We start from the raw sequence: 105,607 nt of genomic DNA, 5'->3' as shown, positions 1-105,607 counted from the left end.
ACCCATGAGCATCCCCGCCCCCCGCCAGACCAGCACCCTCGCCGTCATCGCCCTGGTCGCCGGCATCCTCGGCTGGACCCTGCTGCCGTTCCTGGGCAGCCTCGGCGGCATCATCTTCGGCCACATGGCACGCGGGGAAATCCGCCGCAGTCACGGCCAGCTCGACGGCGACGGCCTGGCCGTCACCGGCCTGGTGCTGGGCTGGATCAACGTCGGCCTGTGGATCGTCGGCATCATCGCCTTCATCATGTTCTTCGGCGGCCTGGCCTGGTTGGCCGCAGTCAATTCCTGATCCTGCATGTACCCACTCGCCCGTCCCTTCCTGTTCACCCTCGACGCCGAGCGCGCGCACGGCCTGGGCCTCGGCGCGCTCGACCTGGCCTGGCGCACCGGCACCACGCCGCTGCTGGCCGGCAGGGTCGAGGCGCTGCCGACCAAACTGCTGGGGCTGGAATTCCCCAACCCGGTCGGGCTGGCCGCGGGGCTGGACAAGAACGGCGAGCACATCGACGCCCTGTTCGCGCTGGGCTTCGGCTTCGTCGAGATCGGCACCATCACCCCGCGGCCGCAGGCCGGCAACCCGAAGCCGCGGATGTTCCGGCTGCCGCAGCACCTGGCCATCATCAACCGCATGGGCTTCAACAACGCCGGCGTCGATGCGCTGGTGAAGAACGTTGGGCACAGCCGGCACCGCAAGGGCCCGCTGGGCATCAACATCGGCAAGAACAAGGACACGCCCAACGAGGAAGCGCTGTCCGACTACCTGCACTGCATGGAGCGGGTATATCCGCTGGCCGACTACATCACCGTCAACATCTCCTCGCCCAACACCGCCGGCCTGCGCGAACTGCAGGAGGAACAGGCGCTGCGGCGGCTGGTTGCCGGCCTGCGCGAGGCGCAGGAGCGGCTGGCCGGCGTGCACGGCCGGCGCGTGCCGATGCTGGTCAAGATCGCCCCGGACCTGAATGAAAACGACATCGACGCCGCCGCACGCGTACTCGCCGAGCTGGACGTGGACGGCGTGATCGCCACCAACACCACCATCAACCGCGACGGCGTGGAGAGCCACCCGCACGCGACGCAGGCCGGCGGTCTGTCCGGCGCGCCGCTGATGCCGCAGTCCACCTTCGTCCTGCGTCGGCTGCGCGCGCGCCTGCCCGAGCGCATCCCGCTGGTCGGCGTCGGCGGCATCCAGTCCGGCGCCGACGCGGTGGCCAAGATGGCCGCCGGCGCATCGCTGGTGCAGTGCTACAGCGGGCTGATCTACCGTGGCCCGGCGCTGGTCGGCGAATGCGTGGAAGCCATCCGCCGCCGTCGCGAGGCGCCCTCGCCTGGAGCCGTCGCCCCGCTATGACCAGCACCGGGCCTTGGTGGCTGGCCGAAAACGCATCACTGCAAGCGCTCAACACCTTCCACGTCACCGCCCATGCACCGCGCCTGCTGCACGTGGCCGACCCGGAGGCATTGCCCGAGGCACTGGCCGCCGCCGGCGACGGCCCGCTGCTGGTGCTGGGCAGCGGCAGCAACGTGCTGCTCGCCGCCGACCCGGAAGGCAGCGTGCTGTGCTTCGAGAACCGCGACATCGGCATCCTCGAACACCGCACCGACCACGCCATCGTCCGCGCCGGCGCCGGTACGTCGTGGCACGAACTGGTGACCTGGTCGCTGGGCGAAGGCCTGTCCGGGCTGGAGAACCTGGCGCTGATCCCCGGCACCGTCGGCGCCGCGCCGATCCAGAACATCGGTGCCTATGGCGCGCAGGTCGGCGAGTTCATCCACCTGGTCGAAGCCTGGGACACGCAGGCGCGCGGCTGGGTGCGGCTGGAGCGCGACGCCTGCCGTTTCGGCTACCGCGACAGCCTGTTCAAGCACGAACCGGACCGCTACCTGATCACCGCCGTGCAGCTGCGGCTGCCGCTGCTGCACGAGCTGCGCCTGGGCTACGCCGGCATCGGCGAGGAATTGCAGCGGATGGGCGTGGAACTGCCGGTGGCCGCCGACGTCGCCAATGCGGTCATCGCCATCCGCCGCCGCAAGCTGCCCGACCCGGACGTGCTGGGCAATGCCGGCAGCTTCTTCAAGAACCCGCAACTGCCGGCTGCGCAGGTCGAGGCACTGCTGCAGGAGCACCCTGCCCTGCCGGTGTTCGCCACCGACGATCCGGGCCAGCGCAAGGTCTCGGCCGCCTGGCTGATCGAGGCCTGTGGCTGGAAGGGTCATCGCGCCCCCAGCGATGCCGGCGTCGCGCCCAGCCACGCGCTGGTACTGGTCAACCACGGCCAGGCCAGCGGTGCCGACCTGCTGGACCTGGCGCGGCGGATCTCCGCCTCGGTGCAGGAAAGGTTCGGCGTGCCGCTGGAACCGGAGCCGCGACTGGTCGGCGCGCGCTGGTGACCACCCGGCAGGAAAAACAGATGGCGGCGCCGCTGCGCGCCGCGCTGTTGATGCTGGCCAGCACGATGGCCTTCGGCCTGATGGCGGTGACGATCCGCCTGGCCACCGCCCATGTGCCGACCCAGGAAGTGGCGTTCTTCCGCAACGCCTTTGGCCTGCTGGCGCTGCTGCCGATGCTGATGCGTCCCGGCCGGTCGCCATTGCGGACCCAGCAGTTGCCACGTTACTTCCTGCGCAGCGCCATCGGCCTGGGCTCGATGCTGTGCGGCTTCTGGGCAGTCGGCCACCTGCCGCTGTCACAGGCGGTATCGCTGTCCTATTCCACGCCCCTGTTCGTGACCATCGCCGCCGTGCTGTGGCTGGGCGAGACGGTCCGCATCCGTCGCTGGGCGGCGGTGATCGTCGGCTTCATCGGCGTGCTGGTGATCGTGCGACCGGGCCACCACGGCTTCGAGCCGGGCACCCTGATCGCGGTGCTGGCGGCCGTGCTCAGCGCGCTGGTCGCCATCCAGATCAAGCAGCTCACCCGCGTCGATGGCGCCGACATCGTGGTGTTCTACACCTATGTGTTCTGGGTACCGCTGTCACTGGTGCCGGCCCTGTTCGTGTGGGCCTGGCCGACCGGCGTCGCCTGGCTGTGGCTGGTGGCCACCGGCATCTTCGGTACCGCCGGACAACTGCTGTGGACCCGCGCGCTGCGCCTGGGCGAGGTCTCCGCACTGACCCCGATCAGCTTCATGCAGCTGCCGCTGGTGGCTCTTTGTGGCTGGCTGCTGTTCGGCGAGACCCTGGACCGCTGGACCCTGCTGGGCGCGGCCATCATCCTCGCCGCCAACGCCTACATCGCCCACCGCGAGGCGGTGCTGGCGCGCCGTACCGCCACCCAGTCGCCCAGCGCCGCCGCCAAGCCCACCGAATGAGCCCTACAACAGCAGCGCCAGCAGCGGTGCCGCAGCGACGTTGACCAGGCCGGCCATCACCATCACCAGCCCGGCGATGGCGCCTTCGCTCTCCCCCAGCTCGCGCGCCTTGGACACGCCCATGCCGTGCGCGCCCATGCCGAACAGCGCACCACGCGCCATCGCGCTGCGTACCGGCAGCACCTTGAGCAGCAGTTGCCCGAACAGGGAGCCGCAGATGCCGGTGATCATCACGAACACAGCGGTCAACTCGGGGATGCCGCCGATGCGGCCGGACACGTCCATCGCGAACGGCGTGGTGATCGAACGCGGCGCCAGGCTCAGCCGCAGTTCCGGCGACAGGTGCAGGGCGGTGGCCATCCACCATGCGGCGGTGATGGCGATGCCACTGCCCACCAGCACCCCGGCACCGAGAACCTTCCAGTGCCGTGCGATCAAGGCCCGCTGCGCGTGAATGGGCACCGCGAAAGCCACCGTCGCCGGACCCAGCATCGCCATCAGCCAATGGGTACCGCGCAGGTAGTCGTGGTAACTGGCGTGCAGCACCGAGGCCAGCGCCAGCAGCGCCAATGGCGCGACGATCAGCGGCGATGCCCATGCCCGACCGCTGCGCAGGTACAGCTGCTTGGCGCCAAGGTAGGCCATGATCGTCGCCACGGCCCAGAACACCGGCCACAGCCACTGCGCCAAGTGCGCAAACCCAGGGTCAGTGTTCATCCCGCTGGCTCCTGCGCAACAACAGTTCCACCGTCATCGCCGTAGCCGCCATCACCAGCAGCGTGCCGCCGACCACCACTGCCAGCAGCTTCAGGCCCAGCCAGCCGAACATCTGCCGGTTGTCGAGCAGGATCATCGCGGCCGGTACGAAGAACAGCAGCATCTCGGCCAGCAGCCAGCGCGCGCCACCGTTGAGGGTACGCGGTGACAACCAGCCCTGGCCGAAGGCGAGCAACAGCACGCACAAGCCGACGATGCCGCCCGGCACCGGTACGCCCCACTGCCGCACCAGGGCATCGGCCAGCAACCAGACCCCGACCAGCGCCAGGATCTGCAGCACGCGGCTGCGCCGGAAGCCACGCCGCAGGCCTGCCCGGTGACGGCGCAGGGAAACAAGGAAGGTATCCATGCCTTCTGTGTACGCCTGCCCATTGCATAATTAAAATGAATTGATTGAATCCAATAAATTCCAATCAAGAATGGATATTCGCCAACTCCGGATGCTGGTCGAAGTGGTCCGGCGGGACGGTTTCTCCGCCGCGGCCGAGACCTTGTTCGCCACCCAGCCCACGGTCAGCAAGGCCATCCGCCAGCTGGAAGAGGAGCTGGGTGAAACCCTGCTGGAGCGCTCCCGCCACGGCGTGCGGCTGACGCCCGCCGGGCAGATCGTCTACCGACGCGCCCTGGCCCTGCTCGGCGAGCGCGAGGACATGCTGCGCGAACTGGAAGAACTGCGCGGCCTGCAACGAGGCGCGCTTCACCTGGGCCTGGCCTCGCTGGGCAGCGACGTGTTGTTCGCGCCGGTGCTTGCACGCTTCCGCCAGCAGTACCCGCAGATCGAACTGCACGTGCAGCAGCGAGGCAGCGAGGCCCTGGAGGAAAGCCTGCGCGCCGGTGAGATCGAGCTGGCCGCCAGCCTGCTGCCCGTGGCCGACGACCTGGAATGGCAGGCCGTGCGCACCGAGCCGCTGGTCGCGCTGCTGCCGCAGGCGCACCCGCTGGCACGGCGGCCGTCGCTGCAGTTGCAGGACCTGGCGCAGGTGCCGTTCGTGCTGTTCGAAAAGGGCTTCATGCTCAACCGCCGCATCGCCCAGGCCTGCCTGGCGCACGGCTTCACGCCACGCGAGGCCACCCGCAGCGGCCAACCGGATTTCATCATCGCCCTGGTCGCCGCCGGCCTGGGCGTGGCCCTGCTGCCGCGCATGATCGCCGTGGCCCGGCCACGCCCGGACGTGGCCATCGTGCCGCTGGACGCGCCCGAACTGGACTGGAAGATGGCCCTGACCTGGCGCCGCGGCGGTTACCTGTCCGCCGCCGCCCAGGCCTGGTTGCAGCTGGTCGCCGAACTCGCCCAGGAAGCCGGGCCCGGCTGATGCGACGAGGCGGTGCCCGCACCGCATGGATTACCACGATGCCGCGACGCTCTCCGCGCGCACCCCGCGCGGGTCAGGCGACGCGTGTGCGGGCATCGAGACGGCTGTGCTTCGCACTGCACGGGCTGGGCATCGCCTACCTGCCAGACTTCGCCATCCGCGAGCCGCTGTCCGACGGACGCCTGCTGCCGTTGCTGGAAGACGCCATCGGCGCCACCGGCGTGTTCCACATCCTCTGGCCGGCCAGCAAGCACCCCTCGCCGAAGCGGCGGGCACTGGTCGACTTCCTGAGCGAGCGGGTGTTCCCGGACAATCCGCAGACAGCGCGGCAATAGCGGGTAAATGCAACCGTCGCTGCTGCCGGCAACCAGGGACAGCGCGACGCACGGCGGCAATGGCCGTCAGAGATAGCGGACCACCATCGCGCCAAATACGCGGCACAACAACACGGTCATCGCAAAGGCGGCCGCGAAGGAAAACAGCCAGTTCGTCTCGGCCTGGAGCAACCGCTTGCCTTCTTCGTCGAGCAGCCCGGCGTCGCGCCGCCGCATCTGGCGTGACAGCAGCAGCATGGAAAGCAACAGGAGCAGGACCAGCGGCACCCAGGCGAACAGCAGGGTCGCAAGGCTCCCTGCCGACGCCCATCCGGCGCTGTACCGTGCCAGGAAGCCGCTGATGGCCACCTGGTTCCCGAAGGGCAGGAACACATGCAGCAACGTCGCCATGCCGATGACCCGCAGGACGCCATGGCGCAGGCGCAACCCCCACGGCCAGTGCACGGCCGGCGGCGGCAGTGCCCACGCGGCCTTCGACGGGAACGCGGTATCGACGGGGTGCATGCCGTCGGCAGCGCGCTTGCGGTCCTGATGCCAGAACTGGCGATAGAGCGCGCGATGCAGCGCGAGGAACATGCAGGTCGCCATGAAGAAGACCAGCACGATATTGAAGGCAACCGCCCCGGCATCACGATCGGTTGCCCCCCGCAGCAACGCGACGCCGATCCAGCCACCGAACAGCAGCGTCCATCCGCCCAGGAACATCCCCACGATGACCAGCCAACGTCGCCATTTCGGCCCACGCTGCCAGATGCGCAGGTGGTCTTCCTGCACGCCCGTGCCCCGTTTTTCGTCCATCGCGCCTTCCTCGTGCGTGCCCCTGTCGCCTGCCCGCCCCCGCCGTTCCGGACGGAGGCGCAGGATAGCCATGCCGCGTCACGGCACACAAACGGGAACGGGCATCGACCTATCGCCAATGCCCGCCCGATTCACCCCACCAGTGCCCCGATCAACGCGGCTTCGCGCGGTTCACTCCCACTCGATCGTCGCCGGCGGCTTGCCGCTGATGTCGTAAACCACGCGCGAGACACCGCGCAGTTCATTGATGATGCGATTGCTGACCTTGCCGAGGAAGTCGTACGGCAGGTGCGCCCAGTGCGCGGTCATGAAGTCGATGGTTTCCACTGCGCGCAGTGCGATTACCCATTCGTAGGCGCGGGCGTCGCCGACCACGCCTACCGACTTCACCGGCAGGAACACCGCGAACGCCTGCGAGGTCTTGTCGTACAAATCCGCCGCACGCAGTTCCTCGATGAAGATGGCGTCGGCGCGGGCCAGCAATTCGGCGTATTCGCGCTTCACTTCGCCGAGGATGCGCACGCCCAAGCCGGGGCCGGGGAACGGGTGGCGATAGACCATCGCGCGCGGCAGGCCGAGTTCGACGCCGAGGCGGCGCACTTCGTCCTTGAACAGTTCGCGCAGTGGTTCGACCAGGCCCAGCTTCATGTCTTCCGGCAGGCCGCCGACGTTGTGGTGGCTCTTGATGACGTGCGCCTTGCCGGTCTTGCTGCCGGCCGATTCGATCACATCCGGATAGATCGTGCCCTGCGCCAGCCACTTTGCGTTGCTCAACTTGTTCGATTCTTCATCGAAGATCTCGACGAACAGGTTGCCGATGATCTTGCGCTTGGCTTCCGGGTCGGCCACGCCTTCCAGCGCCTTGAAATAGCGGTCGGCGGCGTTCACGCGCACCACCTTCACCCCCATGTTCTCGGCCATCATCTGCATGACCTGGTCGCCTTCCTGCCAACGCAGCAGGCCGGTATCGACGAACACGCAGGTCAGTTGCGAACCGATGGCCTTGTGCAGCAGCGCCGCCACCACCGACGAATCGACGCCGCCGGACAGGCCGAGGATCACCTCGTCGCTGCCTACCTGCTCGCGCACGCGCGCAACCTGGTCGTCGATGATGTTGGCCGCGGTCCACAGCGTGGCGCAGCCACAGATCTCGGTGACGAAGCGCTTGAGCAGCGCCGCGCCCTGCTTGGTATGGGTGACTTCCGGGTGGAACTGCACGCCGTACCAGCGCTTGTCCTCGTTGGCCATCGCGGCCACCGGGATGCGGTCGGTAGCCGCAGTGATGACGAAGCCCGGCGGCACCTGCGCGACGTGGTCGCCGTGGCTCATCCACACGTCAAGGCGCGGCTCGCCATTGTGGTCGGACAAGCCGCCGAGCAGCGCATCGTCGGCCAGCAGCTTCACTTCGGCATGGCCGAACTCGCGCTGGTCGGCCGCTTCGGTCGCGCCGCCCAGCTGCTTGGCCATCGTCTGCAGGCCATAGCAGATGCCCAGCAGCGGCAGGCCGCTATCGAACACTTGCTGCGGCGCGGCCGGGCAGCCGACCTCGGTGGTCGATTCCGGGCCGCCGGACAGGATGATGCCCTTGGCGCCAAACGCGGCGATTTCCGCCGGATCGTGATCCCACGCCCAGATTTCGCAATACACGCCGAACTCGCGGATGCGGCGCGCGATCAGTTGGGTGTACTGCGCGCCGAAATCGAGAATGAGGATCTTGTCGCTGTGGATATTGGTCATGAGCGCTGGAATGGATCGGTGAAAACGAAAATCGGGAAAGCGCGGGCCGCATATGGAGAAAGAGGAACGGGACACGGGTTCCTCGTTCCTCTTCGCTCGTCCGCGTCAGCCGGCGCGGTAGTTCGGCGGTTCCTTCATGATCTGCACGTCGTGGACGTGGCTCTCGCGCTGGCCGGCGCCACTGATCTTCACGAACTTCGGCTGGGTGCGCATCTGTTCGATGGTGCCGCAGCCGACATAGCCCATCGTCGCGCGCAGGCCGCCAATCAACTGGTGGATGATGCCGCCGACCGGGCCACGGTACGGCACGCGGCCTTCGATGCCCTCGGGCACCAGCTTGTCGGCGCTGGCCGCGTCCTGGAAGTAGCGGTCCTTGGAGCCCTTCTCCATCGCCGCCAGCGAGCCCATGCCGCGGTAGCTCTTGTACGAACGGCCCTGGTACAGCTCGGTTTCGCCCGGCGATTCCTCGGTGCCGGCGAGCAGGCCACCGATCATCACCGTCGATGCGCCGGCCGCCAGCGCCTTGCCGATGTCGCCCGAATAGCGGATGCCGCCGTCGGCGATCAGCGGGATGCGGTCCTGCAGCGCCTCGGCCACCAGGTCGATGGCGGTAACCTGCGGCACGCCAACGCCGGCGACCACGCGGGTGGTGCAGATCGAGCCGGGGCCGATGCCGACCTTGACCGCGTCGGCGCCGCAGTCGAGCAGCGCCAGCGCCGCATCGCCGGTGCAGATGTTGCCGCCGATGACCTGCACGTTCGGGAAGTTCTTCTTGACCCAGCGCACGCGGTCGAGCACGCCCTGCGAATGGCCGTGCGCGGTGTCCACCACCAGCACGTCCACGCCGGCGGCGACCAGCGCCTCGACGCGGCGGTCGGTATCGCCGCCCACGCCGACGGCCGCGCCGACCAGCAGGCGGGTAGCGGCATCCTTGGCGGCGTTGGGGTTGTCGCTCTTCTTCTGGATGTCCTTGACCGTGATCAGGCCGCGCAGCTCGAACGCGTCGTTGACCACCAGCACCTTCTCGATGCGGTTCTTGTGCAGCAGGTGCAGCACTTCGTCCGAGGCCGCGCCCTCCTTCACCGTGACCAGCCGGTCCTTCTTGGTCATGATGTGGCGGACCGGGTCGTCCAGCTCGGTCTCGAAGCGCATGTCGCGGTGGGTGACGATGCCGGCCAGCTGGCCGTCGCCGCCCACCACCGGCACGCCGGAGATGTTGTGCGCGCGGGTCAGCGCCAGCACGTCGCGGATGCTGGTTTCCGGGCCGACGGTGATCGGGTCGCGGATCACCCCTGACTCGAACTTCTTGACCCGGGCCACTTCCGTCGCCTGCTGCTCGACGGTGTTGTTCTTGTGGATGATGCCGATGCCGCCGAGCTGGGCCATCGCGATGGCCAGCCGCGATTCGGTGACGGTATCCATCGCCGCCGAGACGATCGGCAACTTCAACCGCAGGTCGCGGGTCAGGCGCGTGCCGAGGTCGACATCCTTGGGCAGGACCGTGGAATGGGCGGGGACGAGCGAGACGTCGTCGTAGGTGAGAGCTTCAGCCTGGATGCGCAGCATCGGCATACCCGAGATGTGGGGAAGCGCGGCATTTTACCCTTTATCCGGTGCCGATGGCAGGGGCCGGCAGCACGCTGCCCGCAAAACAGCGTTGCGGCGGGCCCGCCGCAACGCCGTCGTTCAGGCCGCGGCCTCGGCCGCCTCGATGGTGTTCTGCATCAGCGTGGCCACGGTCATCGGGCCGACGCCGCCGGGCACCGGGGTGATCCAGCTGGCACGCTGCGCGGCGGCCTCGAAACCGACGTCGCCGACCAGCCGGCCGTCGTCCAGCCGGTTGATGCCGACGTCGATCACCACCGCGCCCGGCTTGACCCATTCGCCCGGGATCAGCTGCGGGATGCCCACCGCCACCACCAGGATGTCGGCGTTGCGCACCGCCTGTTCCAACACCTGTTTGGGCGTGAACCTGTGGCAGCTGGTCACCGTGCAGCCGGCGATCATCAGTTCCAGCCCCATCGGCCGGCCGACGTGGTTGCTGACGCCGACGATGGTGGCGTTGCGGCCACGCACCGGCTGGTCGGTATGCGCCAGCAGGGTGACGATGCCGCGCGGCGTGCACGGGCGCAGGCCGAACTCGCGCAGCGCCAGGTGGCCGACGTTCTGCGGGTGGAAGCCATCGACGTCCTTGCGCGGGTCGATGCGCTGGATCAGCCGGTTGGCGTCGGGAATGCCCGGCAGCGGCAGCTGGATCAGGATGCCGTGGATCTTCGGGTCGGCGTTGAGCCGGTCGATCAGCGCCAGCAGCTCGGCTTCGGTGGTGCCTTCGGGCAGATCGTGGTCGAAGGCCTCGATGCCGACCTTCTCGGCCGCGCGGCGCTTGTTGCGCACGTACACCGCCGAGGCCGGGTCGCCGCCGACCAGCACCACCGCCAGCCCGGGGCGCGAACCGCCGGCCGCGATGCGGGCGTCCACGCGCAGCTTCAGGTCGTCGAGCAACGCCTCGGCGATGCGGCGGCCATCGAGGATGCGGGAGGTCGGCGCAAGGGCTTCGGCGGGAGCGGTCATGGGCGTGGGTGGCGGGATCGGGGGTCGGCTATTGTCCCCGATTCGGCGCGGCGCGGCACCCTGCCCGGCCTTCAGCCACCATGCGCGCAGAACGCGGCATAGTCGATGTAGCCGGGAAACGGCCTGCCGGGCGCGCATAGCGGGCAGCCGGGATCGGGACGCACGCGGGTTTCGCGGAAACGCATGCCCAGCGCATCGAAGCGCAGCAGGCGGCCGGCCAGCGGCTCGCCGATCTCCAGCAGCAGCTTGAGCACCTCGGTAGCCTGCATCACCCCGGCCAGTCCCGGCAGCACGCCGAGCACGCCGGCTTCGGCGCAGTTGGGCGCGAACTGCGGCGGCGGCGGTTCCGGGAACAGGCAGCGATAGCACGGTGCCTCGCCGCGCCGGCGGCCGGCGTCGAACACGCTCACCTGGCCGTCGAAGCGTTCGATCGCCGCGTACACCAGCGGCCTGGCGTGCTTGATGCAGGCATCGTTGAGCAGGTAGCGCAGCGGGAAATTGTCCGAGCCGTCCAGCACCACGTCCACGCCGTCCATCAGCGCATCGACGTTGTCGGAGGTCACCCGCTGGCGGATGGCTTCCACCTCGACATGCGGGTTCAGCGCCAGCAGCCGCTCGCGCGCCGACTCGACCTTGGCCATGCCGACGGCGGCTTCGGCATGGATGATCTGCCGGTGCAGGTTGCTGCGCTCGACCACGTCGTGATCGACGATGCGCAGGTGCCCCACCCCGGCCGCGGCCAGGTAGAACGCCGCCGGCGCGCCGAGTCCGCCGGCGCCCAGCACCAGCACGCGCGATTGTCGCAGGCGCCGCTGCCCGGCCTCGCCCACCTGCGGCAGCAGCAGGTGGCGCGAATAGCGGTCGTAGAAATCGCGCTCACCGGCATCGAGTCCGGGTTGCGCCAGCGGCAGGCCATCGCCGCGCCACGCCACCGTGCCCCCGGCAACCGAGGCCAGATTCGTGTAGCCGGCGTCCGCCAATGCCTGCGCTGCATCGAGCGAACGCTTGCCGCCCTGGCAGATCAGCACGATCTCCGCATCCGGCGCGGGCAGCCATGCCTGCGGGTCGGCCAACAGCTCGTCCCCGGCAATCCCCTGCGCGCCCTCGGCCATGCCACCCGCGCGCTCGTGCGCCTCGCGCACGTCGATCAACAGCGCCCCCGCAGCCGCGCACTCACGGGCCTGGGCGGGGGAAATCTCGCGAATGCTCATGCCCGGATTATCGCCGAAGCGGCCCGGTAGTGCCGGCCGCTGGCCGGCAACCTCGCGTTGCCTGGCATACCGCAGTTGCCGGCCAACGGCCGGCACTATCCATTGCGCATCAGCCATGACGAAAAGGGCGGCCTTCCGGCCGCCCTTGCATCACTTCTTGCCTTTCACATGCTTCATCAAGCGCCGCTTGCGCGCGATCTGCCGCTCGGTCAGCACGTTCTTCTTGCCCTCGTAGGGGTTGGTGCCTTCGCGGAACAGGAAGGTCACCGGCGTGCCGACCAGCTTGAAGCGCTTGCGGAAGAAGTTCTCCAGATAGCGCTTGTACGAATCCGGCAGTTCCTTCAGGCGCGTGCCATGCACGATGAAGGTCGGCGGGTTGCTGCCGCCCGGATGCACGTAGCGCAGCTTGGAGACGTGGCCGCGGATGCTCGGCGGCGGGTTGCTCTCGCAGGCGATCTCCAGCGCCTTGTTCACTTCGCTGGTGCCGAATTCATGCGTGGCCGAGGCATGCGCGCGGTGGATGGCGCGGAACAGCTCGCGCAGTCCCGAGCCATGCCTGGCGGAAATGCGCACCACCTCGGCCCACGGCACGAAGCCGAGCTTCAGCGACAGCAGGGTTTCGGCCTGCTCGCGCTGGTAGTCGGTCAGCCCATCCCACTTGTTGATCGCGATGACCAGCGCGCGGCCGGCATCGAGCACCGCGCCGAGCACGCTGGCATCCTGGTCGGTGACGCCCTCGCTGGCGTCCAGCATCAGCACCGCGACCTGGCACTGTTCGATCGAGCGCAGCGTCTTGACCACGCTGAACTTCTCGACCACCTCGTCCACCTTCGACTTGCGGCGCAGGCCGGCGGTGTCGATCAGGCGGTACAGGCGGTCGTCGCGCTCCAGGTCCACCGCGATCGAGTCGCGGGTGGTGCCCGGCACCTCGGAGGCGATCATGCGCTCCTCGCCGAGCAGGCGGTTGACCAGGGTGGACTTGCCGACGTTGGGGCGGCCGACGAAGGCGATGCGGATGCGCCCCGGGTCGTCGTCCAGCGTTTCGGCCGAGCCTTCTTCCGGCAGGCCCGCGACGATTTCCTCCAGCAGGTCGTCCAGCCCCTGCCGGTGCGCGGCCGAAACCGTCAGCATTTCGCCGAAACCGTAGCGCGCGAACTCCGAGCGCACCGCATCCTCGTCGGTACCGTCGATCTTGTTGATCAGCAGCAACGTCGGCCGCGACAACTTGCGCAGCCACGACAGGATTTCGTCGTCCAGCGCCGAGGTGCCATCGCGGGCATCGACCACGAACACGATCAGGTCGGCTTCGGCCGCCGCGGCGCGGGCCTGGCGCGCGGTGGCACCGGCCAGGCCTTCTTCTTCCTCGGCGATGCCGCCGGTGTCGACGACGAGGAAATGGTTGTCCTCGTCGAGCCGGCACACGCCGTAGTTGCGGTCACGGGTGACGCCGGGCTGGTCGTGGACCAGCGCGTCGCGGGTGCGCGTGAGCGCATTGAAAATGGTGGACTTGCCGACATTCGGCCGTCCGACCAGGGCGACCAAAGGCAGCATCGCTTGGTACTCCTCAGTTTGCCAGCCGGTAGGCGGCCAGCTTGCCGTCCACGTTCTGCACCAGCAGCACGCCGTCGGCGACCACCGGCTGCGCGATCACCCGGTCGCGTCCGCCGCGTTCGCGGGCGGCCAGCGCGCCATCGCCCAGCCGCAGCCAGTGCAGGTATCCCTTGTAATCGCCGACCACGACGTAGTCGCCCTGGATCACCGGCCCGGTCACCGAGCGCCGCGCCAGCGCCTGCTGCGACCACATCGCCGCGCCGGTGGTCTTGTCCAGCCCGTAGACCGTGCCCTGGCCGTCGGTCACCACCACGTTGCCGGACGATACCGCCACGCCGCCGGCGCCACCGTGATCGCGCGACCACAGCGGCCGCCCGGTCGGGCCTTCGATGGCCATCGTCTCGTTCTTGAAGCTGGTGACGTACAGGTTGTTGCCTTCCAGCACCGGCGCGCCGTCCACGTCGGCCATGCGCTCCAGCTCGGTACGGCCTTCCGGGGCACCGATCATCTGCTCCCACAGCGGGCGGCCATCCTGCATCGCCAGCGCGCTGAGCGTGCCATCGTCGTTGCCGACGAACAGCACGCCCGGCCCGACCGCCACTGGCGCGTTGCCGCGCACGGTCAGCGACGGCAGCTCCTGCGCGTTGAACCAGCGCTGCTCGCCGCTGACGGCATCGAGCGCGGTGACGCGACCGTCATTGCTGCGCACGAACACCAGGCCCTGCGACACCGCCGGAGCGGTGATCACTTCGCCCGGTACCCTGGCTCGCCACTTCTCGCTGCCATCGGCGGCATTGAGCGCGATCACCTGGCCATCCAGCGTACCGATCACCACCACGCCGTCGCCGACGCCGGGGCCGCCGGACAGGCGCAGTTTGGCCTTCTTCTTTTCCTTGGCCGGCTTGTACTCCCAGATTTCCTTGCCGGTCTGCAGGTCCAGCGCATGCACGCCGCCTTCCACCGCCGCCGCATAGACGCGGCCGTCGGCCACCGCCGGCACCTGGCGCACGCCGATGCGGCCTTCGCCCTTGCCGATGTTGACCGACCAGATGCGGTCGACCTTGAGCGTGGCATCGAACTTGACCAGTTCGGCCGGCTCCAGCGCCTTCTTGGCCTCGGCGTCCTTGCCGGCGAACCAGCCCTTCACCGTCGAACAGCCACCGAGCGCCATCGCGACCAGCGCGATGCCCGCAACATGCTTGAGTTTCATCAGATGTTCTCCGCTGCGGGATCGGCGACGCTGCCGCCGACGTCCATCAGCTTGATTTCCAGCAGGCGGCGCTGCGGTGCGGCAACGTCGAGCTTGCCCAGAGACTGTTTGTAGAGGTCGCGTGCCTGCTCGCGCTTGTCCTGCGCCACCAGTGCATCGCCACGGATTTCCAGGCCGGCGCTGTCCTCGGCGTCGCCGAGCAGCGACAAGGCCTCTTCCGGCTTGCCGGTTTCGACCAGCAGGCGGGCGATGCGCTGGTCGATCAGCGTCTTGAACTCGCCTTCGACCTTCAGGCCGCGCAGGGTCTTGATCGCATCGTCGTACTTGCCAGCCTCGACCTGTGCCTTGGCCAGCTCCAACGCCGCCAGATCGGCATAGATGCCGGCCTTGCCGCCTTCCAGCGCCGCCACTTCCTTGGCCGCCTCGTCCAGGTCCTTCGACTGCAGGCTGCGCGACACCGCCTCGTAGCGGCTGTTGGCCTCGGCCAACTTGCCCAACTGCTGCTTCTGCCACCACTGCCAGCCACCGATCAGGGCCAGCGCGAGGACTACCCCGCCAAGAATGCCTGCGCCGTTCTGGCGCAGCCAGGTGCGGACACGTTCGCTTTGTTCATGCTCGTCGAGCAGGTCATCAATCGCCATGCGTAACTCTCGCTCCGCCTGCTGGGAGCCTTGTGTGGTGGGCTGCGCCTTGCCTCAATGCGAAACCGGCGCCACGGAACCGTCAGAGGATACCGTAAAGCGGGCCACATTATTACCGCGCGCATACGTCGTCAGGTCGACGCTGCCGCCATTCCGGCGCAGCTCCACTTCCGAAGCGTTGCCCACCACCATGCGGCCAACCTGACCGGCGGCATAACTACGCTTCTCGCCGGCACGGACCAGAGCCTTCTCGATGACGGCGCCGTCCGGCGCGGACACTTCCACCCAGCTTTCGCCCCTGAAATCCAGGGTCATGGCGCTGGCCGCCGGCGCCGCCTCGGCCGACGGCCGGGCAACCGGCGCGATGGAGGCGATGTACGGCGTGCGTTCCGCCGCGGGGCGCGGGCGTGCTGCCGGTTCATCGGGTGCCACGGCCGGTTGCGTGGCAGCCAGCGATGCGGGGTCCGGAACCACGTCCAGCGATGCGGTATTCGGCGCGGAATCGCCGAACTTGCCCTGGAAGGCATACCATGCCGGGACCGCCAGGACCGCGGTGATCACCACGTAGACCGCGCGGCGGCCGAGGTTCTCGGCCATCCGCCGCAGCCGCGGGGTATGGGTGTGACTGACCAGCTTGGGCGGTTCGACCGGCGCGATGCGCGCCTGCTCCAGCAGGCCATCAAGCTCCACGCCCAGCAATTTCGCGTAACTGCGCAATTGCCCGCGCACGAATACCGGGGCACCGAGCCGCTCCCACTGCTCGGCCTCCAGCGCCGCGACCACCTGCACCGGCATGTGCAGGCGCCCTGCCACGTCCGCCACCGTCAAACCTGCTGCTTCTCGTGCCTGGCGAAGCTGCTCCCCGCAGCCCACCGCCAAAACCTTCATGCCCGGATCATTGCTCACAATGCATCAGCCCTGGGGATTCGGGGTCGCGCTTTCGGGAAACTCCTCGCGCAACCGCTGTTGATATCGGCTTGCGGCGCTCCCATCGCCCAGCCGTTCCTCAATCTCGATCGCAAGTTGTAACACGGAAGCCGTGGCCGGTGCAGCCGCAAGCCGCCGCTGGCAGAAGGCGCGCGCCTCGAAATAGCGGCCATGCAGGAATTCGTTGCGCGCCATCGAGGCCAGCGCATAGGCATTGCCGGGGGCCAGGGCCAAGGCCTGGCGCAGGTCCGACTCTGCGCGCTCGCGCTGCCCGGCATCGAGCGCGCAGCCGCCGGCATTGGCCAGCGCGTCGGCGCGGTCGGCATAGCCGGAGTCGGCCAGCGCGCGGTCGAACCAGATCAGCGCCTCGGCCGGATGGCCGTTGCCGCATAGCCATGCGCCGTAATTGTTCAGCACATCGCCCTGCCCGGGGGCCAATTCGGCGGCCTTGCGATACAGCGCGCCGGCCTCCTCGGCCTTGCCCAGCCGCGCCTGGATCACCGCTTGCAAGGTGTAGGCATCGGGCCGGCCGGGCTCGCGCCGCTGCGCCGAGCGCGCGTACTTGAGCGCGGCATCCAGATCGTCACGGCCAAAGCGGTCGCCGGCCAACCGCAGGATTTCCTGATATTGCTCACGCTTGCGGACCTGCCGGTCATCGCGCACTTCATGGTGCAGCATGGCCTGGTCGTCCCACGAAATCCGGCTCGCCTTGACGCCATCGCCGTGGCCGCAGCCGGAGACCAGCAGCGTCAGGGCCAACAGCGCCAGCAGCCGCTCAGCCAAGCGCGTTCCTCTGCGCCTGCAGCGCGTCCTGCTCCTGCAGCAGGCGGTTGAACTCGGCCTGGCGGCGGGTGCGGTCCATCACCTGGCCCTTGAGCTGGCCGCAGGCCGCGTCGATGTCGTCGCCGCGGGTACGCCGCACCATCGTCAGCACCTGCGAATCGAGCAGGATCTTCTGGAAGGCGCGGATCTGTTCCTCGTCCGAGCGCTCGTAGCGGGTGCCTGGGAACGGGTTGAACGGGATCAGGTTGACCTTGCCCGAGTCGCGCGCCTGCACCGCGTTGTCGAACTGGCGCATCAGCCGTGCCAGCTGGCGGGCGTGCTCGGGCTGGTCGTTGATGCCCTTCATCAGGGTGTATTCGAAGGTCACCGAATCGCGCTTCCTGTTGCCGCGCAGGTAGCGCGCGCAGGAGGCCATCAGTTCGGCGATCGGGTACTTCTTGTTCAGCGGCACGAGGGTTTCGCGCAGCTCGTCGGTCGGCGCGTGCAGCGACACGGCCAGCGACACGTCGCTCTCGACCGAGAGCCGGTCGATCATCGGCACCAGGCCGGAGGTGGACAGGGTGACGCGCTTGTTCGCCAGCCCGTAGCCGAGGTCGTCGCGCATGATGCTCATCGCACGCACGACGTTGTCGAAATTCATCAGCGGCTCGCCCATGCCCATCATCACCACGTTGGTGAGGCGGCGCTGCTGGTGCGGCACGTTGCCCAGGTGGCGCGCCGTCACCCACACCTGGCCGATGATCTCGGCGGTGGTGAGGTTGCGGTTGAAGCCCTGGGTGGCGGTGGAACAGAAGGTGCAGTTCAGGCCGCAGCCGACCTGCGAGGACACGCACAGCGTGCCGCGCCCCTTGTCGGGGATGTAGACGGTTTCGACCGCGTTCTTGCCGTCCACGCCCATCGCCAGCAGCCACTTGTGGGTGCCGTCGGCGGAGGGTTTGTCGAACACGACGCCGGGGACGACGACCTCGGCATGCTGCTGCAGCTTGGCGCGCAGCGACTTGCCGAGGTCGGTCATCTGGTCGAAATCGGTGACGTAGCGGTGGTGGATCCACTTCATCACCTGGTGGGCACGGAACTTCTGCTCGCCGAGGGTTTCGACGAAGAACTTTTCCAGGCCCGCGCGATCGAGGTCGAGCAGGTTCTGCTTGCCAGCCGTCGGCGCTGCCTTGGGCAGCGGGGCGATGGGTGGCTGGACGACCTCGTTCACGGCTTCAACCTTCACTCAGTTCAGCGCGAGACCACTTCGGTGGCGGCGAAGAAGTAGGCCACCTCGATGGCGGCATTCTCGACCGAATCCGAACCGTGGGCGGCGTTGGCGTCGATCGACTCGGCGAAGTCGGCGCGGATGGTGCCCGGCGCGGCTTCCTTCGGGTTGGTGGCGCCCAGCAGGTCACGGTGGGCCAGCACGGCGTTCTCGCCTTCCAGCGCCTGGATCATCACCGGGCCGGAGATCATGAACTCGACCAGCGCGTTGAAGAACGGGCGCTCGCGGTGCACGGCGTAGAAGCCTTCGGCCTCGCGGCGCGAGAGCTGCTTGTACTTGGCGGCCACGACCTTCAGGCCGGCCTTCTCGAAGCGGGCGTAGATCTCGCCGATCACGTTCTTGGCGACGGCATCGGGCTTGATGATGGACAGGGTGCGCTCCAGCGCCATGTGGATTCTCCGGGTGTTGGGCCAGCGTGGCCCGTTGGAAAGGAAACAGGAAAAACCCGCGTGGGGACGCGGGCTTGGCATGAATTGCGGTAGCTGATTCTAACCGCTCGCCCCGGGTTTTTGCACGCTGGTGGATGAATCATGCTGCATAGCAACATGACCGGCAGGGCAAACCGGGCGTAGCATCCAAACAATCGTTTGATTGATCGAGCCGGACATGGGCAAACCCGCCAGCTTCTCCACCAAGGACCGCATCCTCGGGGCGGCCGAGGAACTGTTCGCGCAATACGGCTTTGCCGGCACCTCGCTGCGGCAGGTGACCAGCCACGCCGACGTCAACATCGCCGCGGTCAATTACCACTTCGGCAGCAAGGAAAACCTCGTCAACGAGGTGTTCCGCCGGCGCATGGACGAAATGACCGCCGCCCGCCTGAGCCAACTGGAACAGGCCCGCAGTGCCCATCCCGGCGAACTGCGCGCGGTGCTGGCCGCCTTCGTCGAGCCGGCGCTGGCGATGGCGCAGGACCGCCAGAGCGGCGGCGCCTTCGTGCGGGTGATCGCCCGCGCCTACGCCGAGAAGAACGACAACCTGCGCAAGTTCCTGTCCGACCACTATGGCCACGTGCTGCGCGAGTTCGGCAAGGCTATCGGCGCCTGCGTGCCCGGCCTGAGCAAGGAAGAGCTGTATTGGCGGCTGGATTTCCTCGCCGGTGCACTGACCTACGCGATGGCCGATTTCGGGCTGATCAAGCGCCCGCACGGCATCAGCGAGGCCGCCCACCGCAGCAAGGCCGCGCAGGAACTGATCCATTTCGCCGAGGCCGGCTTCCGCGCCAGCGCGCTGGACGCCCCGCCCTCCCCCTGATTCCACCCGGTACCAACAAAGGCCAACACCATGACCAATTCACTGCCAATCCGCCGCGCCGCCGTGCTGGGTGCCGGCGTCATGGGCGCGCAAATCGCCGCCCACCTGACCAATGCCGGCGTCGATACCGTGCTGTTCGACCTGCCCGCCAAGGAGGGCCCCGCCGACGGCATCGTGCTCAAGGCGATCGCCAACCTCGGCAAGCTCAGCCCTGCCCCGCTCGCCAGCAAGGCGCTGGCCGAGGCCATCACCCCGGCCAACTACGACACCGGGCTGGAGCAGCTTAAGGACTGCGACCTGATCATCGAGGCCATCGCCGAGCGCATGGACTGGAAGCAGGATCTCTACAAGAAGATCGCCCCGTTCGTGAACGAGCACGCAGTGCTGGCCTCCAATACCTCGGGCCTTGGCATCAACAAGCTGGCCGATGTGCTGCCCGAGCAGCTGCGCCACCGCTTCTGCGGCGTGCACTTCTTCAACCCGCCGCGCTACATGCACTTGGCCGAGCTGATTCCGGCCACCACCACCGACAAGGCGGTGCTGGAAGGGCTGGAAACCTTCCTGACCACCAATCTCGGCAAAGGCGTGGTGTATGCCAAGGACACCCCGAACTTCATCGGCAACCGCATCGGCGTGTTCTCGATCCTCTCGACCATCCACCACACCGCGCAGTTCGGGCTGGGCTTCGATGAAGTCGATGGCCTGACCGGCCCGCTGGTGGGCCGCCCGAAGTCGGCCACCTACCGCACCTCCGACGTGGTCGGCCTGGACACCATGGCCCACGTCATCAAGACCATGGCCGACACCCTGCCCGACGACCCGTGGCACGCCTATTTCAAGTCGCCGAAGTGGCTGGAAGCGCTGATCGCCAAGGGCGCGCTGGGCCAGAAGACCGGTGCGGGCATCTTCCGCAAGGTCGGCAAGGACATCGTGGTGTTGGATGTCGAGAAGCAGGATTACCGCGCCGCCGACCGCACTGCCGCGCCGGAAGTGGTCGAAATCCTGAAAATCAAGAACCCCGCCGAAAAGTTCGCCAAGCTGCGCGAAAGCCAGCACCCGCAGGCGCAGTTCCTGTGGGCGACGTTCCGCGACCTGTTCCACTACAGCGCCTACCATCTGGCCGACATCGCCGAGACCGCGCGCGACGTGGATCTGGCAATCCGCTGGGGCTACGGCTGGAGCCTTGGCCCGTTCGAAACGTGGCAGGCCGCCGGCTGGAAGCAGGTGGCGCAGTGGATTGCCGACGATATCGTCGCCGGCAAGAGCATGAGCAGCGCGCCACTGCCGGATTGGGTGTTCGATGGCCGCGACGGCGTGCACGCCGCCGAAGGCAGCTACAGCCCGTCGCGCAACGCCAAGCTGCCGCGCTCGGCGCTGCCGGTCTATCAGCGCCAGCGTTTCCCCGACCCGCTGCTGGGCGAACAGTTCGCGCAGGGCGAAACCGTCTATGAAAACGACGGCATCCGCCTGTGGACGGACGGCGACGGCATCGGCGTCATCAGCTTCAAGACCAAGATGAACACCGTGTCCGACCAGGTGTTGGACGGCATCCAGCACGCCATCGGCTTGGCCGAAAAGCAGTTCAAGGGCGTGGTGATCTGGCAGCACAAGGAACCGTTCTCCGCCGGTGCCGACCTGTCCGGCGCGCTGGGCGCATTGCAGGCCGGCAAGATTGCCGAGTTCGAGGCGATGGTCGCCAACTTCCAGCGCACCAGCCAGCGCATCAAGTACGCGCTGGTGCCGGTGGTCACGGCGGTGCGCGGGCTGGCGCTGGGCGGCGGCTGCGAGTTCCAGATGCACGCGGCCAAGTCGGTGGCGGCGCTGGAAAGCTACATCGGCCTGGTCGAAGCCGGCGTCGGCCTGCTGCCGGCGGGCGGCGGTTTGAAGGAACTGGCGGTGCGCGCTTCGCAGGCGGCCGGTGCCGACGGCGACGTGTTCGCCGAACTGAAGAAGACCTTCGAGACCGTGGCGATGGCCAAGGTGTCCAACTCGGCGGTCAACGCCAAGGAACTGGGCCTGATGCGCGGCACCGACAAGGTCGTGTTCAACAGCTATGAGCTGCTGCACATCGCCAAGGCCGAGGTCACCGCGCTGGCCGAAGGCGGCTACCGTCCGCCGATGCCGGCACGCCGCATCCGCGTGGCCGGCGACGTCGGCATCGCCACCTTCAAGATGATGCTGGTCAACATGCTGGAAGGCCGTTTCATCAGCGACTACGACTACGAGATCGCCGAGCGCATTGCCACCGTGCTGTGCGGCGGCAAGGTCGATCGCAACGCGGTGGTCGATGAAGAGTGGCTGCTGACGCTGGAACGCAAGCACTTCGTCGAACTGGCGCAACAGGAAAAGACCCAGGCCCGCATCGCGCACATGCTCAAGACCGGCAAGCCGCTGCGGAACTGAGTGGGCGTCGGCGCGGCGGCCAACCCGGTTCGCCGCGCTTCCCCGCTCCCGCCTATTCCCCTTTCCAAGAGATCACCGCAATGACCAAGCAAATCCAGGACGCCTACATCGTCGCCGCTACCCGCACCCCGGTCGGCAAGGCGCCCAAGGGCATGTTCCGCAACACCCGCCCCGACGACATGCTCGCCCACGTGCTGAAGAACGTGGTCGCGCAGGCGCCGGGCATCGACGTCAACCGCATCGACGACGCCATCATCGGCTGCGCGATGCCCGAGGCCGAGCAGGGCATGAACGTGGCGCGCATCGGCGTGCTGCTGGCCGGCCTGCCCAACACCATCGCCGCGCAGACGGTGAACCGCTTCTGTTCCTCCGGCCTGCAGGCGGTGGCGATGGCGGCCGACCAGATCCGTCTCGGCAACGCCGACCTGATGCTGGCCGGCGGCACCGAGTCGATGTCGATGGTGCCGATGATGGGCAACAAGATCGCGATGGCGCCGAGCGTGTTCGACAACGACCACGTCGCCATCGCCTACGGCATGGGCATCACCGCCGAGAAGGTCGCCGAGGAATGGAAGGTCTCGCGCGAGGAGCAGGATGCCTTCGCGTTGGCCTCGCACCAGAAAGCCATCGCCGCGATCGCCGCCGGTGAGTTCAAGGACGAGATCAGCCCCTACGAGATCGTTTCGCACCTGCCTGACCTGGCCGACGGCCAGCGCATCATCACCCGCAACAGGATCGCCGATACCGATGAAGGCCCGCGCCCGGATTCCTCCGCCGAGGGCCTGGCCAAGCTGCGCCCGGTATTCCGCAACGGCCAGTTCGGCGGCAGCGTCACCGCCGGCAATTCCTCGCAGATGAGCGACGGTGCCGGCGCGGTGCTGCTGGCTTCCGAGCAGGCGGTCAAGGACTACGGCCTGACCCCCCTGGCCCGCTTCATCAGCTTCTCGGTCGCCGGCGTGCGCCCGGAAGTGATGGGCATCGGCCCGATCGCCGCGATCCCGAAGGCGCTCAAGCAGGCTGGCCTGACCCAGGACCAGTTGGACTGGATCGAACTCAACGAAGCCTTCGCGGCGCAGTCACTGGCGGTGATCCGTGATTGCGTGCTGGACGCGTCCAAGGTCAACCCGCTGGGCGGCGCAATCGCATTGGGCCACCCGCTGGGCGCGACCGGTGCGATCCGCACCGCCACGCTGGTGCACGGCCTGCGTCGCCGCCAGCAGAAGTACGGCATGGTGACGATGTGCATCGGCACCGGCATGGGCGCAGCGGGCGTGTTCGAAGCGCTCTGATCCCGCGCACCATGTTGCAAGCGAAAAGGGCAGCCGCGAGGCTGCCCTTTTCTGGTCCGGCGCTCCAGAACGGACACCTGCACCGCATGCCGTCCTACTCGGCCAGCATCTTCCGCATCACTTCGCGTGCCGGCTTGGCCAGCTTCTCGTTTTCCAATGCAAAACGGATGGTGGCTTCGACTAGCCCCAGGTGCGTGCCGCAGTCGAACCGCGTGCCCTCGAAGCGGTAGGCATCCACCGGCTCGCTGTCGAGCAAGCGGGCGATGGCATCGGTCAACTGGATTTCACCGCCCGCGCCGGTGCCGGTCGCCTCCAGCAGCTCGAAAATCTTCTGGCTCAGCACGTAACGGCCGACCACGGCCAGGTCACTGGGCGCGTCCTCGGGCTTCGGCTTCTCGACGATCCCGGTGATATGGCCCTTGCGCCCGTCGAACCTGTCGGTGGCGACGATGCCGTAGCTGCCGGTCTTTTCATGCGGCACATCCTCCACCGCAATGACGCTGGCGCCGCTGGCTTCGTTGAGATCAGCCATCTGCTTGAGCGCACCCGCGCCGCGGTTCCAGATCAGGTCGTCCGGCAGCAGTACCGCGAAGGGTTCATCGCCCACGATGGGCTTGGCGCACAGTACCGCGTGCCCAAGGCCCAAGGCCTCGGTCTGGGTCACGAACACTGCGCGCACGCCCTTGGGCAGCACATGACGGATCTGCTCCAGTTGCTCCCGTTTCCCGGCGCGCTCGAGCTTCTGCTCGAGTTCGTAGGCCTTGTCGAAATAGTCGGCCACCGCATGCTTGTAGCGATTGGTGACGAAGACCAGGGTGTCGCAACCGGCCTCGATGGCCTCGTCGACCGCGTACTGGATCAACGGCCGGTCGATGATCGGCAGCATCTCCTTGGGCACCGTCTTGGTGGCCGGCAGGAAACGGGTACCGAGGCCCGCTACCGGGAATACTGCCTTGCGGATACGTCGTGACATCAGTTTCTACCTGCTTCCTTGGAAGGGAACGGGACGACGTTGGCTCCTGCCAGAGGCGCTCCCACCGCTTCCTGCAGCGGAGAATATTCGGGGACGGTCGCCGACAGGATCTCCAGCATGGCAGCCACGTCGTAGGCTGCTACCGCTTCACGCAGCCGCGTGATGTTGCCGAGCACCTGCTCGGCCGAAAACTCGCGGATTCCCGCCTCCAGCACCTTGGGATGCGAGGTCGGCCGGCTGTTCTCATCCGAATAGAAGAGGCTCTCGTGCAGCTTCTCGCCCGGCCGCAGACCGGTATAGACGATGGCGATGTCGGTATCCGGCTGCTTGCCGGCCAGCCGGATCATCTGCCGGGCCAGATCCCGGATGAGGATCGGCTCGCCCATGTCGAGCATGTAGATCGCGCCGCGCGAAGAGGAAGCCGCCGCCTGCAGGATCAGCAGGCAGGCCTCGGGGATCGTCATGAAATAGCGGCTGACCTCCGGATCGGTCACGGTCACCGGCCCGCCCCTGCGGATCTGCTCGCGGAACAGCGGCACGACGCTGCCGACCGAGCCCAGCACATTGCCGAAACGGACGGTCACGTACCGGGTCCCCTTCTTCTGGTTGAGGCTCTGGCAGATCAGCTCCGCATAGCGCTTGCTCGCCCCCAGCGCGCTGGCCGGGTCCACCGCCTTGTCGGTGGAGATGAACACGAAGTTGTCCACCTCATGCTCCAGGCAGGCACGGGCCATGCAATCGGTCGCCAGGGTGTTGTTGCGCACCGCCTCGCGCAGGTTCCCCTCCAGCAGCGGCACCTGCTTGTAGGCAGCGGCATGGAATACCGTATCCGGCCGGTGCTCCGACAACGCATGCCGTACCAGCGTCGGGTCGCCACAATCGCCCAGCACGCATTCGACCTGCAGGTGCGGGAAATTGCGGCACAGCTCGCCGCGGATGTTGAGCATGAGGAATTCGCTGATCTCCAGCAGCACGATGCGGGCCACGCCATGGCGCGCGCACTGACGGCAGAGTTCGGAACCTATGGAGCCGCCGGCTCCGGTCACCAGCACCGTACGACCGCGCAACCAGCCGCGGACCAGTTCCCAATCCGGCTGTATCGGCTGGCGACCGAGCAGATCCTCGATCGCCACTTCCTTCAGTTGCCCCGGAAGCGAACTGCCTTCCATCAGGTCGTTCAGCCTCGGCACCGTCCGGAACGGCAAACCGGTGCTTTCGCATAGGGCAATCACGCGCTGCATGCCGGTCGCATCCAGCGTCGGGATGGCGATCACCAGCAGCTTCGCGGCGGTTTCCCGCGCCACGCTGGCCACGTCGTCGAGCGTCCCCAGAATCGGGATGCCCTGCAGCTTGGCACCCTGCAGGTGCAGGGAGTCATCGAGCAGGCCCACCGCCTCGTAATCGCCGGAGCGCCGCAGGTCCTTGACCAGCGATTCGGCCGCATGACCCGCTCCAAGCACCAGCACGCGCCTGGCGCTCGCGTCCGACTGGACCGCCAGGTAATCCTTCCAACTGCGGTACAGCAGGCGCGGCCCACCCAGCAGGATCGCCAGCGCGAAGGGATAGGCGATCAACACCGACACCGGAACGCCATCGAGGCGCTTGTAGCTAAGCACCAGCACGATGGCGATCACGCCGATGAAGCTGGCCTTGAAGATGCTGACCAGGTCGGCAACGCTGGCGAAGCGCCAAAGCCCCCGGTAAAGACCCACGTAACGGAAAGCCAAGGCCTGGGCGAGCAGCACCACGGCCACATTGAAATCGAAAAGAGGATTGGATGGTACGTCGTCCAGCAATGCATACCGGGCGGCATGCAGCAGGCGCCAGCATGCCCAGACCATGAAGAGGTCGTGCAGCATCACCGCGATGCGTGGAAGGTTCCCTGCCTGCCGTTGGCGCCAGAATGACATCTCTGAATTCCCTGTTTTATCGAACGATCCTGTTCCGCAACATGTACCAGATGCAGAACCCGATGACGGCCCATGCCAAGGCCACCATGCTCCCCCATACCGGGGGCAGCTCTCCCGAAGCGGCGCAAAGTGTAAGTCCAGCAACGCTGAACAGTGCGTAATCAAGCGTCACGGCGGCGTGACTGCGACCACGCTTTACATATGCTTGATACAGATGCTGCGTATGGGCCTCCATCCAGCGCTCCCCCCTGCGCATGCGCGCGAGCAGGGTGAACCCGGAATCGACCAGGAACGCGGTCAGCGGCACCAGCCAGATCGGCCAGGCAATGTCGGTGACGGTGATGCCCAGGGCGACAAGGCCGGCCAGCAGATAGCCCAGCGCGCCGCTGCCGACGTCGCCCATGAAAATCCGGGCCTTGGGGAAGTTGAAAGGCAGGAATCCCAGGCAACCCGTCGCCAACAACAAGGCGATGCCGGCATGTGGCATGGGCAGCAACAGCGCGAAGGCGGTGGCGGCAAGGATCGCCTGCGTCGTCGCCAACCCGTTGATGCCATCCATGAAGTTCCACACGTTGATCAGCCCGATCGCCAACAGCGCGCTGAAAAACGCCTTGAACGCATCCCCGCTCGCCTGCCAGACCAGCATGCCCAGCAGTGCGCCCGCCACTACATGCACGCACAACCGGAGCCTGGCGGACAGCGGCCGGTGATCGTCCCACCAGCCGATGCCGGCAACCAGCAACAGCCCCGTCGAGAACGCCATCAGCACCCCCGCAAGCTCATCGCGGACGACGCCGATGACCGCATAGGCCATCAGTTGCGAGACCACGATCGCGATGCCGCCGCCGCGCGGTGTGGCGACCTTGTGGCTACGGCGCTCACCGGGCTGGTCGAACAGGTTCCGGCGCAGCGCATACCCACGCGCCGCCCAGGTCAGCAGCGCGGCGAGCAGGAATACCGCCGCAAGCCCCATCGTCCATGTCGGCCACACGGATCAGAGCACCGCGTAGTTCAACAACGGCTTGACCGTGCCCCACTCCTTGCAGCTCGGGCATTGCCAATGATGGGTACGCGCACCGAACCCACAGCGGGTGCAGCGATACGCCGGGTTGCGCACCAGCAACTGGTCGGTGATGTGCTTCAGGTCCTGCAGCGTCGCCACCGGGTCGGCGCCCTCGGCCAGGGTCAGGTCAATCAGCGCCGATTCGCCGCGCACGGATGGCCGATCCTTCAGCTGCCGGCCCAGGTAGGCGCGGGCCGGGCCGGTCCCCTCCTGCTCCTCCATCAACCGCGCCAGCCCCAGCACCGGGGCGATGCCGCGATAGTGCTCGGTCATCTCCGCAAGGAAGGCCCGCGCACCGGCCAGGTCGCCGACGTTGCGGTAGTTCTTCAGCAACTGCGGCAGGATTTCCGGCAGGTAATCCGGGTCGTTGCGCGCGGCGCGCTCGAAGGCGCGCACCGCGGCCTCGTCGTTGCCGAAATCGCTCTCCAGCCGGCCTTCGATGATGCCCGCGCGCACGCTCATCGCATCGGCGGCATTGGCGCGTTCGATGGCCGCGCGCGCGTCGTCCAGGCGCCCGGCGGCGCGATAGCGCTCGGCCAGCTCGCATTCGAACTGGCCGACCAGCTTGCCCATCGGCTCGTCGGTGACCTGCTCGTAGCGGGTGGCGTTCTCGATCGCCTTTTCCCAGTCGCGCTCGGCCTGGTAGATGCCGATCAGGTGCTTGAGCGCCTGCGGCGCGCGTTCGTCGATGCGCGCAAGGTCGGTGAAGACCGTCTCGGCGCGGTCGAGCAGGCCCGACTTCATGTAGTCCTCGCCCAGCGCCAGCAGCGCCTGCACGCGCTGCGCATCGGACAGGTCGTTGCGGTTCGCCAGTCCCTGGTGCAGGCGGATGGCCCGGTCCACCTCGCCACGGCGGCGGAACAGGTGGCCGAGCGCGAGTTGGGTCTCGAAAGTTTCCTTGTCCAGCTCGGCGATGTGCAGGAACAGCTCGATGGCCTTGTCCGGCTGCTCGTTGAGCAGGTAGTTCAGGCCACGGAAGTAGGTGCTCGACAGGCGGCTGACCTGGCTTTCGCTGTGCCGCTGCCCGCCGCGCCGGCCGATCACCCAGCCGCACAGCGCCGCGATCGGCAGGAACAGGAAGAACCAGAACCATTCACTGATGAAGGCCATCGTCGGTCAGCGTCCGTCGAAAGGAGAGGGAGCCTGCGCCGGCTGCGCGGGCACGGCGGCCGCCTTGTTGGCGCGCCGCAATCTGGCATAGAGCGGGACCACCAGCCCGGCCACCACCATGCCACCGCCCAGCAAGGCGCCGAGCAGCAACGAGGCGATGATCGCGATGCCTGACGTGGTCTTCAGCGACCAGAACGCCAGGCTGATTTCGACAGGTTGCGAGTTCAGCGAACCTATCACCAGGCCGCCGACCAGGACGGCCAGCAGCAGCAACAACCGGACAGCCTTCATGCGGCGGCCTGCTCCTTGTTCACCAAGCCTCTAGCTTAGCGGCCCCGGCGCGAATCCGCAGCAGCGGATGTGTGATCGGCTCAGGCGGATTCGCCTTCCTGCGGCACGACGTCGTTGACGCGCTCGCGCAGTTCCTTGCCCGGCTTGAAATGCGGCACGTGCTTGCCCGGCAATGCCACCGAATCACCCGTCTTCGGGTTGCGGCCCAGCCGCGGCGGCCGGTAATGCAGGGAGAAACTGCCGAAACCACGGATCTCGATGCGGTCGCCGGCAGCCAGCGCCCCGCCCATCATTTCCAGCAACGACTTCACGGCCAGGTCGACGTCGTCGGCCTTCAGATGCCCCTGGCGGTGCGCAAGGATTTCGATCAACTCGGATTTGGTCATCGCGAACCCGTCACGGAAATTTCATGCCCTGAAACGGCCCGGACTGGTGTCCGGGCCGTCCAGTTCACAACTGCGGCAAAACCTGGCCGATTACTCGGACTTGTTGCCGTTCAACTGCGCACGCAGCAGCGCGCCGAGGCTGGTGGTGCCGGTGGCGGCTTCGGTCGAGGTCTTGTTGAACTCGGCCAGCGCCTCGGCGGTCTCGGCTTCGTCCTTGGCCTTGATCGACAGCTGCAGGGTGCGGCCCTTGCGGTCCATGCCCACGAACTTGGCTTCGATCTTGTCGCCGACCTTCAGGTGCTGCGAGGCATCGTCCACGCGGTCGTAGCTGATGTCGCGGGCCGACACGTAGCCTTCGATGCCGTCGGCCAGTTCGACCACGGCGCCCTTGGCGTCGACTTCCTTGACCGTGCCCTCGACCTTGGAGCCCTTCGGGTTGGCGGCCATGTACTGGCCGAACGGATCCTGCTCCAGCTGCTTGACGCCCAGCGAGATGCGCTCGCGCTCCGGATCGACCGCCAGCACCACGGCATCCAGCGTGTCGCCCTTCTTGAAGTTGCGCACGATGTCTTCGCCGGTGGTGTTCCAGCTGATGTCGGACAAGTGCACCAGGCCGTCGATGCCACCGTCCAGGCCGATGAAGATGCCGAAGTCGGTGATCGACTTGATCTGGCCGGACACCTTGTCGCCCTTCTTGTGGATGGCGGCGAAGGTTTCCCACGGGTTGGCAGCGACCTGCTTCATGCCCAGCGAGATGCGGCGGCGCTCTTCGTCGACGTCCAGCACCATCACTTCGACTTCGTCACCGACCTGCACGACCTTGGACGGGTTGACGTTCTTGTTGGTCCAGTCCATCTCGGACACGTGCACCAGGCCTTCCACGCCCGGCTCGATCTCGACGAACGCGCCGTAATCGGTGACGTTGGAGACCTTGCCGAACACACGGCTGTTGGCCGGGTAGCGGCGGGCGATGTTGTCCCACGGATCCTCGCCCAGCTGCTTCAGGCCCAGCGAAACGCGGTTGCGCTCGCGGTCGAATTTCAGCACGCGCACGTCCAGCTCGTCGCCGACGTTCACGACTTCGGACGGATGGCGCACGCGCTTCCACGCCATGTCGGTGATGTGCAGCAGGCCGTCGATGCCGCCCAGGTCCACGAACGCGCCGTAGTCGGTCAGGTTCTTGACCACGCCCTTCAGGATCGCGCCTTCCTGCAGCTTGTCCATCAGCTGCTCGCGCTCTTCCGAGTGCTCGCTCTCGACGACGGCGCGGCGGGAAACGACCACGTTGTTGCGCTTGCGGTCGAGCTTGATGAGCTTGAACTCCAGCTCCTTGCCTTCCAGGTAGGCCGGGTCGCGCACCGGGCGCACATCGACCAGCGAACCGGGCAGGAAGGCGCGGACATCCTTGATGTCCACGGTGAAACCACCCTTGACCTTGCCGCTGATGCGGCCGGTGATGGTCTCGTTCTTTTCCAACGCTTCTTCCAGCTCGTCCCACACCATCGCGCGCTTGGCCTTCTCGCGCGACAGGACGGTTTCGCCGAAGCCGTTCTCGATGGAGTCCAGGGCAACCTTCACCTGGTCGCCCACGCCCACGTCGATCTCGCCAGCGTCGTTACGGAACTGTTCGATCGGCACGATGCCTTCGGACTTCAGGCCGGCGTTGATCACCACCACGTCGCCGCGGACGTCGACGACGGTGCCGACGACGATGGCGCCCGGCTTCAGCTTGGCCAGGTTGGCTTGACTGGCTTCAAACAGTTCTGCAAATGATTCGGTCATTGGATTTACTCGGTTGAACACATTGGACGGCGGGGCGCTGCGAAGAACCCGGGCCGTCCAGCCTGTTGTGCGACCCCGTGCGGGCGGCCGCGTGTGAATGGAAATACCCGCCACGCACCATTGCGCAGCGGGGCTGTTGCAACATCATTGGCACGACTGCGGCCGGTGGGCTGGCCGCGCTCAACACTACCCGGGTCAAGCTTCCGTGGCGGAAACCAGGCCCAACACCCTGGCAACGACGTCGTCGATGCCGATACCGCTGGTGTCGATGAGGACGGCGTCATCGGCCGGCCTCAGGGGCGCCACTGCGCGCTGTGCATCACGGGCGTCGCGGGCCATGATCTCGCGCAGGAGGTCGTCAAAGTTAACCGAAACCCCTTTTTCCTTCAACTGTTTATGGCGCCTGTGCGCACGTTCCTCGGCGCTGGCGGTCAGGAAAACCTTGAATGGGGCATCCGGGAAGATCACCGTGCCCATGTCGCGGCCGTCGGCGACCAGTCCCGGCGGCACCCTGAATGCGCGCTGGCGCTCCTTCAGCGCCGCCCGCACTTCGGGAATGGCGGCAATCGCCGAGGCCAGCGCGCCGGTGGTTTCCAGCCGCAGTTCGTCGGTGGCATCGGTGTCGTTGACCAGCACCCGCAGGCTCTCGCCCTGCTCGGCGAAACGGATCCTGGTGTCGAAGGTGCAGCGCACCAGTGCCGAGGCATCCGAGGTGTCGATGTCGGCCCAGCTGGCCGCCACGCCCACCGCCCGGTACAGCGCCCCCGAATCCAGGTAGTGCCAGCCGAGCCGGCGCGCGACGATACGGCTGACGGTACCCTTGCCGGCGCCGGACGGGCCGTCGATGGTGAGAACGGGGGGGAGTTGGCTCATCTGCGGCCTGCCGTGGATTCGGGAATCGGGCATTCTAGCGCCCCGCCCGGCCGCCCCGTCGCCCGGATCCCATGCAAGCACTTGAACCAGCGTGGAAATACCCGGTAGAATGGCGGGCTTGAACGAGCGTCAACCTGCCGAGCGCCAATCTGGCATGCCCGCGGCAACGCTCTCCAGAAGAACTCCCAAGATATCTGCCGAGGTATGCCATGAAAGTCCTGTCCTCCCTGAAGTCGGCCAAGTCCCGCCACCGCGACTGCAAGGTCGTGCGCCGTCGCGGCAAGATCTTCGTGATCTGCAAGTCGAATCCGCGCTTCAAGGCTCGCCAGCGCTGAGCCGGCGGCGCAAGCCGCACCCGGAGCCCATGCGGCTCCGCCCCCTCAGAAAGCCGCCTCCGGGCGGCTTTCTGCGTCTGCCGTTCGTGACGGCCATCGCTTGTGGGCCATCGCGCGCGGCGCCCCGGGCGACCCCGGCCGTTTTTTTGCCGGAATTTTTGGTGTAATCGGCAGCTTGTGTCCTTACGGGGAGTAGTGACCATGAAACAGACGATCCATGCCTTGACCCTGATTGCCGCCTTCGTTGCCGCTCCGGCGGCGATGGCCGACACCCTGCTGGTCGACCGCGCGCAGGAAAAGCCGGCCGAAGCCCTGCCCGCGCGCGGGCAGACCATGCAGCAGGTCGAGGCCCGCTTCGGCGCGCCGCAGGAGCGGCTGCAGCCGCGCGGCGGCCAGAAGCAGCAGTGGCCGACCATCAACCGCTGGGTATACCCGGCCTTCACCGTCTATTTCGAGAAGCAGCGCGTGATCGACGTGGTCGCCAACCAGGCCGGGCCGCAGGAAGTGGGCCCCAAGCCCCCGATCCGCTGACGCGACGCCCCGCATCCCGGCGGGAACCCAGATGACGCCCGGGCCACACGACCCGGGCACGACCGAGTATTGACCTGCAATGACCGATGCACTCCGTTTCCCCGCCGAATGGGAGCCCCAGTCCGGCGTCCTGATCGCCTGGCCGCACGCCGCCACCGACTGGGCCGAGCGCCTGGCCGAGGTCGAGGAAACCTACATCGCGCTGGTGGCCGCCATCACCCGCTTCCAGCCGGTGCTGATCTGCGTGGCCGACGACGACATCGAGACCTACGCGGAGATGCGCCTGCGCTCCAACCGCATCGACATGGAGCGCGTGCGCTTCGTCGGCGCGCAGTACGACGACACCTGGCTGCGCGACTCCGGCCCGATCACCCTCAAGCGCGGCGACGGCGGTTTCCAACTACTGGATTTCCGCTTCACCGGCTGGGGCGGCAAGTTCGAAGCCAGCCGTGACGACCAGTTGGTCGGCGTGCTGCATGAAGCCGGCACCTTCAACAACACCGAAGTGCGCAGCATCCCGTTCGCGCTGGAAGGCGGCGCGATCGATACCGACGGCGCCGGCACCCTGCTGACCACATGGCAGTGCCTGCACGAACGCCATCCCGACCGCGACCGCGCATCGCTCGGCGCCGACATGGCGCAGTGGCTGCGGCAGGACCGCGTGCTGTGGCTGGACCACGGTTATCTGGAAGGCGACGACACCGACGCCCACGTGGATACCCTGGCCCGCTTCGCCTCGCCGGACAGCATCGTCTATCAGGATTGCGACGACCCGCAGGATTCGCACTACGCCGAACTGCAGGCAATGGGTGCCGAGCTGGCGGCATTGCGCACCATTGACGGCACGCCCTATCGCCTGTTCCCGCTGCCGTGGGCGCAGCCGGTGGTCGACGGAGGCCGGCGTTTGGCCGCGTCCTATGCCAACTTCCTGATCATCAACGGCGCGGTGCTGATGCCGGCCTATGGCGATGCGGCCGACGATGCCGCCCGTGACGTGCTGGCGCAGGCGTTCCCGGACCGCGAAATCGTGCAGGTGCCGTGCCGCCCGCTGATCTGGCAGAACGGTTCGCTTCACTGCATCACCATGCAGCTGCCCGAAGGCCTGATTTGACTCGTAGATGCGGGGCTTGCCCCGCATGTGGCCTTCCCGGGAAAGCCCATGCGGGGCAAGCCCCGCATCTACAAGGCGCATGATTCCCTTTGCGTCTTGCGCGAAACCTTCTGGGCAAATCCTCCACACCGCCCGCGTTTACAATCCCCGCATGAACACCAAGACCCTGACCGTCGCGCTGATCCAGGAGCGCAACCACGGCGACGCCGAGTCCAATCTGGCCATCATCGAGCAGCGCGTGGCCGAGGCCGCCGCGCAGGGCGCCGGGCTGGTGCTGCTGCAGGAACTGCACAACGGCCCGTACTTCTGCCAGCACGAATCGGTGGACGAGTTCGACCTGGCCGAGCCGATCCCCGGCCCCAGCACCGAGCGCCTCGGCGCACTGGCGAAAAGGCACGGTGTGGTGATCGTCGGCTCGCTGTTCGAGCGCCGCGCCGCCGGCCTGTACCACAACACCGCGGTGGTGTTCGAAAAGGACGGCACGCTGCTGGGCAAGTACCGCAAGATGCACATCCCGGACGACCCGGGCTTCTACGAGAAGTTCTACTTCACCCCCGGCGACCTCGGCTTCAAGCCCATCGACACCTCGGTCGGCCGCCTCGGCGTGCTGGTGTGCTGGGACCAGTGGTACCCGGAAGCGGCCCGGCTGATGGCGCTGGCCGGCGCCGAACTGCTGCTCTACCCCACCGCCATCGGCTGGGATCCGGACGACGTGCAGGACGAGAAGAACCGCCAGCGCGACGCCTGGGTGCTGAGCCATCGCGGCCACGCCGTGGCCAATGGCCTGCCGGTACTGTCGTGCAACCGCGTCGGCCACGAGGCCTCGCCGCTGGGTGCGTCGGGCATCGACTTCTGGGGCAACAGCCACGTGCTCGGCCCGCAGGGCGAGTTCATCGCCGAAGCCGGCGCCGAGCCGACCGTGCTGGTCTGCGAGGTCGACCTGCAGCGCAGCGAGCACGTGCGCCGCATCTGGCCGTTCCTGCGCGATCGCCGCATCGACGCCTACGGCGACCTGCTCAAGCGCTACATCGACTGACCGCCCACATGCCCTTTGTTGTTGTAGGAGCGACGCAAGTCGCAACGGGGCCTTGCCGGTGAATACCCCGTCGCGACTTGCGTCGCTCATACAACAGGAACAACGAGCAGACGAGATGACCCCCACGATCCGCGACGCTACCCCGGCCGATATCCCTGCCATCACCGCGATCTACGCGGTGGAGGTCACCGACTTCGTCAACACCTACGAATACGAGGTACCGGACGGGGCCGAGATGGCGCGGCGCATGGACGACATACGCGCGCGCGGCTACCCGTACCTGGCCGCCGAACTGGATGGCGAAGTCGTCGGCTATGCCTACGCCGGCAGCTTCCGCTCCCGCGCCGCCTACAACCGGGTGGTGGAGAACTCGGTCTACGTCGCCGCCACCGCGCAAGGGCGTGGCGTTGGCGCGGCGCTGCTGCAGGCACTCATCGATGCCTGCGTCGCACGCGGCTTCCGGCAGATGGTCGCAGTGATCGGCGAACCGGCCAACACCGCCTCGATCAAGCTGCACGAGCGCTTCGGCTTCCGCCACATCGGCACCTTCCCCGGCATCGCGTGGAAACACGGGCGCTGGTTGGACACGGTTTTCATGCAGCGCGCGCTGGGCCCCGGCAGCGGTGCGCCACCTTCCGACGAATGATGCAATGACCGACACCAACGCAACTCCCTCGCCCGCCCTTCCCGCCGACCAGCCGCTGCGCATCGTCGAACGCGATGGCGTGCGCTACACCCTGCTGGGTACCGCGCACGTCTCCGCCGCCAGCGTGCAGGCGGTGGAACAGGCCATAGGCAGCGGCCGGTTCGACGCGGTGGCGGTCGAACTGGACCCGCAGCGCCTGCAGGCGCTGACCGACCCGGACGCGATGGCGCGGCTGGACCTGGTCGAGGTGATCCGCAAGGGCCGCGTGGCCCTGTTCGCCGCCAACCTGGCGCTGGCCGCCTACCAGCGCCGGCTGGCCGAGCAACTGGGCATCGAGCCCGGCGCCGAACTCAAGCGCGCGGTGGCGCTGGCGCAGGAGAACGGCCTGCCGGTGCACCTGATCGACCGCGATGTTGGCCTGACCTTCCGCCGTGCCTCGCGGCAACTGGGCTTCTTCGGCAAGCTGAAGCTGGTCGCCGGCCTCGGCGCCGGCCTGTTCTCGTCGGAGGACGTCGGCGAGGAGGAAATCGAGAAGCTCAAGCAGGGCGACATGCTCGAGTCGAGCTTCGGCGAATTCGCCAGCGAGAGCCCGGCGCTGTACGAAACCATCATCGGCGAGCGCGACCGCTACATGGCCACGCGCCTGCGCGAGGAGCACGACGCCGGGCAGCGCAACGTGCTGGCGGTGGTCGGCGCCGGCCACCTCGCCGGCCTGGCCCGCTACCTGGAAACCGATACCGAAGCGCCCGGCCCGCTGCGTTCGCAGCTGGAAGCGGTGCCGAAGAAGCGCAACATCCCCTGGATCACCCTGGCCATCCTCGCCGTGGTGCTGGCCGGCATCGGCGTCGGCTTCTGGAAGGGCGGGCTGGACATGGGCACGCACATGCTGGTGATCTGGGCGCTGTACACCGGCGGGCTGGCGGGCCTGGGCGCGCTGCTGGCCGGCAGCCACCCGCTGAGCATCCTCACCGCCATTGCCGTGGCGCCGTTCAAGCCGTTCCGCCTGAGCATCCCCACCGGCGCCTTCGCCGCGCTGGTGGAGACGCGGCTGCGCAAGCCGGCCTACAACGACTTCCTGCAACTGCGCGACGACGCCCAGACCTTCAAGGGCTGGTACCGCAACCGCGTCACCCGCATCGTGCTGACCTTCATGCTGACCAACATCGGCAGCATGCTCGGCCTGTGGCTGACCGGCTTCACCGTGTACGGCAAGCTCGCCGGCTGAAGCTTCTGGTCGATGCGGGGGCCGGGGTCTATCGGATGGCCCCGTGTCGGCCGAACCCGGCACTCGCCGTAGGTCGAGGCTACGCCCCCGACGCTGATATGCCATGAAACGCGTCGGGGGCGTAGCCCTGACCTACGGCCAGGCGATGGTGCCGGCCGCGCTGGCCGGCACTCCGCGCTCGACTCAACTTCCCTGTGGTTGCCGGCCAACGGCCGGCACTACCTCCAACGCCGGCAACCCGCGGGCGCGCCGCACCAGCCGCGCGGTGCCGGTGCGCAGGTCGTCGAGGATCGCGTAGATGGTTGGCAGGAACAGCAGGCTGACCACGGTCGAGAACGCCAGCCCGCCGGCGATGGCGCGGGCCATCGGGTAGTACGGCGGCATGCCGTCGGCGGTCTGCGTGTTCAACGCGATCGGGATCATCGCCAGGATCGCCGTGCCCATCGTCATCATGATCGGGCGCAGGCGTTCGCGGCTGCCCTCCACCAGCGCGTCGGTGCGGGCCATGCCGCGCCGTCGCAGGTTGTTGATGTGCTCGATCATCACGATGCCGTTGTTCACCACCACGCCCATCAGCACCAGGATGCCGATCACCGCCATGATGTTCATCTCGGTGCCGGTCAGCCAGAACAGCCAGTAGACGCCGAAGATCGAGAACAGCACGCAGGACATGATCGCCGCCGGGAACAGCAGCGACTCGAACACCGCGGCCATGATCACCAGCATCAGGATCAGCGCGATGAAGATGCTGTTCACCATCTGCTGCATGCCGTCGAAGTTGATGTTGAAGCTGCCGCCGGCAAAGGTGTAGCCATAGCCCGGCGGGAACTGCACGTTGTCCAGCGCGGTCTCGATGGACTTGCGCGCCGCGTCCATCGGCACGTCCTTGGCCAGCCCGGCCTCCACCCGCAGCATGGTCTGCCGGTTCAGGCGCTGGATCGAGTTCGCCGCCGGGTTGACGCTCACGTCCACCATCGCCAGCAGCGGCACTTCCTTGCCGCTGGCGGTGCGCACCATGAACGAGGACAGGTCCTCGACGCCATAGTTCTCCGAGCCGGCGAAGCGCACGTTGACCGGGATCTCGACGTCTTCGCGGTGGAAGTCGCGCAGCGAGGAGCCACGCAGCGCCATGCCGACGAACTGCGCCACCTGCTGCGCGGAAAAGCCGTAGGCCGCGGCGCGCTCGCGGTTCACCCGCACCGCCAGTTCGGTGTTGGCGTCGCCGGTATCCACGCGCACGTCGCGCAGCTTCGGGTCGCGCGCCAGCATCGGCACGATGTCGTCGGCCAGTTCCCTCAGAGTCTGGGTCGAGTCGCCGACCAGGCTGAAGCGGATGCCCTGCCCTTCGCTGCCCATGCCGCCGGGCCAGCCGATGCCGATCTTGGCGCGCGCCGACTGCGGCAGTCCCTTGCGCACCTCTTCCTCGATCTTCTTGCTCAGCTCGCGGTCGTCGATGTCCAGGAACAGGCGGGTCTGCGCCCAGCCCTGCTCGCTGTAGCGGCTGTATACCCGCTCGATGTGGAATTCCTTGCGCTTGGCGTTGACGAAATCCTCCACCCGCGCCACTTCCCTGCCCATTTCCTCCTTGGAATAGGCGCCGCGCCACTGGTAGAAGATGTTGATCTCGCTCGGGTCGCTCTCGTCGCCGCCACCCTGGGTGTGGGTCATCGGGAACAGGCTGGCCAGCGAGATGGCGAGGATGCCGGCCACCGCCCAGCCGCGGTGCTGCAGGGTCCAGCGCAGCGCGCGCGCATAACGCTCCTGCAGGCGGCTGATGAACGGCGACTTCAGCGCCGGCGGCGTGCGCATGCGCGCCGACAGCATCGGGATCAGGCTCACCGCCACCAGCCACGACGCCAGCAGCGACACCGAGATGGTCACCGCCAGCTGCGACAGGTAGATGGTGATGATGTTCTTCTCGCCGAACATCATCGGCAGGAACACCACGCAGTGGCACAGGGTGCCGGCCGACAGCGCGATGGCCACGTGGCGGGTGCCGATGATGGAGGCCAGCGATGGCTGGTTTGGGTACTTCTCGCGCTCCTGGTAGATGCTCTCCACCACCACCACGGCGTTGTCCACCAGCATGCCCACCGCCAGCAGCAACCCCATCATCGAGATGATGTTCAGGGTGATGCCGGCGAAGTACATGAAGCCCAGGGTCATGATGAAGCAGATCGGGATGGCCAGCGACACCATCAGCGTCGACGGCCAGTGACGCAGGAAGGCGTACAGCACGATCACCGACAGCAGCAGGCCGATCGCGCCGGCCTCGGCCAGCGCCAGCAGCGAGCTGATCACCGCCTGCCCCTGGTCGTCGGTGACCTCGATGCCGATGCCGCGCATCGCCGGGTCGTCCTTCAGCACCTCGACCTCGGCGCGCACCGCGCGCGACAGGTCGACCAGGTTGGCCGCGCGCTCCTTGTAGATGTCCACGCCGACGCTGGGCTTGCCCTCCATCTGCCGCACGTAGCTCATGCGCTGCGGCTTCAGGCCGACCTCGGCGATGTCCGACAGCCGCGTGCCGCGCTGGTCGATGGGCAGGTCGCGCAGCGACTGCAGCTCCAGCAGTTCGCCGCGCGGCTGCACCCGCAGGCGCCGCCCGGCCTCGGTGATCTGCCCGGCCGATACCGAGAAGTTCGCCGCCTGCAGCTTCTGCACCAGTTCGTTGAGCGCCACGCCGTGGGCGCTGAGCCGGTCCTTGTCCAGCGCCACCAGCACTTCCTGCTTGGCCACGCCCTCCACTTCCACGCGCGCCACGCCGGGCAGCCGTTCCAGGCGCTGCTTGATGGTGCGCTCGATCATGTCCGCGCGCGCGGTCAGGTCTTCCTGGCTGTTCAGGCGCAGGCTGATCGCTTCCTGGTCGCTGGTGCTCCAGCGCTGCACGTAGTAGCGGCGGAAGTCGTCCGGCAACTGGTCGCGCACCGCGTCGATGCGCTCGCGCGCTTCCGATGCGGCCATCGCGATGTCGCGGCCCCAGTCGCTGAACTCGACCTGGATCTGCCCGCCCTCGGCATTGGCGCGCGCGTTCATCGACTTGATGCCCGGCATCGTGGCGATGGCCTCTTCCACCGGCCTCAGCAGGTTGCGCTCCACCTCTTCCGGGGTCGAGCCGGGATACGGCAGCGACACGAAGAAGAACGGGATGGTGGCCTCCGGCTCGGCCTCCAGCGGCAGCCGGAACGCGGCGATCAGGCCGATAGCCACCATCGACACGAACAGCATGATGGTGGTGACGGGGCGGCGGATGGACAGCTCGGTGATGTTCATCCGTTTCAGCCCTTCAATCCGCCGTCGCCGACCGCGTCGTGCTCGTGCGCCAGCACCTGCTCGACCTGCTCGGCCTGCTGCCGCGCGCGGCGGCCGCGCTCGGCGTAGTACTCGTCCGGCTTGCGGTCCAGCAGGTCGTACACCACCGGGATCACCAGCAGGGTCAGCATCGTCGAGACCAGCAGGCCGCCGATCACCGTGATCGCCATCGGCGAGCGCACCTCGGCGCCCTGGCCGAAGGCCAGCGCCAGCGGCAGGAAGCCGAACACCGCGCACAGCGTGGTCATCATGATCGGGCGCAGGCGCGAGCGCGCGCCCTCCACCAGCGCGGTGCGCTTGGCCACGCCTTCCTCGCGCAGTTGGTTGACCTTGTCGATCAGGATGATGGCGTTCTTCACCACCAGCCCGACCAGCAGGATCAGGCCGATGAACACCACCACCGACACCGGCGAGCGCGCCAGCAACAGCGCCGCCACCGCGCCGACCAGCGCCAGCGGGATGGTGAACAGGATCACGAACGGGTGCAGCAGCGACTCGAACTGCGAGGCCATCACCAGATAGACCAGGAAGATCGCCAACCCGAAGGCGAACAGCAGCGAGCGGATCGATTCACCCAGCTCTTCGCCCTGCCCGCCGATGTGCATGCCGACGTCGGTGCCCAGCGGGTCCTCGGCGACCATGCCCTGCACCTCGGTGATCGCCTTGCCCAGATCGATGTCGCGCAGGTTAGCCGAGACGATGGCGACGCGGCGCAGGTCGGCGCGGTGGATCTCGCTCGGGCCGGTGGTGGCGACCACCTCGGCGACCGAGCCCAGCTCCACCGGCTTGTTGCCGCTGGGGTTGACGATCAGGCGGCGGATGTCGTCGACCGAGGAGCGCTCCGATTCCTGCACGCGCACCAGCACGTCGATCTTGCGGTCGCGGAAGCTGTAGCGGGTGGCCACGTTGCCCTTGACCTTGTTGACCACCGCATCGGCGATCTGCCGGGTGGTCAGGCCCAGCGCGGCGGCGCGGTCCTGGTCGAACAGGATCTGGATTTCCGGGAAGCCCTGCTCCACCGTCGACTTGACGTCGGCGTAGTGCGGGTTCTGCCGCAGCATGCCGGCGAGCTTGTTGCCGGCCACGCGGATGGCGTCGAGGGTGTTGCCCTCGATCTCGATCTCCAGCGGCGGCGACAGCGCGAACAGCTCCGGCCGCGCGAAGTCCACCTGCGCCGCCGGCCATGCCTTCATCGTCTGCCGCAGCTTCTCGGTCAGCTCCGGCTCGCGCGAGGTGTCGTCCATCACCACCGACAACTTGCCGATGTTCTCGCCGCTCTCGGTCGGGCTGGCGTCCAGCCGCGTGCCGGTGCCGGAAACGCCGTACAGCAGGCGCACGCCGGCTTCGTCGGCATGCCGGCGCTGCACCTCACGCACCAGCGCGTCGGTCTGCGCCAGCGGCGTGCCCGGCGGCAGCTTGGCAGTCATCTCGAAGCGGTCCTGCGCCAGCTGCGGGATCAGGTCCACGCCCAGCAGCGGCAGCGCCAGCAGGGTCAGCACGAACGCCAATGCGGCGCCGCCGAGCACCGGCCACGGCCGTTTCAGCGCCGCCGGCAACATCCGCAGGTAACCGGCCTCGGCGCGGCCATACGGCGCCATCGCGATGTCGCTGGCCTTGCGCATCACCGGCCCGACCACCGCGGCGATGCCGCGGAACACGCGCACCACCATCCACGCCGCGGCGAAGAAGCCATAGCGGAACATCGCGCCGACGCCACGGCCAGTGAACGCCAACGGCTTCTGCCAGCGGCTGGCCGGGCGCCACGGCTGGCGCGGTTCCTCGGCCGGGAAGTCCAGTGGCGCGCGGCCCTTCAACGAACTCAGCATCGGGATCAGCGTCATCGACACCACCAGCGACACCGCGATGGCGATCGACACGGTCAGCGCCTGGTCGCGGAACAGCTGCCCGGCGATGCCCTCGACGAACACCAGCGGCAGGAACACCGCGATCGTGGTCAGCGTCGAGGCGACCACCGCCATGAACACTTCGCGCGTGCCCTTGATCGCCGCCTCCAGGATGCCCATGCCGCGCTCGCGCGCCTTGGCGATGGATTCGAGCACCACGATCGAGTCGTCCACCACCAGGCCGGTCGCCAGCGCCAGGCCGCCCAGCGACATCACGTTCAGGCTCAGGCCGAGCCGGCCCATGAAGAAGAACGTGGCGATGATCGAGATCGGCAGCGACAGCGAGATGACGAAGGTGCTCCAGCCATCGCGCAGGAACAGGAAGATGATCAGCACCGACAGCAGGCCGCCGATCACCGCGTCGATCTTCACGTCCTTGATCGCGTGGCGGATGAACACCGACTGGTCCTCCACCACCGTCATCTCGATGTCCTTGGGCATCTGCTTGCGGATGGTTTCCAGCTTCGCCTCCAGCGCGTCGGCGGTGGACACGGTATTGGCGTCGCCTTCCTTGTAGACCGCCAGCTCCACCGCCTCGTGGCCGGCGCTGCGGATCACCGCCTCGCGCTCCTTGTAGCCCTGGTAGACGTTGGCCACGTCCTTCAGCCGCACCGTGGCGACGTTGGCGCCGCCGCCGTCGCTGCGCAGCGCGGCGATCACGTTCGGGTCGCGGCTGCCGAGGATGGCGGTCATCAGCTGCCGGTTCTCGCCGGTGGACGAGGCGCTCGCGCCGCCACCGGCCGTGGTCAGCAGCATCTCGCGCATCTGCTCGACCGTGGCGAACTGGTTGACCGTACGCACCAGATAGCGCTGCGAGCCTTCCTCCAAGCGGCCACCGGACAGGTTGACGTTCTCCTGCTCCAGGCGCTGGATCACCGTGTCCAGCGACAGCCCCAGCTGCGCCAGCTTGCGCTGGTCGATGTCCACCTGGACCTCGTCCTCGAGGCCACCACCGACCTTGACCGCGGCCACGCCGCTGACCGGTTCGAGCTTGCGCTTGAGGTCGTCGTCGGCATAGCGGCGCAGTTCCATCAGCCGGCGCACCGCGTCGGCCTCGCTGCCGCCCTCCTGCTTCGACGACAGCGCCAGCCGCATGATCGGCTGCGTGGACGGGTTGAAGCGCAGCAGCACCGGCGGCTTGGCCTCCAGCGGCAGCTGCAGCGTCTCCATCTTGTCGCGCACGTCCAGCCCGGCCTGCTGCATGTCCGTGCCCCAGGCGAACTCCAGCACCACGTCGCTCTGCCCGGTGCGCGAGATCGACTTGAGCTTGCGCAGGCCCTTGACGATGCCCAGCGCTTCCTCGGCCGGCTGCGAGATCAGCGTCTCGATCTCCGCCGGCGCGGCGCCTTCGTAATCGGTGCGCACGGTCAGCGTGGGGTAGCTGAGGTCCGGCAGCAGCTCGACCTTCAGGCTCGACAACGAGATCAGGCCGAACAACACCAAAGTGAGCGTCATCATCGCGATGGTGACGCGGCGGCGGGTGGCGAATTCGATCAGGTCGAAGCCGCGGCCGCCGGCGGCCGACGGGTCGTGCGCACTCATTGCTTGGTCGCCTGCGCAGCCGGTGCCTTGGCCGCGGCCACCGCCTTCTCCTGGCCGATCACCTGCACCGCGCTGCCCTCGCGCAGCGCCGCCTTGCCGGCGACGACCACTTCATCGCCCTGCTTCAGGCCTTCGCGCACCTCGACCCAGCCGGCATCGTCGTAACCCAGCTTCACCTCGTTGCGCAGCGCCTTGCCGTCGCGCACCACGTACACCGCCGGTTCGCCGCCGTCTTCCAGCAAGGCCGCGCGCGGCACCACCAGTGCATCGGCGCGCTGGTCGTAATTGATGCTCAGGCGGCCGAACATGCCCGGCTGCAGGCCCTCCCCGCCGGAGAACGTGGTCACCACGCGGAACGTGCCGGTACCGGTGTCCACCACCGGCGATACCCGATCCACCGTGCCGGTGAAGCTGCGGCCCGGCAGCGCGTCGGCGGCCAGTTCCACCGTCTGCCCCGGCTTGAGCTTGGCGATCTCGCGTTCAGGCACGTTGAGCGTGGCCTCCAGCTTGCCGCTGTCGACGATGCGGATGATCGGCGAGTTGATCTGCACGAAGTTGCCCGGCTTGATGTCGCGCGAAGCCACCACGCCGGAAATCGGCGCCACCACCGTGGTGTAGGACAATTCCAGCGTCGCCATGCGGTATTGCGCGCGGGCATTTTCCAGGTCGAAGCGCAACTGGTCCACGTCGGCGGCACTGACCAGTTGCTGCTGCACCAGCTTCTGCGCGCGCTGGTAGCTGTTTTCCAGCTTGCGCATCTGCGCCTCGCTCTGCGCCACGGCCAGCCGCGCGCGGTCCGGGTCCAGCCGCACCAGCGGCTGCCCGGCCTGCACCGCCTGTCCTTCCTCGACCATCACCGCCAGCGCCACGCCGGAGGTCTTGGCGACCACCTGCGACTCGGCGCGCGCTTCCAGCGAGGCCGTGCCGGTGTAGCTGGCGGCGATCGCGCGGTGCGTGGCCCTGGCCACCTCGACCGGTACCGCATCGCTGGCCTGCTGCCCGTCCGGCGCCCCGACCTTGGCCGCCTCGCCGCCGGCCTTGCAGCCGCCCAGCAACAGGGTCGTGACGAGGAGCGCGGCAGCGCAGCTTCCGGTGCGGCCGGGCATGGAGAAGAGTCGAGACATCGCGGTTCCCTGTAGATGCTTGGGTTAGGTGTTATAGGAAAGTATTGCACCACCCCACACCAACACCATGCGCCAAAGGTCATGCCTGCGTGACGCGCCGCACCATCAATGAACTGTTCCGTAACGGTGAATGCGGGAGCTATACTCGGACCGTTCCACGGTTCAGCCAAGGAACCACCAGACCCGTATCCCGGACAAGGAAACCATGCGCCCGCAGCCGCTCGCCGCTTGTCTTGCTCTGGCCCTCGCCCTGCCCTTCGGGGCCGCCGCGCAGGCCGAACCGCAGCCCGAACCCGCCGCCACGCCGGCGGCCACCACCGGCAACGCCGAAGCCGGCAGGGTGCTGGCCTACACCTGCCAGGGCTGCCACGGCATCACCGGCTACAAGAACGCCTACCCCAGCTACCGGGTGCCGAAGATCGGCGGCCAATCGGCCCAATACCTGACCCAGGCGCTGACCGAATACCGCGAGGGCAAGCGCAAGCACCCGACCATGCAGGCGCAATCGATGAGCTTCGGCACGCAGGACATCGCCGATCTCGCCGCCTACCTCTCCACCATCAAGTAAGCGCCGCTCATGTCGAAAGCCACGCACGCCACGCGTATTGCCATCGCCCTGTTTGCGGCCTGCACCCTGGCCGCCTGTTCCGGATCCGCCGACCACTCCGCCACCGACCCCGGCCACGCCAGCGGCGAGCACGGCTCCAGTTCTTCCGCCGGCCTGCCGCAGGGGCGCATCGCCATCGGCGAGCAACTGGCCAACAGCAAGGGCCAAGCCACCGGCCAGAGCTGCATCGACTGCCACGGCGCCGACGGCAACCAGCCCATCGACGCCACCTATCCGCGCCTGGGCGGCCAATACGGCGACTACCTGGCCCACGCGCTGCAGGCCTACCGCAGCGGCGACCGCGAGCACATGCTGATGTCGCCGCAGGCCGCCAACCTCAGCGATCAGGACATCGCCGACCTGGCCGCCTGGTTCGGCTCGCGCCCGAGCCAGCTGCGCGACCTGCACGGGCTGAAGTAAGGCTCTCTTCACCCGGCTGTCCGCCGGGCCGGCATGCCGTAGATGCGGGGCTTGCCCCGCATGAAGCTTTGCCGGCAGGGCCCCATGCGGGGCAAGCCCCGCATCTACGACAAACGGTTCTTCCCCTTGGCGACCCGGCAGGTGCCAAGGGGTTGCCGTGAGTGGCATGCCACCGCCACGTTCCGCAACGTCCATCGCCATCGCCCCCCCCTGCATCAACGGCTGCCGTTGTCTTCCTGCAGTTCCTTCTTGAACGGAATGTCCGGCGGCGGGCGGGCGCTGGCTGGTTGTTCCTGCATGTCCGGGTTGGTCAGGCCGCAGCCGCCACCGAACTGCAGCATCGACACTACGCAGGAAATCTTCGTCTTCGTGCCCGGAATCGGGATCTCGATGTTCTTGATGCCCTTGCGCACCCATTCGGCCAACAGCGATTCGTTGGGCACCCAGTACTTGTCGAACGAGGTCGGGGTGTAGTCGTACGGCGGTCGCTTGAGCCAGGTGCCGGCCTGGGCGATGCGTTCGCGGCTCCAGCTGTCCGAATCGCCCCCCGGCGCGCCGCGTGTGGCGTCCTGCCCGCGCCCCTCGCCATCATCGGCCAGGCGCACACTGCCGTCGGCATTGAACAAGCCCTTGTCAGCCTGCCCACCCGCATTTCCCGCCGCCTGGCGTTGCGAAGCACCCCAGTCATCCGAACGGTCCGGCGTCGCCCAGCCACCGGACCGGTCCTGCGGCCTGGGGCCGGCCCCCGGGCTGGTGCCCGGACGCGCAGCGGGGGCGGGCGCGGGCGCGGCGCTCGATTCCGCCGCGCCCGCAGCCGGAGTCGCGGCCGCTGCCAGGCCCTGCTCGGCCGTTGCCGCAGCTTCCTCACCCGCCGTCGACGATGCCACCGCCGGAGCTTCCTGCACACCCGGCACCTGCCGCTCGCGCACGGCCACATCCGGCCCTTGCAGCCGCACTTCCGTTTCACGCGGGCGCACCGGCGCCATCTCCACTTCCCGCGAGGTCGCCACCTCGATCTGCCGTTCGCGCACACCCGGTTCCGGCGTGCGCAACCGCACCTGCGCATCGCGCGGGGCGAGCGGCGCCAAGGCCACCTGTTGCTGCGGCACCACTTCGATTTGCCGCTCGCGGACCTGTACCTGCGGAGCCTCCACCCGCGGCGATGCGATGACCGGGGCGCGCACCGCCTGCACCGGCTGCGGGCGTTCGACCACAGTCTCGATGCTGCGCTCGCGCACCCGTGGCTCCGGCGCATGCAGTACCGGGGCAACCAGACTGGGCGGCGGCACCACGAAATCCGTGGTCGGCCGTGGGGTCTCGGTTGCCTGCAACGATTGTTCGGAAGCCGGCGCCGGCGCGGGGGCATCTACCGGCACGGGCGTCGTTTCCGCCGGTTGCGCTCGTGCGGCGACGGCCTGCTCCACCGGTACAGCCGGTTCCGCGAGCGGCACCGCTTCCGGTTGCACCGGGGCCGGCCTGCCACCTGCGGGCCGGTCGCCACGTGCCACGGCGGGTGCCTGTGCCCCGGCCGGCGCCGCCGGGGCGCCGCCACCTTCTTCCTGCACCGTGCCACGGCCGATGTATTCGACCTGCACCCGTTCGCCTTCATCGGCACGCTCGTCGGGCACGTTGCTGCGCACCAGCGCCACCCACACCAGCAATATCGCGAACACCAGATGCAAGGCGACGCTGAAGAAAGCGGCAAACCAGCGCAGGCCGCGCTGGTCGCGCGGCGGCGATTCGCCGCCATGCCAGAGCAGCAGCAACATCACCTGCCAGAAGGCCCGCGCGGGTGGCCTGCGTTCAGGCGGCAGCGTCCTTCCCGCTACCACGCCGATCATTTCAGCCGGCACGAAGGCCGACTTCACCCGCGACGCCCAACCGCGTAGCCAGCCGCTCCAGCTGTACGGCATGCCGGTACGACGGTCGTGCAGCCGCACGGCCCGGCCACGCGCCGCCAGCAGGTCGATCAACTCGGCTACCGATGGCACCGGCATGCCGGAAGCGGCTCAGCCCGCCTTGCCGCGCGGGATGTAGGGCGCGTGACCACTGTCGTGGTCGGTGGCGTCGCGCACCGCGGTCACGCCGGGCACGCGGGCCAGCAGGGTCTTCTCGATGCCCTGCTTCAAGGTCACGTCGGCCATGCCGCAACCGTGGCAACCACCGCCGAAGCGCAGCAGCACCACGCCATCGGCGGAAACCTCCTGCACCGCGACGTGGCCGCCATGCGAGGCCAGCTGCGGGTTGACCTCGTTCTCCACCACCCAGTGCACGCGCTCGACCAGCGAGGCCGCCTCGCCCGGCACCTCGCCCTTGATCTTCGGTGCCTTGATGGTCAGCTGCCGGGTGCCGGCGGCCTGGGTGACGTAGTCGATCTCGGCGCCGTCCAGCCATGCCACGCTGGCGGCCGCCACGTACAGCGTGAAACCGTCGCAGTCCACCGCCCACTCGTCGCCCTGCAGGTCGGCCGGCTCGGCGAACTCCAGGCGCGCATCGGCGCGCGGCGTCCCCGGCTCCACCGCGCTCAGGCGCACGCCCATGCCCGGTATCGCCTCGCGTTCGATCAACTTGCGGAAATGGCTCTGCGCGGTATCTGAAATCTGGATCATGCGGGTATTCTAGCCGGGTCTTGGTTGCCGCTGGCGGGACGCTGTTTCCACCGGTGGCACCCTTGCGGTCCTTTCTTCGATGGAGGTTGTCGTGGCCCCTGATCTGATTCCACTGGCGCAGGCGCACTGCCTGCCGCGCAAAGGCAGCGAACACCGCCTCGGCGAGGCCCGGCTGGCCGAACTGCTGCCGCAGGTGCCGGGCTGGGAGCTGGCCGAGAACGGCCAGGCGCTGCTGCGCACCTTCCGTTTCGACGACTACCACCGCACCATCGCATTCGTGAATGCGCTGGCGTGGATCGCCCACCGCGAAGACCACCACCCCGACCTCGGCGTGCACTACGACCGCGCGGTGGTGCGCTTTTCCACCCACGACGTGGGCGGCCTGAGCGAGAACGATTTCATCTGTGCCGCCAAGGCATCGGCGCTGACGGAGCAATGACATGAAGCCATACCTGCTGTCCGCTTCCCTCTGCCTCGCCGCCCTGCTCGGTGCCTGCACGTCCTCCGAGCAGCCCGCGGCGCCGGCCGTCGCCCCCACCGAAGTCGCCGCGGTGCAGACGCCGCCGCCGGACTACCCGCCCGAGCTGGCCTGCGCCGGCGTCGGCGGCAAGAGCGTGCTGAAGGTCGTGGTCGGGCCGGAAGGCGCGCCCACCAACGTCTCGCTGGTCGCCAGCAGCGGCAACGGCCAGCTGGACGAAGCGGCCGCCGCCCGCGTGCGCGAATGGAAGTTCAAGGCCGCCACCCGCAACGGCCAGCCGGTTTCCACCACCATCCAGGTGCCGGTCAGCTTCAACCCGCCGCAGCCCAAGCCCGACGAGTGCTTCGCCATCGAGGAACGGATGCGCCGCGGCGGTTGATGCACCGCCTCTTCCCCCACATCGAGCGGCCTTCGTGATCTCCACCGAAAACCTCTGGGTCGCCTTCGCGCTGACCCTGGCCGCCGGCCTGGCCACCGCCATCGGCAGCCTGATGGTGCTGTTCTCGCGCCGCCCCAACCCGCGCCTGCTGGCGTTCGGGCTGGCCTTCGCCGGCGGCGCGATGGTGTACGTGTCGCTGTCGGAAATCCTCAACAAGTCGATCGCCTCGTTCGCGCTGGCGCACGGCGAGCGGCTGGGCTTCACCTGGGGCACGCTGTCGTTCCTGGCCGGGGTGCTGCTGATCGTCGGCATCGATCACCTGATCCCCAACCCGCACGAAAGCCTGGACAAGCAGGACCCGCTGTTCCGCGACGACAACCGCAGCTACATCCGCCGCGTCGGCCTGCTGACCGCGGTGGCGATCACCGCGCACAACTTCCCGGAAGGGCTGGCGACCTTCTTCGCCACGCTGGAAAGCCCCTCGGTGGGCATGCCGCTGGCGTTCGCCATCGCCATCCACAACATCCCCGAGGGCATCGCCATCGCGGTGCCGGTGTATTTCGCCACCAACAACAAGTTCTATGCCTTCGGCGCCAGCCTGCTGTCGGGGCTGGCCGAACCGGTGGGTGCGGCGATCGGCTATTTCGCGCTGTCCGGCGTGCTGTCGCACAGCACCTTCGGCATCGTGTTCGGCATGATCGCCGGGGTGATGGTGTTCCTCGCCCTGGACGAACTGCTGCCGGCGGCCAAGCGCTACGCCAAGGGCCACGAAACCGTCTACGGGCTGGTCTCCGGCATGGCGACGCTGGCGATCAGCCTGGTGCTGTTCAAGTGGTGACCACCCACCGTAGGAGCGCACCTTGGTGCGCGATGGGGTTTTCCCGGTACAGCCCCATCGCGCACCAAGGTGCGCTCCTACGGCCTCACCCCAGCCTGTCCAGCACCTCGGCCAGCTCCGGCGCCAGCGGCGCATTCAGTACGTAGGGCGTCTTGCCGGCATCCAATGCGAACTCCAGTGATGCCGCATGCAGGAACAGCCGCTTCAACCCCGCCTGCTCGCGCAGGCGCTTGTTGACCGCCGGGTCGCCGTACTTGTCGTCGCCGGCCACCGGGTGGCCGATGTGCAGGGCATGCACGCGGATCTGGTGGGTGCGCCCGGTCTCGATCCGTACCTCGCAATAGGAATGGCCGCCGCGCCGCTCCAGCACCCTGAAGTGGCTCAGCGACGGCTTGCCGGCGGCATTCACCTGCACATGGCGCTCGCCGCCCTGGCGCAGGCCGACGTGCAGGGGTGCATCCACGCTCATCACGCCATCGGGCATGCGCCCGGCCAGCAGGGTCAGGTAGCGCTTGCGGATCCCCCCGGTGGCGCCGTGGTCTTCGCGCAGCAGCGCCTGCAACTCGCTCAGCGCCGAGCGCTTCTTGGCCATCACCAGCAGCCCGGAGGTATCCCGGTCCAGCCGGTGCACCAGCTCCAGCGTCTGGTTCGGGCGCAGCGCACGCATGGTTTCGATGGCGCCGTGGCTGATGCCGCTGCCGCCGTGGCTGGCGACCCCGGAGGGCTTGTTGATGACCAGCAGCCGCGCGTCCTCGAACACGATGGCCTGCTCCATGCGCTGCAGGAAGCCGGCCGGCGGCGGCGTCTTGTCTCCGACTTCACTGAGATTGACCGGCGGTACCCGCACCTCCTCGCCCGCTTCCAGCTTACGCTCGGCCTTGGCGCGGCCGCCGTTGACCCGCACCTGGCCGCTGCGCACCAGCTTGTAGACCAGGCTGCGCGGGGCGCCCTTGAGCTGGCCCAGCAGGAAGTTGTCCAGGCGCTGCCCGGCCCGGTCTTCCGGAACCTTGATCAGGCGCACGCTGGATTTGGCCGCGGACGGGTTGCGGCGGTGTTCGGAGTCGGTCATCGGCCTGTTTATTCTGCTACACTCGGCGGGCGATATAAGGGTTTGATTTCGTTGGAAGTTGGTCAGGGCCAGAAGCCCCGCTCCCGACGGATCCGGCACAGTGCGCGGCCACCGCCCCCGGGGCGGCCATGTTAGCGGCTCACCGGCGTTCCCGGCCATCGCCGAGTGCCTGACAAGCATTCGCGCTGAACATGCCCCGCGCGGCGCTCCAGCTTGGCTGGGGCCGCCGCCGGTCCCGAAACACCTGAAAACTTGAACAAGAAGCGCTCCCGCGGCCTGCCGTGGTGTCGCAGCGCTGGAAACCCAAGCCGCCCTGTCCGCGCCTGCGCGAATGGGCGGCGAGCCGTGTCCAGAGGCCAAACGCCACGGCGTTCCGCGCGGTAGCAGCGCGCGAGGAACGCACAATGAAGCGAATGCTGATCAATGCCACGCAGGCCGAAGAACTGCGCGTGGCCATCGTGGACGGCCAGACCCTGTACGACATCGACATCGAACAGCCGTCCAAGGAACAGAAGAAGTCCAACATCTACAAGGGCCGCATCACCCGGCTCGAACCCTCCCTCGAAGCCGCCTTCGTCGACTACGGCGCCGACCGCCACGGCTTCCTGCCGCTGAAGGAAATCTCCCGCGACTACTTCCAGAGCGGCGTCGACCACAACAAGGCCGGCATCCGCGAACTGCTGCGCGAAGGGCAGGAAATCGTCGTCCAGGTGGACAAGGACGAGCGCGGCAACAAGGGCGCCGCCCTGACCACCTTCATCTCGCTGGCCGGCCGCTACATGGTGCTGATGCCGAACTCGCCGTCGGCCGGCGGCGTCTCGCGCCGCATCGAGGGCGAGGACCGCGCCGCGCTGAAGGAAGCGCTGGACAAGCTGAACATCCCCGACGACATGGGCGTGATCATCCGCACCGCCGGCGTCGGCCGCGATGCCGAAGAACTGCAGTGGGACCTGGACTACCTGCTCAGCGTCTGGCGCTCCATCGCCGAGGCCGCGCTGGCCAAGCCGGCGCCGTTCCTGATCTACCAGGAATCGCGGCTGATCGTGCGCGCCCTGCGTGACTACCTGCGCGCCGACATCGGCGAGATCCTGGTCGATACCGAGGAGCTGTACGAGACCGCGCGCGAGTTCATGCAGCAGGTGATGCCGCAGACCCTGCGCAAGCTCAAGCACTACAAGGACGACATCCCGCTGTTCAACCGCTTCCAGATCGAATCGCAGATCGAGGCGATCTACGAGCGCAACGTGCGCCTGCCTTCCGGCGGCTCGATCGTGGTCGACCAGACCGAGGCGCTGACCGCGGTGGACGTCAACTCGGCGCGCGCCACCAAGGGCAGCGACATCGAGGACACCGCGTTCCAGACCAACCTGGAGGCCGCCGAGGAAGTGGCGCGCCAGCTGCGCCTGCGCGACCTGGGCGGGCTGGTGGTGATCGACTTCATCGACATGTCCAGCAACAAGCACCAGCGCGAAGTCGAGAACCGCCTGCAGAACGCGCTCAAGTACGACCGCGCCCGCGTGCAGCTGGGCCGCATCTCGCGCTTCGGCCTGATGGAGATGAGCCGCCAGCGCCTGCGCCCGAGCCTGGGCGAATCCAGCCAGATCGTGTGCCCGCGCTGCGACGGCCAGGGCCGCATGCGCAGCATCGAATCGCTGTCGCTGTCGATCATCCGCGTCGCCGAGGAACACGCGATGAAGGAGAACACCGGGCAGGTGCTGGTGCAGGCCCCGGTGGAGATCGCCAACTTCCTGCTCAACGAGAAGCGCGGCGCGCTGCGCGAGATCGAGCAGCGCCACGACGCGCCGATCATCATCGTCGCCGACGAGCAGTTGCACACCCCGCACTACGAAGTCACGCGCCTGCGCGACAACGAGCTGGGCGAGGAATCCGGCAAGCCCAGCTACCAGCGCGGCACCCCGCGCAGGCTGCCGGTGCACGCGTTGACCAAGGCGCAGCTGAACATCCCGCCGGCGCCGGCCGTCACCCACGTCAAGCACAGCCAGCCGGCCCCGGTACGCGAAGTGGCCGAAACGGCTCCCGCCCCGGCTCCGGTTGCCACTCCGGCCGCCCCCGTCGCGGGCGGCGTGATGGGTTGGCTCAAGCGCGTCTTCGGCGGCGAAACCGCCCCCGCCGCGAAGCCGGCCCAACCGCAACGCCAGGACAACGGCCGCGGCAACCGCAACGACCGTGGCCAGCGCCGCAACGGCAACAACCCGCAGCCGCGCGGCAACCGCCGTGACGAGCAGCGCCGCCAGAACGGCAACGGCAATCCGCAGGAACAGAAGAACGCCGGCCAGCAGCCCAAGCAGCGCAATGAACAGGGCCAGCAGCAGGCCAACAAGCCACCGCGCAACAACGAGCAGCAACAGCCCCGGCAGCAGAAGCAACCCAAGCCGCAGCAGCAGAAGCCGCAGCAGGCCGTCGAGAAGGAAAAGCCTGCACAGCAGGTGACCGAAAAGCCGGCCCGCCAGTCCCAGCCCGAAGCAGCCCGCCCGGTAATCGCGCCGGCCGCCGCCACAGCCACCGTGGTTGCAACGGAAGCCACGGCCGCCATCGAGACGTTGCCGAAGGAAGCCCCCGCGGCAGCGGAAGCAGTTGCAGCCGTTCAGACCGAACAGCAGGCCGCCGCTCCCGCCGTCATCGACGATGCAACCGCCCCCGCAGCAGCAGCCGAGGAAACCGGTGGTGAAGGCAGCCGCCGTCGCCGCGGCCGTCGCGGTGGCCGCCGCCGTCGTCGCGGCAATGCCGACGGCAGCACTGCCATCGACAACCCGAACCAGGATGACGATGCTGGCGAAGACGGCGACGAGGACACGGCTACCGAAACCAACGAGTCCAACGCGACCCGCCCGGCCACGGCCCAGCCCGAGTTCGATTTCGACGACGAGCCGGTCACCGCTGCTGCAACGGTGGATACCCCGGCACCTGCTCGCGTGCAGGAAACCGCTGCGCCGGCTCCCGTGGTGAAGGCGGAGCCTGCCACCACCGACCTGGTCCTCGAACCCGTCGCAACGGAAGCGCCGGCGGCAAGCACGGAAGCGGTCACGCCGCCGGTCGAGGTGGTCGAGGCCAGCCATCCGACCGCTCCCGAAGCCGTGGAAACAGCAACGGTCAAAACCTCACCGGTAGCGGAAGTGGCTGCACAGCCGGCGCCGGAAGCAGTCCAGGAGCCGGCGCCCCCCGCCGCGGCTGAACCGGTCGATCCGGTCGTGGCAGCGCCGCCGGTCGTGGAGGAATACCCCATCCACGAACAGGCAGCCACTCCGTCAGCACCTGCCGCGCCGGAAAACGGCCAGCTTTTCGCCGAAGCACCGGCAACGAAAACCGAGTCGGCGAACGCCAACGCAGCTGACGACGAAACGACTGCTCTGCCGGCGGAAGAAACCGCTGCGGTGGACGACGCCAAGACGGACGACGACCAACCCCGCAGCGCCTGAGCAGGCGCTGTCGTCAACAACGAAAAAGCGGCCTGATGGCCGCTTTTTCGTTTCCCGGCTTCCCGTTTCCCACACGCAGGACAGGAGGCCTTCGGCTCAAATCGCCTTGGCCGGATCCATCACGCCGTACTGCGCCGCCAGACGCACCAGCGCGATGTTGTCGTGCACCCCGGTCTTCTGGAACAGGCGCGCCTTGTGCGTGTTCACGGTCTTGGCGCTGAGGCTGAGCCGGCGCGCGATCTCCTCCTGCCGCCGCCCCTGCATCAGCAGCAATGCCACTTCCAGCTCGCGCGGCGAAAGCCCGTCGAACGGCGAGTCGCTCCCCTCCAGGTTCGACAACGCCAGATTCTGCGCAATGTGGCTGGACAGGTAGCGACGGCCCAGCGCCACGTCGTGGATGGCGCGCACCAGTTCCTTCGCATCGCCGCCTTTGCCCACGTATCCCGACGCCCCGGCTTCCAGCAGCCGCCGCGGCATCGGCCCATCCTCGGACACCGAGACCACGATGACCCGGGTGCCGTGGTCGCCCTTGACGATGCGTTCGGTGATCTCCAGCCCGCTCAACCCCGGCAGGTGCAGGTCGCACAACACCACGTCCGGCTGCAGGCGCCGTATCTGCGGCAGCCCCGTCTCGCCGTTTTCCGCCTCACCCACCACCTCGATGTCGGTCTCACCGGAAAGAATCATCTTGATGCCGGTGCGCACCAGCGCGTGGTCGTCGATGAGAAATACCCTGATGGTCATGCGCACTCCTCTCCCTGGCAAACAGGTGACAGTTGTGACTCGCCGCGCCCCGTGTCCGGGCAGGCGGGCGATGGCAGCGCCAGCGCCCGTCATGGCGAAAGCCATGTGTATTATCAATCAGAAAAATGCCGGCTGACGCGGGGGATCGTCCCCTCCCCCATCGCACGGATGTCATGCGGCCGACCCTGAGCACAATGCGCGGATTGCCGATGCCCTTGCATCAGGGCATCCCCTACCCGCAGTTAGGGATACCCCGGAGGTGGCCCAGCCCCACTCCGGGGTCAAACGAATCATGCACGACCATACACGATGCCAAAAACAAAAGCGCCTGCGGATCATCGATCGCAGGCGCTTTCAGTTCTGGCGGAGTGAGAGGGATTCGAACCCTCGATAGAGCTTTTGACCCTATACTCCCTTAGCAGGGGAGCCCCTTCGGCCTCTCGGGCATCACTCCGTTTTTCTTTCTTTTCCCTGCCTCGCGCCGCGAAGCAGGGCGCGAAGAATACCGTTTAACAGGGTGAAAGGTAAACCCTTATTCGGAAGTTTCTTTGCTTCCCGGCGCCGCGGGTTCGTCACCGCGCTGGATGCGCTGGAAGATTTCCTCGCGGTGCACCGCCACGTCCTTCGGGGCGGTGATGCCGATACGCACCTGGTTGCCCTTGACGCCAAGCACGGTGACGCTGACCGAATCACCGATCATCAGGGTTTCGCCTACGCGGCGAGTCAGGATCAACATTTTGAGAATCTCCATTAACCGGCGGGGTTCCCCACCGGTATCGGCGCGCCTGTTGCCTGCGCCCCACGACAAAGGGAAAGATTGCCAATGTTACTGGCAGGACGCCAATGGCTTCAAGGCGCGCCGGTACATTGCGTTCACGCCAGGTGCGGCCTGACCCATTCCGACACGCCTTCGAGCGCGGCGACCAGCTTCGGGCCATCCTCTCCACCGCCCTGCGCCATGTCGGGACGGCCACCGCCCTTGCCACCGATCTGACCAGCGACATGGGCCAGCAGTTCCCCGGCCTTGACCCGGCCCAGCGCCGCGCCGCTCACGCCGGCCACCAGCGAGGCCTTGCCGTCCTGCGTACCGGCCAGCAGGACCACCGCGTCGCCCAGCTGCTGCTTCAGGCGGTCCACCGCCTCGCGCAGGGCCTTGGCGTCGAAGCCCTCCAGGCGCGCGGCCAGCACCTTCACGCCGTTGATAGCGACGGCCGAAGCGCCAAGGTCCGCGGTGGCGCCGGAAGCCAGCTTGGCCTTGAGCGCTTCCAGTTCGCGCTCCAGCTTCTTCTGACGCTCGCCGAGCTGGCGGATCTTGTCGACCACGTCGCTGGCGGCGCCGCCCAACAAGTGCGCGGCCTCGGCCAGGCGCGCCTCCTCCGCGTCCACGTGGTCCAGCGCGCCCTGCCCGGTCACCGCTTCGATGCGGCGCACGCCGGAGGACACGCCGCCTTCGGAGGTGATCTTGAACAGGCCGATGTCGCCGGTGCGCGCGACATGGGTGCCGCCGCACAGTTCGGTGGAATAGTCGCCCATCTTCAGCACGCGCACGTGCTCGCCGTACTTCTCGCCGAACAGCGCCATCGCGCCGAAGTCCAGCGCTTCCTGCATGCCCATGTGGTGCACTTCGGCGGCGTTGTTGGCGCGCACCTGCTCGTTGACCTTGCGCTCGACTAGCGCCAGTTCCTCGGCGGTGATCGGCTGGAAATGCGAGAAGTCGAAGCGCAGGCGGTCCGGTGCCACCAGCGAGCCCTTCTGCTGCACGTGGGTGCCCAGCACCTCGCGCAGCGCGGCGTGCAGCAGGTGGGTGGCCGAGTGGTTGAGGATGGTGGCGCCGCGGCGGGTGGTGTCGATCGCGCCGGACAGCACGTCGCCCAGCTTGATCGTGCCCTGCTTCACGGTGCCGACGTGGCCGTGGAACTGGCCGGCGAACTTCTGCGTGTCGCTGACGGCGATTTCCACGCCATTGGCGGACAACACGCCGTGGTCGCCCACCTGACCGCCGGACTCGGCATAGAACGGCGTCTGCGCGGTGAACACGATCACCGCATCGCCGGCCTGCACGGTGTCGACCGGGCGGCCATCCTTGAGCAGCGCGACGACCTTCAGGCCATCGGCCTGCAACTGTTCGTAGCCGAGGAACACGGTCGGCGACAGCGTGGCGACCAGTTCGGCCGGCAGCTGCACGCCGCCGCCGAACTTGCCGGCGGCACGCGCCATCTCGCGCTGGTGTTCCATCGCGCTGTCGAAGCCGGCCATGTCCACGGTCATGCCGCGCTCGCGGGCGATGTCGGCGGTCAGGTCGACCGGGAAACCATAGGTGTCGTACAGGCGGAACGCCTCGGCGCCGGGGATGATGCCGTCGCCGACCTTGGCCGCGACGTCGTCGAAGATCTTCATGCCGGCGTCCAGCGTCTCGGCGAAGCGTTCCTCTTCGGCCAACAGCGCCTTCTCCACGGTCGCGGCGGCGGCCGGCAGTTCCGGGTAGGCCTCGCCCATCAGTTCGACCAGCGTCGGCACCATCGCGCTGAAGAACGGCTGGCGCACGCCCAGCATCCAGCCATGGCGCAAGGCGCGGCGGATGATCCGGCGCAGCACGTAGCCGCGGCCTTCGTTGGACGGCAGCACGCCATCGACGATCAGGAACGCGCAGGCGCGGATGTGGTCGGCGATCACGCGCAGCGACTTGTTTTCCAGATCGGCGGTGCCGGTGAGTGCGGCGGCCCTGCCGATCAGGGTCTGGAACAGGTCGATTTCGTAGTTGGTGTGGACGTGCTGCAGGATCGCGGCCAGGCGTTCCAGGCCCATGCCGGTATCCACGCACGGTGCCGGCAGCGGCACCAGGGTGCCGTCGGGCTGGCGGTCGAACTGCATGAACACCAGGTTCCATATCTCGATGAAGCGGTCGCCGTCCTCGTCCGGCGAGCCCGGCGGGCCACCGGCGATGTGCTCGCCGTGGTCGTAGAAGATCTCGGTGCAGGGGCCGCACGGGCCGGTGTCGGCCATCTGCCAGAAGTTGTCCGAGGCATACGGCGCGCCCTTGTTGTCGCCGATGCGCACGATGCGCTCTTCCGGCACGCCGACCATGTCGCGCCACAGCGCGTAGGCCTCGTCGTCGTTGTGGTAGACGGTGACCAGCAGGCGCTCGGCCGGCAGCTTCCAGACGCCGGTCAGCAATTCCCAGGCCCAGGCGATGGCGTCCTTCTTGAAGTAGTCGCCGAAGGACCAGTTGCCCAGCATCTCGAAGAAGGTGTGGTGGCGGGCGGTGTAGCCGACCGAATCGAGGTCGTTGTGCTTGCCGCCGGCACGCAGGCAGCGCTGTACGTCGGCCGCGCGCACGTAGCTGCGCTTTTCCGCGCCGAGGAACACGTCCTTGAACTGCACCATGCCGGAGTTGGTGAACAGCAGGGTCGGGTCGTTGCCCGGCACCAGCGGCGCGGACGGCACGATGGTGTGGCCCTTGCCCTTGAAGAATGCGAGGAAGTCGGCGCGGATCTGGGAGGTGGTGACTTTGGCGGGTGTGTTCATTTGGACTGGCGATGAGCGGGCTGGCGGCCGCCGACGCCCATGCGGGACGCACGGGTATCCGGGGCGGACGAAACCCTGAAAGGGTATCAGGCCCGGCCCTCTCAGTCCTCAGGGTCGTAGCGGGTGGCGCTGCGGATGCAGCCGGCGTCGAAGCCGCGCCGGGCCAGCAGGTCCGCGGCCTTGCGCCGCTGCGCCAGGTCCTGCGGCCCGTCCTCGCCGAAACGGCGGCAGACCAGGTCGCGGCCGTTTTCGGCCCAGTCGCCCTCGAAGGTGGCCATCGCCGCCTCGATCTGCTCGCCGTCCAGGCCATGCGTGCCCAGTTCGGCACGGATATGCAGCGGGCCGTAGCCGGCATTGGAGCGGTTGCGTACCAGCGCTTCGGCGAAGCGCGCGTCGTCCTGCCAGCCCTCCTCGGCCAGCCGTGCGACCGCCACCGCGGCCTCGTCGGCGTCGATGCCCTTGGCGCGGAGCTTGCGCCCCAGTTCCTTGCGCGAATGCTCGCGCCGTACCAGCAGCCCGAGCGCCCGCTGCAAGGGCGTCTGCTCGCGCGGCCGCCGGCCGCGACGGGAGGATGGTTGCCGGTCTTCGCTGTCGTTCATCGCGTTGCCTGCCATCCCGCATGCGCGGGGCAAGCCCCGCACCTACGTGGGTTGGTGCCCGTGTCCATAAAACCGCGGGAGCGGGACGACGTCACTGACGATGCGCCGCCCCGCTCCCGCGGGCAATCAATCCTCGTCGCCTTCCTCGCGGTTGGCCTCGGTCGGCTGGAACTTCTCGCGTAGCTCGGCTTCGAGCTTGGCCGCCACCTGCGGGTTGTCGCGCAGGTAGCCGCGGGCGTTGTCCTTGCCCTGGCCGATGCGCTCGTCGCCGTAGCTGTACCAGGCACCGGCCTTGTCCACGAGCTTGGCGTCCACGCCCATGTCGATCAGCTCGCCTTCGCGACTGATGCCCTCGCCGTACAGGATTTCGGTGATGACCTGCTTGAACGGGGGCGCCAGCTTGTTCTTGACCACCTTGATCTTGGTCTGGTTGCCGATGATTTCGTCGCCCTTCTTGATCGCGCCGATGCGGCGGATGTCCAGGCGCACCGAGGCGTAGAACTTCAGCGCGTTGCCGCCGGTGGTGGTTTCCGGGCTCTGCCCGGGCATCATCACGCCGATCTTCATGCGCAGCTGGTTGATGAACACCACCAGCGTGTTGGAACGCTTGATGTTGCCGGTCAGCTTGCGCAGCGCCTGGCTCATCAGGCGGGCCTGCAGGCCCGGCAGCTGGTCGCCCATCTCGCCCTCGATCTCGGCCTTGGGGGTCAGCGCCGCGACCGAGTCGATGACCACGATATCCACCGAGCTGGAGCGCACCAGCATGTCGGCGATTTCCAGCGCCTGCTCACCGGTGTCCGGCTGCGACAGCAGCAGGTCGTCGACGTTCACGCCCAGCTTGGCGGCATAGATCGGGTCCAGCGCATGCTCGGCATCGATGAAGGCGGCAGTGCCACCCATTTTCTGGCACTCGGCGATCGCCTGCAGGGTCAGGGTGGTCTTGCCGGAAGACTCCGGGCCGTAGATCTCGACCACGCGGCCCTTGGGCAGGCCGCCGATGCCCAGGGCGATGTCCAGCATCAGCGAGCCGGTGGGAATGGCCTCGACGGGCTCGACCACGCGGTCGCCCATGCGCATCACCGAGCCCTTGCCGAACTGCTTCTCGATCTGGCTCAGGGCGGCGGCAAGCGCGCGCTTCTTGTTCTCGTCCATCAGGTCGTTCCTCGCGGGTGATTTGGATTTCGTCATGGGGCTCACTGTAGGGGGGCGGTATCGCAAAGGTTGAGACTGGCGGCGATACCGTTGAATTTATTTTCCGGGCCTGCCCGCCGGCAGCCGTGGCAGCCGCGGCCGGGCATGGGGAAAGCACGCATCGGCGGCTGCGGAAGGGGGACGCCTCACCGGTTCGGACGCAGCAGGCCGCAATACAGCCCCTCGATGGCGAAGTCCTGGTCGGGCAGCACTTCGATCGGCGAGTAGTCCGGGTTGCGCGGCAGCAGGCGGATGCGGTCCTTGCCGATCTTCAGCAGCTTGACGGTGATCTCGTCGTCGATGCGCGCGACCACGATCTGCCCGGAACGGGCGTCGCGGGTGCGATGCACGCCGATCAGGTCGCCGTCGAAGATGCCCTCGTCGATCATCGAATCGCCCTGCACCTTCAGCAGGTAGTCCGGCGCCGGCGAGAAGAACACCTTGTCCAGCACCACGAAATCGTCCGAGCGGATGTCGGCGCCGATCGGCAGCCCCGCCGCCACCCGGCCCAGTATCGGCAGGCGCAGCACATTGTCATCGTTGGCGGCCGTAACCGGCGCGCCGCCATCGTCGTCGGCATGCACCAGCCGGATGCCGCGGGCCCGCCCCGGTACGCGCGCGATGGCGCCGGCCGCTTCGAGGGCATCGAGGTGGTACTGGGCCGAGCGCACGCCCTTGAAGCCGAAGGCGCGGGCGATCTCGGTCTGCGAAGGCGGCACGCCCTCGGCCGCGATGCGCTCGGCGATCAGGTCGAGGATGGCCTGCTGGGTATCGGTCAGGTTCATGGTTAGTAGTATTACTACTAATGACCTATTCCGTCAAACGGTCACAGCGTCTCCAGCCCGCGCAGGGCGGCGGCCACGGTCTGCCGGCGCACGGCGTCGCGATCGCCGTCGAAATGGAACAGCTCGGCACGGGTGTAGCCACCGCGCCGCTTCCAGCCGATCCACACGGTGCCGACCGGCTTGTCGGTGCTGCCGCCACCGGGACCGGCGATGCCGGTGACCGCCACGGCGACGCTGGCGCCGGAATGCACCAGGGCGCCGGACACCATCTCGATCACCGTCTCGCGGCTCACCGCGCCCTCGCTTTCCAGCGTCTGCGGGCGCACGCCGAGCAGTGCCTGCTTGGCTTCGTAGCTGTAGGCGACCATGCCGCTGTCGAACCAGTCCGACGAACCGGACACGCCGGTCATCGCCTTGGCGATCCAGCCCCCGGTGCAGCTTTCGGCGGTGACCACGCGGTCGTGGGCGTCGCTCAGGCGCTCGCCGAGGCGGGCGGCGAGGCGGTCCAGTTCGAGGTCGTCGGGAACGGTGGACATGGCAGTTCTCAGCGGCGGCAGCCTTCCAGTTTCAGCACCTGCCCCGGGCGGATGGCATAGGCCGGCGCGCGCAGGCCGTTGGCGCGGGCCAGCGTCGGCAGCTGGCACTGGAAGCGGGTGGAAATGCGGCCCAGCGTATCGCCCTTGACGACCTTGTGGGTGCGCGTGGCCGGGCGCTGCACCGGCCGCGGTGGCGCGGCCGCGGCGGCCGCCTGCATCGCCTGCACGTCGCCCACGGCGACGCTGCCGTTGTAGGCGGCACCGGGGCGCTTGATCGCGGCATTGAGGTCGGCGGTGATCAGGGCGCGGGCCAGGTCTGCGCGCGGGCCGTTGACGCAGTGGCGGTTGTACAGCCCGGCGATGCGGGTGGTGGCGTTGAGGGTAGTGCCGGCGGGAATCCAGCCGTCGGCCTCGTAGCGCGGGTTGAGGTTGCGCAGCGCGCGCATGTAGCCGTCGCGGGTGCCGGCGCTGCCCAGGCAGATGGTCAACTCGTAGATGGTGGTGGACTTGGCGAGCCGGATCGTCGCCGGCTGTGCGTTGACCTTGGGGAACTCGACGCCGTACTGCTGCGGGTGCAGGAAGATCCACGCCGCGGCGATCACCATCGGCACGTAGTCCTTGGTTTCGCCGGGGAACTGGCTGTAGACCGAGTCGGTCCAGAAGCCCTGCCCCGCGCTCTGGTTGAACACCCGCAGCGCGCGGCCCTCGCCGCCGTTGTAGGCGGCCAGCGCCAGCTCGATGTTGCGGTTGAGCTGGCCCATGCGCTCGTTCATGTAGGCGGCGCTGGCCTCGGCGGCACTGCGCGGATCAAAGCGCGTGTCGAAGCCGGTGCCGTCCGGCCCCAGCCCGAAGCGGCGGCCGGTGGCGGGCATGAACTGCATCAGCCCGGCCGCGCCGACGCGCGAGGAGGCATGCACGCGGCCGTTGGATTCCTTGGCCATGATGCCGAACAGCAGCGCCTCGGGCAGGCCGCGCTTCTCCCACTCCGGCCACATCACCGCGCGCAGGTTCATGTAGTTCTCGTAGCTGGTCAGCAGCGCCGGGCGCATGTCGGTGAGCCAGCGGCGGATGCCGGCCTGGATGGCCGGGTTGTACTCGACCATGTCGTCGAAGGCGTGGCGGTGGTCGTTGAGCAATGCCGCCGCGCGCGCGGCCTCGGGCACGTCGGCGACCAGCGGGCCGACGTGGTCGGGATCGGCTTCGAGGGTGTCGCCGGCCTCGTCGGCGACACCCTCGCCGCTGGCGTCGGCCTGCCGCTTCAGCAGGCGCTTGTAGGTGGACAGCAAGGTGCCCACCTGGCAGCCCTTCTGGCCGATGCAGGCGTCGATGACGTCCTCCATGTCCTCCAGCGCCGCGTCGCCCTCGGCGCTGCCCTTCGGGTCGGCATTGGCGACCAGCACCAACGCGTCGGTGTAGCGTTTCTCCGCGGCGGCCATGCGCTGCTCGATCACGTCCACCTTGGCCTTGTCGCGGGCGGACACGCGCTGGGCCTGGGCAGCGGGGACGGCGAGCAGCAGCGTGGCGGCAACCAGCAGGACACGGCGGCGGGCGGGCGGAGCGGTCGAGGCGAAAAAAACAGGCATCAGCGGCGGCACGAACGGAAAGGCAGGCAGGGTAGCCGCCGCCCTCGCCCGGCGGCAACCGGCCCAGCGCCGCGATACAGTCGGCCGTTAGAATCCCTTCCCCGCCACCGCAGAGCACGTACATGGACCCCATCCTGATCGGCAAAGGCACCACCGACGACGTCGCCGTCACCCTGCTGCCGCGCTTCGGCAACCGCCACGGGCTGGTGGCCGGCGCCACCGGCACCGGCAAGACGGTGACGCTGATGACGCTGGCCGAGGGCTTCAGCCGGATCGGCGTGCCGGTGTTCCTGGCCGACGTGAAGGGCGACGTGGCCGGGCTGGCGGTGCCGGGCGAGATCAACGAAAAGCTGGCCGCGCGCGCGGCCGAGATCGGCGTGGACGGCTACACCGCGCAGGCCAGCCCCACCATCTTCTGGGACCTGTACGGCCAGCAGGGCCACCCGGTGCGCACCACGGTCAGCGAGATGGGGCCGACCCTGCTCGCCCGCATCCTCGAACTCAACGATACGCAGGCCGGCGTGCTCGACATCGTGTTCAAGCTAGCCGACGACCGCGGCCTGCTGCTGCTCGACCTGGACGACCTGCGCGCGCTGCTGAACCTGGTCGCCGCCGAGCGCAAGGACGTTTCCACCGAATACGGGCTGGTAAGCGCGCCGAGCATCGCCGCGATCCAGCGCGCGCTGCTGCGGCTGGCGCAGGACGGCGGCGAGCAGTTCTTCGGCGAGCCGGCGCTGGAACTGGCCGACATCATGCGCGTCAACCACGACGGCCGCGGCGTGATCGGCATCCTTGCCGCGGCGCAGCTGATCCTCAAGCCGCGGCTGTATTCCACCTTCCTGCTGTGGCTGCTGTCCGAATTGTTCGAGCAGTTGCCGGAAGTGGGCGACCTGGAAAAGCCGAAGCTGGTGTTCATCTTCGACGAGGCGCACCTGCTGTTCGACGGCGCGCCGGCGGCGCTGGTGCAGCGCATCGAGCAGGTGGTGCGGCTGATCCGTTCCAAGGGCGTGGGCGTGTATTTCTGCTCGCAGTTCCCCGACGACGTGCCGGGCAACATCCTCGGCCAGCTCGGCAACCGCGTGCAGCATGCGCTGCGCGCCTTCACCCCGCGCGACCAGAAGGCGGTGAAGACCGCCGCGCAGACCTTCGTGCCGAACCCGAAGCTCGACGTGGTCGCCACGCTGTCGCAACTGGGCACCGGTGAAGCGCTGGTGTCCACGCTGCAGGACAAGGGCATTCCTTCGCCGGTGCAGGAGACGCTGGTGGCGCCACCGCGCTGCCGCATGGGCGCGATCACCGAGGCCGAACGCATGCAGGTGCGCGCCGGCAGCCCGGTGGGCAGCCGTTACGACACCGCCATCAACCGCGAATCGGCCTCCGAACTGCTGGCCCAGCGCGCGCAGCAGGCTGCCGAGCAGGCGCAGGCGCCCAAGGTGTCAAGCGGGGAACAGGGCGGCGGCATCGGCCGGAAGATCAACGAATTCCTGTTCGGCAACGGCCGCCGCCAGGGCGTGGTCGAGTCGGTGGCCAAGCAGACCACGCGCAATGTCGGCGGCTCGATCGGGCGCAGCGTCGGCAGCTCCATCGGCGAATCGGTGATGGGCAAGACCGGCAAGAAGTACGGCGGCCAGATCGGCAACCAGATCGTGCGCGGCATCCTCGGCGGCATCTTCGGCAGGCGCTGAGGCATGTCGCGCTGGCGTCCCCCCGCGGAAAAGAGCACCGCGCTGATCACCGCGCAGGGCCATGCGCGGCTGAAGGCCGAGCTGGACGAACTGTGGCGGCAGCGCCGGCCCGAGGTGGTCAAGGCGCTGGCGGCGGCCGCCGCCGAGGGCGACCGTTCGGAAAACGCCGAGTACACCTATCGCAAGAAACAGCTGGGCGAGATCGACCGCCGCGTGCGCTACCTGAGCAAGCGGCTGGAAGCGCTGCGCGTGGTCGATGCCCGCCCCAGCGACCCGGACGCGGTGTTCTTCGGCGCCACGGTGGAACTGGAGAACGTGGACAGCGGCCAATGCCACCGCTACCGCATCGTCGGCCCGGACGAAACCGACGCCGGCGCCGGCTGGATCAGCATCGATTCGCCGCTGGCGCGCGCGCTGCTGAAGAAGCGCATCGACGACGAATTCACGGTGGAGCTGCCCGGCGGCACGACCTGCTTCGCCGTGGTCGGCATCGCTTACGGCGAAGGCTGACTGCAACCGCGCGGTTTGCCCCGCCATTGGGGAATTGCCGGGGAAGCCTCTTGTGCCGGGCAAGCCCGGCACCTACGGGAATGCTTGTTTCCTGTAGGTGCGGGGCTTGCCCCGCACGACCACTCTGCCGATGCCGACGTGCGTCATGCCAAGGGCGGCGGATACACGCGGCCCGCGCGCAGCGGCCGGAAGTAATCGTCCCGCGCATGAAAGGCGGCATCCTGCCCCGGGTGCCAGCCGGGAATGCCGGCCAGGGGCAGCGGTCGCAACTCCAGCGGGTCGTCGAGCACCTCTCCCCGTGCGATGGCCGCCGCAACGCGGGCCACGCCGGCATCATCGTCGTCGCCCCGCACCACCACGCACTTGCCGACCAGCAGGCGGCCGGGCAGCAGCGCCTGTTCCAGCAGCGCATGGCCGACCACCGCGGCAACGGCGATGCCGCCGCCGTGCCAATGCGCCGCGCCGTCCACGAACAGCGCGCGCCAGCCATGCCGGTCCCATGCCGCCAGCAGGCCGGCATCGCGCACCCGCACCACCAGCCCGGTTTCGTCGAACTGGGTCAGCGCCGCCTGCGCGCGGTTGCGCCGGTGCGGCCCCATCGCCGCGATGTGCCGGCATTGCCGCGCGTTGAGCGCCAGCTTGATGGCCGGCTGGCGCATCCACGCCAGCGCGTTGAACAGGTCGTGCCAGTTCGCCGTGCGCGTGGCGATGCGGCCGCGCTCGCCGATGCGCACCTCGTAGTGCAGGCCATCGGCCAGCAACACCGCATCCTGCGCGACGAAGCGCTTGTCCGGCAGCGGCAGCCGCGCGTTGAGCGCGTCGATGGCAGGCCAATCGCTGGCCGTCAACAAATCCCGGCAATCGCCGAAACCGGCGAACAGCAGATGCGCGAAACAGGCCGGCGCCACCTGCCCGCGCGGCGGGGCGACGAACCTGCGCCGCGCCCCGGCCACTCCGGTTTCGCTCACAGCACCTTGAGGTCGAACGTCTTCGGCGCCGGTTTGGCGATGGCGTCGCCGAACAGGTCGTGCTCGTCGCTGTCGGTGATTTCCACATCGACGAAATCGCCGACGCGCAGCCCGGTTTCGGCGGCGTTCTGGATATGCACCAGCCCGTCGATCTCCGGTGCATCGGCCTTGGAGCGCGCCACCGCGATGCCGTCCTCGATCACATCGACCAGGCACTGCTGCACGCTGCCGATCTTCGCCTCCAGCTTCGCCGCGGAAATGGCCGCCTGCTTTTCCATGAAGCGGGCAAGGCGCTCCTGCTTCACTTCCTCCGGCACCGGGTCGGGCAGGTCGTTGGCGGTGGCGCCTTCGACCGGCGAATAGGCGAACGCGCCGACGCGGTCGAGCTGGGCGGCGTCGAGGAAGTCGAGCAACTGCTCGAACTCGGCGTCGGTCTCGCCGGGGAAGCCGACGATGAAGGTCGAGCGCACGGTGATGTCCGGGCAGGTCTCGCGCCAGCGCAGCACCCGCTCCAGCGTCTTGTCCACCGCGCCGGGCCGCTTCATCAGCTTGAGGATGCGCGGGCTGGCGTGCTGGAACGGGATGTCCAGGTACGGCAGCACCTTGCCTTCGGCCATCAGCGGCACGACGTCATCGACGTGCGGGTATGGGTAGACGTAGTGCAGGCGCGTCCACGCATCCAGCTCGCCCAGCCCTTCGCACAGCGCCTTCATGCGCGTGGCGTATTCCCTGCCGCGCCACGTGCCGGGCGCGTACTTGCGGTCCACGCCGTAGGCCGAGGTGTCCTGCGACACCACCAGCAACTCGCGCACGCCGCCCTTGACCAGCCGCTCGGCCTCGCGCAGCACGTCATCGACCGGGCGCGAGACGAGGTCGCCGCGCATCGACGGGATGATGCAGAAGCTGCAACGGTGGTTGCAGCCTTCGGAAATCTTCAGATAGGCGTAATGGCGCGGGGTCAGCTTGATGCCGTAATCGGGGACGATGTCCACGAACGGGTCGTGCTTCGGCGGCAGCGCCGTGTGCACCGCTTCCATCACCGTGGCGTAGTCCTGCGGGCCGGAGACGGACAGCACGTCCGGGTAATGCGCGCGGATCATGTCCCCCTTCTTGCCCAGGCAGCCGGTGACGATGACCTTGCCGTTCTCGTTCATCGCCTCGCCGATGGCGTCCAGCGATTCGGCCACCGCCGAGTCGATGAAGCCGCAGGTGTTGACCACCACCACGTCGGCCGCGTCGTAGGACGGCACGATGTCGTAGCCCTCCACCCGCAACTGGGTGAGGATGCGCTCGGAATCGACCAGGGCCTTCGGGCAGCCAAGGCTGACGAAGCCGACTTTGGGGTTCAGCTGGGACATGGAATCTGCGGTTCTGGGGGCCGGGGATCGGAATGACCTGGGGCCGGAAGCGCGGCGATTATACCGGGCCGGCCGCATGCACCTGAACGCTCCCCATGCCTGCCCGAACCTGCCCGAAAACGCCTTGCAGGAGCGACGTCAGTCGCGACCGGGCTTTACCGGGAAAACTTCGGTCGCGACTGACGTCGCTCCTGCGGCTGCTTCTACAGGTAGGCTCGGGCCCTCACCACCTCGCAAGGAAACCGCCATGTCCCAGTGGATCACCCTGCAAACCACCCACGGCCCGGTCCGCGCCTGGCAGGCCCTGCCCGACGCCACGCCCCGCGCCGGGCTGGTGGTGATACAGGAAATCTTCGGCGCCAACGCCCACATCCGCCATGTCGCCGGGCAATACGCCGCCGCCGGCTACGCGGTGCTGGCGCCGGCGTTCTTCGACCCGCTCGCACCGGGGCTGGAACTGGATTACGACGCCGCCGGCACCGCCCGCGGCAAGGCGCTGGTGGACGAACTCGGCATGGACCGCGCGGTGGACATCGTGGACGCCGCCGCCCGCGCGCTGGCCGGGTACGGCAAGGTCGGCACCGTGGGCTATTGCTGGGGCGGCACCATCGCCCTGCTCGCCGCGCAGCGGCTGGGCCTGCCCTCGGCCAGCTACTACGGCGCGCGCAACGTGCCCTTCCTCGATACCCCGTTCAAGGCCCCGGCCATCTTCCATTTCGGCGAGCTCGACCCCTCCATCCCGGCGGCCGCCGTTGCAGCGCATCGTGAAAAGCAACCGGCAATGCCGGTATATGTCTATCCGGCCGACCACGCCTTCAACCGCGAGGTCGGCTCGCACTACCACGCCCCGAGCGCCGACCTGGCGCGCGAACGCACCCTGGCCTTCCTCGAAGAGAACCTGCGATGACCGAAGCCATGACGTCCGATTTCGAGCTTGATACCCGCCTTGCCGCCGACAGCGTGTTGGTCGCCGACGGCCCGCTGTCCCAGATCCGGCTGATGAACGACGGCCGCTTCCCGTGGATCGTGCTGGTGCCACGCGTGGCCGGGGCCAGCGAGTGGATCGACCTGGACGGCGGCCAGCAACGCCTGCTGCTGGCCGAGATCGACCAGATTTCCCGGCACCTGAAGCAGAAGCCGAACGTCACCAAGCTCAACATCGGCGCGCTCGGCAACATCGTGCGGCAGCTGCACGTGCACCTGGTCGGCCGCCACGAGGGCGACGCCGCCTGGCCCGGCCCGGTATGGGGCAGCGGCCCGGCGCAGCGCCTGGACTCCGGCGTGCTGGCCGAGCGTGTCGAAATCTGGCGGCAGCGGCTACGATAGCCGCCACTCCAACCACGGACCTGCACGCCGATGCGCTCCAACCTGATTGCCGCACTGATCCTGATCATCGTCGGCCTGTTCTTCCTGGCCAAGAACCTGGGCTGGATCAACGGCAACATCGGCGCGATGCTGGCCACCTGGTGGCCGGCGCTGCTGGTCGTGGTCGGCATCGGCATGCTGTTCGGGCGCGGCAGGTAAGCGCGCCGACCCGCCGCCTTGCCCTTCTCCCTCCGGGAGAAGGTGGCGCGCAGCGCCGGATGAGGGTGCGGGCGAAGCCTCGTGTCGCCAACCATCATTGGGGCTTCGCTCCAACCCTCTCCCCCCCCGCTCCGCGCCCCGGCCCACGCCAGCGGCGTGGACGCTCGACCGCATGCGCGTCAGTGGCGCGCAAACCGTGCGGCCCTCGCCCCGAGGGGAGCGGGGCTCGCTCCCCCATGACGCTCCTGCAACATACCGGTGCATAAGCTGGCGCCAGCGCGATGCGCGCCACGCCGGTGGATTCGTCCATACTCGAACCACCGGTTGATGGACGGGGCCCGCGCCCCGTTGCCAGCGTCAGCGGCCGCAACGGCCGCCGCAAGCCACCCACGACAAGGAGCCCGCCATGAGCGACACGTTCTCCACCCGCAGCCAGTTGCACGTCAACGGCAAGACCTACGCCTATGCCAGCCTGCCCAAGCTGGGCGAACGCTTCGACATCTCCCACCTGCCCTGGTCGATGAAGATCCTGCTGGAGAACCTGCTCCGGCACGAGGACGGCGGCATCACCGTCGGGCCGGAGCACATCGAGGCGGTGGCGCGCTGGAACCCCGCCGCCGAGCCGGACACCGAGATCGCCTTCATGCCGGCGCGCGTGGTGTTGCAGGATTTCACCGGCGTGCCCTGCGTGGTGGACCTGGCGGCGATGCGCGACGCGGTGGTGAAGCTCGGCGGCGACGCCGAGCAGATCAACCCGCTGATCCCGTCCGAACTGGTCATCGACCACTCGGTGCAGGTGGACGTGTTCGGCCGTGCCGACGCGCTGGACCTCAACGGCAAGATCGAATTCGAGCGCAACCGCGAGCGCTACAGCTTCCTGCGCTGGGGCCAGAAGGCGTTCGGCAACTTCAAGGTGGTGCCGCCGAACACCGGCATCGTGCACCAGGTGAACCTGGAGAACCTCGCCCGCGTGGTGATGGAGCGGGAGGTTGACGGCACGCTGTGGGCGTTCCCGGACACCGTGTTCGGCACCGACTCGCACACCACCATGATCAACGGCATCGGCGTGCTCGGCTGGGGCGTGGGCGGCATCGAGGCCGAGGCGGCGATGCTCGGCCAGCCCTCGTCGATGCTGATCCCGCAGGTGGTCGGCTTCAAGCTGACCGGCAGGCTGCCCGAGGGCGCCACCGCCACCGACCTGGTGCTCACCGTCACCCAGATGCTGCGCGAGCTGGGCGTGGTCGGCAAGTTCGTCGAGTTCTACGGCGACGGCCTGCAGCACCTGCCGCTGGCCGACCGCGCCACCATCGGCAACATGGCGCCGGAGTACGGCGCCACCTGCGGCATCTTCCCGATCGACGCCGAATCGCTGAACTACCTGCGCCTGTCCGGGCGCAGCGAGGAGCAGATCGCGCTGGTGGAAGCCTATGCCCGGGCGCAGGGCCTGTGGCACACGCCCGACAGCCCGCACGCGCAGTACAGCGCCACGCTGGAGCTGGACATGGGCGAGGTGCAGCCTTCGCTGGCCGGCCCCAAGCGCCCGCAGGACCGGGTGCTGCTGGGCGACATGAAGCAGGCCTACCGCCAGGCGGTGGCCCCGCTGGCGGCCGCGCGCGACAGGCGCAGCCCGGAGGTGGCCGACTTCATCGCCGAGGGCGGCACCGCGGCGGTGGGCAACGATGGCCTGAGCAAGGGCGTGGCCCACATCGAGATCGACGGCCAGCCGATCAAGCTCAAGGACGGTGCGGTGGTGATCGCCGCCATCACCTCCTGCACCAACACCTCCAACCCGGCGGTGATGGTCGGCGCCGGGCTGCTGGCGCGCAACGCCGCCGCACGCGGGCTGAAGCGCCAGCCGTGGGTCAAGACCTCGCTCGGGCCGGGCTCGCGCGTGGTCACCGACTACCTGGCCAAGGCCGGGCTGCTGGACGAGCTGGAGAAGGTCGGCTTCTACGTCGTCGGCTACGGCTGCACCACCTGCATCGGCAACTCCGGCCCGCTGCCGCTGGAGGTCAGCGCCGGCATCGCCGCCGGCGACCTGGTGGTGACCTCGGTGTTGTCGGGCAACCGCAACTTCGAGGGCCGCATCCACCCCGAAGTGAAGATGAATTATCTGGCCAGCCCGCCGCTAGTGGTGGCCTATGCGCTGGCCGGCACCACCGACATCGACCTGACCCGCGAGCCGCTGGGTACCGGCAGCGACGGCCAGCCGGTGTACCTGCGCGACATCTGGCCGAGCAGCAAGGAGATCGGCGACGTCATCGCCGCCACCATCGGCCCGGAGATGTTCAAGCAGAACTACGCCGACGTATTCAAGGGCGACAGCCGCTGGGCACGGATCGAATCGCCGGAAGGCCAGGCCTACCAGTGGAACGCCGACTCGACCTACATCAAGAACCCGCCCTACTTCGACGGCATGACCATGCAGGTGGGCAGCATCGGCGACATCTTCGGCGCGCGCGTGCTGGGCCTGTTCGGCGACTCGATCACCACCGACCACATCTCCCCGGCCGGCAACATCAAGAAGGACTCGCCGGCCGGCCGCTTCCTGCAGTCGCGCGGCGTGCAACCAGCCGACTTCAACAGCTACGGCTCGCGGCGCGGCAACGACGACGTGATGGTGCGCGGCACCTTCGCCAACATCCGCATCAAGAACCTGTTCTTCGGCGGCGAGGAAGGCGGCAACACGCTGTACTTCGGTGTGCAGCCGCCGCAGAAAATGTCCATCTACGACGCGGCGATGAAGTACAAGGCCGACGGCGTGCCGCTGGTGGTCATCGCCGGCAAGGAATACGGCACCGGCTCCAGCCGCGACTGGGCGGCCAAGGGCACCAACCTGCTCGGGGTGAAGGCGGTGATCGCCGAGAGCTTCGAGCGCATCCACCGCTCCAACCTGGTCGGCATGGGCGTGCTGCCGCTGCAGTTCCAGGCGGGCGAGAACGCGCAAACGCTGGGACTGGACGGCACCGAAAGCTTCGACGTCACCGGGCTGGACGATGGCAAGGCCAAGCTCGCCACCGTCACCGCCACCCGCGCCGATGGCACCCGCAGGAGCTTCCAGGCCCATGTGTTGCTGCTGACGCCGAAGGAAGTCGAATACTTCCGCAATGGTGGTCTGTTGCAGTACGTGTTGCGGCAATTGGCGGCGAAGAAGGCGGCTTGAGCAATTAGCCCCTCTCCCATCGGGGCGAGGGGCGCACGGTTTGCGCGCCACTGGCGCGCGTGCGGTTGAGCGCCCACGCCGCTGGCGTGGGCCGGGGCGCGGAGCGGAGATTGGGGTGAGGGGTAAACGTAGTCCAGATGGTTAACCATCATGGACTTCGCTCGCCCCTCATCCGCCCCTGCGGGGCACCTTCTCCCGGAGGGAGAAGGAATCCCCGACTCATCCCGCCATGCTGGCGTTGTCGATGACGAAGCGGTACTTCACGTCACCCTTCAGCATGCGCTCGTAGGCCGCGTTGATCTCGTCGGCGCGGATCAGCTCGATGTCGGCGACGATGCCGTGTTCGGCACAGAAATCCAGCATTTCCTGGGTCTCGGGGATGCCGCCGATCATCGAGCCGGCGATGGCACGACGCTTCATGATCAGGTTGAACACGTTGGGCGACGGGTGCGGCGTGGCCGGCGCACCGACCAGCGCCATCGTGCCATCGCGCTTGAGCAGCGCCAGGAAGGCGTCCAGATCGTGCGGCATGGCCACCGTGTTGAGGATGAAGTCGAAGCGCCTGCGTTGCGCCTTCATCTCTTCGGCATTGCGCGAAACGACCACCTCGTCCGCACCCAGCGCCCGGGCCGCCGCGCGCTTGGATTCTGACGTGGTGAAGGCCACCACGTGCGCGCCCAGCGCATGCGCCAGCTTGATGCCCATGTGGCCGAGGCCGCCGATGCCGACCACGCCCACCGTGTGCCCCGGCCCCACCTGCCAGTGGCGCAGCGGCGACCACGTGGTGATGCCGGCGCACAGCAGCGGCGCCACCGCCGCCAGCTGTGCCTCGGGGTGGCGTATGCGCAGCACGTAGCGTTCGTGCACGACGATCTGCTGCGAGTAGCCGCCCAGCGTGTGGCCGGGCGCATCCGCGGTCGGGCCGTTGTAGGTGCCGACCATGTGGTCGCAATAGTTTTCCAGCCCTTCCCCGCAGTCGGCGCACTGCCTGCAGCTGTCGACGATGCAGCCGACGCCGACCAGGTCGCCGACCCGGAAATCCGTCACCTGTGCTCCCACCGCCGCCACCCGGCCGACGATCTCGTGGCCCGGCACGCAGGGGTACAGGGTGCCGGCCCACTCCGAACGCACCTGGTGGATGTCCGAATGGCAGACCCCGCAATAGGCGATGTCGATGCGCACGTCATGCGCGCCCGGCGCGCGCCGGGGGATGTCGAGGGGCTGGAGGGGCTGGTCGCCCGCGTGTGCGCCCCAGGCTTTGATCGTCATGGTGTCTGTCCTCTGCTTCGGGCCGGAGCGGCTCGGTCTTCGGGAACAGTACCGGCCACGCCGACAAGGTGCTATTCGAACGCGCCGATGCTGTCGTGGCTGAGGTTGTCGAAGCGGGTGTATTCGCCGAAGAACTTGAGCTTGCACGAGCCGGTCGGGCCGCCGCGGTGCTTGCCGATGATGATCTCGGCCAGGCCCTTGTCCGGCGAGTTTTCCTTGTTGTAGTACTCGTCGCGGTAGATGAACACGATCATGTCCGCGTCCTGCTCGATGGCGCCCGATTCGCGCAGGTCGGCCATCACCGGGCGCTTGTCGGTGCGCGTTTCCAGCGAACGGTTGAGCTGGGACAGCGCGATCACCGGCACGTTCAGTTCCTTCGCCAGCCCCTTCAGCGAACGGCTGATCTCGGAAATCTCGGTGGCGCGGTTCTCGCTGTTGCCGGGCACGCTCATCAGCTGCAGGTAGTCGATCACCACCAGCCCGAGGTCGTGCTCGCGCTTGAGCCGGCGGCACTTGGAACGCAGTACCTCCGGCGACACGCCCGGCGTGTCGTCGATGAAGATCTTGGTTTCCTTGAGCATGCGGATGGCGCCAGTGACGCGGCTCCAGTCCTCGTCCTCCAGCTGGCCGGTGCGCAGGCGCGTGGCGTTGATGCGGCCGTTGGAGGAAATCAGGCGCATCGCCAGCTGCGAGGCCGACATTTCCATCGAGAACACCGCCACGCCCTTCTTCGACTTGATCGCCGCGTACTCGGCGATGTTCAGCGCGAAGGTGGTCTTGCCCATCGCCGGGCGCGCGGCCAGGATGATCAGGTCGGTCGGCTGCAGGCCGGCTGTCATCTGGTCGAATTCGTTGTAGCCGGTCGGCAGGCCGGTGATGTTGCCGCCGTTCTCGAAGCGGTTGCGCAGTTCCTCGAACGCATCCTTCAGCGCGCCGGGCATGGCCACGAAGTCGGTGCGGCCGCGCGCGCCCTGTTCGGCGATGGCGAACACCGACTTTTCCGCCGCTGCCAGCAACTCGGTGCTTTCGCGGCCCTCCGGCTGGAAGCCGTCGTTGACGATGTCGGTGCCGACCTGGATCAACTGCCGCAGCACCGCCTTGTCGCGCACGATCTCGGCATAGGCGCCGATGTTGGCCGCCGACGGCGTGGTGCTGGCCAGCTCGATCAGGTAGGCGCCGTCGCCGACCTGCTCCAGCTTGCCCTGCGACTCGAACCACTCGCCCAGCGTCACTGCGTCGAACGGGCGGTCGCGCTCGGACAGCTCGCGGATCGCGCGGTAGATCAGCTGGTGGTCGCGGCGGTAGAAATCCTTCTCGGTCAGCGCCTCGTTGACCCGGTCGAACGCCTCCGGCGCCAGCATCAGGCCGCCGAGCACGGCCTGCTCGGCCTCCACCGAATGCGGCGGCACGCGCAGGGTGTCGATGCGCTGCTCGGCGCGGTCGGGGCGGTCGGAACGGAAACCGGGACGGGCGGACATGGAAACCTGCTGCTGCGGAAAAGCCGGGCGCCCAATGGTAGGCGGATGCCGGCCGTCGATGTGGGGATAGTTCTGTGGACAAGTTGTCCGCAGCCGGTGGATGTGGGCGCAAGGCAGGCAGCACAAGGGATCGCGGCCGGTGCAGCGGCAACCGGCGTCCCCAGGCACCGGTTGCGTTCATCACCTGCGGGCGCCCCGCTCAGTGCTGCCGGTGCGCCGCGATCCAGTCCATGAAGCGATCGACATAGCCCTGCAGGAACTTGCGGGTGCCATCGTTGCCGATGCCGCCATCGGCGTCGATCAGCCCTTCCTTGTACTGCAGGAAGGCTTCCGGTTGCGCCATCACCGCCAGATTCACGAACACCAGCACGTTGCGCAGGTGCTGCTGCGCCATCGCCGTGCCGGCTGCGCCCGGCGAGGTGCCGATCACCGCCGCCGGCTTGCCGTCGAAGGCGTTGTCGCCATAGGGCCGCGAGGCGGTGTCGATGGCGTTCTTGAGCACCCCGGGGATGGAGCGGTTGTATTCGGCGGTGACGAACAGCACCGCGTCGGCCTGGCGGATGCGGTCCTTCAGGCGCGTACCCTGCACCGGGAAATCCGTGTCGTGGTCCTGGTTGTAGAGCGGGATGTCGCCGATGTTCAGGTATTCGAAATGCGCCCGCCCGCCGGCCAGTTTTTCCAGTGCCAGGGCGAGGCGGCGGTTGAAGGATTCCTTGCGCAGGCTGCCGACGAATACGGCGATGCGATACGGTTCCATGACGACCTCGGTCGGAAGGGAGGCCCCAGCCTAGCCCCCGCTTCCTTCGCGGCCGGTGAAGAGCGGCGTGGCCGCCGGCGCCATGCCCGGCACCGGCGGAACATCTGCTTGCCGCCGTGCGCGGGCGGTCACGCCCCGGCCAGTTCGGCGGCAGCGGCCACCACGTCGTCGACGCCCGGCAGCACCAGCAATGCGGCGCCGGCCAGCGGCGTGTAGGTATCGGCGCCGGTTACCCGGCGCAGCGGCATGGCGCCGAAACCGGCCTCGACCAGCGCGGTGACCACGCCCTCGCCGACGCCGGCGCTGTAGCGGCCCTCGTCGAGCACGATGATGCGTTTCGCGCCGCGCGCCTGTCCGGCGATGTAGGCGGCATCGAGCGGCACCAGCCAGCGCAGGTCCACCACCCGCACCTTCCAGCCTTGTGCCGCCTCGATGGCCCTGGCCGCGCGCAAGGCCATCGGCACGCCGTTGCCATAGGTGATGACCAGCAGGTCGTCGTTGCCCTCGCCGTAGACACGGCCCTGCCCGGGTTCCAGCGCCTGCTCCGGCGCCGGGTAAGGGAACAGCCACTGGCCGTCGCCGGCCTCGTGCAGGTCCTTGGCCATGTACAGCGCGATCGGTTCGAGGAACACGCACACGCGCCCGTCCACCTTCGACAGCGCGGCCAGCGTGCGCAGCATCATCGCCGCGTCGTCGCCACGCGAGGGGCAGCCGACCACCAGCCCGGGGATGTCGCGGATCGCGGCGATCGAGTTGTCGTTGTGGAAGTGGCCGCCGAAGCCCTTCTGGTAGCCCAGCCCGGCGATGCGCACCAGCATCGGGTTGCGGTACTGGTCGTTGGAGAAGAACTGCAGCGAGCAGGCTTCGCCGCGCAACTGGTCGATGGCGTTGTGCAGGTAGGCCAGGTACTGGATTTCCGGCACCGGCAGCATGCCCATGTTGGCGAAGCCCTGGGCCATGCCGAGGATAGTGGTTTCGTCGAGCAGGGTGTTGAACACCCGGCGCGGGCCGAAGGCCTTGTGCAGGCCCTTGGTCACCGTGTAGACGCCGCCCTTCTGCGCCACGTCCTCGCCGAACAACAGCGTTTCCGGATACTTGCAGAACAGGTCGTGCAATGCGTTGTTTATCTGGATCGCCAGGTGCCGCGGCGGCAGGTTCTCCGGCAACGCGGCCTCGCCGCCGAACACCTGCAGGCGGCGCTCGCCGTAGTCGGCGCGCGTGGCTTCGGCGCGCACCTTGTCGGGCGTGTACGGCGCCAGTGGCGCGACCACGTCCTTCAACGTGGTCAGCCGCGGGCGCGTATCCGCGTCCTCGGCGGCGGCGAAGCAGCGCGCGCGGGTGCGCTCGTACAGCGCCAGTACCTCGTCGGCGCCCATCGCCCCGGATTCGACCGCGATCTGCGCCGAGCGCAGCAGCGGGTCGCCGGCCTCCACCGCGCACAGTTCCTCCAGCGCGCGCCACTCGATCTCGAAATCGGTACCGGCATGGCCCATCAACCGGGTGGTGCGCAGGTGCAGGAAGGTCGGGCGGCGGGTGCGGCGACAATGTTCGACCGCACGCTGCACGTCGGCATAGCCGGCGGCCAGGTCCAGGCCGTCGGCGAAGAAATAGTCCAGGTCCGGGCGGTTGCGGAAGCTCTCGGCGATCCAGCCGCCGGGCGTCTTCACCGAGATGCCGATGCCGTTGTCCTCGCACACGTACAGCACCGGCGCCGGCAGCTTCTGGTAGGCGGTCCACGAGGCGGCGTTGAACGCGGTCTGCGCGGTGGCGTGGTTGGCCGAGGCATCGCCGAACGAGCAGATGGCGATGCTGTCCTCCGGCACCGGCAGTTGCAGCCCCAGCCGCTTGCCGGCCTCGATCGCCATCGCCGTGCCGAGGGCCTTGGGCAGGTGCGAAGCAATCGTGGAGGTCTGCGGCAACACCCACAGCGGCTTGCTGCCCCACACCTTGTGGCGGCCGCCGCTGGCCGGGTCCTCGGCGCTGGCGGCGAAGGACAGCGCCGAATCCATCACCGGGTCCATCCCCGGCAGCTTGCGGAAGCGCTCGGCCATGAAGCCACCGGAGCGGTAGTGCAGGAACGCCGGATCGGTATGGCGGGTGGCGCGCGCCACCATCGCATTGCCCTCGTGGCCGGACGAACCGATGGTATAGAAGACCTTGTTCTGCACGCGCAGCACCCGCGCCATCAGGTCGAGGTGGCGGCTGATCAGCTGCGATTCGAACAACTCGCGGAACCCCTTCGCATCCAGCGCGCTGCCCGGCAACACCGGCGCCTGTTCCTGCGGCGCGTTGCCTGGCCCCGGCCCCAGCCCCTTCACGAACTCGATGAAATTGGCGTCGCAGATCTCGGCACGGTTCAGGCCCTTCATGCGGGCCGGGATGGGGTTGGGGACACGGGCGAACATTCGAATGCGGCTCCACGACACGACGGGTTGGAATCGCGCCATCACACCGGAACCGGGGCTGCCCGGTAAAGCTGCGACCGCAGCAAAAACGGGTGCGTGCGCGGAGACGTGGCCGGCTCATGCGTGCCTTGCACCACCGCTACCGTGCGCGGTCATTCCATGCCACGCATGCAGCCGTCGTCCAGCGGAAACCCGCCGGTTCAGCGCCCGGCCAGCCAGGCCCGTCGCGATTGTCCCCAGACCTCGACTTCGACCTCGTGCGGCGGCGGCAACACCGCGGTGCGCAGCACCTGCGAGCCGAGCTTGCGCGCCACCGCCTGCGAGTTGCGGTTGTCCGGCGCGATGGTGTGGATCACCTCCGGCCAATCCAATGCGCCGAAGGCCCAGTCGATGGCCGCGCGCGCGGCCTCTGGCGCGTAGCCACGCCCCCAGCAGGCCGGGACGATGCTCCAGCCCACCTCCGGCCCCGGCCAGCCATGCGGCTGCCACGGCCCGACCCGGCCAACCCAGCGCCCGCTGTCCTTCTCGATCACCGAGAACATCGAATAGCCCAGCAACTGCCAGCTGCCGGTCAATGCGGCAAGGCTGCGCCAGGCCACCGATGGCGCCTGTATGCCGCCCAGGTGCTGCATCGCCACCGGGTCGGCGCAGAACGCGGCAAAGGCGTCGAAGTCCTCCGCCGCGGGCGGGCGCAGCAGCAACCGCTCGGTTTCCACGCGCAGGTCGAAAATGCTCATCGCAGGATTCCCGTGTTTCCGGCCTGCCACGCTACCACCGGCCCGGCAGTTCAGGCCGGCATGCGCCCGCTGGCCGCACCGTAGGCCAGGCGCACGGCCTCGAATCCATGTTTGCGCTCCAGCCGGCGCACGATGAAATGCCCGCGCGCCATGTCCTGGTAATAGCCGATGAACAAGGTGTTCAAGGTGGCGCCGGCCACCGCGCCGATCACCGGTACCGCCTGCGCGACGAATTTCTCCGACACCACCACGCCGAAGCGCGCGGCGACCTTCTCCACGATCCGCGCCAGCCACTTGCCCGCTTCCTTCGGCCCCAGCCCCAGCAACAGGCCGTGGCCGCCGCCCAGCGTGGTACCGGCCAGTTCCGCCGACAGGTGCCGCACCAGTTCGGTGGTGAAGCCGCGCGCGAGGTAATAACCGGTTTCGCTGGCATCGTCGGCGCCGGAGCTGCCGCCCAGCGCGAATACTTCAAGGCAGGCCTGGCGGGTGGCGTGATCGTGCAGGTCGAAGCCTTCGCTGCGGGCGATGTCGGCCACCGCGCGCATGATGATGGTGGTGGACAGCGGCAGTTCGATCGCCAGCGCCGGCAGGCCGCCGGCCCCGCCCAACGCACCGGATGCGGCCGCCGCCAGCTTGTGCAGCCGCGGCGATGCCGGCTTGCCGGGCTGTTGGGTGTCCATGCTCCACAGCGCGGCCTGCGCGGCCTTGTAGAGCGCGGCCTCGGCCATGCCCTGGATGCGTCTGGAAACCCCGGCCGGCAGCTTGCGTACCGCGAACTCCAGCGGCGAGCCGACCAGGTTGGCCATGCGCGCGGTCAGCGTCGGCGCCTCCAGCAAGGCCACCGCGCGTTGCAGGTCGGCCATGTCCTGCGGGCAATCCTGCAATGGCACCGCCAGCTCGCCCATCGCGCTCAGGTCGTCTCCGGCATGCCCGGCAACCCGGCCAGCGTGCCCATGAACTGCCGGTAGTGGCGCAGCTCGGCGATCGAATCGTGCACGTCGCTCAGCGCGGTGTGGCTGGAGGTCTTGCTCACCGCCGCCGACACCTGCGGCGCCCAGCGCCGGGCCAGTTCCTTGATCGTGGAGACGTCGAGGTTGCGGTAATGGAAATAGCGCTCCAGCCGCGGCATCTGCCGGTGCAGGAAGCGGCGGTCCTGGCAGATGGAATTGCCGCACATCGGCGAAGCGCCGGCCTTGATCCAGTCCTGCAGGAAGGCGATGGTGCGTGCCTCGGCCTGCCCCATCGTGACCTCGCTCTCGACCACGCGCTGCCACAGCCCCGAGTGGCGATGCTGGTTGCGGTTCCACTCGTCCATCGCCTCCAGCGTTTCCAGCGGATGCGCGATGGCGAACTCCGGACCCTCGGCCAGCACGTTGAGCTGCGCGTCGGTCACCACGGTGGCGATCTCGATGATCGAATCGTTGTCGGTATCCAACCCGGTCATTTCCAGGTCGATCCAGATCAAGCGGTCGTTGCTGTGGTCCGTCATGCATTGCCTCTGCGGGGTCGTCGGCGATTGCGCCGTGCGGAATATCGGACCCACATGATACGCCCCGGATACCAAGCCACATCACGGATATCGTGGCTGTCCTCTGCCGAACCCCACGAGTCGATACAGCGCATCGCCAAGGGAGTCTGCCATCCTCAGGCATGCATGCCGTGGGTAGCGGTCTGGACCTGCCCGATCTGCTGCTCGTGTTCCTGTACGAGTCGCTGTCCGGCGGACCGTTGTTCCATGTGCCGGGTACTTTGTTCGAGTGACGTGTTCATGGCCTGCAGCGTCTCCACCGACACGCGCAGGTGCGCCGGATCATGCACGTCTCCCTGTACCGCGAAAGTTCGGCTGGCATCGTTGTTCATCGCCACCACGTCGATGCGCTTGCCGCCGGCGACATGCATCTCCGCCGCCAAAGCACCGGCAAGCTGGTTGCTCGTGTGGTCAGGTGTACGACCCACGCGGGCGTCTTGCGCATGGACACCGCGCTGCGCATCAAGGAACAGCGAATGGCCGGGATGAATCGAATCATCCATGCGCAGGATGCCGCTGCGCTCGTGCGGCTTCTCCACTTCCCTGCGCGCCGGTTCACCCGGATCCAACGGACCACGGATGCGGTCGTACAGGTCCATGACCGCCCCCGGTCCGCCACGGGAGAGCGTGGTGACACTCCCGCGCAGCGCTTCCAGCTTGCCGCGGTATTCCTCGATCATTTTCCCGTTGTCACGGGCAAGTGCCTGCGCTTCCGGCTTACCAAGCACGGATTCGTTGCCGAGAAAATTTCCCAGCTTGTGCGAGCCGATCGAGTGGGCCGCAGCAACGAGCGTGCTGTCCGGGATCAACGCACGGAAGGCACTGTTGCTGAAACCGCAGTTGCCGAGAGTCCTGATCTCCTCCTGCGTGGCATACACCCGCACCTGACCAAAATGCGAAGAGGCCGCGCTGACCGGATCGGCCGCCATCACGTGATTGAGCATGGTGGAACCGCCTTCGGGAATCCGATACCCGAGGCTGGCGGCACCATAGGCGTTGAAGGTTTCGCCCTTGAGGTCGAAGTGATGGGCGCTGATCTGGGCCAGGGTTCCGCCCAACGAATGGCCAGTAACGGTGACCTGCGGCACATGACCAAAGTCGGAATTTTCAGCGTAAACCGTGGCCCTCCGAGTAATTTCAATCGCATCGGATGCTTGTGCATTAACTCGTGCCAGCACCATGCCACCATCCGTCAGCACCGCATCACGGATGATCTGCTCGGTACCACGATGGGCAACTATGATTTCATCCGTGTCAATGCGCTGGTAAATCGTTCCTTGATAGCCGTTGGCATGATTGTTGACGTGCTCAAGCACCTTGTATTGGTGACCATCAAGAACAACAAGCTCCTCTTCCCCCGGTTTCCGACGACCGACGATGCGATCCTTGTAAGCATCATCGGAAAGTGCTGCATAGTCCCCGCTGCTGATGGTCATGGCTGCACCTCGCTACCAGAGAGTGAGGCCGTGAACAAATTCCCCTGCAGCTCGGGACGATACTTGGACGGATCTTCCGTACCGCTCGCACCAAAGTCAGGCAGCTTTTCAGAGCGTGGGTAATGACGAGGGACGTAATATCGCGTCATAACATCCCCCTTCTTGAACCTGTCAGCCTCAATGAACGACAGGAACCGAGTTTCCCCCTCGGCACCGGTAGCTTTGAGCATCACCCCGGCACCCGTGAATTCCCAGCGACACACTCCCCGACCGTAGTAATCCTCATCCTGCATGAGGTCCAGATAGACCATGCCCCGATATTCGGTATCCGACACCTTGTGCAGGACCACGTCCTCCTGACTGGTGATACGGCTGGCAGTGCCGGTAGCAGGCTCGACATGGCCGCACTGATCTTCATTGACCACATCATATTGCGCCACGCCACTGACCACGGCGAACGGACCAGGTGCATCCTTCAGTCGCAAGGTCAATTCATACGCCTTGCGCGGAGCTGGATTGAGCTTTGCCAGCCCACGCCCTCCATTGGCAACATCGGCTTCAGCGGCGGCATGTTCCTGATTCATGGCTATCTCCGGGTTACAGGCGGTCAGAAGGAGCAAAGCAAGGCATTGGGTGAATTTCATGTGCAATGTCGACCTCCGATTGGGGAAAGTAAAAGTGCGAAACAGAGTCCCTCACACCATTCAACAACTTATGAATACAGGCTCGGAGCAAGCCGAATGGAATTTGATGCACTGCCCTCCTCCCGTATAACGGCACTCCGACGTGGGATATCTCGCTCTTGACGTCATTGATCAGAAAGCCATGCAGGTCCCTGCCGAACATCGCCATGCTCGTGGTCACGCCGACGATCAGCGCCGCGCGCGCCATGTTGGTGACCAGCACCATCATCGAGTCGCGGCTGCGGCCGGTGACGATGCGGAAGCCCTGGATCAGCACCCACAATGTCATCAGGGTCAGGGCCATGGCCCCCACCCAGCGCATGACCCGCGCGAGCAGCTCCACGCCGAAGGCGCTGATCTGCTCGTGCAGGTAATCCAGGATCAACCGGAAGAAGAAGAAATCCCCCACCGAGGACGTCGCCAGCGGGCTGTGTTGCGGGTGCAGATCAGCTCGTGGATGAGGCTGGCACAGCGTCGTCCGCCCCCAGCGGCATGGGCGCTCAACCACACGCGCGCCAGTGGCGCGTAAGCCATGCGGCCTCGCCATGGAGGGACAGGGGTTTCGGAACTGAAAATCCATCCTGATCGCGCAGTATTTCAATATCTTATGAATATTGGCTTGGAACAATCCGAATAAAATCGTACACACTGCCCCCCCCTGTATCACTGCACTTGGCGATTGCACTCTCCAACACCTCCGACTCAACAGGCCCTCGCACCAAAGATCCTTGACCTTTTCCTGATGACGGAACAACAAACGCAACACACTGATTATGATAAGCCATGGATATAGCGCAATCCCGCCCCCCCTCTGCTGCACACCTGTCCACTGCAACCCTCTCCGCCTCCACCCTAGACATCTCACCTACTGAAACACCCACCATATTGGTAGATGGCGATTCTGCAATTGCGCCCCAAGTCGTCAACCATCTCCCACTTGGAACCGGAGCAGCCTGTCCTCCTTGGTTTCCATACCCAGGAATGGGGGCGCAACCCATGACTCCCTGCCCACCTACTGGATACTGCCCTGGCGGGCAACGCCCTTCCGCCAACGCCATCCTGAAAAGCAAAAATAGATCAAGAATAAATTCATAAATTTATTCAAATTATTCATAGCGACCACCTGAAATATTATTAGCAGCATTCCCCCGCACTCCCACAGACGAAGGAATTTCGGCATTTGCTCCTGCCAACTTAGGAACAGTGATATTTGGAACACTCGCCTCCTGATACTTGTTAGTATCTGGCGCCGGCGGCGCATAACTCCCCACCGGCTGCCCCTGCGGCCCCGGCCTTGCCATGCCCGGTGACCCGCCGATCTGCGAATACGCCATGAAGCTGCCCAATGTCCCCTGGAAGAACACCGCTGCCATCGGCGGGGCGGTCAGGATCAGCGTCGTCAGGATCAGGCCCACCCCACCCTGCTGCAACGCCATGCTCGACATGCCGTCGGTGAAGTTCGAGCCCAACAGCTTGCCCAACAGGGCGCTGCCCCAGAAGGCACCGGCCACCCGCGCCACCATTTCCATCGCGATCGAGACCATCGCCGCCAGTACCGCCATCGAGAACATCGTGCCGATGCCGTAAAGCAACCAACGCTGGAACAACGACTTGGTCTGCTCGAACAGCAGGCACAGGATGAACAACGGCCCCAACCCGATGAACAAGGCCAAAGCCACCTCGTACAGCAGCAGCATCGAGCCGGCCGTCACCGCAGGCCCGCCGGTGCCCAGGCCGATGAACCACATCGCCCGCGTCTTGGCCGAGTCCAATGTCTCGTCGCCCGCCACGTCCAGCATGTCCACCGCCGACAGCGCCACCTGCATGTAGCCGAGGTTCTTGTCGATCAAGTCCTCCGGCCGGTCGTCCTTGCCGGTTACCACATGGGAGATTTCGTTCTTTACCCGCTCCCAGTGACGTGGGCGCTCAACCACACGCGCGCCAGTGGCGCGTAAGCCATGCGGCCTCGCCATGGAGGGACAGGGGTTTCGGAACTGAAAATCCATTCTGATCGTGCAGTGTTTCAATATCTTATGAAGACCGGCTTGGAACAATCCGAATAGAAACGAACGCATTTTCCACCGCCAGTGTCACTGCAACTTTCAATAGCACCACTTACTGCCCCCTCTTCAGTAGCAGCCGATGCGGAATATGCCTGCCCTTTTCCCGATGACGGGATTGCAATTGCAGCACACTGATTCTCGTACGAAATAGATATCCTGCAATTACGATCCCCTTCGGCCCCACATTTTTTGAGGGCAATAGAATCCGCATCCTCCTTCGACATCTCTCCAGCCGAAACACCCACAAGATTAGTGGTTGACGATACAGCGATCGCCCCCCAAGTTTTCAACCATTCACCAATGGGAAGTGGGGCAACATACTCTCCAGTCGATCCGACCTGCCCCCCATACCCAGGAATAGGAGCGCAGCCAGGTGCACGACTATCACCAATTGGATATTGCCCGGGCGGACACCGCCCCTCTGCCCTTACATCGAATGAAGTTATTAAATAAACAGCAAGAAGCCCAAGAAAATAATAAAAATTTCTCATCGCAGTCACCTCATTCCATGCGATTGACGCTGGCATTCCCCCGCATGCCACTAGCTGATGAATTTTCAACATTCCCCCCCCCCAACCTTGGCATCGTATCCGGAATAGAATCCCTTTTTTGGTCGTTATTGGCACTTGGCGCCGCCGGCGCATAACTCCCCACCGGCTGTCCCTGCGGCCCCGGCCTCGCCATGCCCGGGGAGCCACCAATCTGCGAGAACGGCGTAAACCCGCCCAGCGTGCCCTGGAAAAACATCGCCGCCATCGGTGGGGCGGTCAGGATCAGTGTGGTCAAAATCAGCCCGATGCCGCCCTGTTGCAGGGCCATGCTCGACATACCATCGGTGAAGTTCGAGCCCAGCAGCTTGCCCAACAGCGCGCTGCCCCAGAAGGCTCCTGCCACCCGCGCCACCATTTCCATCGCGATCGAAACCATCGCCGCCAATACCGCCATCGAGAACATCGTGCCGATGCCGTAAAGCAACCAACGCTGGAACAGCGACTTGGTCTGCTCGAACAGCAGGCACAGGATGAACAACGGCCCCAACCCGATGAACAAGGCCAGCGCAACTTCATACAGCAACAGCATCGAGCCGGCCGTCACCGCCGGGCCGCCGGTGCCCAGACCGATGAACCACATCGCCCGCGTCTTGGCCGAGTCCAGCGTCTCGTCGCCCGCCACGTCCAGCATGTCCACCGCCGACAGCGCCACCTGCATGTAGCCCAGGTTCTTGTCGATCAAGTCTTCCGGCCGGTCCTTCTTGCCGGTCACGACATGGGATATTTCGTTCTTGACGTCGTTGATCAGGAAGCCGTGCAGGTCGCGGCCGAACATCGCCATGCTCGTGGCCACGCCGACGATCAGCGCCGCGCGCGCCATGTTGGTGACAAGCACCATCATCGAGTCGCGACTGCGGCCGGTGGCGATGCGGAAGCCCTGGATCAGCACCCACAACGTCATCAGGGTCAGGGCCATGGCCCCCACCCAGCGCATGACCCGCGCGAGCAGCTCCACGCCGAAGGCGCTGATCTGCTCGTGCAGGTAATCCAGGATCAACCGGAAGAAGAAGAAATCCCCCACCGAGGACGTCGCCAGCGGGCTGTGCAGCCACTGCAGCGCTCCTTGTGTCCACGTGCCGTCCATCATCCCTAGACTCATCACTTCACCTGCCGGTTGCCCGGGCCTGCCGGGTCGTTGCGGAAAGAATCACAGTTCCAGTGCAGCCTTCAGCGTGGCGGTCTTGACCAGGGTCCCTATCGGGTTCCGCTCGCCCTTGAGGGCGCGCCCGGCCAGGATCTGCTGCATGTTCCTGAGCGTGCCGATCTGCAGGTCGTAGGTCCGAATCTGGCTTTCCCACGCCTTGAAACTCTTGTCCATCGCGGCAAAGGATTGCAGCGTGTTGTTCGACGATTCGGGCATGGTGCCGGCCTTCCGGGACGCCAGGCGGATTTGCTTGATCTTGTCCAGGATGCCCTGCACCTGCGGCATGGTGTCGCGCACCACGGTGACCGTCTCGTTGTACTTGCGGTTTTCCAGCAACTGGATGGCCATGCAGATGTTCTTCTGCTGCTCGCCGATGTCGCCGGCCAGATTCAGGTTCAGCGCACTCATGATCCCGCCCAGGCTGAGCCCACTCACGCCACAGCGCTCGGCCACGTTCCAGTCCTCGGGAATCACCGTGAGGTTGACGCTGGTGGGCATCAACGGCGAGGCGACGATCTGCTGGTACTGGGCCAGGCGGTCACGCCATTCGTTCAAAGTGGCTATCCAGCGCGTGGCATTCTGCGCATACTCGCCCGCGGCCTCGATCTGCGAGGTCAACGTATTGATCTGGTTGAGGATGCTCTGCAACAGGTTGGGGCCGACCTCGACCACCGGCCCGGCCGCCCTGGCCGGCGGCGCCGCGATCACCATCGAGATACCCAATGTCAGCGCGGCGGCCAGCGGCATGGCGTGGCGGCGCGGATTGGCAGCGGTGTTGTTTTCCATATCCATCTCCTGGCAAATGATCCCGCACTCAGGCGGCCTGTTCCCTGCTGGCTGGCTTTCCCGAACCCTTGCGTTTCCGGTAGAAGTCGGCCAGCCACTGTTCGGGCGTGAGATCGGCCTCGGGTACCTTCTCGCGCATCGCAACCTCGTGCAGTACGCGGTGCATGACCTCGATGTTGTCGGTGGAGGCCGAAATCACCGACAGGATGTCGTCCATGCCGCGCAGGTTGAGCTGGCAGACGCTGGAGGCATGCCCCTGCTTGACCAGGAAGCAGCGCGAGCGTTCGTCCAGCGCGGTCACCACCTTGAACTCGGCCTCGGTCAACTTGAGGCCATCGATGTAATCGGCCTTGTTGGCATTGGGGTTGGGCAGCAGGATCAGCGTGGCGGTCTGCTCGATCAGGGCGGCTGAAATGTCGCTCTTGAGCGCGTCTTCCGGGCTCTGCGTGGCGAAGATGCCCAGGCCATTCTGCTTGCGGATGGTCTTCTGCTTGTTCTTGGCGAATTCCTTCAACCCACCCTCGCCATCGAGGATCTTCCAGAATTCGTCCATCACGTAGATCAGGCGGCGACCATCGATCAGCGACTCCAGCCGGTGCAGCAGGTAATTGATGACCGGCACGCGCACTTCCGGGTTGTCGATGATGTCGGTGTAGTCGAAGCCGATGATGTTGGCCCTTTCCAGGTCGATGGTGTCGACCGGGTTGTCGAACACCCAACCCAGCGAGTTGCCGGCGGTCCAGCGCCGCATGCGTGCGTACAGGCCATCGTCGCCCATGTTGGGCAGGCTCTTCTGGAAGTTGGTCATGCTGCGCAGGCGTGGCGGCGTATCGAGGATGTTCTCGACGGCGCGGAAGATGTCCTCTTCCTCGCGTGCGCTGTACTCGCGCTTGCCCGCCAGCACCTTCACCAGGTCCGCCAGGAACTGCACGTTGGCTTCGGTGCGCTCGCACTGGAACGGATTGAAGCCGGTCGGCTGGCCGTTTTCCAACGCCAGGTAGTTGCCACCGCAGGCGCGCACGAAGATTTCCGCGCCGCGATCCTTGTCGAAGAAGAAGATGGTGGGCGCCGGGTCGTACTTCTGCACCTGGCTGAGCAGGAAGTTGATCAGCGCGGTCTTGCCGGTGCCGGACTTGCCGATGACCATCGTGTTGGCGATGGCTTTCTCGCCCAGGGAATTCTCCGAGGGATGGGTGGCATGGAAGTTGAAGTAGTACGGCTGGCCATTGGTGGTCTGCAACGTGGTCACGCAATCGCCCCACGGGTTGTTCTGCAGCTTGCCGGTGGCAAAGTTGTGCAGTGGCGACAAGCCGAGGAAGTTCAGCGAACTGACGTTGGCCAGGCGGGTGCGGTAGCGCCAGTTGCCCGGCAGCTGCGAGTAGAACGAGGAGGTGATGGCAAGGTCCTCCTTGGCCGAGACAAAGCCGGCATTGGACAGTTCGGCGCGGGTGGCGGCCACGTTCTGCGCAAGCCTGGCCTGGTTGTCGGCATACACGCTGACGATGAAGTGGTATTCGCCCAGCACGAAATTGCCCGACGACAGCTGGTCCATCGCCTGGTCGAGCTCGATGATCTGGCTGACCGCCTTGTCGCCCGAGGAAATCATCATGCCCTTGGTGCGGTCGAGGACCTTGAGCGCGTCCTGGCGGCCCATCGGGCTGAACGAATGGGTCATGACATACTCGAAATCGAGGTACTTCAGGCCATTGAGAATGCCCGGCCAGGTGCCTTCGGCATATTCCTTGATGTTGAGGATCGCACCGAAGTGATTGGCGCCGTTCGGGGTATTGATGACGAAGTCGCCGGTCTTGGCCGAGAACATGTGGCGGCTGACCGGCAGGTAGTCCTTGACTGGTGCCGGCAACACCGGCACCGGCTCGTCGATGCGGTTGATCAGCCAGCCGAAGAATTCCAGCGTCTCGGAGAACACCACGCCGTTGCCGGCTTCATACATGCCCAGCCGGTAAGGCGCGTAGTCGCGGATCACCGCCTCGACATTGCCGGCCAGTTCCAGCAGCTTTTCCACGGCCTGTTCCTGCTCCGCGCGCAGTTTTTCGACATCGGTGGATCGTTCGACGAAGCGTTTCCCGGCCACCACCGGGCGGTAGATCATGGTCAGGTACAGCTCGTTCTGCATGATCCTCTGCGAGGAGAGCATGCCGAAATACTGGTCGGACACGTCCTGGTTGAAGCCCTGCGCGAATTCGCTGCGCCCCTTCAACCGGCGACGGCGGCGTATGTCGTGCACCCAGAACGCGACGTTGACGAAATCCGGCGCACGCAGCGTCTGCAGCAGGCGGTTGAAGGTGTTGTGCTTGTGTTCCAGCTCCCATTCCTCGCGGCCCACGAATGGCAGCCCCTCCAGATGCCAGGTCATCAGGTAGTCGCCGCCCGTGGTCTTCACCACATTGGTGGAGACATGCGACGACAGGGGAATGAATTCGCTGATGGAGGTGTCTGGACTGAACATTGGAACGCCTGAATTAAGCCGTACTGCGGAGTAGCGTCGGCTTGCAATGAATTGTTAGGCCGACTTTTGAGTGGCCTTGACGATAGGAGTGACGATGTATTTGCCAACTGACCACTTGAATGCAAGGAAAGATATTGGAATACCAACGGCAAATCCGAAGATTCCAGTAACGACTCCAATCTTGACCAGTGGAACGCCAATGGCTCCAAGGATGCCACCTATTATTGCCCCAGCAAGTGCTCCCAAGATTCCTCCGCCAACCGAGGCGATGAGGAAGAAAAGCAACCAGCTTTTTGCGTAGGGGATTTCTTTCTGAGTCATGGGGTTCCTGCTCCGTTGACCCAACGCCTGAATCAAGCTGTTCCGCGAAGTGGCGTCGGCTTGAATGAATTGCCATCCATAATTTACTCGTAACCACTCTCTTCCTTGCCAGCCAAGCAAGCCTTGTTGCTCCCTGACGGCGTCAGGTAGACGTATACGGCTGAAATTGGACTCTTCAGGACAATGGTAGTGGCATTAAGCGATCGGTCGTATACAAAATCATTGAACACCTCTTCCCTCACAACACCACATGGTTCCTCGAACAACATGCTTTCCCAATATGTCCAGTCACACTCCCCGCCAGCCGATGGGGAAAATGTAACGATTATTTGACTATCCCCGTCACTATAGCTCTTCACAATGCGTGAAAAAAATGGGCGTGTGTCTGGACTGTCTTTTGAGTTCGTGTCGTAAGATGCGTGCTGGGAATCTTCAACGAGAAATTTCGATACTCTTGAAATGGTGGGGAGGCATCGTTTGATTCCAGCCTTTTCAGCTCGCGTCTCCAGAGTGGTTTGAGCATAGACAGCATTGCTCATCAGGGCCGTTGCAAGCATTGCAAACTTCCAATTCATGAACCCTCCATTAGTTGTGCCCAACTACCGATTGGAATCCTGCGGGGATGCTGCGTGGCACCGGGCAAGCGGCAAGGACCGTCTGCCCGGTGATGCCGGTCATGCGTCCGGCGGTGGCCTGTCGCGATAGTGGTTGGGGCTGAACACCCACATGCCGTCATGCTCGTGCACATTCCGGACACGCAGTTTGAACTGCAGGCGCAAGCCCAGCAGCCGGAACACCATCTCGTCGCGCTTGGCCATCATCCGCATGATGAAAATGGCCACCGGGATGGTCAGCAGCAGCCAGAAATTGGTGTACATGCTCAGGAGCAGCAACCCGCCCGCCACGAAAAAGAACGGCACGTATGGCACGCCCAGGAACATGGCCGGGCGGGTACAGCCCCGGAACACGACGTCCTTATGCACCGTAGTACTGCAATGCCTGGTACACGGCCGCGCCCGCGGAGCCACTGCACGAGCCCGCCTCGTTGCCAAGCAGCATGCGCGCGATCTGCCCGGCCGCACCGATCAACACGCCGCCGATCAGGATCGGGGCCACGTCACCGATGCGCTTGTGGGCGAAGGCGATCTGGTAGCCGGCAAAGATCACCGCGATGGTCACCACCGCGATCGAGACCATGTTGAGCAGCCCACTGATGTTGTCGAAGAAACCGCAGACCTTGGTGTCGGTACCGCCGAAGTCCTGGGCCAGTACCTGCGGGGCAAACACGACGCCGGCAAAGGCAATGGCCAGCAGCATGCTCTTCAGCGTGCGCCGGGCCTGGACGAGATCGAGATTGGATTGCTTCATGAATGGATTTCCTTGTTGATTGAGCAGATGAACCAATGGACTCACATGGCCAGCCGGAAAGCTGGCCGCACCACGACTTCGTCAGAAAACGAAGGCCGCATCCCCAGCGGGAACCTGTTGAACCTGTTGAACCTGTTGAACCTGTTGAACCTGTTGCACCGTACCCGTGCCCGACTGGGCCGGCGTGGGCATCGGCGTGTTGCGTTCGCTCCACGGCCGCAGCATCACCGGGCCATCATCAGCCCGACCGCCAGGCACTGGCAGTGCTGCGCCATTTCCAGGCCCGGCCTGCTCCACGGAATACATGGGAGCCGGTGCCGCGACCGGTTGCACGGCCCGTTCCAGCCGCCCCGACACCACGCGCGACAGCGCGTGGTCGCCCATACGAAGCAAACCATCGCGCACCATTGCACCAGTAGAGGGGTAAACCACATAAGCCCGCGCCGGATCGTCAGGAAGGTATGCCGGGGCACCGCTCTGCACGACGATGCGTGCCTGTGCAGCCGGGGACAGCTGCGGGTGATGTTCGACCTCGATCTGCCTGCGTTCGCCACGATCGGCCACTGCAATCGGTGCGGCGTCCCCCGTGACGGCAAGCGGCTGGCTGCGCCTGATCGAGTCGTACATTTTCTGCACGTAGCCGTGCCGGAACCCGGTGGTGAAATCACCCGAGTAGTAGCAGCTGAACGACTTTCCCCAGTCCCCACCCGAGCGCTTGTAGCAGTCGGCCAGGATGCGCGAGCCCGCCTGCAGGTTCGGACATTGCTGGAATGCCTTTTCGTAGGAATCCAAACCGTACTTGGCCAGGTTGTAACGATTGACCTGGGCCAGGCCGACGGAAAAGTTGTAGCCCTTCTCCTCGAGCATCCGCACAGTGGCCAGTGCTTCGTCCAGACGCCGTGGCTGGCGCACGAGCGCCCCACCGACCACGCCGATGGCGAAAGGATTGCGCGAGGATTCGACGTCGATGACGTGTTGCATTACCTCCATCGGCACCGCCATTTCCGGGCATGCAAGCGCTTCAAGTCCGGGTAGCATCAGCCTGCCCTCCCCGGTTGCCGCCGCAACGCACCGGCTGTCCGTGACGCCATCATTCAATGCTCCTGCCCCTGGGTACGCCCCGGGTTGAAATCGATGCCGGTGATGTAGCGCGAGCCGGCGTGGGCCTTGATGTGCACCACGATGTCGATGGTCATCATCAGCAGCCGCTTGATGACGGGGAATTCCAGGCCTGCCCCTTCGGCCGAAGCCTTGACCATCAGCGCCAACTGGTCCCAGGTCTGCTCGGGGCTGCCCGCATGGCAACTGGTGATGGAACCGGGATGACCCGAGGCGCAATTGCGAATGAAGTAGAACGCTTCGTCGCCACGCAATTCCGCCAGGATGATCCGGTCCGGCTTCATTCGCAGGCAGGCTTCCATGCAGCTCTTGGCGGTGACGTTGCTGGTGCTCTGCCCGCCCTTGGAATACAGCAGGTGCACCACGTTGGGCTGCGTGATGAACAACTCGCGCGCATCCTCGATGGTGACCAGCCGCTCGTCGTCGGGAATGTGGTTGACCAGCGACTTCATGAAGGTGGTCTTGCCGCTGCCGGTGGCGCCGGAGACCACGATGTTCTTGCGATACATCACCGCATGTCGGAAGAAGCCGGCATAGTCGCGTGCATGGCGCAGCTCCAGCAGTTCCCGGTCCTGCTCGCCGATGCCACCGTCCTGCTCGAGTATCTGGTCGAAGAAGCCGTCCTGCTGGTACTGCGCCAGGGTCCTGGTATGCCTGGATGGCAGGCGTATGGTGATCGACACCTTGCCGGCGTCGCAGGCCGGAGGGATCACGAACTGGGCACGCTGGCCGGTCGGGAAGGTCAACGACACCACCGGGTCGGCATCGGTGATGCGCTGTCCGGTATTGCTTTCGTTGACCACCGCCGTGCAGAACTGCCGAGCGCGCTCGAAGCTCAGGCCCGGCACCTCCACCCGCTGCCAGCCATCGGCCGCTTCCAGATACAGCTCGCCGGGGCGGTTGATGCAGATCTCCGTCACCGCCTGCGACTCCATGTACTCGGCAATGCCCAGCACTTCGTACTGGTAGCGCAGGAAGTCGCTGGAAACCAGTGCGAGCGGAGATGCTTCGGCGTCCATGCTCATTCGCCAATCAATGGCGCGGATTCAGCACGCTGGTGAAATCCACGTCCTTGGCGACGTAGACATTCACGATCGTGCCCTGGTTGATGGTCACCGTCGGCGACCGGCGCTGGCTCAGGGCCTCGTTGGCCAGCCGCTCCATCGTGCGCGCAGTGGCGCTTTCATAAGGCGACTGGACGGCCAGGCCGCTGCTGGTGATGGTTGTGGACTCCGGTCCATGCTCGGCCGCGGCATACTTGAAGGCATCGGAAAGCAGGCTGATCATCAACGCCGACGCAATGCGTTGCCCCCAATGCGCGCTGTACTGGCCGGGATGTCCCGCCCCGCCGAGCTGGTCCACGCCCGGGCTGGACATGGCCACGTCGATGCCATTCGGCGTGGTGATGCGATCCCATATCACCTCCACGCGTTCGCCGATCGGGCCGCCGCCATAGCTGCCATAGATCTTCGATCCCTTGGGCAGCAGGAGATTGCGGCCATTGATCGAATACACCGGCTCCGTGACCAGGCAGGAGGTATAGCCGGCAATGTCGGTGACGATCCGGGTCTCCAGCACGCAACGCAGGTATGTGCCACGTACCAGCAGCGCGTCCGGGCTGCGGATGAAGCCGGCGCTGGATACGTTTTCCACGTCGGGGCCGCGGCGTATCCGTTGCGACTGCTGGCTCTGGCCACCATTGAATTGAGCCAGCAGTGCGGCACGGGTGACCTCGTCGACCGCCGGGCGCGCCTGCGTCTGGCCGATCACTGCGGCATCGTCGCTGGCGGCAATGCGCCGCTCCAGCAGTGATGGCTCATGGCGTTGCGGTGCGCTGAGCTGGGTCATCGGTACCAACTCCGTGTCCTGTGCGGGCGCGGGCGGCAGCAGCGGGATCGCTTCGGTCGTCTGTCGTGACGACGATAGTGCGGCTGACGCAATATTCGGCAATTCAGGTGTACTCACCCGCTCGGTCTTTTGCGGTTTTGGCACCTCGACATCGCCACCGCCCTTGCGCACCAGCAGAAAGCCCATCGCCAGCACCAGCACCAGGATGCCGCCAAGGAAGAGCAGCGCCTTGCGATTCAATCGCTGCTCATCGACCGAGCGCAGGTGCGGCGCACCGGCATCGAGGTCCGGTGTCGTTTCATGCCCGACCTTGCCGTAATACGGGTTGACCGGTGGCGCCTGGTCACCTGTGCCGGCGCCATCGGGGAGCTGGTTCGGATCGTTGCCCGGAATGTTCTGCTGGTTCATTTCTTGACGTTCCTTCGCAGGCCGACGACGTTCTTGCCGTGGCGGATGACCAGATAGGGGTAGGTCCCGTGCACGATCAGGGTGTTGCCTTCGACCGTGGTGTTCACCACGAAATCCTCGCCGTACTCGCTCTCGCGGCCAAAAACGGCCGGGAAAATGCCGGTCTTGTATTCGGGTGAGGCAGGCAGCCGGAGATAGGTGAAACGGCCATCGTCATAGGCATTCACCGGCACCAACCAGCCCATTTTCCTGACACGCCGGGTCGAGTAGGAATAGTCGAAGTTGTACTGGCGGTCCTTGGCCAACTCGGTGCTCAGCAGCGGCCGGGCTTCTTCTTCCACCGCTTCCTGGGCGATACCGAAAACGGCATCACTGGGATAGGTGAAGGCGATCTTGTACTGCACGCCCGCACGACGCGCCTGCTCCAGCTGGCGCCAGTCGGTGGCCACCACCTTCAACTCGAAAATGTAGGAATGCGTTTCGGTGCGCACCATCATGTTGGTGTCCACGTCGACGTTCTTCGGCTTGAGGTAGAACACGTTCTCGCGACGGGTCAGCTCCCAGCCACTGCTGAAGCCGGTGCTGTAGTCGAGGATCTTCTCGTTCGGGCTCAACTCGATCTGGGTCGTCAGGCCCAGGCCGGTACGCACCGGATAGATGCGGTCTTTCTCGTAGGCATATTGGTCCACCGCCTGCGCGGCGGCCGCTGTGGAAAACAACAGCATCGACAGCAGCGCCCATGCGCCCGTCCGGTTCATGCGACTACTCATCGGTTGCTTGCTCCATCAGCAGTTCCGGTGGAAATCTGGTTCGGCAGTGCCGCCTCCTGCCCTGGCAGGAGCGGTTGCGGCGGTACCTGCACGCCCGGCGCGGATTGCCCGGAAGGAATGAAAGACTCTCCCGTGGCCGGATCGACTACGGTCGCCGCATCGGGATCGGATACGCGCGCATCCGTGAGGGCCTGTGCCGCGGCCTGCTCGGCCTGGGCCTGCAACGCGCTGTCATCCGGCACCGGCACGCCCCGGGCGTAATCACTGTCCACGCGGTATTCGGTGACCCAGAAACCAAGCGGATTGAGTACGCGCTCGTCCTCGGTCAAACCGAGGTTGCCGCGATACTCGAAGCGCATGGTGACGATCTGGTTGTCCAGATAGGTGGTCACGCCGGTCCGCTTGTCCAGCAGGCTGCGCTGGATCCGCACCGATGCGCCGCGGAAACCGCCATCGGGTTGCGCGCCCAGCGGGGTGATGCTCAGGATCTTGACCCTGACCGCCTTTTCCTTGCCATACAGGACAATCGGGTTCTGCGGATTGTTCTTCGCGTAGCGCGCCTCCTGGGTCAGCCCTACCGGCTTGTCCGACATCAGGAATACCAGCCGCCAATCGCGCAGGCCCATGACCTGGAAGTCATAGGATTCACGCGCCAGCACGTACTGGGCGACATTGCTGCGGTTGATCGACTCGTTGGCGGTGATCGACTGGTCGCGGAAATTTCCGGTCAGGCGCGCGACGGTGGCGGTGCCGGTATAGGCATCGGCCATCACCAGGAAAGGCACTTTCTCCTTCAACGGCAACATGTAGTAGTAGCCGCCGGCCAATGCCAATGACATCAGCAACGATGCGGTCGCCACCTTCCATGCACGACGCTCGCTGCGGCGTGCCATGTCGGCGAGGGTCAACTCGTAGCTGACGGCCTTGCCGACAGCCTGTTCCATCCGTTGGGTGTTGCCGGGGTCCTTCTTGCGCAACATGAGCTCTTCCAGATGAGATGAACATCAAGGCGCGGCGCGTCGATTCCATGCGCCGCACGCAGCATGCATGGCGGCGTCAGCTTCCCCCCTGCGGGACGGAAGCGTCCGGAGCGGCCACGGAGATGGCGTTCTGCACGATGATCGTGTTGCCGTCGATGGAGACGGAGATGCCCTGCGGTGCATAGGCAGCCGTGAGTTCGACGACGGCCTGTTGCGCGTTGGTGGTGTCGATCCGGGCAACCGCACCGTACAAGGTGAAGTCCGAAGCGAGACGGTAATCCAGCGCCCGGCCGGAATCCCTTGACCAGCGCTCGAGCATGGTCTTCAGCGTGCCGTCCATTGGCGACGCCTGGTACACGTAGCTGGAATAGAGGGGAATTTCGGCGGGGGCACTGGCAAAGCGATTGACCGGCCGCCAACGACCACCGAAATCAGGTGCGGGATGCGTGGCGCAACCGCTCACCAGCAATGCTGCGGCCACGACGAATACTTCCAACGAGAAAGCATGCTTCATGCGAATGTCCTTATTGCACCCGGGAAGCAGCTTCAATCCGGATTGCTGGCCGTCCGGATACATGCGAGGCGAGGACATGAACCGGCGGCCATTGCGGCAACGCCATCCGTGCTTCCCTGCTGCATGAAACCCGTCTGCCAACGCATGGGGCTACCGGGGAAAACCGGCGCATCGCCCATATGCGTGTCATCCAGACCGAAACCCTCCCTGTTCCTGCGGCTGAAATATCCCGTGAACTCTATCCGGAAACCCGACGAACAAGTCCTTCATCCATCAGTGCCAAACAGAATAACCACATGCCATTTCCGCATAAAGTGATCCTGGTCGCGTATCCGTGATACATACGGCCGGCCTTTTCGCCTGACCACCCATCTACACATCAAGGGTGGGAATCTCAACCTTCCGCAACAGCCGCGAAGTGAAGTAGCGATCCTTGTAGTAGCAGATCTTGTCGCATTTCACCGGATGTGGGATGCCTTCGTAAAGGAACACTTCCTTGTCCGTCCCCATTGCCTTCAACTCTTGAGGCAGCATCAGCGCGCGCCGCTCCTCGCTGTAATTATGGGTTTTTTCCCTTCCCCTGGTCACGTTCTTCCTGCGCACGGTGGTGTAACCGAGCATCTCGGAATAGTCGGCGGCATCCTGTTGCTCGCGTGGCGCATACAGAATCTGCAGCGCGTGATTGGTGATGATCGTGCGCGAGATGTCCTTGCCGTAGGTGGCATCGAGCTGGGCCATGCTCTGGATGATCGGCAGCAGACGCACGTTGTAGCCGGCCATGTAGGACACCGCCGATGCGATGATGTCCACCTTGCCGATGGAGGTGAATTCGTCCATCAGCAGCAGGCACTGGTATTTCAGCTCGGGGTTGGACTTCGGCAACTCGCGCGTGTTGAGGTTGATCAACTGGCTGAAGAACAGGTTGATGATCAGCCGGCTTTCGGCAAGCTTGTTCGGCTGGATGCCGATGTAGATGGTCATCTTCTTCCTGCGCACGTCGGTAAGCAGGAAGTCGTCGCCGCTGGTGGCCTTGTCCAGCACGGGGTTGATCCACGGATTGAGCGGCTCCTTGAAGGTACCCATGATCGAGGCAAAGGTCTCCTCCGCCTGCGACAGCAGGTTGGCGAATGCGGTGCGCGCATTGCCGCTCAGGAAGGGGCGCTCGGACAGGCTCTTGAGGTATTTCTTCAGATCACCTCCATCGCCGGAAGACAAGCGGTAGACGGCACCCAGTGTCGGCGCCCCCTGTATACCGGGGAAACCATCCCTGCGTTCGTCATCGCGGTTTTCGAACAGGTACAGCGTGAAGGCCATGAATGCATTGCGCGCCTGGCTGACCCAGAACTTCTGGTCGTCGGCACCATCCGGGTACAACATCGCGGCGATGCCCATGAGATCCGAAATGCGGAACGCATGGTCGTCGGAGACATAACTCAATGGATTCCAGCGATGCGTGCGCCGGTCTTCCGCAAAGGGATTGAACAGGTAGATTTCCTGCCCCTGGCTGGCGCGCCAGCCGCTCGTCAGCTCGAAGTTCTCCTGCTTTATGTCCAGCACCACCAGCGACTCGTCGTATTCCAGCAGGTTCGGAATCACCACGCCCACGCCCTTGCCCGAACGGGTCGGCGCAGCCAGGATCGCGAACTGCTGGCCGTTCAACCGCACCAGCCTGCCCTTGTGGCGGCCTACCACGATGCCGCTGCCGGTCTTCTTGAACAGCCCATGCCTGGACAGATCGGCGGCAGTGGCGAAGCGCGCATCGCCATGCAACGAACGCTTGTCCGGCTTGAGGACCAGCCATGAACCCGTACCCAGCAGCACCAGCAATGGCATGCCGAAGCCGAGGTAGCCGGCCCACCTGATGCGGCCAGCGAACGGCGCGACCTGCGGTTGGTCGATGACGGCGAGGTATTGGTAATACGTGTTCCAGCCGAGCAGGTCCGTGTCCAGCCTCAGCAACAGCAAAGTGAGGTATCCGGACAATACGAAGCCGGCAAGCAGCGTCGTCAGTACCGCGGCGATGGCAATGATGGGCTTCCGTGCGAACAAACCTTGTCCTCCATGATGTTCCCCCGGAAATCGCGGCAGGGTGCCGGCTTCGATGCGAGGGCGGGTCCGAATTCACTGCAGTCATGCTCTCCGGCATGGTGGTTCGAAACGCCGGCTGGACTTTACACCGGAATCCAGGCAGGCGCATGGATGGCGGATATGGCATGCCACATGTGGAATGAGTTGACGATCCGGTAGACGCATTGGCGCTCAGCGTCCATTACGCAGGGCGTCAGTCGCTGTCCAGCGGCAACAACGGCCGCCCCCGCTTGGCACGGAAATAGTTGCTCAGGCGCGTGCTCGCCTCCTGCGCCAGCACGCCGGCACTGACTTCCACGCGGTGGTTGTGGCGGACGTCGCCGAGCAGGTCGAACACGCTGCCGCAGGCGCCGGTCTTGGGATCGGTGGCGGCATAGACCAACCGCGCGATGCGCGCGTGCACCAGCGCCATCGCGCACATCGCGCAGGGTTCCAGGGTCACGTACAGGGTGCAGCCGACCAGCCGGTGGTTGCCCAGCCGCGCGCCGGCCGCGCGCATCGCCACGATCTCGGCATGCGCGCTGGGATCATGGTTGGCGATATTGAGGTTCCAGCCTTCGCCCAGCAACGTGCCGTCGGCACCGACCAGCACCGCGCCCACCGGGATTTCGTCGAATTCGCGTTGCGCACGCTCGGCCAGCGCCAGCGCGTGGCGCATCCATTTCTCGTCGTCACGGGTGGGCGGCTCGGTCGTCATGCTTGCCGGCGGTGGCGCGATGCGGCGCTCGCGGTGGGAGTGGCGGGCAGGGTGGGATTCGAACCCACGGAAGGTTTGACCCTTCGCCGGTTTTCAAGACCGGTGCCTTAAACCGCTCGGCCACCTGCCCGTGGTGCGCCGATGCGCTGGCATCGGCCACGGGCGCGCATTCTCGCATGCCGCCCGCGGGTTTGTTCAAGCGGCTTGCTCAACCGGCCTCGATGGCCAATGCGCCCATCGTCGAGGCGCGGATCTTCTCCTTGGCGCGCTCGCAGGCGCCGCCGCAATCCAGCCGCGAGGCTTCCAGCTGCGGCGGCAGGTGTTCGGCGAGGAAGTCGATGAACACCCGCACCGCCGGCAGCAGGCCACGGCGCGAGGCGAACACCGCGTGGCAGATGCCCTGCGGCAGCGACCAGTCCGGCAGCACCACCTCCAGTTCGCCGTGGCGCACGGCCTCGGCGCAGACCGTCTCGGGCAGCATGGTGATGCCGAACCCGTCCTTGACCATGCTCTGCAGCAGCGGGAAGTCGAAGCCGGCCACCCGTGGCTGCAGGTCCACGCGGCTGACCACGCCCTCCGGGCCATGCAGTTCCCAACGCTGCCGCGCCTCGTCCTCGCTGATGCTCAGGGTGACGTGGTTGGCCAGATCGTCGGGGGTCTTCGGGCGGCCGGCGCGGTCGAGGTATTTCGGGCTGGCGACCAGAAGCTCCTGCACCTGGCCGAAGCTGCGCATCACCAGGCTGCCATCGTCGTCCAGCCGCGAGCGCACGCGCAGCGCGACGTCGTAGCCTTCGTTGATGATGTCCACGCGGCGGTTGCTGATGTTCAATTGCAGCCGCACCTTCGGGTATTGCTCCAGGAATTTCGGCAGCAGCTTGGGCAGCTGCATCTGCGCCAGCGACACCGGCACGCTGGCGCGCACCAACCCACGCGGCTCGGCGCTGAGGCGGTCCACCACCTCGCGCGCGGCCTGCGCCTCGGCCAGCATGGTCTGGGCGTGGCGGTGCACGCTCATGCCCACGTCGGTGACGGCGAAACGGCGGGTCGAGCGCTGCAGCAGGCGCACGCCCAGATCGGTTTCCAGTTGGCTGATGCGCCGGCTCAGGCGCGACTTGGGGATGCCCAGTGCCCGCTCGGCGGCGGCGAAACCACCGTGATCCACCACCATCGCAAAGTAGTAGAGGTCGTTGAGGTCCTGCATGGATTGATCCCAGAACTGGAACGAATCCAAGGATTCAATCACCTTTGTCCTGATTTTACAAATCAGGCTGCAAACGGTCCTGTATGGACAAACCCGGCAGGAGCGCCACCACGCCGCAGGTCGGGGCTACGCCCCCGACGCATGCATTGCCGCACGTCGGGGGCACAGCCCCGACCTACGGCAAAAGGCCCGCATGACGCGGGCCTTTCGTCCTTCCGCAGGTGGCGATGGTCTCAGCCGATCCGCTCGGCGCCGCCCATGTACGGGCGCAGCGCCTCCGGCACGGTGATCGAGCCGTCGGCGTTCTGGTAGTTCTCCATCACCGCGATCATCGCCCGGCCCACCGCCACGCCCGAGCCATTGAGGGTGTGCAGCAGTTCCGGCTTGCCGGTGGCCGGGTTGCGCCAGCGCGCCTGCATGCGCCGGGCCTGGAAATCACCGCAGTTCGAGCACGAGGAAATCTCGCGGTAGGTCTGCTGCGAGGGCAGCCACACTTCCAGGTCGTAGGTCTTGACCGCGGAAAAGCCCATGTCGCCGGTGCACAGCAGCACCTTGCGGTACGGCAGGCCCAGCTTCTGCAACACGGTTTCGGCGCAGCCGGTCATGCGCTGGTGCTCGGCCTCGCTGTCCTCCGGGCGGCACACGCTGACCAGTTCCACCTTCTCGAACTGGTGCTGGCGGATCATGCCGCGCACGTCGCGGCCGCCGCTGCCGGCTTCGGAACGGAAACACATCGAATGGGCGGTCATGCGCAGCGGCAGGCGCTCGGCCTCGACGATCTCGTCGCGCACGATATTGGTCAGCGGCACTTCCGAGGTCGGGATCAGGTAGCGCGTGGAATCGCCCAGCGCGGTCTTGAACAGGTCTTCCTCGAACTTGGGCAGCTGGCCGGTGCCACGCAGCGAATCGGCGTTGACCAGCACCGGCACGTTGGTTTCCTCGTAGCCATGCTCGCCGGTGTGCAGGTCGAGCATGAACTGGCCCAGCGCGCGGTGCAGCCGCGCCAGCTGGCCACGCAGCACGGTGAAACGCGCGCCGGACAGCTTGGCCGCCGTCTCGCCATCCAGCCAGCCGTTGCGGGCGCCAAGCTCGACGTGGTCCTTGACCTCGAAATCGAACCCGCGCGGCGTGCCCCAGCGCAGCTGCTCGACGTTCTCGCTTTCGTCCTTGCCGGCCGGCACGTCTTCGGACGGCAGGTTCGGGATGCCCAGCGACAAGGCTTCGATCTTCTCGCGCAGTTCGTCCAGCTGCACTTCCGAGGCCTTCAGCTCGTCGGCGAACCCGGCGACCTCGGCCATGATCGCCGACACGTCCTCGCCCTTGGCCTTGGCCTGCCCGATCGCCTTGGAACGGCTGTTGCGCAGGCTCTGCAATTCCTGGGTACGCACCTGGATGCGCTTGCGGTCGGCTTCCAGCGCTTCGAACGCGGCCACGTCGAGTTCATGGCCGCGCGTGGCGCGCAGGCGTTCGGCCAATTCGGCGGGCTGCTGGCGAAGAAGGGCTGGATCGAGCATGGGACGGCACTGTCAACGGATACGGAGGGATGCAATTATCGCCCGAACCGCGCCGCTCTGCGTCCTGTGCCAGAATCCGGGCGTTCCACACGGCCACGTCCATGCCCCGCTCCGAACAGAACATCACCTTCCAGTTGCCGCGCAGCAGCCTGAAGATCGCCGGCATCGCCTTCTGCGCCGGCCTGCTGCTGTTCCTCGTGGTCTGGCTCAACGCCCGGCGCCACAACGACTTCTATCGTGCCGACCCGGCGCAACCGCAAACCGACGTGGCCGAAGCCGCACCGCTGCCCGCGCCGCTGCCGGCCAGCGCCGGCGCCAGCGACATGCCCGACGCGCACGACGAGCCCACCGAAGAAAAACCGCAACTGGTGGAAACCACCCCGCCACCGCAACCGCTGCCGGAAGCGGCGCCCGCCGCCGCACCGGCCGCGCCAGCGCCCGCTGCCGCCACCCCGACCGACCGCCCGGTGCCGCTGCCCGGGCAAAGCCCGCCGCCGCGCTATCCACCGGCCGCATTGCGACGCGGCGAGAGCGGCACCGTGGTGGTGCGGGTCGAGGTCGATGCCGGCGGCGTCCCGCTGGACGCGAAGATCACCCAGCGCAGCGGCTCGCGCGACCTCGACCGCGCGGCGCTGGAAGCCGTGCGCCGCTGGCGCTTCCAGCCGGCGCAGAGCAATGGCCAGCCGATGGTCGGCAGCCTTGAGGTTCCGTTCGACTTCAAGCCGGGGCAATAAGCTGAACCCCGGCCGCGGCACAAGCTGAACTGCATGGCACCAGCGGCCATGCCGTTGACGTGGCCGCAACAACTGCCGCGCCGATGCGCGCAAGACTCGGATCGTCGTCCAACCGACAGGAGTCCGAGATGAGTGCTATCCATACCCATGACATGCCCGCCTCGCAGCCGCTGGAGCATGGCGACCCTGCAACTCCCCGTTCCTCCACGTCCCCGTGGCTGTGGGCGGCGCTGATATTGGCCTTGCTGGCCGCTGCGCTGCTGTGGCTGCGCCCGGCCGGCCCCGGCGAAACCACGGTGCCCGCCATCGGCGAGCAGGCGGCACCGGCCATTACGCCGCAGGCACCGATGGCGGCCGAGCCCGGTACCAGCACAGGCAACACCGCGGCGCGCAAGCCGGTGCCGGCGCTGCGCAACCGCGATGCGCGGCCGCTGGCCGGCAACGCCAAGCCCAGCTATCCGCCGGCGGCGCTGCGCAGTGGCGTCGAAGGCGGCGTGGTCGCGCGCCTGGACATCGATGCGCAGGGCCAGGTCACCGCGGCCAGCATCGTCTCGCGCCACGGCCAGCGCAGCCGCGACCTCGACCGTGCGGTGCTGGACAGCGTGCGCGGCTGGAAGTTCGAGCCGGCGCTGCGCGACGGCCACAGCGTGGCCAGCGTGGTCCAGGTGCCGGTGGATTTCCGCGCCAACCAATAATCCGGCGGCATGCGCACGGGCCGGGGGCAGCCTTGCCTCCGGCCCGTTCGTTTGTCCCGGTCAGGCCAACGCGAACCCGACCCCGGTCGCCAAGCGGTCGAAACCGGGGAACGAGGTCGCCACGTTGGCGATGTCGTTGATCCGCACCTGCCCGGTGCTCAGCTGGCCGGCGACGGCGAAGGCCATCGCGATGCGGTGGTCGCCGTGGCTTTCGATGGTGCCGCTGCCGAGCGCGCCCGGATGGATCGTCGCGCCATCGTCGGTTTCGTCGATGCGCAGGCCCAGCGTGCGCAGGCCGGTGGCCATCGCCGCCAGCCGGTCCGATTCCTTGACCCGCAGTTCGGCCGCGCCGCGTACCACGGTCGGGCCTTCGGCCGCGACGGCGGCGATGAACAGCGCCGGGAACTCGTCGATCATGTCCGGCACCACCTCCACCGGGATTTCCGCGCCCTTGAGCCGTGCATGGCGCACGACCAGGTCGGCGACCGGTTCGCCGCCGTGCTCGCTGTGGTTTTCCTCGGTGATATCCGCGCCCATCAGCCGCAGCGCAGCCAGCAGGCCGGTGCGGCGCGGGTTCAGGCCCACCGAGCGCAGGCGCAATTGCGAGCCGGGGATGATGCTGGCAGCGACGATGAAGAATGCGGCCGAGGAGAAATCCGCCGGTACCGCGATGTCGGTGGCGCGCAGGCGCTGGCCGCCGCGCAGCCGCGCCCTGCCCGGTTCGAAGTCGATCTCCACGCCGAAGGCGCGCAGCATGCGCTCGGTGTAGTCGCGGGTCGGGTGCGGTTCGACCACCGAGGTTTCGCCCTGCGCGTACAGGCCGGCCAGCAGCACCGCCGATTTCACCTGCGCGCTGGCGACCGGCAGTTCGTAGTGGATGCCGTGCAACTGCGCGCCGCCGTGGATGTGCAGCGGCGGCGTGCCGTCGGCCTGCGTGTCGATGCGCGCGCCCATCTGTGCCAGCGGGCCGGTGACGCGGCGCATCGGCCGCTTGGACAGCGACTCGTCACCCACCAGCACGCTGTCGAACGGTTGTGCGGCCAGCAGGCCGGCCAGCAGGCGCATGCCGGTACCGGCGTTGCCGCAATCCAGTTCGCCTTGCGGCGCTTTCAGGCCATCGACGCCGACACCATGCACGATCCGCCGCGATGGCGACGGGGTTTCGAAGCGCACGCCCATCCGCGCGAAGATCGCCGCGGTGGCGCGGGTGTCCTCGCCTTCAAGGAAGCCGTCGATGCGCGAGGTGCCATCGGCCAGCGCGGCGAACATCACCGCCCGGTGCGAAACCGACTTGTCGCCGGGAATGTCGAGCGTGCCCTGCAGCGGTTGGCCTTTGCTTGCGATCCAGTGGGGCTGGGAGGTCATGCGGAGTCTCCGTGATCGTTCCCTTCTCCCTCCGGGAGAAGGTGCCCCGAAGGGGCGGATGAGGGTTGGGGGCGAAGTCTCGGGGAGTTCGGTTTCGCGAGGAGCTACGCCCCTGCCCTCTCCCCAACCCCCGCTTCGCGC

Annotated in this window: 96 protein-coding genes, 2 tRNA genes and 2 pseudogenes; 29 read left to right on the top strand and 71 right to left on the bottom strand. The window is 66.8% G+C overall.

Annotated features, from left to right (window positions below):
* Nucleotides 1-4: 4 nt before the first annotated feature.
* Genes ABB34_RS07220 through ABB34_RS07205 form a run of 4 tightly spaced genes read left to right on the top strand, consistent with a single transcriptional unit; the run spans nucleotide 5 to nucleotide 3,314 of the window.
* Nucleotides 5-292: a DUF4190 domain-containing protein gene (locus ABB34_RS07220; RefSeq protein ID WP_057640567.1), complete on the top strand. Its 288-nt coding sequence runs from the start codon at nucleotides 5-7 to the stop codon at nucleotides 290-292.
* A gap of 6 nt (nucleotides 293-298) precedes the next feature.
* Nucleotides 299-1,354: a quinone-dependent dihydroorotate dehydrogenase gene (locus ABB34_RS07215; RefSeq protein WP_057640566.1), complete on the top strand. Its 1,056-nt coding sequence runs from the start codon at nucleotides 299-301 to the stop codon at nucleotides 1,352-1,354.
* The gene (gene murB / locus ABB34_RS07210; protein ID WP_057640565.1) at nucleotides 1,351-2,394 is read left to right on the top strand and encodes a UDP-N-acetylmuramate dehydrogenase; all 1,044 of its coding nucleotides are present in this window, start codon (nucleotides 1,351-1,353) and stop codon (nucleotides 2,392-2,394) included. The genes ABB34_RS07215 and murB overlap by 4 nt, the downstream gene beginning before the upstream one ends.
* Nucleotides 2,395-2,414: 20 nt before the next feature.
* Nucleotides 2,415-3,314 carry a DMT family transporter gene (locus tag ABB34_RS07205; RefSeq protein WP_057640579.1) on the top strand — a complete coding sequence of 300 codons (900 nt, stop codon included), beginning with the start codon at nucleotides 2,415-2,417 and terminating at the stop codon, nucleotides 3,312-3,314.
* Between the two features lie 3 nt (nucleotides 3,315-3,317).
* Here ABB34_RS07205 and ABB34_RS07200 read toward each other — a convergent pair whose 3' ends face one another.
* Both ABB34_RS07200 and ABB34_RS07195 read right to left on the bottom strand, forming a co-directional pair.
* Nucleotides 3,318-4,031 (bottom strand): LrgB family protein, encoded by a 714-nt coding sequence (locus tag ABB34_RS07200; protein WP_057640564.1) that lies wholly within the window; start codon nucleotides 4,029-4,031, stop codon nucleotides 3,318-3,320.
* Nucleotides 4,021-4,440 carry a CidA/LrgA family protein gene (locus tag ABB34_RS07195; RefSeq protein ID WP_083490102.1) on the bottom strand — a complete coding sequence of 140 codons (420 nt, stop codon included), beginning with the start codon at nucleotides 4,438-4,440 and terminating at the stop codon, nucleotides 4,021-4,023. The genes ABB34_RS07200 and ABB34_RS07195 overlap by 11 nt, the downstream gene beginning before the upstream one ends.
* Nucleotides 4,441-4,510: 70 nt before the next feature.
* On the opposite strand from ABB34_RS07195, the gene ABB34_RS07190 reads away from it, so the two are divergent.
* Together ABB34_RS07190 and ABB34_RS07185 are read left to right on the top strand one after the other, a co-directional pair.
* Nucleotides 4,511-5,404, top strand: coding sequence for a LysR substrate-binding domain-containing protein (locus ABB34_RS07190; protein ID WP_057640563.1), 894 nt, complete (start codon nucleotides 4,511-4,513; stop codon nucleotides 5,402-5,404).
* Nucleotides 5,404-5,739: a LysR substrate-binding domain-containing protein gene (locus ABB34_RS07185; protein ID WP_083490101.1), complete on the top strand. Its 336-nt coding sequence runs from the start codon at nucleotides 5,404-5,406 to the stop codon at nucleotides 5,737-5,739. The genes ABB34_RS07190 and ABB34_RS07185 overlap by 1 nt, the downstream gene beginning before the upstream one ends.
* Before the next feature lie 66 nt (nucleotides 5,740-5,805).
* On the opposite strand, the gene ABB34_RS07180 is transcribed toward ABB34_RS07185, so the two are convergent.
* From ABB34_RS07180 to ndk, 12 genes are all read right to left on the bottom strand, one after another.
* Nucleotides 5,806-6,609 (bottom strand): hypothetical protein, encoded by an 804-nt coding sequence (locus ABB34_RS07180; RefSeq protein ID WP_245625416.1) that lies wholly within the window; start codon nucleotides 6,607-6,609, stop codon nucleotides 5,806-5,808.
* A gap of 99 nt (nucleotides 6,610-6,708) precedes the next feature.
* Complete coding sequence (gene guaA / locus ABB34_RS07175; protein WP_057640561.1) at nucleotides 6,709-8,274, bottom strand: glutamine-hydrolyzing GMP synthase; 1,566 nt, start codon at nucleotides 8,272-8,274, stop codon at nucleotides 6,709-6,711.
* Nucleotides 8,275-8,379: 105 nt separating this feature from the next.
* Nucleotides 8,380-9,840, bottom strand: a complete 1,461-nt coding sequence (gene guaB / locus ABB34_RS07170; RefSeq protein WP_057640576.1) for an IMP dehydrogenase — start codon at nucleotides 9,838-9,840, stop codon at nucleotides 8,380-8,382.
* Between the two features lie 120 nt (nucleotides 9,841-9,960).
* Entirely contained in the window at nucleotides 9,961-10,845 is an 885-nt protein-coding gene (gene folD, locus ABB34_RS07165; RefSeq protein ID WP_057640560.1) for a bifunctional methylenetetrahydrofolate dehydrogenase/methenyltetrahydrofolate cyclohydrolase FolD, read from the bottom strand.
* 71 nt (nucleotides 10,846-10,916) lie between these two features.
* Nucleotides 10,917-12,056 (bottom strand): molybdopterin-synthase adenylyltransferase MoeB, encoded by a 1,140-nt coding sequence (gene moeB / locus ABB34_RS07160; protein ID WP_057640559.1) that lies wholly within the window; start codon nucleotides 12,054-12,056, stop codon nucleotides 10,917-10,919.
* 150 nt (nucleotides 12,057-12,206) lie between these two features.
* The gene (gene der / locus ABB34_RS07155; RefSeq protein ID WP_057640558.1) at nucleotides 12,207-13,607 is read right to left on the bottom strand and encodes a ribosome biogenesis GTPase Der; all 1,401 of its coding nucleotides are present in this window, start codon (nucleotides 13,605-13,607) and stop codon (nucleotides 12,207-12,209) included.
* A gap of 13 nt (nucleotides 13,608-13,620) precedes the next feature.
* Nucleotides 13,621-14,817 carry an outer membrane protein assembly factor BamB gene (gene bamB, locus ABB34_RS07150; RefSeq protein WP_057640557.1) on the bottom strand — a complete coding sequence of 399 codons (1,197 nt, stop codon included), beginning with the start codon at nucleotides 14,815-14,817 and terminating at the stop codon, nucleotides 13,621-13,623.
* Nucleotides 14,817-15,458, bottom strand: coding sequence for a YfgM family protein (locus ABB34_RS07145; protein ID WP_057640556.1), 642 nt, complete (start codon nucleotides 15,456-15,458; stop codon nucleotides 14,817-14,819). Before ABB34_RS07145 ends, bamB begins: the two co-directional genes overlap by 1 nt.
* A 54-nt stretch (nucleotides 15,459-15,512) precedes the next feature.
* Nucleotides 15,513-16,346, bottom strand: a complete 834-nt coding sequence (locus ABB34_RS07140) for a RodZ domain-containing protein (RefSeq protein ID WP_057640555.1) — start codon at nucleotides 16,344-16,346, stop codon at nucleotides 15,513-15,515.
* A 24-nt stretch (nucleotides 16,347-16,370) separates the two neighbouring features.
* Nucleotides 16,371-17,153 (bottom strand): type IV pilus biogenesis/stability protein PilW, encoded by a 783-nt coding sequence (pilW, locus tag ABB34_RS07135; protein WP_057640575.1) that lies wholly within the window; start codon nucleotides 17,151-17,153, stop codon nucleotides 16,371-16,373.
* A 7-nt stretch (nucleotides 17,154-17,160) separates the two neighbouring features.
* The gene (gene rlmN / locus ABB34_RS07130; RefSeq protein WP_057640554.1) at nucleotides 17,161-18,375 is read right to left on the bottom strand and encodes a dual-specificity RNA methyltransferase RlmN; all 1,215 of its coding nucleotides are present in this window, start codon (nucleotides 18,373-18,375) and stop codon (nucleotides 17,161-17,163) included.
* A 20-nt stretch (nucleotides 18,376-18,395) separates the two neighbouring features.
* Nucleotides 18,396-18,821 (bottom strand): nucleoside-diphosphate kinase, encoded by a 426-nt coding sequence (gene ndk / locus ABB34_RS07125; protein ID WP_057640553.1) that lies wholly within the window; start codon nucleotides 18,819-18,821, stop codon nucleotides 18,396-18,398.
* A 217-nt stretch (nucleotides 18,822-19,038) separates the two neighbouring features.
* Here ndk and ABB34_RS07120 point away from each other — a divergent pair, with 217 nt between their 5' ends.
* The 3 genes from ABB34_RS07120 to ABB34_RS07110 all read left to right on the top strand — a co-directional run bounded on the left by ABB34_RS07120 (nucleotide 19,039) and on the right by ABB34_RS07110 (nucleotide 23,378).
* The gene (locus ABB34_RS07120; RefSeq protein WP_057640574.1) at nucleotides 19,039-19,686 is read left to right on the top strand and encodes a TetR/AcrR family transcriptional regulator; all 648 of its coding nucleotides are present in this window, start codon (nucleotides 19,039-19,041) and stop codon (nucleotides 19,684-19,686) included.
* Between the two features lie 30 nt (nucleotides 19,687-19,716).
* Nucleotides 19,717-22,089: a 3-hydroxyacyl-CoA dehydrogenase/enoyl-CoA hydratase family protein gene (locus ABB34_RS07115; RefSeq protein WP_057640552.1), complete on the top strand. Its 2,373-nt coding sequence runs from the start codon at nucleotides 19,717-19,719 to the stop codon at nucleotides 22,087-22,089.
* Nucleotides 22,090-22,169: 80 nt separating this feature from the next.
* The gene (locus ABB34_RS07110) at nucleotides 22,170-23,378 is read left to right on the top strand and encodes an acetyl-CoA C-acyltransferase (protein WP_057640551.1); all 1,209 of its coding nucleotides are present in this window, start codon (nucleotides 22,170-22,172) and stop codon (nucleotides 23,376-23,378) included.
* 94 nt (nucleotides 23,379-23,472) lie between these two features.
* Here ABB34_RS07110 and galU read toward each other — a convergent pair whose 3' ends face one another.
* The 8 genes from galU to cmk form a co-directional block, all read right to left on the bottom strand.
* Complete coding sequence (galU, locus tag ABB34_RS07105; RefSeq protein WP_057640550.1) at nucleotides 23,473-24,351, bottom strand: UTP--glucose-1-phosphate uridylyltransferase GalU; 879 nt, start codon at nucleotides 24,349-24,351, stop codon at nucleotides 23,473-23,475.
* Nucleotides 24,351-26,261, bottom strand: a complete 1,911-nt coding sequence (locus ABB34_RS07100; protein ID WP_057640549.1) for a polysaccharide biosynthesis protein — start codon at nucleotides 26,259-26,261, stop codon at nucleotides 24,351-24,353. Before ABB34_RS07100 ends, galU begins: the two co-directional genes overlap by 1 nt.
* Nucleotides 26,262-26,277: 16 nt before the next feature.
* On the bottom strand, nucleotides 26,278-27,234 hold the full coding sequence (locus tag ABB34_RS07095; RefSeq protein ID WP_057640548.1) for an MraY family glycosyltransferase: 957 nt from the start codon (nucleotides 27,232-27,234) through the stop codon (nucleotides 26,278-26,280).
* 21 nt (nucleotides 27,235-27,255) lie between these two features.
* Complete coding sequence (lapB, locus tag ABB34_RS07090; protein ID WP_057640547.1) at nucleotides 27,256-28,434, bottom strand: lipopolysaccharide assembly protein LapB; 1,179 nt, start codon at nucleotides 28,432-28,434, stop codon at nucleotides 27,256-27,258.
* 6 nt (nucleotides 28,435-28,440) lie between these two features.
* The gene (locus tag ABB34_RS07085) at nucleotides 28,441-28,725 is read right to left on the bottom strand and encodes a lipopolysaccharide assembly protein LapA domain-containing protein (protein ID WP_057640546.1); all 285 of its coding nucleotides are present in this window, start codon (nucleotides 28,723-28,725) and stop codon (nucleotides 28,441-28,443) included.
* Nucleotides 28,726-28,805: 80 nt separating this feature from the next.
* The gene (locus tag ABB34_RS07080; RefSeq protein WP_057640545.1) at nucleotides 28,806-29,111 is read right to left on the bottom strand and encodes an integration host factor subunit beta; all 306 of its coding nucleotides are present in this window, start codon (nucleotides 29,109-29,111) and stop codon (nucleotides 28,806-28,808) included.
* 90 nt (nucleotides 29,112-29,201) lie between these two features.
* Entirely contained in the window at nucleotides 29,202-30,893 is a 1,692-nt protein-coding gene (rpsA, locus tag ABB34_RS07075) for a 30S ribosomal protein S1 (protein ID WP_057640544.1), read from the bottom strand.
* Between the two features lie 195 nt (nucleotides 30,894-31,088).
* The gene (gene cmk / locus ABB34_RS07070) at nucleotides 31,089-31,766 is read right to left on the bottom strand and encodes a (d)CMP kinase (RefSeq protein WP_057640543.1); all 678 of its coding nucleotides are present in this window, start codon (nucleotides 31,764-31,766) and stop codon (nucleotides 31,089-31,091) included.
* A 209-nt stretch (nucleotides 31,767-31,975) separates the two neighbouring features.
* Between cmk and ykgO the strand changes: the two genes are divergently transcribed.
* From ykgO to ABB34_RS07040, 6 genes are all read left to right on the top strand, one after another.
* Nucleotides 31,976-32,101 (top strand): type B 50S ribosomal protein L36, encoded by a 126-nt coding sequence (gene ykgO, locus ABB34_RS07065; RefSeq protein ID WP_017355593.1) that lies wholly within the window; start codon nucleotides 31,976-31,978, stop codon nucleotides 32,099-32,101.
* Between the two features lie 201 nt (nucleotides 32,102-32,302).
* A complete protein-coding gene (locus ABB34_RS07060; RefSeq protein ID WP_057640542.1) occupies nucleotides 32,303-32,632 on the top strand; it encodes a hypothetical protein in 330 nt (109 codons plus the stop codon).
* Nucleotides 32,633-32,711: 79 nt separating this feature from the next.
* Nucleotides 32,712-33,743, top strand: coding sequence for an agmatine deiminase family protein (locus ABB34_RS07055; RefSeq protein WP_057640541.1), 1,032 nt, complete (start codon nucleotides 32,712-32,714; stop codon nucleotides 33,741-33,743).
* 151 nt (nucleotides 33,744-33,894) lie between these two features.
* A complete protein-coding gene (locus ABB34_RS07050) occupies nucleotides 33,895-34,779 on the top strand; it encodes a carbon-nitrogen hydrolase (protein WP_057640540.1) in 885 nt (294 codons plus the stop codon).
* Nucleotides 34,780-34,894: 115 nt separating this feature from the next.
* Nucleotides 34,895-35,425: a GNAT family N-acetyltransferase gene (locus tag ABB34_RS07045; protein WP_057640539.1), complete on the top strand. Its 531-nt coding sequence runs from the start codon at nucleotides 34,895-34,897 to the stop codon at nucleotides 35,423-35,425.
* A gap of 4 nt (nucleotides 35,426-35,429) precedes the next feature.
* Nucleotides 35,430-36,650 (top strand): TraB/GumN family protein, encoded by a 1,221-nt coding sequence (locus ABB34_RS07040; RefSeq protein ID WP_057640538.1) that lies wholly within the window; start codon nucleotides 35,430-35,432, stop codon nucleotides 36,648-36,650.
* A gap of 183 nt (nucleotides 36,651-36,833) precedes the next feature.
* Here the strand turns inward: ABB34_RS07040 and ABB34_RS07035 are convergent, their stop codons facing one another.
* From ABB34_RS07035 to ABB34_RS07025, 3 genes are read right to left on the bottom strand one after another with little or no spacing between them, the layout of a single operon-like run.
* Nucleotides 36,834-39,920, bottom strand: a complete 3,087-nt coding sequence (locus tag ABB34_RS07035) for an efflux RND transporter permease subunit (protein ID WP_057640537.1) — start codon at nucleotides 39,918-39,920, stop codon at nucleotides 36,834-36,836.
* A 5-nt stretch (nucleotides 39,921-39,925) separates the two neighbouring features.
* Complete coding sequence (locus ABB34_RS07030; RefSeq protein WP_057640536.1) at nucleotides 39,926-43,405, bottom strand: efflux RND transporter permease subunit; 3,480 nt, start codon at nucleotides 43,403-43,405, stop codon at nucleotides 39,926-39,928.
* A complete protein-coding gene (locus ABB34_RS07025; RefSeq protein WP_057640535.1) occupies nucleotides 43,402-44,529 on the bottom strand; it encodes an efflux RND transporter periplasmic adaptor subunit in 1,128 nt (375 codons plus the stop codon). The genes ABB34_RS07030 and ABB34_RS07025 overlap by 4 nt, the downstream gene beginning before the upstream one ends.
* 205 nt (nucleotides 44,530-44,734) lie before the next feature.
* On the opposite strand from ABB34_RS07025, the gene ABB34_RS07020 reads away from it, so the two are divergent.
* Together ABB34_RS07020 and ABB34_RS07015 are read left to right on the top strand one after the other, a co-directional pair.
* Entirely contained in the window at nucleotides 44,735-45,097 is a 363-nt protein-coding gene (locus ABB34_RS07020) for a c-type cytochrome (protein ID WP_057640534.1), read from the top strand.
* A gap of 9 nt (nucleotides 45,098-45,106) precedes the next feature.
* Complete coding sequence (locus tag ABB34_RS07015; RefSeq protein WP_057640533.1) at nucleotides 45,107-45,556, top strand: c-type cytochrome; 450 nt, start codon at nucleotides 45,107-45,109, stop codon at nucleotides 45,554-45,556.
* 215 nt (nucleotides 45,557-45,771) lie between these two features.
* Here ABB34_RS07015 and ABB34_RS07010 read toward each other — a convergent pair whose 3' ends face one another.
* Both ABB34_RS07010 and ABB34_RS07005 read right to left on the bottom strand, forming a co-directional pair.
* Nucleotides 45,772-47,553: a hypothetical protein gene (locus ABB34_RS07010; protein ID WP_057640532.1), complete on the bottom strand. Its 1,782-nt coding sequence runs from the start codon at nucleotides 47,551-47,553 to the stop codon at nucleotides 45,772-45,774.
* Nucleotides 47,554-47,565: 12 nt separating this feature from the next.
* On the bottom strand, nucleotides 47,566-48,165 hold the full coding sequence (locus tag ABB34_RS07005) for an NfuA family Fe-S biogenesis protein (RefSeq protein ID WP_057640531.1): 600 nt from the start codon (nucleotides 48,163-48,165) through the stop codon (nucleotides 47,566-47,568).
* A 91-nt stretch (nucleotides 48,166-48,256) separates the two neighbouring features.
* Between ABB34_RS07005 and ABB34_RS07000 the strand changes: the two genes are divergently transcribed.
* The 3 genes from ABB34_RS07000 to zupT are packed head-to-tail and all read left to right on the top strand — an operon-like array spanning nucleotide 48,257 to nucleotide 49,860.
* Nucleotides 48,257-48,604 carry a 4a-hydroxytetrahydrobiopterin dehydratase gene (locus tag ABB34_RS07000; RefSeq protein WP_239737283.1) on the top strand — a complete coding sequence of 116 codons (348 nt, stop codon included), beginning with the start codon at nucleotides 48,257-48,259 and terminating at the stop codon, nucleotides 48,602-48,604.
* Nucleotide 48,605: 1 nt separating this feature from the next.
* Entirely contained in the window at nucleotides 48,606-49,022 is a 417-nt protein-coding gene (locus tag ABB34_RS06995; RefSeq protein WP_057640529.1) for an energy transducer TonB, read from the top strand.
* 34 nt (nucleotides 49,023-49,056) lie between these two features.
* Nucleotides 49,057-49,860 (top strand): zinc transporter ZupT, encoded by an 804-nt coding sequence (gene zupT / locus ABB34_RS06990; protein ID WP_057640528.1) that lies wholly within the window; start codon nucleotides 49,057-49,059, stop codon nucleotides 49,858-49,860.
* A gap of 85 nt (nucleotides 49,861-49,945) precedes the next feature.
* On the opposite strand, the gene ABB34_RS06985 is transcribed toward zupT, so the two are convergent.
* Nucleotides 49,946-50,929 carry an RluA family pseudouridine synthase gene (locus ABB34_RS06985; protein WP_057640527.1) on the bottom strand — a complete coding sequence of 328 codons (984 nt, stop codon included), beginning with the start codon at nucleotides 50,927-50,929 and terminating at the stop codon, nucleotides 49,946-49,948.
* A 404-nt stretch (nucleotides 50,930-51,333) separates the two neighbouring features.
* Between ABB34_RS06985 and ABB34_RS06980 the strand changes: the two genes are divergently transcribed.
* A complete protein-coding gene (locus ABB34_RS06980; RefSeq protein ID WP_083490100.1) occupies nucleotides 51,334-54,366 on the top strand; it encodes an Rne/Rng family ribonuclease in 3,033 nt (1,010 codons plus the stop codon).
* Between the two features lie 96 nt (nucleotides 54,367-54,462).
* Here the strand turns inward: ABB34_RS06980 and ABB34_RS06975 are convergent, their stop codons facing one another.
* The 9 genes from ABB34_RS06975 to ABB34_RS06935 form a co-directional block, all read right to left on the bottom strand.
* Nucleotides 54,463-55,110 (bottom strand): response regulator, encoded by a 648-nt coding sequence (locus ABB34_RS06975; protein ID WP_057640526.1) that lies wholly within the window; start codon nucleotides 55,108-55,110, stop codon nucleotides 54,463-54,465.
* 361 nt (nucleotides 55,111-55,471) lie between these two features.
* A tRNA-Ser gene (locus tag ABB34_RS06970) sits at nucleotides 55,472-55,564 on the bottom strand.
* Nucleotides 55,565-55,642: 78 nt separating this feature from the next.
* A complete protein-coding gene (gene csrA, locus ABB34_RS06965; protein WP_057640525.1) occupies nucleotides 55,643-55,846 on the bottom strand; it encodes a carbon storage regulator CsrA in 204 nt (67 codons plus the stop codon).
* A gap of 137 nt (nucleotides 55,847-55,983) precedes the next feature.
* Nucleotides 55,984-58,635 carry an alanine--tRNA ligase gene (gene alaS, locus ABB34_RS06960; protein ID WP_057640524.1) on the bottom strand — a complete coding sequence of 884 codons (2,652 nt, stop codon included), beginning with the start codon at nucleotides 58,633-58,635 and terminating at the stop codon, nucleotides 55,984-55,986.
* 101 nt (nucleotides 58,636-58,736) lie between these two features.
* Nucleotides 58,737-59,234, bottom strand: a complete 498-nt coding sequence (gene recX / locus ABB34_RS06955) for a recombination regulator RecX (RefSeq protein ID WP_057640573.1) — start codon at nucleotides 59,232-59,234, stop codon at nucleotides 58,737-58,739.
* Nucleotides 59,235-59,360: 126 nt separating this feature from the next.
* Complete coding sequence (gene recA / locus ABB34_RS06950) at nucleotides 59,361-60,386, bottom strand: recombinase RecA (protein WP_057640523.1); 1,026 nt, start codon at nucleotides 60,384-60,386, stop codon at nucleotides 59,361-59,363.
* 185 nt (nucleotides 60,387-60,571) lie between these two features.
* A complete protein-coding gene (lexA, locus tag ABB34_RS06945) occupies nucleotides 60,572-61,210 on the bottom strand; it encodes a transcriptional repressor LexA (RefSeq protein WP_057640522.1) in 639 nt (212 codons plus the stop codon).
* Nucleotides 61,211-61,251: 41 nt separating this feature from the next.
* Nucleotides 61,252-61,746: a CinA family protein gene (locus ABB34_RS06940; protein ID WP_057640521.1), complete on the bottom strand. Its 495-nt coding sequence runs from the start codon at nucleotides 61,744-61,746 to the stop codon at nucleotides 61,252-61,254.
* An 8-nt stretch (nucleotides 61,747-61,754) separates the two neighbouring features.
* The gene (locus tag ABB34_RS06935) at nucleotides 61,755-63,329 is read right to left on the bottom strand and encodes a transglycosylase SLT domain-containing protein (protein ID WP_057640572.1); all 1,575 of its coding nucleotides are present in this window, start codon (nucleotides 63,327-63,329) and stop codon (nucleotides 61,755-61,757) included.
* 122 nt (nucleotides 63,330-63,451) lie between these two features.
* Here ABB34_RS06935 and ABB34_RS06930 point away from each other — a divergent pair, with 122 nt between their 5' ends.
* Together ABB34_RS06930 and greB are read left to right on the top strand one after the other, a co-directional pair.
* Entirely contained in the window at nucleotides 63,452-65,014 is a 1,563-nt protein-coding gene (locus ABB34_RS06930) for a helicase HerA-like domain-containing protein (protein ID WP_057640520.1), read from the top strand.
* Between the two features lie 3 nt (nucleotides 65,015-65,017).
* Entirely contained in the window at nucleotides 65,018-65,524 is a 507-nt protein-coding gene (greB, locus tag ABB34_RS06925) for a transcription elongation factor GreB (protein ID WP_057640519.1), read from the top strand.
* Between the two features lie 143 nt (nucleotides 65,525-65,667).
* Here greB and ABB34_RS06920 read toward each other — a convergent pair whose 3' ends face one another.
* Together ABB34_RS06920 and rimO are read right to left on the bottom strand one after the other, a co-directional pair.
* A complete protein-coding gene (locus tag ABB34_RS06920; RefSeq protein WP_057640518.1) occupies nucleotides 65,668-66,492 on the bottom strand; it encodes a DUF3025 domain-containing protein in 825 nt (274 codons plus the stop codon).
* Nucleotides 66,489-67,850: a 30S ribosomal protein S12 methylthiotransferase RimO gene (gene rimO, locus ABB34_RS06915; protein ID WP_057640517.1), complete on the bottom strand. Its 1,362-nt coding sequence runs from the start codon at nucleotides 67,848-67,850 to the stop codon at nucleotides 66,489-66,491. Before rimO ends, ABB34_RS06920 begins: the two co-directional genes overlap by 4 nt.
* Nucleotides 67,851-68,097: 247 nt before the next feature.
* Between rimO and ABB34_RS06910 the strand changes: the two genes are divergently transcribed.
* The 4 genes from ABB34_RS06910 to acnA all read left to right on the top strand — a co-directional run bounded on the left by ABB34_RS06910 (nucleotide 68,098) and on the right by acnA (nucleotide 72,537).
* Complete coding sequence (locus tag ABB34_RS06910) at nucleotides 68,098-68,757, top strand: dienelactone hydrolase family protein (protein WP_057640516.1); 660 nt, start codon at nucleotides 68,098-68,100, stop codon at nucleotides 68,755-68,757.
* Nucleotides 68,754-69,176, top strand: a complete 423-nt coding sequence (locus tag ABB34_RS06905) for an HIT domain-containing protein (protein ID WP_152979542.1) — start codon at nucleotides 68,754-68,756, stop codon at nucleotides 69,174-69,176. Before ABB34_RS06910 ends, ABB34_RS06905 begins: the two co-directional genes overlap by 4 nt.
* A 30-nt stretch (nucleotides 69,177-69,206) precedes the next feature.
* A complete protein-coding gene (locus ABB34_RS15455) occupies nucleotides 69,207-69,374 on the top strand; it encodes a LiaI-LiaF-like domain-containing protein (protein WP_169788707.1) in 168 nt (55 codons plus the stop codon).
* Nucleotides 69,375-69,780: 406 nt separating this feature from the next.
* Complete coding sequence (gene acnA, locus ABB34_RS06900; protein ID WP_057640515.1) at nucleotides 69,781-72,537, top strand: aconitate hydratase AcnA; 2,757 nt, start codon at nucleotides 69,781-69,783, stop codon at nucleotides 72,535-72,537.
* Nucleotides 72,538-72,756: 219 nt separating this feature from the next.
* Here acnA and ABB34_RS06895 read toward each other — a convergent pair whose 3' ends face one another.
* The 31 genes and pseudogenes from ABB34_RS06895 to serS all read right to left on the bottom strand — a co-directional run bounded on the left by ABB34_RS06895 (nucleotide 72,757) and on the right by serS (nucleotide 102,672).
* The gene (locus ABB34_RS06895; protein ID WP_057640514.1) at nucleotides 72,757-73,806 is read right to left on the bottom strand and encodes an NAD(P)-dependent alcohol dehydrogenase; all 1,050 of its coding nucleotides are present in this window, start codon (nucleotides 73,804-73,806) and stop codon (nucleotides 72,757-72,759) included.
* A gap of 71 nt (nucleotides 73,807-73,877) precedes the next feature.
* Complete coding sequence (locus ABB34_RS06890) at nucleotides 73,878-75,284, bottom strand: replicative DNA helicase (protein ID WP_057640513.1); 1,407 nt, start codon at nucleotides 75,282-75,284, stop codon at nucleotides 73,878-73,880.
* 199 nt (nucleotides 75,285-75,483) lie between these two features.
* Nucleotides 75,484-76,041, bottom strand: coding sequence for an NADPH-dependent FMN reductase (locus tag ABB34_RS06885; RefSeq protein ID WP_057640512.1), 558 nt, complete (start codon nucleotides 76,039-76,041; stop codon nucleotides 75,484-75,486).
* 128 nt (nucleotides 76,042-76,169) lie between these two features.
* Nucleotides 76,170-78,446 carry a thiamine pyrophosphate-dependent enzyme gene (locus ABB34_RS06880; protein WP_057640511.1) on the bottom strand — a complete coding sequence of 759 codons (2,277 nt, stop codon included), beginning with the start codon at nucleotides 78,444-78,446 and terminating at the stop codon, nucleotides 76,170-76,172.
* A gap of 200 nt (nucleotides 78,447-78,646) precedes the next feature.
* Nucleotides 78,647-79,183, bottom strand: a complete 537-nt coding sequence (locus tag ABB34_RS06875) for a GNAT family N-acetyltransferase (protein ID WP_057640510.1) — start codon at nucleotides 79,181-79,183, stop codon at nucleotides 78,647-78,649.
* 50 nt (nucleotides 79,184-79,233) lie between these two features.
* The gene (locus tag ABB34_RS06870) at nucleotides 79,234-80,088 is read right to left on the bottom strand and encodes an EcsC family protein (RefSeq protein WP_057640509.1); all 855 of its coding nucleotides are present in this window, start codon (nucleotides 80,086-80,088) and stop codon (nucleotides 79,234-79,236) included.
* Nucleotides 80,089-80,093: 5 nt separating this feature from the next.
* Nucleotides 80,094-80,672: an oligoribonuclease gene (gene orn, locus ABB34_RS06865; protein WP_057640508.1), complete on the bottom strand. Its 579-nt coding sequence runs from the start codon at nucleotides 80,670-80,672 to the stop codon at nucleotides 80,094-80,096.
* A gap of 155 nt (nucleotides 80,673-80,827) precedes the next feature.
* On the bottom strand, nucleotides 80,828-82,147 hold the full coding sequence (locus ABB34_RS06860) for an XVIPCD domain-containing protein (RefSeq protein ID WP_057640507.1): 1,320 nt from the start codon (nucleotides 82,145-82,147) through the stop codon (nucleotides 80,828-80,830).
* Complete coding sequence (locus ABB34_RS06855) at nucleotides 82,144-82,791, bottom strand: hypothetical protein (RefSeq protein WP_057640506.1); 648 nt, start codon at nucleotides 82,789-82,791, stop codon at nucleotides 82,144-82,146. The genes ABB34_RS06860 and ABB34_RS06855 overlap by 4 nt, the downstream gene beginning before the upstream one ends.
* A 139-nt stretch (nucleotides 82,792-82,930) precedes the next feature.
* Nucleotides 82,931-83,302: pseudogene (locus tag ABB34_RS15220) on the bottom strand (TrbL/VirB6 family protein); the annotation flags it as partial.
* Nucleotides 83,303-83,435: 133 nt separating this feature from the next.
* Nucleotides 83,436-83,690 (bottom strand): DUF4189 domain-containing protein, encoded by a 255-nt coding sequence (locus ABB34_RS15680; protein ID WP_245625417.1) that lies wholly within the window; start codon nucleotides 83,688-83,690, stop codon nucleotides 83,436-83,438.
* A gap of 246 nt (nucleotides 83,691-83,936) precedes the next feature.
* A pseudogene (locus ABB34_RS06845) lies at nucleotides 83,937-84,734 on the bottom strand (TrbL/VirB6 family protein); the annotation flags it as partial.
* A gap of 119 nt (nucleotides 84,735-84,853) precedes the next feature.
* Nucleotides 84,854-85,384 carry a DUF4189 domain-containing protein gene (locus tag ABB34_RS15840; protein ID WP_161808900.1) on the bottom strand — a complete coding sequence of 177 codons (531 nt, stop codon included), beginning with the start codon at nucleotides 85,382-85,384 and terminating at the stop codon, nucleotides 84,854-84,856.
* A 10-nt stretch (nucleotides 85,385-85,394) separates the two neighbouring features.
* Nucleotides 85,395-86,528, bottom strand: coding sequence for a TrbL/VirB6 family protein (locus ABB34_RS06840; RefSeq protein WP_152979544.1), 1,134 nt, complete (start codon nucleotides 86,526-86,528; stop codon nucleotides 85,395-85,397).
* A 63-nt stretch (nucleotides 86,529-86,591) separates the two neighbouring features.
* Entirely contained in the window at nucleotides 86,592-87,374 is a 783-nt protein-coding gene (locus ABB34_RS06835; RefSeq protein WP_057640503.1) for a hypothetical protein, read from the bottom strand.
* A 28-nt stretch (nucleotides 87,375-87,402) separates the two neighbouring features.
* On the bottom strand, nucleotides 87,403-89,844 hold the full coding sequence (locus tag ABB34_RS06830; protein WP_057640502.1) for a VirB4 family type IV secretion/conjugal transfer ATPase: 2,442 nt from the start codon (nucleotides 89,842-89,844) through the stop codon (nucleotides 87,403-87,405).
* Between the two features lie 54 nt (nucleotides 89,845-89,898).
* Entirely contained in the window at nucleotides 89,899-90,165 is a 267-nt protein-coding gene (locus tag ABB34_RS15215; protein WP_152979541.1) for a hypothetical protein, read from the bottom strand.
* Between the two features lie 83 nt (nucleotides 90,166-90,248).
* Nucleotides 90,249-90,740 (bottom strand): hypothetical protein, encoded by a 492-nt coding sequence (locus ABB34_RS15210; RefSeq protein ID WP_152979540.1) that lies wholly within the window; start codon nucleotides 90,738-90,740, stop codon nucleotides 90,249-90,251.
* 99 nt (nucleotides 90,741-90,839) lie between these two features.
* Nucleotides 90,840-91,148, bottom strand: coding sequence for a VirB3 family type IV secretion system protein (locus ABB34_RS06825; RefSeq protein ID WP_083490098.1), 309 nt, complete (start codon nucleotides 91,146-91,148; stop codon nucleotides 90,840-90,842).
* The gene (locus ABB34_RS06820; RefSeq protein WP_057640500.1) at nucleotides 91,141-91,533 is read right to left on the bottom strand and encodes a TrbC/VirB2 family protein; all 393 of its coding nucleotides are present in this window, start codon (nucleotides 91,531-91,533) and stop codon (nucleotides 91,141-91,143) included. The genes ABB34_RS06825 and ABB34_RS06820 overlap by 8 nt, the downstream gene beginning before the upstream one ends.
* Before the next feature lie 81 nt (nucleotides 91,534-91,614).
* Nucleotides 91,615-92,571 carry a lytic transglycosylase domain-containing protein gene (locus ABB34_RS06815; protein ID WP_057640570.1) on the bottom strand — a complete coding sequence of 319 codons (957 nt, stop codon included), beginning with the start codon at nucleotides 92,569-92,571 and terminating at the stop codon, nucleotides 91,615-91,617.
* Nucleotides 92,572-92,627: 56 nt separating this feature from the next.
* Nucleotides 92,628-93,671: a P-type DNA transfer ATPase VirB11 gene (gene virB11 / locus ABB34_RS06810; protein WP_057640569.1), complete on the bottom strand. Its 1,044-nt coding sequence runs from the start codon at nucleotides 93,669-93,671 to the stop codon at nucleotides 92,628-92,630.
* A gap of 13 nt (nucleotides 93,672-93,684) precedes the next feature.
* On the bottom strand, nucleotides 93,685-94,908 hold the full coding sequence (locus ABB34_RS06805; protein ID WP_057640499.1) for a TrbI/VirB10 family protein: 1,224 nt from the start codon (nucleotides 94,906-94,908) through the stop codon (nucleotides 93,685-93,687).
* Complete coding sequence (locus ABB34_RS06800) at nucleotides 94,905-95,678, bottom strand: TrbG/VirB9 family P-type conjugative transfer protein (RefSeq protein WP_057640498.1); 774 nt, start codon at nucleotides 95,676-95,678, stop codon at nucleotides 94,905-94,907. The genes ABB34_RS06805 and ABB34_RS06800 overlap by 4 nt, the downstream gene beginning before the upstream one ends.
* Complete coding sequence (locus ABB34_RS06795; protein ID WP_057640497.1) at nucleotides 95,675-96,658, bottom strand: VirB8 family type IV secretion system protein; 984 nt, start codon at nucleotides 96,656-96,658, stop codon at nucleotides 95,675-95,677. Before ABB34_RS06795 ends, ABB34_RS06800 begins: the two co-directional genes overlap by 4 nt.
* Before the next feature lie 76 nt (nucleotides 96,659-96,734).
* On the bottom strand, nucleotides 96,735-97,172 hold the full coding sequence (locus ABB34_RS06790) for a hypothetical protein (protein WP_057640496.1): 438 nt from the start codon (nucleotides 97,170-97,172) through the stop codon (nucleotides 96,735-96,737).
* A gap of 372 nt (nucleotides 97,173-97,544) precedes the next feature.
* On the bottom strand, nucleotides 97,545-99,221 hold the full coding sequence (locus ABB34_RS06785; RefSeq protein WP_425478969.1) for a type IV secretory system conjugative DNA transfer family protein: 1,677 nt from the start codon (nucleotides 99,219-99,221) through the stop codon (nucleotides 97,545-97,547).
* A gap of 232 nt (nucleotides 99,222-99,453) precedes the next feature.
* A complete protein-coding gene (tadA, locus tag ABB34_RS06780; RefSeq protein WP_057640495.1) occupies nucleotides 99,454-99,957 on the bottom strand; it encodes a tRNA adenosine(34) deaminase TadA in 504 nt (167 codons plus the stop codon).
* Nucleotides 99,958-99,997: 40 nt separating this feature from the next.
* Nucleotides 99,998-100,087 (bottom strand) — tRNA-Ser (locus ABB34_RS06775).
* Nucleotides 100,088-100,165: 78 nt separating this feature from the next.
* The gene (locus ABB34_RS06770; RefSeq protein ID WP_057640494.1) at nucleotides 100,166-101,158 is read right to left on the bottom strand and encodes a LysR family transcriptional regulator; all 993 of its coding nucleotides are present in this window, start codon (nucleotides 101,156-101,158) and stop codon (nucleotides 100,166-100,168) included.
* A gap of 233 nt (nucleotides 101,159-101,391) precedes the next feature.
* A complete protein-coding gene (gene serS / locus ABB34_RS06765; protein ID WP_057640493.1) occupies nucleotides 101,392-102,672 on the bottom strand; it encodes a serine--tRNA ligase in 1,281 nt (426 codons plus the stop codon).
* A 101-nt stretch (nucleotides 102,673-102,773) separates the two neighbouring features.
* On the opposite strand from serS, the gene ABB34_RS06760 reads away from it, so the two are divergent.
* A complete protein-coding gene (locus tag ABB34_RS06760) occupies nucleotides 102,774-103,406 on the top strand; it encodes an energy transducer TonB (protein ID WP_057640492.1) in 633 nt (210 codons plus the stop codon).
* Nucleotides 103,407-103,534: 128 nt separating this feature from the next.
* Nucleotides 103,535-104,101, top strand: coding sequence for an energy transducer TonB (locus tag ABB34_RS06755; RefSeq protein WP_057640491.1), 567 nt, complete (start codon nucleotides 103,535-103,537; stop codon nucleotides 104,099-104,101).
* Nucleotides 104,102-104,161: 60 nt separating this feature from the next.
* Here the strand turns inward: ABB34_RS06755 and aroA are convergent, their stop codons facing one another.
* The gene (gene aroA / locus ABB34_RS06750) at nucleotides 104,162-105,466 is read right to left on the bottom strand and encodes a 3-phosphoshikimate 1-carboxyvinyltransferase (RefSeq protein WP_057640490.1); all 1,305 of its coding nucleotides are present in this window, start codon (nucleotides 105,464-105,466) and stop codon (nucleotides 104,162-104,164) included.
* Between the last annotated feature and the right edge of the window lie 141 nt (nucleotides 105,467-105,607).

The sequence above is a fragment of the Stenotrophomonas daejeonensis genome (assembly GCF_001431505.1).
Classification (GTDB): Bacteria; Pseudomonadota; Gammaproteobacteria; order Xanthomonadales; family Xanthomonadaceae; genus Stenotrophomonas; species Stenotrophomonas daejeonensis.
Note: the sequence above shows the minus strand (reverse complement) of the source record. Positions and strands in the feature narration are given on the sequence as shown.

Bases quoted from the DNA above. Each gene is read 5' to 3' on its own strand.
- ABB34_RS07220 (WP_057640567.1), top strand. From the start codon at position 5: ATGAGCATCCCCGCCCCCCGCCAGACCAGCACCCTCGCCGTCATCGCC.
- ABB34_RS07215 (WP_057640566.1), top strand. From the start codon at position 299: ATGTACCCACTCGCCCGTCCCTTCCTGTTCACCCTCGACGCCGAGCGC.
- murB (WP_057640565.1), top strand. From the start codon at position 1,351: ATGACCAGCACCGGGCCTTGGTGGCTGGCCGAAAACGCATCACTGCAA.
- ABB34_RS07205 (WP_057640579.1), top strand. From the start codon at position 2,415: ATGGCGGCGCCGCTGCGCGCCGCGCTGTTGATGCTGGCCAGCACGATG.
- ABB34_RS07200 (WP_057640564.1), bottom strand. From the start codon at position 4,031: ATGAACACTGACCCTGGGTTTGCGCACTTGGCGCAGTGGCTGTGGCCG.
- ABB34_RS07195 (WP_083490102.1), bottom strand. From the start codon at position 4,440: ATGGATACCTTCCTTGTTTCCCTGCGCCGTCACCGGGCAGGCCTGCGG.
- ABB34_RS07190 (WP_057640563.1), top strand. From the start codon at position 4,511: ATGGATATTCGCCAACTCCGGATGCTGGTCGAAGTGGTCCGGCGGGAC.
- ABB34_RS07185 (WP_083490101.1), top strand. From the start codon at position 5,404: ATGCGACGAGGCGGTGCCCGCACCGCATGGATTACCACGATGCCGCGA.
- ABB34_RS07180 (WP_245625416.1), bottom strand. From the start codon at position 6,609: ATGGCTATCCTGCGCCTCCGTCCGGAACGGCGGGGGCGGGCAGGCGAC.
- guaA (WP_057640561.1), bottom strand. From the start codon at position 8,274: ATGACCAATATCCACAGCGACAAGATCCTCATTCTCGATTTCGGCGCG.
- guaB (WP_057640576.1), bottom strand. From the start codon at position 9,840: ATGCTGCGCATCCAGGCTGAAGCTCTCACCTACGACGACGTCTCGCTC.
- folD (WP_057640560.1), bottom strand. From the start codon at position 10,845: ATGACCGCTCCCGCCGAAGCCCTTGCGCCGACCTCCCGCATCCTCGAT.
- moeB (WP_057640559.1), bottom strand. From the start codon at position 12,056: ATGAGCATTCGCGAGATTTCCCCCGCCCAGGCCCGTGAGTGCGCGGCT.
- der (WP_057640558.1), bottom strand. From the start codon at position 13,607: ATGCTGCCTTTGGTCGCCCTGGTCGGACGGCCGAATGTCGGCAAGTCC.
- bamB (WP_057640557.1), bottom strand. From the start codon at position 14,817: ATGAAACTCAAGCATGTTGCGGGCATCGCGCTGGTCGCGATGGCGCTC.
- ABB34_RS07145 (WP_057640556.1), bottom strand. From the start codon at position 15,458: ATGGCGATTGATGACCTGCTCGACGAGCATGAACAAAGCGAACGTGTC.
- ABB34_RS07140 (WP_057640555.1), bottom strand. From the start codon at position 16,346: ATGAAGGTTTTGGCGGTGGGCTGCGGGGAGCAGCTTCGCCAGGCACGA.
- ndk (WP_057640553.1), bottom strand. From the start codon at position 18,821: ATGGCGCTGGAGCGCACCCTGTCCATCATCAAGCCCGATGCCGTCGCC.
- ABB34_RS07120 (WP_057640574.1), top strand. From the start codon at position 19,039: ATGGGCAAACCCGCCAGCTTCTCCACCAAGGACCGCATCCTCGGGGCG.
- ABB34_RS07115 (WP_057640552.1), top strand. From the start codon at position 19,717: ATGACCAATTCACTGCCAATCCGCCGCGCCGCCGTGCTGGGTGCCGGC.
- ABB34_RS07110 (WP_057640551.1), top strand. From the start codon at position 22,170: ATGACCAAGCAAATCCAGGACGCCTACATCGTCGCCGCTACCCGCACC.
- galU (WP_057640550.1), bottom strand. From the start codon at position 24,351: ATGTCACGACGTATCCGCAAGGCAGTATTCCCGGTAGCGGGCCTCGGT.
- ABB34_RS07100 (WP_057640549.1), bottom strand. From the start codon at position 26,261: ATGTCATTCTGGCGCCAACGGCAGGCAGGGAACCTTCCACGCATCGCG.
- ABB34_RS07095 (WP_057640548.1), bottom strand. From the start codon at position 27,234: ATGGGGCTTGCGGCGGTATTCCTGCTCGCCGCGCTGCTGACCTGGGCG.
- lapB (WP_057640547.1), bottom strand. From the start codon at position 28,434: ATGGCCTTCATCAGTGAATGGTTCTGGTTCTTCCTGTTCCTGCCGATC.
- ABB34_RS07085 (WP_057640546.1), bottom strand. From the start codon at position 28,725: ATGAAGGCTGTCCGGTTGTTGCTGCTGCTGGCCGTCCTGGTCGGCGGC.
- ABB34_RS07080 (WP_057640545.1), bottom strand. From the start codon at position 29,111: ATGACCAAATCCGAGTTGATCGAAATCCTTGCGCACCGCCAGGGGCAT.
- rpsA (WP_057640544.1), bottom strand. From the start codon at position 30,893: ATGACCGAATCATTTGCAGAACTGTTTGAAGCCAGTCAAGCCAACCTG.
- cmk (WP_057640543.1), bottom strand. From the start codon at position 31,766: ATGAGCCAACTCCCCCCCGTTCTCACCATCGACGGCCCGTCCGGCGCC.
- ykgO (WP_017355593.1), top strand. From the start codon at position 31,976: ATGAAAGTCCTGTCCTCCCTGAAGTCGGCCAAGTCCCGCCACCGCGAC.
- ABB34_RS07060 (WP_057640542.1), top strand. From the start codon at position 32,303: ATGAAACAGACGATCCATGCCTTGACCCTGATTGCCGCCTTCGTTGCC.
- ABB34_RS07055 (WP_057640541.1), top strand. From the start codon at position 32,712: ATGACCGATGCACTCCGTTTCCCCGCCGAATGGGAGCCCCAGTCCGGC.
- ABB34_RS07050 (WP_057640540.1), top strand. From the start codon at position 33,895: ATGAACACCAAGACCCTGACCGTCGCGCTGATCCAGGAGCGCAACCAC.
- ABB34_RS07045 (WP_057640539.1), top strand. From the start codon at position 34,895: ATGACCCCCACGATCCGCGACGCTACCCCGGCCGATATCCCTGCCATC.
- ABB34_RS07040 (WP_057640538.1), top strand. From the start codon at position 35,430: ATGACCGACACCAACGCAACTCCCTCGCCCGCCCTTCCCGCCGACCAG.
- ABB34_RS07035 (WP_057640537.1), bottom strand. From the start codon at position 39,920: ATGAACATCACCGAGCTGTCCATCCGCCGCCCCGTCACCACCATCATG.
- ABB34_RS07030 (WP_057640536.1), bottom strand. From the start codon at position 43,405: ATGAGTGCGCACGACCCGTCGGCCGCCGGCGGCCGCGGCTTCGACCTG.
- ABB34_RS07025 (WP_057640535.1), bottom strand. From the start codon at position 44,529: ATGTCTCGACTCTTCTCCATGCCCGGCCGCACCGGAAGCTGCGCTGCC.
- ABB34_RS07020 (WP_057640534.1), top strand. From the start codon at position 44,735: ATGCGCCCGCAGCCGCTCGCCGCTTGTCTTGCTCTGGCCCTCGCCCTG.
- ABB34_RS07015 (WP_057640533.1), top strand. From the start codon at position 45,107: ATGTCGAAAGCCACGCACGCCACGCGTATTGCCATCGCCCTGTTTGCG.
- ABB34_RS07010 (WP_057640532.1), bottom strand. From the start codon at position 47,553: ATGCCGGTGCCATCGGTAGCCGAGTTGATCGACCTGCTGGCGGCGCGT.
- ABB34_RS07005 (WP_057640531.1), bottom strand. From the start codon at position 48,165: ATGATCCAGATTTCAGATACCGCGCAGAGCCATTTCCGCAAGTTGATC.
- ABB34_RS06995 (WP_057640529.1), top strand. From the start codon at position 48,606: ATGAAGCCATACCTGCTGTCCGCTTCCCTCTGCCTCGCCGCCCTGCTC.
- ABB34_RS06985 (WP_057640527.1), bottom strand. From the start codon at position 50,929: ATGACCGACTCCGAACACCGCCGCAACCCGTCCGCGGCCAAATCCAGC.
- ABB34_RS06980 (WP_083490100.1), top strand. From the start codon at position 51,334: ATGAAGCGAATGCTGATCAATGCCACGCAGGCCGAAGAACTGCGCGTG.
- ABB34_RS06975 (WP_057640526.1), bottom strand. From the start codon at position 55,110: ATGACCATCAGGGTATTTCTCATCGACGACCACGCGCTGGTGCGCACC.
- csrA (WP_057640525.1), bottom strand. From the start codon at position 55,846: ATGTTGATCCTGACTCGCCGCGTAGGCGAAACCCTGATGATCGGTGAT.
- alaS (WP_057640524.1), bottom strand. From the start codon at position 58,635: ATGAACACACCCGCCAAAGTCACCACCTCCCAGATCCGCGCCGACTTC.
- recX (WP_057640573.1), bottom strand. From the start codon at position 59,234: ATGAACGACAGCGAAGACCGGCAACCATCCTCCCGTCGCGGCCGGCGG.
- recA (WP_057640523.1), bottom strand. From the start codon at position 60,386: ATGGACGAGAACAAGAAGCGCGCGCTTGCCGCCGCCCTGAGCCAGATC.
- lexA (WP_057640522.1), bottom strand. From the start codon at position 61,210: ATGAACCTGACCGATACCCAGCAGGCCATCCTCGACCTGATCGCCGAG.
- ABB34_RS06940 (WP_057640521.1), bottom strand. From the start codon at position 61,746: ATGTCCACCGTTCCCGACGACCTCGAACTGGACCGCCTCGCCGCCCGC.
- ABB34_RS06935 (WP_057640572.1), bottom strand. From the start codon at position 63,329: ATGCCTGTTTTTTTCGCCTCGACCGCTCCGCCCGCCCGCCGCCGTGTC.
- ABB34_RS06930 (WP_057640520.1), top strand. From the start codon at position 63,452: ATGGACCCCATCCTGATCGGCAAAGGCACCACCGACGACGTCGCCGTC.
- greB (WP_057640519.1), top strand. From the start codon at position 65,018: ATGTCGCGCTGGCGTCCCCCCGCGGAAAAGAGCACCGCGCTGATCACC.
- rimO (WP_057640517.1), bottom strand. From the start codon at position 67,850: ATGTCCCAGCTGAACCCCAAAGTCGGCTTCGTCAGCCTTGGCTGCCCG.
- ABB34_RS06910 (WP_057640516.1), top strand. From the start codon at position 68,098: ATGTCCCAGTGGATCACCCTGCAAACCACCCACGGCCCGGTCCGCGCC.
- ABB34_RS06905 (WP_152979542.1), top strand. From the start codon at position 68,754: ATGACCGAAGCCATGACGTCCGATTTCGAGCTTGATACCCGCCTTGCC.
- ABB34_RS15455 (WP_169788707.1), top strand. From the start codon at position 69,207: ATGCGCTCCAACCTGATTGCCGCACTGATCCTGATCATCGTCGGCCTG.
- acnA (WP_057640515.1), top strand. From the start codon at position 69,781: ATGAGCGACACGTTCTCCACCCGCAGCCAGTTGCACGTCAACGGCAAG.
- ABB34_RS06895 (WP_057640514.1), bottom strand. From the start codon at position 73,806: ATGACGATCAAAGCCTGGGGCGCACACGCGGGCGACCAGCCCCTCCAG.
- ABB34_RS06890 (WP_057640513.1), bottom strand. From the start codon at position 75,284: ATGTCCGCCCGTCCCGGTTTCCGTTCCGACCGCCCCGACCGCGCCGAG.
- ABB34_RS06885 (WP_057640512.1), bottom strand. From the start codon at position 76,041: ATGGAACCGTATCGCATCGCCGTATTCGTCGGCAGCCTGCGCAAGGAA.
- ABB34_RS06880 (WP_057640511.1), bottom strand. From the start codon at position 78,446: ATGTTCGCCCGTGTCCCCAACCCCATCCCGGCCCGCATGAAGGGCCTG.
- ABB34_RS06875 (WP_057640510.1), bottom strand. From the start codon at position 79,183: ATGAGCATTTTCGACCTGCGCGTGGAAACCGAGCGGTTGCTGCTGCGC.
- ABB34_RS06870 (WP_057640509.1), bottom strand. From the start codon at position 80,088: ATGGGCGAGCTGGCGGTGCCATTGCAGGATTGCCCGCAGGACATGGCC.
- orn (WP_057640508.1), bottom strand. From the start codon at position 80,672: ATGACGGACCACAGCAACGACCGCTTGATCTGGATCGACCTGGAAATG.
- ABB34_RS06860 (WP_057640507.1), bottom strand. From the start codon at position 82,147: ATGACCATCAGCAGCGGGGACTATGCAGCACTTTCCGATGATGCTTAC.
- ABB34_RS06855 (WP_057640506.1), bottom strand. From the start codon at position 82,791: ATGAAATTCACCCAATGCCTTGCTTTGCTCCTTCTGACCGCCTGTAAC.
- ABB34_RS15680 (WP_245625417.1), bottom strand. From the start codon at position 83,690: ATGTCTAGGGTGGAGGCGGAGAGGGTTGCAGTGGACAGGTGTGCAGCA.
- ABB34_RS15840 (WP_161808900.1), bottom strand. From the start codon at position 85,384: ATGAGAAATTTTTATTATTTTCTTGGGCTTCTTGCTGTTTATTTAATA.
- ABB34_RS06840 (WP_152979544.1), bottom strand. From the start codon at position 86,528: ATGGACGGCACGTGGACACAAGGAGCGCTGCAGTGGCTGCACAGCCCG.
- ABB34_RS06835 (WP_057640503.1), bottom strand. From the start codon at position 87,374: ATGGAAAACAACACCGCTGCCAATCCGCGCCGCCACGCCATGCCGCTG.
- ABB34_RS06830 (WP_057640502.1), bottom strand. From the start codon at position 89,844: ATGTTCAGTCCAGACACCTCCATCAGCGAATTCATTCCCCTGTCGTCG.
- ABB34_RS15215 (WP_152979541.1), bottom strand. From the start codon at position 90,165: ATGACTCAGAAAGAAATCCCCTACGCAAAAAGCTGGTTGCTTTTCTTC.
- ABB34_RS15210 (WP_152979540.1), bottom strand. From the start codon at position 90,740: ATGAATTGGAAGTTTGCAATGCTTGCAACGGCCCTGATGAGCAATGCT.
- ABB34_RS06820 (WP_057640500.1), bottom strand. From the start codon at position 91,533: ATGAAGCAATCCAATCTCGATCTCGTCCAGGCCCGGCGCACGCTGAAG.
- ABB34_RS06815 (WP_057640570.1), bottom strand. From the start codon at position 92,571: ATGCTACCCGGACTTGAAGCGCTTGCATGCCCGGAAATGGCGGTGCCG.
- virB11 (WP_057640569.1), bottom strand. From the start codon at position 93,671: ATGGACGCCGAAGCATCTCCGCTCGCACTGGTTTCCAGCGACTTCCTG.
- ABB34_RS06805 (WP_057640499.1), bottom strand. From the start codon at position 94,908: ATGAACCAGCAGAACATTCCGGGCAACGATCCGAACCAGCTCCCCGAT.
- ABB34_RS06800 (WP_057640498.1), bottom strand. From the start codon at position 95,678: ATGAGTAGTCGCATGAACCGGACGGGCGCATGGGCGCTGCTGTCGATG.
- ABB34_RS06795 (WP_057640497.1), bottom strand. From the start codon at position 96,658: ATGTTGCGCAAGAAGGACCCCGGCAACACCCAACGGATGGAACAGGCT.
- ABB34_RS06790 (WP_057640496.1), bottom strand. From the start codon at position 97,172: ATGAAGCATGCTTTCTCGTTGGAAGTATTCGTCGTGGCCGCAGCATTG.
- tadA (WP_057640495.1), bottom strand. From the start codon at position 99,957: ATGACGACCGAGCCGCCCACCCGTGACGACGAGAAATGGATGCGCCAC.
- ABB34_RS06770 (WP_057640494.1), bottom strand. From the start codon at position 101,158: ATGCAGGACCTCAACGACCTCTACTACTTTGCGATGGTGGTGGATCAC.
- serS (WP_057640493.1), bottom strand. From the start codon at position 102,672: ATGCTCGATCCAGCCCTTCTTCGCCAGCAGCCCGCCGAATTGGCCGAA.
- ABB34_RS06760 (WP_057640492.1), top strand. From the start codon at position 102,774: ATGCCCCGCTCCGAACAGAACATCACCTTCCAGTTGCCGCGCAGCAGC.
- ABB34_RS06755 (WP_057640491.1), top strand. From the start codon at position 103,535: ATGAGTGCTATCCATACCCATGACATGCCCGCCTCGCAGCCGCTGGAG.
- aroA (WP_057640490.1), bottom strand. From the start codon at position 105,466: ATGACCTCCCAGCCCCACTGGATCGCAAGCAAAGGCCAACCGCTGCAG.